A 114859-nucleotide genomic window follows, 5' to 3' on the forward strand; every position below is an offset into this window, starting at 1 on the left:
GATTTCGATAGGCGGATAAGGGAGAAATATACCGTAGGAATTATTAAATCTTGTATCTATCATCATGAAGGCGTATTTAACTTAAAGAGGTATCTGTTAAAGAAAACGTATTATGGTTTTTCTTTCCAAAAATATAAAAATAAATGGGGTAGTTCTGATCCGATTATAAAGAAGCAATTTGGTTTTTTATATAGATTTTTCGGAGTTTTCTTAAGAGAGGATGGATGGATGAAACTCCTGATGCATCCTATTCTGACTCTAGGTATGTATTTATTAAGGTTTTCGGTGGGTTCAATATATTTAACGAAAACGGCCAAGATTTATTTTAAGGAGAAGAACGGTTGAAGTGGAGGTTACCTGTAGAATTGCTGAGTTTCTAGTTGGATTAGGATCTGCGTAAATAAATCTGAGATGTGCAAATTACGGGATGAATTGCTAAATCGTGAGATCTTTGAGACATTATTTGAAGCAAAAGTGCTCGTAGAAGGCTGGAAGGTAGCCTTATTTATGTTCACTAAATTGTTTACAATCTTAGGATTATAGCAAGGTAATATGTTTATAAAAGGAGGAGTATTATGGGCAAAATCACCAGAGTATTAATAGTTTTAATTTGTTGTTTGTTAACAATCTCTCTTATAGGTTGTGTTAAGCATTCTAAAAAAAATCACACACCTGCGTTTATGGGTAGGCAGGTAGCATCTCCTCAAATAGCATATGTTGGAGATTCTTTGACTTTAGGTTATGGTGGGAATCACCCATACGATTATTACATTAAGCTCCCCGGTTGGAATGGGCAAACGATAACTTCATTAACTATTGCTGTAGCTGGTTTCCAAATATCAGATATGTATCATAGCTCAGACGATAAGCTTAATTCTATATATAACTATGATTCGGGATTAAATATCGTTGTTATATGGGGGGGGACTAATGATCTTTGGTATGGTGTTACTCCAGCACAAGCTTATTCTTACTTGAGAGAGTTTTGTCAACGCCAAAGAAGATTAGGATGGAAGGTTTTAGTAATGACAATGGTTTCACGAATTAATATTGATTCTCAGAAAAACCAATACAATGTTTTAATCCGCAATAACTGGACTAAATTCGCTGACGGAATAATTGACATTGCCAGAGATATCAATATTGGCGCTGATGGAGCTTATTCCAATAAGGTTTATTTTAATGCTGATGGAATTCATCTTACTGATGCAGGATACGCAATTATAGGTTCTATAGCTCAAACTACAATTACCGATTTTGTAATGAAACAATAAAGGCCTCAGATGATACTTAAAAAAAAGAATTTAATTCAGATTTGTCAAAGCTGCTATAACAAAATAATCTTTAGAATCTCTTTGATAAGGGCAGGATTTTGGAAGTTATTTATGAAAAGAATGGGGAAAAAGGTTTATATTATGAATTCATGTATGATTGGTTCTCCTTCAGGGATTGAGATTGGAGATCATGTTTGCATTAATCATCATACTACTATTTCCGGAATAGGTTCGTTAAAGATTGGCAGTTTTGTTATGATAGGTCCAAATTGTAATATTTTAACCGCAAACCATGGTTTTAGTGATCTGGGTAAGCCGATGATGTTTCAAGATATAGCCATTGGTTCGGTAGAGATAGGTGATGATGTGTGGTTAGGCGCTAATGTGGTTATATTGCCAAATGTTAAAATCGGCCGGGGCGCTATTGTTGGGGCAAATGCCGTTGTCACTGAGGATGTACCTGCATTTGCGATAGTGGGCGGAGTTCCGGCTAGGCTTATCAAGTATAGATTTTCTCAAGAAGGTATGGAAAAAGCAAAGAATGAAACATTTCTAAACGATAGTTATTAAACTAAGTATTATGAAAATTTTACTTATTCAACCTGAATATAAAGATACCTGGGCATCTCCACCTTTAGGATTAGGCTATATTGCTGCGGCTTTGGAAGGGGCAGGACATAAAATAGTATTAGTTGACCATACCTTAGAGCCTGTTTCAAACGAAGAATTTAAGGTACAGTTAGTTGCTTATAAACCTGATTTTGTAGGTATATCTTTAATGGTACGCGCTCTTCCACAGGTACGTTCGCTGATTCAACAGATTAAAGAAGCTGGAGATTACCCGATTGTGATTGGTGGTCCGCAGCCGACAATTGCACCTGAATTTACTCTCCGTTATACAAGAAGTGATTTTGCCGTATTAGGAGAGGGAGAGCAAACTATTGTAGAGCTGGCGGCTGTTTTAGCGTCAGGAAGCAAAAATTACCATAATGTCCCCGGCATTGCGTTTAATGATGGCGATAAAGGTGTCGTGATTAATGCTAGCCGCGAATTCATCAAAGACCTTGATTCTATAGCTTTTCCAGCTTGGCATCATATCCCGCCTTCAAAATATAATTTGCAGCCAGCGCTTACACCGGTAAAGGAAAGACCGATCGCTCCTCTTATAACTACACGTGGTTGTCCTTATAAGTGTAACTTTTGCGGTGGTCCTCTTATGTGGAAACGTTCTTTTCGAATGCGCAGCGCCAAGAACATAATAGATGAAATTGAATTATTGATGCGTGAATATGGGGTAAAGCAGATTTTTCTTTCCGATGATAATTTTACAATGCAAAAAAGCCATGCACTTGCCATGTGCAAAGAGATATGTGCACGTAAGATTAAGATTCTCTGGGCCTGTCCAAATGGTATCCGAATCGATAAGGTTGATGATGGGTTACTTAAAGCTATGCGTGAGGCAGGATGTTATCTGGTTGGTTTCGGGATAGAATCTGGTAGCCAGGAGATACTCAACCGCGCCCAAAAACAACTTAATTTATCTCGCGTAGCGCAAGTGGTAAAAATGGCAAATAAACATGACATATTGACTTATGGTTTTTTTATTATTGGGCTTCTTGGTGAAACCAAGAAAACAATTCGTCAGACTATTGATTTTGCCAAGAAACTTCCTTTAGACAGGGCATGGTTTAATGTGTTAGTGCCTTATCCAGGGACAGAAATATTTGATTTATATTCTAAGGGAAAACCTTATAATGAAATTGAATGGGGCAAGGAAGATGCAACCTCCGGTATGATTGCTAAGGGGATACATTATGATGGTTTAAGTGGTGAGGATTTAGTTTATTGGCAGAGAAGGGCATTAAGGGAGTTCTATCTTACCAATTTCCGGCGTTTTTTTAGCGTGATTAAAAATATGAGCTGGGGAAGTTTAAAGACGCTTATGAAAACAAGCTTTTTTAAGCGTTGGTTAAGGCATAAAAATGACTGAAAGTATTTTATTAGATAGATTACGTAGTCTAAAAGTAGCTATTGTTACGCATGTTTATGCAACCGGTCCAGCGCAAGAGTTGGAGGTTTATCTTAAGGATAAAGTAGCCTCATTAATCTTTATTGGGCATCCTTTTAAATTCGCAGCAGATATCCGTTCGTTTTGTAAAATATATCAGAAAGGTGTAATTAAAAAGCAAACTAAGGCTTACGGTTTTAGATTGCCTGAGTTGCTTATGTATTTCAAAGATCTCTTATATACTTTTTATTGGGTTATTTATTACCAAGGTAAGTTGGATATTTATTTTGGCGTGGATCCATTGAACGCCTTTGTGGGGATTATTCTAAAGAAGTTAGGTAAGGTTGAAAAAGTAATTCTCTACACGATTGATTATACTCCGAAAAGATTTGAAAATAAGTTTTTGAATTGGGTCTATCATCGAGTAGACAGTTTTTGCGTTCAAGAAAGCGATTTTGTCTGGAATTTATCAGCTCGGATGGCAAAAGCAAGAATGAAGAAGGGGATAAAAAGATACGAACATCAGATGGTCGTTCCGATAGGAGTAAATTCTGGTAAAATTGAAGGGTCGAGGAAAGAGAGGGTTAATCGCAATTATTTTGTTTATATGGGGCATCTGAGGAAAAATCAGGGCCTTGAATTGGTTGTTGATGGTTTTAGTGATATAATAAAAGTGGTTCCGGATGCTAGGTTAGTAATTATAGGAGGAGGATGCTTAGAGGCGGGAATTAAGAAGATAGTGGTAGAAAATAATTTATCAACTTACGTTGAATTTAAAGGATATCTCCCTGAACATAGTGATGTCGAAAATATTCTTGCAACTTGCGGTATTGGTTTAGCTTTATATGAACCAAGCCCTGACAGTATTACCTGGTATACGGATCCCAGTAAGCCAAAACAATATATGGCAAGCGGTTTGCCGGTAATTATTACTGCGGTACCTGAGATATCGGAAGAGATAAAGTCGAGGGGTCTAGGTATCGTTATTAATTATAATAGGGAGAGTTTTGTAAACGGGGCGCTGAGACTTTTACGAGACGATAAACTCTATTTTGAATGTAGGAAGAATGCAACGGAATTTGTTTCAAGTATGCGCTGGGATAATATTTTTAGTAAAGCGCTGTCTAGTTGTTTATAGTATTATAAAGGGGAGATATCAAAATGAAGAAAGCTTTGATCACAGGGATTACGGGGCAGGATGGTTCATATCTTGCTGAATTTTTATTAAGCAAAGGCTATCAGGTGCATGGAATTATCAGAAGGGCAAGTACCTTTAATACTGGAAGAATCGATCATATCTTTAAGGATCTACATGAACCCAAGGTACATCTTTTTCTTGAATATGGCGACCTTTCTGATGGTGAGCAGGTTTCAAACATCGTTTATAATATAAAGCCGGATGAGATATACCATTTGGGTGCTCAAAGCCATGTGCGCGTAAGTTTTGATATGGCGGAGTATACAGGAAATGCCACTGCCTTAGGTACTACCAGGATCCTAGAGGCGGTAAGAAGAAGCAAACATAGTGTAAAGTTTTATCAGGCATCTTCAAGTGAGATGTTCGGTAACGCCTTGCCTCCGCAGGGTGAAGAAACGCCATTTATCCCCAGAAGTCCTTATGCCTGCGCTAAGGTTTATTCATATTGGATGACTAAAAATTACCGTGAAGGCTATAATATTTTTGCTGCTAATGGTATTTTATTCAATCATGAGTCACCAAGAAGAGGAGAAACATTTGTTACCAGAAAAATTACGCGGGCTCTGGCAAATATTATTGCCGGTAAACAAAAGAAACTTTATCTCGGTAATCTTAAGGCTAAGAGAGACTGGGGTTACGCTCCGGAATATGTTGAGTTGATGTGGAAAATCTTACAACAAAAAAACTCTCAAGATTATGTAATCGGTACTGGAGAATCGCATTCTGTGGGTGAATTTGTAACTCTTGCTTTTGATTATGCCAGATTGAATTATAAGGATTATTTGGGAATCGATGAACGTTATTTTAGGCCTACGGAAGTCGAAAATTTGATTGCTGATACGGCTAAGGCTAAGAAGAGTTTAGGCTGGAAACCAAGGATTAAATTCGAAGAATTAGTAAAAATAATGGTAGATGCAGATATGCGTCATATTGGTTTAAAGCCGATTGGCCAGGGAGATAAAATATTGCGCAATAAATTTCCTGATAGGTGGTGGGGTATAGACTAGTATTATGAAGAAGATCAATGTCGGTAATATAGAAATCGGAGAGCGAGAGAGGAGAGCAGTAATAAAGGTGCTGGACTCCGGCAGGATATCTGAAGGAGAAAAGACCCGTGAATTCGAAAAGAGATGGGCAGATTATATCGGCTCGAAGTACTGTGTTGCTACAAGTTCAGGTACTGCAGCGCTTATTACTGTGTTAACTGCTTTAAAATATCTGCATGCATTAGAGGGGCGCCCCAAAGTTATAACTTCGCCCTTAACCTATATTTCAGATGCCAACGCTCTTACTTTGACAGGTTTTAAGCCGATTTTTGTAGACGTGGATCCGGTGACTTTCTGCATTACTCCCGAAAATATAAGGAATTATTTAAGGAAGGCTAAGGATAAATCTGAATATAGCATGATTCTGGCTGTAGATTTAATGGGATATCCCGCCAGATTAGATGAGATAAAGAAGATTGCGCAAGAATATAACTTACTTGTTATTGATGATGCGGCGGAAGCACATGGTAGTGTTTACAGGGGTAAGAAATGCGGTTCTAATGCCGATGCGGGAGTATTCTCTTTCTATATAGCACATAATCTCTCTGCAGGAGAAATGGGTGCAATTACTACCGACAATTATGAGCTTTATCATTTCTGTAAGAAAGTTAAAACCAATGGCAGGTATTGTAAGTGCGATATATGCTTGCGTCATCAGGAGAAATGTCCTTCTTTACGAGGCTATAGCGGAGAGGGAGACTTTGATCCGAGGTTTCTTCATGATATTGTGGGTTATAATTTCAAAATTACGGAGTTCCAGTCTGCTATTGCTTGCGTTCAAATAGAAGACGTTAACAAAATTATTAAAAAAAGACAGGATAATTTAAGTTATCTCAACCAGGGGCTAAAAGAATTATCAGGAATATTACAACTTCCTCTTTTTAGCAAGAATGTAAGTTATTTAGCTTACCCTGTGGTTATAAAGAAACCCGAGGTTATTTCGCGTCGCGAATTAAGGATTAAGCTCGAGAAAAATGGGATAGAAACTAGGCCTATATTTGGGTGTATCCCTACTCAGCAACCGGCTTATTCTCATCTAAAGGAAGAATATGCTAGTGTTTTGCCGAATGCAGACTATATTGGAGCAAATGGTTTTTATATCGGTTGTCATCAATACTTTAAACGACGAGATTTGGATTATATAATTTCAACATTTAAAAAGATAATTAAGGAGCGCAATGCATAAGAAATCGAGGATTTTTGTTTCCGGGCACACCGGTATGGTAGGTATGGCCGTGGTGAGTCTTTTAAGGAAAGAAGGATATCGTAATCTTATTTTGAGGAGTTCACAAGAATTGGACTTGCGCAATCAGGCTAAAGTTTCAAGTTTTATGCATAAAGAAAAGCCTGAATATGTTTTTCTATTTGCTGCTAGAGTAGGAGGAATTCAGGCGAACATTAGCCATCCTGCAGAATTTCTTTATGATAATATTATGATTGAAGCCAACATAATTGAATCTAGTTACCGCTTGGGAATAAAAAAACTGCTTTATCTGGGAAGTTCCTGTGCTTATCCCCGTGAATGTCCTCAACCGATGAAAGAAGAATATTTACTCACCGGTAAGCCTGAACCGACTAATGAAGGGTATGCTTTGGCCAAGATTATTGGTCTAAAGATGTGCGAGTACTATAATCAGCAATATGGCACTAATTTTATCTGTCTTGTTCCGCCCAATCTTTATGGGCCAGGGGACAATTTTGATTTGGCTAATTCGCATGTAATTCCTGCTTTAATCCGTAAATTTGTTGAAGCTAAAAGATACAATCTTCCTCATGTCGAAGTATGGGGTACGGGCCTGGCGAGAAGAGAGTTTTTGTATACGGAAGACGTGGCTTTGGCTTGTTTGTATTTCATAAAACGTTACGACGCTAAGAATTTTCCTTGTTTTGTAAATATAGGCTATGGAAAAGATCTTAGCATAAAGGAGTTGGCAGGGATTATAAGCGATAAGGTTGGCTATAAAGGTAAAATCTTATGGGATAAGGTAATTCCTGAGGGCATGCCTAGGAAACTATTAAATAATTCTAAAGCCAGAAAACTTCTCTGGAAACCGAAGACCACTCTTGATGATGGTATAGTTAAGACAGTTTTATGGTATAAGAATAATTATTTAGATTATTAAAATGCGTAAGAAATCATTTTTTTCAAGAGTTCCCTCTTTGATTACAAAATCTCCAGCTTTTCCATTTCTGGTCATTCTACTTATCATTTTAGCAATATCGATATTAAATAAATTTCCTAAAGGGCGTATCTTTTGTTATAGCGATTTCTTTCAATTTGTAAATTTTGAAGGTGCAATAAATTGGTTTACTAATGTTTTTGTAAACTATGGAGAAGGGAATTTAAATTTCTTATATGTTCCGTTCTATTATTCATTTCTCGGCTTTATCCAGAATATTATCGGACAGAAGTATATGTCTGTAGCCTATTTTTTCATTTTCCTCGGAGGCAGTTTCCTCTCTTTTTATATAGCAACCATTTTTTTTGGGCTTGATAAAAAAACAGATAAATTTACAATACTTTGTTTCTCGCTACTCTACTCACTAAATTCATACACAGCTATAAGATTTGAACTGCCGTGTATTTATTTCCTTCCGTATATTTTTATTCCGGTTTTATTTGCTACTCTTCATGCTTATTTTATGGATGTTCATCTTTTGAACAGGAACCTGCTCTGGTGCGCAGTAGCCATGTTGATAAGTACCGTTTGCTGGGCAGGTCCACCTTATTTTGTCGCTTATACTATATTAACTTCTATCTACATTATTTTCATCTCTATTTTTGATAGAAGATATAATTTTGCAATCTTAGGCAAAAAAATTTTTCTCTATTTCTTCGTATTTATCAGCAGTTTTGCGATGTATATTTTTACCTGGCCGGCGATATTGCTCGGTTACAATGCTGCTGTTAAGGCAGGAAGATATCAGGTAAATAATCTTGAGTGGATATATTCACAATCATTACCCATGTTGGATGTTTTTTCATTCCGATCTAGATTCTTTGGCTTGGTTAACATTAATAAAGTAAGTTTCCTATTTTTTATTATGCTAAGTTTTTCCTTATTTCTGTTTTTAGCGGTAAGTTTCTTGTCCTCTCGGAAAAATACTTATAAAAGGATTATTATCATATTCGGGTTTATGGTATTGGTTATAGGTTTTTTCTTAAATAAAGGAAAAGGCTTTAGCTGGGAAGCAGCTGCACATTCCATATTTGCCAGTAATATTATTTTATGTTCACTGCGGAGTTTTGACAAAACTCTAATTTTTCTTCCTTTCATGTTGCTGATGCCTTATTGTTTATATAGTGCAAATGCAAAACATAAAATCTTACCCTGGGTTATGTTGGCTTCTACACTTATTTTTTGTTGGCCCTTTATCAATGGTAATCTATACAAAAAATATTATGCCGTGGATCAGGGGAAGGATTATTTGACAAGCCGATACGCTTCATTGGTTAAAATCCCACAGGAATATTTTGACATAGCCAGCGCAACTAACCGCCTAAAAAGTGATTTCAGGATTCTTAGCGTTCCGTGGTTTTTGGATAATCCGGATCTGAAAGGTTGGCTAATATCTCCAAAATGGAAGAATATGGGAGCAAACCCCCTAATACAATATTTTAATCATCCTTTTTCTCAAATGAGCGAACCTAGTGCATTCAGGAGCTGGAATTATGGAGTTACTTGGGGTGAGGAGTCTAGTAATGATGAATCTTTTTGGATAATACCGCTTTCGGGACTGATTAATGCTAAGTATTTAATTTTTCAGAAAGACGTGTCGGATAAATTCGTAAACCAGGCTGCTCCTAAGATAGCTTCCTATAAAGATAAGGGGGCTATCAAGCTGTTAGTTTCTAATCCCTACTTTGATTTCTTTGAAGTTTCTGATGCTTATTTCTTACCGCATTTTTATGTAGCAGATAAGCTTTACTGTGTTAAGAATGCCAAAAGCATACCTTCCATTCTAAAGAATGTCCCACTTGGAGAAAAGGCAGGAATTTTAGAATCGAATAACGAAAGTACTAACGAGCAAGCTTTAAACAATAGAGAAGTCGTTATTGAATACAAACAGATTAATTCCGCGAAATATAAGGTAAAATTCCACGGCATTACTAAATCTTTTCCTTTTATTTTTTCCGAATCGTTTGATCCTTTTTGGAGAATATACCCTAAGCGTTATACTGAGGCCGAAGTTAGGAATATCGATACCTACCAAATTTTTAAGGGCAATGAAGCATTTCAGGCTTCCAGAGAAGAATTTGGCACTTATCTAAAGGAAAATTGGGTTTCCGAGTTGGGTAATGGAAGCGTAAAGAATAGAAGAACAACTCTGTGGTTATCCTCTAATTTGCTGAGAAGCTTTGAGGAGCAATATCGCATAGACTTTATTTCAAAGAAAATTAAAGGGACTATTCAAAATGATAATATTTCAAAAGGTAGTTTTTACGATACATATTCTCTTAGGGCGATTGATGATAAATTTCATAGAATAGTAAACGGCTACGCTAACTTTTGGCAGATTGATTTGGGTTACCTAAAAAATAATTTCCCAGAAGACCTAAAGAACAACAGTGACGGTTCGTATGACCTCGAGGTAATTATCGAGTTTTGGCCTCAAAAAGTTTTATACATAAGCCGGGTTTATGTTATCATCTTTTCGTTTATCGTTTTGGTCTTATTGGCCTGGTCTTTTATTATAAAAAGGAAGAATTTTATTTAAGTTTGCACAGAAAATGAACTATAATCGCATTTGTCTTAGCACTTATATAAATACAGTTGATAACGAAGCCTATACGCTTTTTGGGCCCATCCAAAACATTACAGGATTTCTTTGTTTGAGGTTCTTTGATATTTATATGATTAGTCAGCCTATGCCGGGTGAGTTTGATTTGACTCCGACATTAACCCTCTATCGAGGTGGAAAGCCTTTATGGATGAAGAAAATGCCGAAATTATGGCAATTGTTGTACTGGAGAAGTAATAAGAAGTTAACATCGGGTCAGACGGTAATTAGGCTTAAATTACGCGATTTTATTTCAAATTTCTATTTTATCCTGTTCTGTATTCCTCATAAGCTAGATTTGTTTATTGGTGTCGAGAGTATCAATGCTTTAAGCGCGGTTCTCTTGAAGAGGCTAGGCTGCATCCGAACTGTTTTATATTTTTCCAACGACTATCATCCTAATAGATATGCTAGGTTAAAAAACTGGATTTTTCTTAAGTTGGATGAGATAGCCGCCTATAGGTGTGATTACATCTGGATGATGAATCCGAGGATACATAAATCTAGGCTGGAGAGGGGGCTTGACCCATTGAAGCTTGCACCTCATTTTATTATCCATGGTGGGCTTCCATTTTTCACTGGAGAGCCTTTAGCTATAAATGAAAGGCAGATGAATAGAATTGTTTATGCTACGCGGGCAGGTCATCTAGGCTTAGGGATTGTTCTGGAAGCTTTTTCGGTAGTAATTATGAAGCATCCCGATATAAAGCTTTATATAACTGGACACGCTGATAAGGAAGAGCCAAGAATGTGTTCGCTCATAGAGAAGTTAAAGATAGCTAGGAATCTCATCTTTACCGGTTTTATCAAAGAGGAGGAGTTGAATTACCTTATAAAATATTCCTATATCGGACTTGCAATATGGTCCTGTAGCGCTGCTGCATCGGCAACATACGGCGATCCGGAGAAAATCCGGCGCTATTTCCATTTTGGGTTACCTGTAGTTTCGACAGTAAATGCTTTTACATCTGAAGTCATCAGTAAGTATGGTGCAGGAATAGTCGTTGACGATAGAGTTGAGTCTGTTACCAAGGCTATTCTGACTTTGCTTGATGATAAAGATTTATATACAAAGTGCGCTCAGGCATCGGCAGAACTCGGAAAATTCTACAAGGAGCATAATCCGCTTGATGATTCGATAAAAGATCTAAAGAAGAAAAATTTGTTTTAGGTATTATACTGAATAGTTGCGTCGTATTAATGGAAGTAGTATAATTAAAAATTATGGTTTCTCCACTGTCAACAATTTATAATTTTGTCGGAAATATCCCTTATAGGATACATCCAAGTTTACATTTTCAGATGTATAAATTTTTTGTAAATGTTGGATTAAAAAGTCTAACCCAGGATGCCGTTGTTAAATTTGCGATTAAGTACTTAAAAAAAGGCGATTGCGTGATAGATATTGGGGCAAACCGTGGAACTTACAGCTATTCTATGCTCAAGGCTGTAGGGGAAAGGGAGGGGGCGGTATATTCTTTTGAGCCGAATCCGTTGATCGCTAAGCAGCTAAGGAAAAATCTGAAACATTCAAATGTTGTAATCGAGAACTTTGCTCTCTCGAGTACATCGGGAAATAGAGTCTTTTATAGGCATACTAAAGGTTGCGGTCCTACGAGTTCTTTAGAGTTTTTTGATATATTGGATAAATCAGGAGAACTGGAAGAAACAGAAGTTAAGTGTGTAACTCTGGATGCATTTTGTCAGTCTCATAAGCTATCGCCAAATTTAATTAAAATTGATGTAGAGGGGCATGAATTCAATGTTTTTAAAGGAGCGAAGTCGACCATCCAGGGGTATCGTCCTTATATCATATTTGAATTCATAGAAGAATTTTGGCAGGAGAAGCATATCAAGGAAGTATTTGAATTCTTAGCGCCTGTTTACGATTTGATCCGTATTGAGGATGGCGCTAACGCAATAGAAGCCTATTTGGATTATAAACCCCATTGTTATTTCGATTTTAGGAAATCAAAGGTTGTGAATATTGGGTGTATCCCGCGGGGTGGATACGATACCGTTTTAGGAAGGATATAAAATTATGAAAAAGAGAGTGTTGATCACGGGTATAACCGGGATGGTTGGATCGCATCTTGCCGATTTTTTACTCGAAAATAGTGATTGGGATATTTACGGTATGTGTCGTTGGCGTAGCCCGCTGGATAACGTGGAACACCTTTTGTCCAGGGTGAACAAAAAGGATCGCTTATATTTTATTTATGGAGAACTTGGCGATTATATTTCGTTACAGAATGCGGTTAAAGAGAGTAGTCCGGATTATGTTTTTCATCTTGCGGCGCAAAGTTATCCGCTGACAAGTTTCACTTCTCCACTTCAAACTCTGGATACGAATATCTTAGGAACAGAGCGCCTGCTTGAAGCCTTACGTAAATGCAAAGGGATTGATCCCGTTATTCATGTATGTTCTTCTTCGGAAATCTTCGGCAGAGTAAGTAAAGAAAAGCTACCAATCAATGAGAGTTGCTCATTCCATCCGGCTTCTCCTTATGCGATCTCGAAAATCGGCACCGATCTGATTGGTAAGTTTCATGCTGAGGCTTATCAGCAAAAAGTAGTGGTAACCAGGATGTTTACTCATACTGGCCCCAGGAGGGGGGATGTTTTTGCTGAATCTACTTTCGCTAAGCAAATTGCAATGATTGAACGCGATCTTGTTCCACCGGTTGTAAAAACGGGTAATCTTAATTCTATGCGTACCTGGTCTGATGTACGTGATGCGGTCAGGGCTTATTATATGCTGGTAACAATTAACCCGGTTCCGGGGGAGTGTTATAACATCGGAGGTTCGTTTTCTTGTTCTGTTGGCGATATGCTGAAGCATCTTATTTCGATCTCAACGCGCAAAAATATTACAGTTGAAACAGATAAAGAGAGGTTGCGTCCTATTGATGCGGATTTGCAGATTCCGGATACGAGAAAATTCAGGAAACATACGGGATGGGAACCAAAAATAACTTTTGAGAAAACGATGCAGGATTTATTGAACTATTGGCGGGAAAAATTTAGCTCCGGGAAAATGTATCTGACCCGATAATTTTCTTGATAAGATTGGAAGATATCTTTAGGAAAAATATGTTAGTTAATCGTAATACTATGAAAGAATTAAACATCACTCTTTATAAAACTATGTATATGATCCGTAAGGTCGAAGAAAAGATTCAGGCTCATTACCTTGAAAATGAGATGAAAACTCCTATGCATATGTCTATGGGGGAGGAAGCTATAGCTGCCGGTGTTTGCCATGCCCTGAAGCCAGAGGATCAAGTTTTGGGTTCTTACAGAAGCCACGGTATCTATATCGCTAAGGTGCAGGAGACTGACAAATTTTTTGCCGAAATGTACGGAAAGGTTACGGGAACATCTCAAGGCAAGGCTGGTTCTATGCATTTGCTAGCTCCGGAGGCAGGCCTGGTTTGTACTTCAGCTATTGTGGGTAGCTCTATCCCGGTGGCTATCGGATTTGCTTTTGCCAATAAGCAAACTAAAAATGGTCGGATTACAACCGTATTTTTTGGGGATGGCGCTGTTGATGAAGGAGTGTTTTGGGAGAGTTTGAATTTTGCCTGTTTAAGTAAACTTCCGGTTGTATTTATTTGTGAAGATAACGGTTTTGCTGTGCATAGCCCTGTCAGTGAAAGGCATGGCTATGGTTCTATCGCAGAAATCGTGCGTAAGTTTGATTGTAGTGTTTTTCAGAGTGATTCTTCAGATGTGCAAGTCATATACAATCTTACCAAGAACGCGCTGAAAGAAATGTCGAATAACAATAAGCCAGTTTTTCTTTATTTTAAATACTATCGTTATCTTGAACATGTTGGGGTATTTGATGATTTTAAGGCAGGTTACAGGCCAAAGGAAGATTTTGAGAAATGGCTGAAGGTTGACCCAGTCTGTATGCAGCGCAAGAAACTTGTAAGGTTAATAAACGAAGGAAAGGTAGCGTCATTAGAAAAAGAAATAGAGGATCGGATAAATTTAAGTAAGACTAGGGCCCAGCAGGCTGATTTTCCCGATGCAAGAATTGCCTGTGAGGATATTTATATATGAAAAGAATGATTACATATCGTGAGGCGCTGAACGAGGCCATAATCGGGGAAATGAGGCGTGACCCAAGAGTATTTATGTATGGGATAGATGTTGCGGATCATAAGCGTACTTTTGGGAGTGGTAATGGAATTTTAGAAGAGTTTGGGAATTCCCGTTGTTTTAGCACTCCTTTGTCCGAGTGTTCTATGACTGGCTTAGGGCTTGGAGCGGCTTTAAGCGGATTACGTCCGATTCATGTTCATATGCGAGTTGATTTCTTGATTTTAGCCATGAATGAGCTCACTAATATGATTGCCAGTTTTTCTTATGGTTCCTGCGGGAAGATGAAAGTGCCTATGGTTATAAGGGCGGTAATTGGCCGTGGCTGGGGCCAATCCTGGCAGCATAGCAAAACATTGCATTCCTGGTTCGCCCATATTCCGGGATTAAAAGTTGTTATGCCTTCCAGGCCAAGTGATGCCAAAGGTATGCTCATTGCTGCTATACGAGATGATAATCCGGTTATTTTCATAGAACATCGCTGGCTATATGATGTCGTAGGGGAAGTTCCTGAAGAAGCTCTAACCGAGCCTCTTGTGGGAAGCAGAGTAATCCATTCGGGAAAAGACGCAACAGTTCTTGCAGTTTCTTGGATGAACGTAGAAGCGTTGCAAGCAGCGGAAGTATTAGAGAAACACGGCATAAGCCTTGAAATAATCGATGCGCGGTCGATCTCTCCGTTTGACGATACAACAATTATAGATTCGATCAAGAAGACCGGGCATTTAATAGTGGCTGATTATGATTGGATTCACTGTGGATTTGGTGCCGAAGTAGCTACGCGGGTCTATGAAAAATGCATGAGAATACTGAAGTCACCGATAACCCGGATTGGTTTCGCCGAAGCACATTGCCCATGTTCGCGTCCGCTTGAAGTAAAATTCTATCCTTCAGCCATAGATATTATCCGATCAGTCGAAAAAAAACTTGGCCTTTCCGAGATTGACCTAGCGCAGGAAGAGTTCTATTCGTATGAAAAGAAGTTCAAGGGCCCATTTTAGTTAGCTACCCATATAGTAATGCAAAAACCTCAAAAGATAAAAGTTGGCTTAGTCCAGGTAGGGGAAAATTTCAGTGGCCAGTATTATCTTCCATATTCAGTCGGACTTTTGCAGGCTTATGCCTTGAAAAGATTAAAGAAACCCCGAGACTACATTTTTTCCCTGCCCCTCTATAAAAGAGAGCCATTTGAAAAAATAGATTTACACTTTAGAGACGCAGATATTATATTTTTTAGCGTCTATATGTGGAATTATAATTTTAGTTTAGAGATAGCAAAAACAATCAAAATTAATCATCCTAAATGTTGTATTGTTTTCGGCGGGCCGCAGATACCGGAGTCTTCAGAGAGATTGGAGATTATGTTGCGTAGATACCCGTTTGTCGATATAGCTTGTTATGGAGAAGGAGAAAATCCATTTGTAGAGATTCTGGAAAGTTTCCGGAAGAAAGATTGGCCAGGAGTTCCTTCTATCGCTTATATAAATACGGAGAAAAACTTTGTCAAAAATAAAAGCGGAAATCGAATCTCTGATTTGGATCAAATTCCCTCGCCATATTTAAGCGGAGTCTTTGGATCCTTAATGGAATCTAGCGCTGAAGGGGTATGGTCGGTTATGTGGGAGACCAACCGTGGTTGCCCGTTTTCTTGTTCTTATTGTGCCTGGGGTAAGGATTCTAAGAGAGGTATTTATAAATATGATCTGGGTCGGTTATTTGAAGAGATAGACTGGTTTAGTAAGAACAAAATTGAGTTTATCTTTTGTTGCGATGCGAACTTCGGGTTATTTAAAGAAAGGGATATGCAGATTGTCCAGAAAGTAGCTGAGAATAAGAAGCAATACGGTTATCCTAAAGCATTCTCCGTACAGAGTACTAAGAATGCTACGCGTACAATTTTTGAGCTGCAAAAAGAATTAAATATCGCCGGTCTGCAAAAAGGAGTAAACTTAGCATTGCAGTCCGTAAATAATCAAACCTTAAAAAGCGTTAATCGTAGTAATATTTCACCCGGCCAGTTCCGGGATCTGCAGAAGATGTTTACGGATGCCGGTATTGCAACTTTCTCTGATATGATTTTAGGTTTGCCCGATGAATCGTACCAAACTTTTACCGGGGGGGTTTCCGATGTGATTGAAGGAGGCCAGTATAACAGAATTCAGTTTATAAATCTAGCCGTGCTTGAGAATACTGAAATGTCCTCTCCGGAATACATTCAGAGATACGGGTTGATACTCAAGGAATGTAAAATGGTTTCACATCATACTAGTATTAGCTCTGATAACGAAATTCCGGAAACTCAAATCTTGGTTGTCGGCACCAGTACAATGCCTAAAGAGGATTGGGTTAAGACACGTATTTTTTGCTGGATGATCTCTTTGCTGCATTTTGATAAATTGCTCCAAATCCCGCTGATTATTTTAAACAAATCTTATGTATTAAACTATAAGGAGATAATGGGTTGGTTTTTAGCCAGTGGCAAGGAATATCCTATTATTTCCAGTATTGTTTCGCGCTTTAATGAAAAAGCCTCAATGATCCAATTCGGCGATACCGAATTTATTGCTTCTCCTGATTGGCTAAATATTTATTGGCCGGCAGATGAGTTCATTTTTATAAAATTGTGCAGCGAAAACAATTTATCGAAATTTTATGAAGAAGCGAGGAGTGTTATTCTTAGCGGTTTAAAGAAGAGCAAAATACCGATAGATGAAGACTTGCTTGATGATGCGCTCGCTTTTAATTGCAATTCAATAAAACAGCCCTTTATAACTGAAAATAAAAGAATCACGCTAAATTATAATCTGCCTGAGTTCTATCAGTCTGCCCTGGTTGGGAGGCAGATCTCGTTATCAAGAGGAAGTTTTAATTATGATATTGTGCGTACTCAGGATAAATGGAGTTCATGGCTGGATTGGTGCAAAGAGGTAGTCTGGTTTGGAACAAAAAAGGGGAATTATTTATATCCTTTTATAAAAACTAATTAATTTCCATAAAAGTAAATAAGGAGATAGATGCCTAATCCATTTTCAGGGAAGAGGGTTTTGGTTGCCGGCGGGACAGGTATGATTGGTATCCAACTTGTAAAAATGCTTATTGAGCTAGGAGCGTCTGTGAGGATTGCTTCGTTGGATGATTCTTCCCGGGCGCATCCGGAAGCCGAATTTATGCGTAAGGATCTTACTCTCATTGATAATTGCCTGGAGGTATGCCGTGGGATGGATTTTGTGTTTAATCTTTTAGGTGTCAAGGCTTCTCCCGGTGTTTCAGCTAATAAGCCGGCGCGTTTCCTTTATTCAACGGTATTGATGGAGATGAATATGCTTGAAGCAGCGCACCGCGAAAGAGTAAATGGATACCTGCTTACAAGCTCAGTCGGAGTGTATGCTCCTGCGAAAGTATTGAATGAAGACGATGTCTGGAAAACATTTCCTTCTCTTAATGATTGGTACGCGGGTTGGTCTAAGCGCGTAGGAGAGCTTCAGATAGATGCCTATCGCAAAGAATACGATTGGGATGGGTTGACTATAGTCAGGCCGGCTAATGTATATGGGCCTTATGATAATTTTGAAAGCGAAAATGCGATGGTTGTGCCGTCGCTTATTAAACGGGTAATTTCAGGCGAGAATCCGTTAAGGGTTTGGGGAGATGGGACGGCAGTGCGGGATTTTATCCACGCTAAAGATGTGGCTTCAGGCATGCTTTTAGTTGCTCAGGAACAGCCTCAAAAACCCGTTAACCTCGGTAGCGGCGTAGGAGTTTCGATTAAGGATTTGGTGGATGTTATTATTTTAAATTTGGATAAGAAGCCCCAAGTTTTGTGGGATAAGGCTAAGCCGAAAGGCGATGACTGCCGTATATTAAATATTTCAAGAGCGAAAGAATTGGGGTTTGAACCCAAGGTAACCTTAGGGCAGGGGATAAAGGAGACAATGGATTGGTATAGGGCCAATAAAGATATCACCCATCTTAGGTATGATGTTTACAATAATTCCGGAATATAAAAAATATGAAGAAAAGAATTCTAATAACCGGTGGCACTGGTTTGGTCGGAAGCAGCTTGACAAAAAGAATTAAGGAAGTTGGATTGCCAATTATTTCCGTCGGACACAAGGGGAGCGTATTAAAAAATAAAGATGACTCCCTAGGTTATGACTTTTGTAAATTTAAAGATTGCTTGGATGCCACCAGGAATATAGAAGCTGCGGTTTTTTGTGCCGCGATTTCATATGGCGTCAAGAAAAATAAAGAGTTGCCGACTGCCGCGATACTTCCTAACCTGGAAATATTTACAGGATTATTTGAAGCTTGCGCCAGGAATAAGGTTAGGAGAATTATTATGTTGAGTAGTTCAACCATATATCAGCCTGCAGGTTATCCCATTAAAGAAGATGATCTCGATTTAAATCAGTCTCCTTATCAGGAGTATTTTGGAATAGGTTGGACATACCGTTATTTAGAGCAACTTGCCTGTTTGTATTCTATAACCTATGGTATTCAAGTGCTTATCCTGCGTCCTACGAATATTTATGGCCCTTTTGATAAGTTTGACGAAGAAAGGGCCCATGTTATTCCGTCTCTAATTCGCAGAGCATTAAATAAACAAGAACCTTTTGAGGTTTGGGGTAAGCCTGATGTGATACGTGATTTTGTTTTTGTCGGCGATGTGGTCGATGATATATTATCTATAATTAAAGATGAAGTGGATTTGCATAGCTTACCGGTAAATATCTGTAGCGGTAGGCCGATTTCAATAAAGGAGGCTGCTGAAATTATATTAGAGACTTGCGGCCACAAAACCAAAGTAAATTTTAACTCCCAAAAGCCCACTGCGATACCGTATCGGGCTCTCGATAGTTCAAGATATCTAAAAACTTTTGGTTCAAGGAAAAGGACTGCTTTTAGGGATGGAATTAAAAAAACGGTTGAATGGTTTAAGAAGAATGGAGAATAAAGAAAGGGCAATAAGACTATGATCAATGTTGAAAAAACAAATTTGGATGGAGTTTTATTAATTAAACCCAGTGTATTTGAAGATCATCGCGGCCAATATGTTGAAATATACAATGAGGCTCTTTATAAAGAAAATGGTATCGATCTGAGATTTATACAGGATGACATTTCTGTTTCATTTAAAAATGTCTTGAGGGGAATACACGGGGATTCGCAAACCTGGAAATTAATATCTTGTCTCTATGGAGAATTTTATCTGGTGGTTGTAAATTGGGATAACGCATCTTCCCAGTATAGAAAATGGGAATCATTTATTTTATCGGAAAAGAACAGATTACAGGTTCTCGTGCCTCCTAAATTTGGTAATGGGCATCTTGTCCTTTCCGATAGGGCCATGTTTCACTATAAACAATCTACGTATTATAACCGGGCAGGGCAGTTTACGATTACTTGGAATGACCCAGGGCCGAAGATTGATTGGCCCATAAAGAATCCTATTCTTTCTAAGCGCGATGGAGCATAAAGTAATGTTTAAAGGCAGGAATGTACTGGTTACTGGCGGAAGTGGATTTGTCGGGGTTAATTTAATTATAAAGCTTTTGTCTTTAGGTGCGAAAGTAAGAGCAACGATTCATCGGAAAGAAGCGGTTATAAAGGAAGATGCAATTGAATATGTGAGATGTGATCTCTTAAAGATGGATGATTGCAGAAAAATAGTAAAAGATATGGATTATCTCTTTATGTGCGCGGCAAATACATCTGGAGCAGCGGTTATTGCTTCAACGCCATTAGTGCATGTAACTCCTAATATTATAATGAATGCACAGATGCTCGAGGCAGCTTACCACGCTAAGATAAGAAAGTTTGTTTGGCTAAGTAGTAATGCCGCGTATCCTCCAACAGGCGATAGATCGGTGAAAGAAGAGGAGATGTTTGATGGCGATCCCTATGATGTATATTTTGGCGCTGGCTGGATGAAGCGCTATACCGAGATTTTGTGCCGGCTCTATTCGCAGAAACTTAAAGAGAAAATGCCTACCATAGTAATCAGGCCGACAAATATTTACGGCCCTTATGATGATTTTGATTTTGTTACCTCCCATGTAATGGCGGCGACAATCCGTAAAGTGATAGAAAGGCATCAACCGCTTGAAATTTGGGGGAGCGGAGATGAAGTAAGAGATTTGATTTATATAGATGATTTTATAGATGCACTTATCCTAGCTGTGGAAAAGATTGATACCTACGACCCGATTAATATTGGTTTCGGTAGGGGGTATAGTATAAAAGAAATTCTAGAAATCATCTTAAAGCTGGAGAAGTGGAGTGATCCATTAATAAAGTTTGATAGAACAAAGCCGACTACGATTCCTAAAAGGTTGGTGGATACAACCAAAGCGCGAAGGTTGCTCGGGTTTAAAGCGGTAACTAGTATTCGCGAAGGGGCACGAAAAACAATTGAATGGTATAAGTCTAGCGGAGGTATAAAAAAATGATTATTACGAGAACGCCTTTTCGTATTTCCTTTTTTGGCGGAGGGACGGATTATCCCGATTATTACAAAAAATACGGCGGTTCCTGTTTGAATGCCACAATTAACAGGTATTGCTATATTGCTTGTCGTTACTTGCCCCCTTTTTTCGACCATAAATTTGTGGTTCGTTATTCAAAGAAGGAATTAGCTCAGACTATCGATCAAATTATTCATCCTTCTGCTCGCGAATGCCTGAAATTTATGGGCATAGATAAAGGAGTCGAGATTATACATACTAGTGACCTGCCGGCTATGTCAGGGATAGGTTCAAGCTCGGCATTTACCGTAGGGCTTCTTAATGCTCTTTATTCTCTTAAAGGGCAGATGCAGACTAAGCGTAAGCTTGCTTTCGATGCTATTCATGTAGAGCAGGAGCTTATCCGTGAGAACGTTGGATCACAGGATCAGCTGGCTGTTGCTTTTGGTGGTTTTAATAAGATAGAATTTAGCGGTGAAAACGAAATATTTGTGCAGCCGGTTACGATCGGAAAAGAGAAAATGGAATATTTTCAGAACCACTTCCTCTTTTATTTTACGGGATTTTCAAGGTTTGCCTCAGAAATTGCAGAGGAACAAATAAAGAGAATACCTGAAAACCTAAAAGAGCTTGATGCTATGAAAGAAATGGTTAATACCGCCATCAGTATTCTTAATGGTTCATTGAATTCAATAAATGATTTTGGGAAATTACTCGATGATAGCTGGATTTTGAAAAAACAGCTCGGAAAGCTTATCTCAAATAACAATATCGACCAGATCTACGAAGCGGCCAGAAGCGCAGGAGCCCTGGGGGGTAAGATTTGCGGAGCTGGAGCTGGAGGTTTTATGGTCCTATTCGTTCCTCCGGAAAATCAGCCTAAGGTTAAAGAAATATTAAAGAAGTTAATATTGGTTCCATTTCAGTTTGAAAATATTGGGTCTCATGTAATTCATTATACAGCCTATTAATGGCTCGGAGGTTAATCTGAGAAAACCTTTCACTGCTTTAGTTCTATCCGGGGGGTTAGGAATACGTCTTAAGCCGGTAGTGTCGGATTTACCAAAAGTCCTGGCAGTTATTAATGGTCGCCCTTTCTTAGCATATCTTCTTGACCAACTTGTTGGAGCAGGCGTACAGAATATAATATTGTGTACAGGATATCTGGGGGGATTAATTAAAGATGCATTTGGCAATAAATACAAAGAGGCAGTTATTCAATATTCACAGGAGTCAATTCCTTTAGGGACGGGCGGTGCCCTGCGTTATGCTATTACTCTTGTTCAATCTGAATCAGTTATGGTTATGAACGGAGATTCATACTCTGGTCTTAATCTGAAGTTTTATATAGAATGGCATTTTAAAAAGAGATATAATTCATCCCTTGTTTTAACTAAAATTAATGATGTAAGCAGATATGGTAGTGTAAAGATTAATAAGAATAGCCGTGTCCTGAGTTTTGAAGAGAAAAGTTTAAATGTTGAACCGGGTTGGATTAATGGGGGTGTCTATATATTTAGGAAATCAATAATAGCATCTATACCTACAGGAGTTAAGTTTTCCTTGGAAAGAGAACTTCTCCCGGTTCTAGCTGCGGATAATGGATTATACGGTTTTTGTTTTAATGGGAAATTTATCGATATTGGAACTCCGGAGTCGTATCTTTCGGCGGCATATTTTTTAAAAGAAATCCAATAATAATCATTGCGAAAGAGAGGTAATGTGAGATGATTCTATTAAAAAGGTTGACCAGTGGGGAATATTTCGATCTGATTATTAAATCAGGCCGCTGGAAGATTTATTCTCCCTATAAAATAAAAGTGCTAGAACAACTCAATGATTTTATCACTTTTGCGGAATTAACACCAGATAAGAAAATTCTCGAAATCGGTTCAGGGTTTGGTCACAATACAATCCCACTGCTTCAAAAAGGATTTAATATTACCTGTATAGACTGTAATAACAAATCCGTTGAATTATTTAAACAGAATCTAAAAAAGTTCTCTTCTCCCAATCCCGCAAATATTATTATATCGGATATTTTTAGCTTTGACCCGAAGACAAAATATGATGCAATTATTGGTTTTGGTATCTTGCATCATATTGCAGATAGTAGAGAAAAGCTGGAGCAGCTGGAAATATTATTTTTGAAGTTAAAAAGCATGCTTAATACTAACGGAACAGTCGCTTTTATTGAACCCAAGTATACATTTCTTTACCGTCTTTATGTTATGGCCAGTTTTTCGATGAATTGGGACTCAGAGAGAGGAGCTTTGTTTATGAAAAAAGAAATATTGGAGAATATGCTAAAGAAATGTTCCTTCACAGACGTATGCTACCGCTCCGGAAAGAAATTATTAGATCAGGTTCTTGTAAAAGCGAAATTTAAGACGGTGTGATTGTTCTTGAAAAAATAAAGATGAAAACGAGTCGTATCAGATGGATAGATGGTGCAAGAGGATTAGCGATACTTATGGTCGTCGTGGTTCATGTTGCCGGACAGATGCACGGATTGCCTAGTGCGTTAGCTTTTATATGTACTTTTGGTAACATGGGAGTTCAGTTATTCTTCTTGCTTTCCGCATATTCTGCATGTTTGACTAACGCGTCGCCTATTACAGCTCCAAGCGTACTAATTCCTTATTATATAAAGAGATTTATGCGCCTTGCGCCTCTTTACTGGATTGGAATTCTGTTATATTTTTTAATGGCTTCCGCAGGGATTGTTTATGGTGGGCCTATCGGTAATTACACAAAGTGGAATGTTCTAGCGAACATTTTATTAATCAACAATGTTTTTCCATCTGCTCAGAATTATATTGTTCCCGGCGGATGGTGTATTGGGTGTTTCTCGCTATTTTATTTGTTATTTCCAGTACTGAATCGCTTCTTGGAATCGGGTGTTTTATTAAAGACTGCCTGTATTTGTGCTTTAGGTGCGGCGGTTACGGGTTGGCTTTTAAATTTTACCACATTGCCAAAACAATATATTTATTGGTTAATCGTTAATCAAATCGGTATTTTTCTAATCGGGATGTTGTATTATAAGGATATAAGACTTCAGTCCAAAAGTTATATCGGTTTACAGCTTTTGTTTGGAAGTGGGCTGATTAGCGTTACACTTCTATTGATACACACTATAGGGCAGATGTATATTTATCGCCATATTCTCGCTGCTATTACTTTTATCTTTGTATTAAATGCGTTACGTCGATATGAAAAGCTGGTACCGGACTGGTTAGTGTATCTAGGCAGTCTGTCTTATCCAATATTTATTATACATTTTGCAGTTTCGTGGATGGTTCTCCACATAATAAATGTTTGGATTCTAGGTTCCTTTCCGTCTGTGCTATTTTTACTTTATGTGTTTGCAATAGTTTTAATTTCAGCCGGGTTTGCCTTCTTTTTGAATTGGCTAATTGAGAAACCTTGCTTAAAATTGACTAAGTTGTTAGTTGGAAGAATTAGAATTGAAATGCGGGTTTAAACTGATTCGTATAAATGCAAACAACTAAAATTAGACCTCATATTATTTTCGGGGCAATCCTAATAGGTATTATCTTAAGTTATTTATATAGCCAAATGGTCGTTATCCATCCACAAGATAACTTTAAAGAAATAAGAGAGATTATTTATTGGAAAGATACCAGCTTCCATCTAGCTCTTGATTTAACCAAGGATTCTTATTTTCTAAGGATTAAGCATGATATTCAAGAAGGAGAATTCAAGGATATCTTTATGAATGGGGTTGTTATCAATTCTGATATAGCCTACCACGTAAAGAAGAAGGGGAGTATTCAATCTACCTACTTTTATTTACCTAAAGAAATTATTAAATCGGGGGTTAACTCTGTCGATATAAATTTCTTTAAAAATAATCCTTCTGATATAGATATTATGCTAACTAACTATCGAAGAAACATAAGTGATGATATTTATATTTTATTCTCTGACTCTGTACATTCACCTTCTGGAATGGTATCTATTTATGTCGTAATTTCGGTTATGGTTCTAGTTTATATTTTATTCGTCGGTGTCCCTTATTTTGTAAGTGGGTTTACGCCTTTAAGCATAGATAAGTTATTCCTTTATCAGGTGTATTCAATCTCGCCATTCCTTATTTCTTTAATCATTTCTTGTATATTCTCAAAGATAAACGGGTATTTTAAAGTAGTATTCACCCAAGCCTATTTTCTGAATTTTGCTATTGTTAGTTTTTCCATAGTAGAAACTTTTATTATTTTAGGGATAATTTGTAAAGGGGTTAAAGAAAGGTTTGCTCTATCTATGAAGGTCCAAATACCCATAAAGTCCGGAGCTTCTTTAAATGTCCGGCTAAATGTGTTTGATTGGTGGTTAATACAATGGGCAGGATCAAGAAAGTTTTCCGATAAATGCATTCTTTTGTTTATGGTATTTTTAATGGGATGTCCCATCTTGTTATTCTTACATTTAGATACTATAGCTGAACAATTCGCAAAGGTGTCTTCTTTTTTTCTCATATCCGGATTAATTATTAAATTCCTGAAGTTAAAAAAGGAAGAAAATAATAAAATATGAAAAATAAATTTTTTGTTATCTTAATCTTTTTTCTTCTAATTGTAGCAATAACTTTCCCCATGTTATTTAAGATTACTGTTTGTATTCCAGGGTTTTATTCAACTGATGAAATCTTTGGCAGTTTATGGGATAGCTGGAGGATTAAAACTGCTTCACAGGGATTTTTTACCTCAGGAGAAACCAATTTGATTGCTTATCCTTTTGGCGCATATTCTGGGACACCGGATTATTATTCTTATGTTTGGATGGGGTTAACCCATTTTCTGAGTAGATTCACTACACCCGTTATTACTCTTAACTTCCAGGTCTTATTGAATATTCTTTTTTCGGCATTCTTTACTTATTTATTGATTGATAATTTAACTGGGAATAGCTTGGTATCATTCTTTGGCGGTGTGATTTTTGCTTTTTGTCCATATCAATTCGTGCGTAGCTGGCAGCAACTGGGGCTTACCTTTAATCAATGGATCCCGCTTACGTTATTAGCTGCTATTTTGTTAAGAGAACAGCCTCAAAGAAAATATTCTCTGGTATTTTTAGTAAGTTTATTATTGCTTTTTTCTTTTGATTTTAGCGTAATGTATTTAGGGAGTATCGTTCTGTTGACATTTTTTATCTACGTTATTTTTTACCAATCGAAGGCAATAATATCTAAAGATAGAAAGCGTTTGATTGAAACTTTCCGTTACATCAAAAGGTTTTTATTTCTAGGACTTATTGTATTCGTTATTATGTTACCCGAGTTTTTTCCTATAATTAAAAATAGGGTGCTTCTTTCTTCTGTTGTCCAGGCTTCATCATTCAATGGCTATAAACGTCCCTTTGAGGATTTGTTTACTCAGTCCGCGAGGCCATTAAGCTATTTTCTACCGGCATCAGTACATCCATTATTTGGCAGTTTTACTAAGCAGTTTATTGGGTCTTCGTTATATGGAATGAGTTTAACTGAGCATACGCTTTACTTAGGTTGGATTCCCATGATTTTAGCTCTATATGCGATAAGGAGATGGAAAAAAGATAAAAAAATTCGGGGACACTCTTTTCTAGAGATAACTCCTCCTCAGGATTTTTATATCGGATTTTTTATGTTTCTTGCAATCGTAGCTTGGTTATTTTCTCAACCGCCATGGTGGCAGATTGGCCCACTCAAAATTTATATGCCTTCATTTTTCATGTATAAAATTTTACCTATGTATCGGGCATATTGTCGTTTTGGAATTGTGCTAATGTTAGCGGTAGCAGTCCTAGCTGGATTTGGGTTAAAGTTCTTACTTGAAAAATTCAAGAGTCAAAAGGCTAAAATTGCGGTTATGGTTTTATGCTGTGGTTTAGTACTGTTTGAATTTTGGAATTGGCCGCCATATAAGATTATCGATGTTTCAAAAGTCCCAGAAGTCTATTATTGGATTAAAAGCCAGCCGGGTGATTTTGTTGTTGCTGAATACCCCCTGGATTATAATGGCCCCAATGAGATGTATAAGTTTTATCAGACGACTCATGAAAAAAAGATTATTAATGGCACTATCCCGGGAACCTATCCGAATAAGGTCGCTAATACCGTAAAGAAGTTATCTGATCCTAGGACAACTGGCGTTTTAAAGTGGATGGGGGTAAAGTATATAATTGTGCATCGGGATGATTATTTGCGTACAGAAATCGTAGATGAAATAGAAGAATTACAAAAGATTCCTAAGAATCCCGGCCTTAAACTCGTTAAGTCTTTTTCTGCTCAAGAATGTCCGGATAAGAATATTATGTGTATTCAAAAAACCGGCCCGATTGATGTATATCTGCTTGAATCCGCTCCAATTGCGCCTTCCGTAACCGATAAATAAAATATAAGACTATTTTACTTTGTTGTGATAAAATATATACTTAAAGTTTAATCAGGAGGTGCCATGAAAAGATTATTTAAATTTATCCTATCAATAGTAATATTTGTGTTTTTAGTTTCTTTTGTTTCCGGTTCTTTAAAGAGCAGTCCCGAGGCAATTATAAAGAATGTTTTTAAGCCCGGGCAATTTAAGCCACAGATACTGAAATACAGGATTTATGTATTTGGAATTTTTCCTGTTGGAGAGGCCTATTTTTATAAAGCAATACTTGAGAAGGTAAATGGCAAAGATTTGTACCACGTTCAAGGGAAAGCCAGGAGCCTGGATGTAATAGCCACATTTTTTAAGTCTGAAGCAACGCTGGATTCATATATTGACCCGGTAGATTCTAATCCGGTATTGTTTAAACAAAAAATATCTATTTCAGGTAAACCAAATGAGGATAAAGAGGTTATTTACGACCAGAAGCAGGGTTTTATGATTATGGGCGGCTCTAAACGCCAGATTTTACCGAATACCCAAGATCCTCTTTCGCTGGCTTTTAATCTTGAAAGAATGGATTTTGATAAAAGCAAAGAAATAGATATGAATATTAATACAAAACACAAAAATTATCTTTTTAAAGGATCAGCGGAAGAAAAACCGGATATTTCCAGGAAAATAAGCCGTAAAGTTTATCTTGCCAAAGCTGAAATAAGGAGGCGGGATAAGAATAATCCATATCATCAATCTAAGGTAACCATATGGTTTGTCAGGGGAGAAGAGAATATCCCGATTCTAGTAAGAGTATTTGCAAGTGGATTTATAATTCAGGCAAGATTAGTGGATGTAAAGTAATAAAAATGCAAAGAATCAAGACCGTAATATTGTGTGGCGGAAAAGGTACCAGAATGGGTAGCGATGAGTTGCCCAAGGTTTTGTTCCCGGTTGGCGGCAAGCCCATACTTTGGCATATAATGAGTATTTACTCGTATTTTGGGTTTAATGAATTTATATTGTGTTTGGGTTATAAAGGAGAAAAGATAAGAGAACATTTTTCGGGCTTAAAGAAATGGAAAATAACCTTCGCGGAGACCGGAGAGAATACCAATACTGGCGGTAGAATCAAGAAAATAGAGAAGTTTATAAAAGAAGATTATTTTCTTGCTACTTATGGAGATGGCGTCGCGGATATTAATTTGGCTAAGCTTGTCCATTTTCATCAGAAACATAAGAAAAGCGCCACAATTACCGTAGCCAGGCCTCTTTCCCAGTTTGGTATTGTCGGAGTTGATTCGCATACCCAGTCGGTTACGCATTTCGAAGAAAAGCCCATATTAGATCATTGGATAAACGCCGGTTTTTTTGTCTTTAATAAAGAAATTTTTGATTATCTTAAGGAAAATGACATATTGGAGAAGGATAGTTTTAAGCGCGTGTTAAGAGATAAGGAATTAAATGCTTTTAAGCACGCGGGTTTCTGGAGGTGCATGGATACTTATAAAGACAATCTTGAGTTAAACGATCTTTGGAAAAAGAATAGGGCTGCTTGGAAAATCTGGCGCCCCGCGCTATAAGGTATTGCGCGGGTGTACCTTGGTAGCTAAGGAGGAATAATGCGTATTTGGAAAAACAAAGTTATTTTTATAACCGGGGCCAACGGGTTTTTAGGGTCTCATTTAGTGAAAAGAGCCTTAGCTTATAAGGCCAGGGTGATTGTTTTAATAAAAGAAGATATTCCCTGTTCATTGTTCAGGATTGACGGGTTAGATCGTAAGTCTAAGATTTACAAGGGGGATTTGTCGGATAGCAAACTCATAAATTCTATATTTAGGAAGAATAAGATCGATGTCTGTTTTCATATTGCCGCTCAGGCTATTGTGGGGATAGCTAATAAATCGCCCATCGGCACATTTAAGACAAATATTGAAGGTACCTGGAATATACTTGAGGCAGCCAGGGTTTTTGGGGTAAAAGCCATGGTTGTGGCCTCAAGCGATAAAGCTTATGGCGAACATAAAAAGCTTCCATATAAGGAAGACTCGCCTTTAATTGCCTTGCATCCTTATGATGCTTCGAAGTCTTGCACCGATATTCTCAGCAGGACTTACGCCCATACTTATAATCTTCCGGTAGCTGTCACCAGGTGCGCTAATATATACGGCCCGGGTGATTGTAATTTTTCAAGGATTATACCGGATACCTGCCGCTCAGTTATCAAAGGCAAGAACCCGGTCATCAGAAGCGATGGCACTCCTTTAAGGGATTATGCTTTTGTCGAGGATATTGTTGACGCGTATTTTGTTCTGGCTAAAAGTTTATTGAATAAAAAGATTAAGTTTGGAGAAGCCTTTAATTTCGGTATCGGTAAACCCATAAGCGTAATTAAGCTTGTGAGGATGATCCTTGAAGTTTCAGGAAAAACAGGATTAGTCCCCGAGATATTGAGTAAAGGAAAAATAAAAGGAGAGATAGATAGGCAGTATCTCTCTAGCGGTAAAGCCAGAAAAGTTTTGGGTTGGTATCCTAAGCATACGCTTCAAAAAGGCCTGGGGATAACCTATCAATGGTATAAAGATCATCTCTAAGGTTATGAAGATTAATTTAAACAAGCACATTATATTATTAGCGGCAATTTTCGTTGCCGCTTTTATTATCCGTTTTTACCAGCTTTCATTTTTTGAATATAAGAACGATCAGTATTTTGCCATTGGTTTAGGTAATGATACCAGGGCAGCCCATTTCCTGGTTACTCACGGTATGCGCTCCGGGATAGGGGTGAATAATCCTCCGGCATTCTCTTATGCTATGGGAGTCCTGACCGCTTTTACTAATGACCCGGCCCAGCTTACATTCTTCTTTTTCTGCATAAATATACTGGCATTGATCTTAGCGATTATTTATTTCTACCGCACCCTTCCTGTTAAATACGCTATTTTATCAACAGCATTTTTAGCGCTATTTCCCGCATCCACGCTTTATTCAAGTAATATTTGGGCGCAGTTTTTTCTCCCGTTAATAATGATCCTGTTTAATATTTCATTATACAGGTTTGTGAAATACGAGCTTTGGCGAAACTTTTTCTATATGGGTTTACTTGCAGTTTTAGCGGCGCAGTTCCATATGTCGGGTTTCTTTTTATTTCCTCTGCTGGCTGTAATCGCCGCGGCCTATTGGAAGAAAATCGACAAAAAAGAAATCTGGTTAGTTTTTCTGGCGGTATCCGTATTGTTTATACCGTACTTAATACATTTATTTAAGGATATGGAACTCTTTAAATTATTTGCTTATGGCGCTTCCGCGAAGCGGGCTTTTCCCTGGAAAATATTCCTGTTTCATTTACGCATGGCTTCCTTTGATTTCTTCAGGTACTATTTTAGGTATGATTTTAATGTTACATTGCGAAGTATGGCGGGGTTTTGGCGTTTTATTCTTTATCCGTTAACATTTATCCCGGCGATTCTCTTTGCGTCAGGTTTTTTTAGCTATCTTAAGTGGCTGATTAAGGGGCGCAAGCTTTTTAATATAAATGATGATGCTCGCCAAGGGTACCCGCTGCCTTTTCAGGTTTCCGGGTTTATGATTTTGGTTGTAACGCTTGGTTATCTTATTTTTAGGGTGCGTACCCCGATGCATTATTTTATTGTTTTATATCCCGCGTATGGTTTGATTACCGGATTTACGGCCTTTAGGATCTGGAAAATTGGATGGGGGAAGCCGGTAGTGTTGCTGGGTATCATTTCGACCGTTATCCTTTTATTAGCCGCTTTATTATTTTTGGATAGGGCCGGCGGACATCCGTACGAGTACGGTATTTCTTATAAGGCATTGGTTTCCTGGCAAAAAGAATTGCGGTCAATTAGGCCCCAACGATCTTGTTGGGATTTAAGGATAAATTTTATTGGTGAGGGCAAGGCGGATAAAGAGACAGTTTATTCTATGCTCAGCGATGGGAATAAGTGCGCCAAAGGCGATAAAATTATTCCGGTTGATTTTAATATCAGCTGGGATAATAAATTAATGCGCTATCAACATTATATAAACATTATAAAATAGGATAGAATATGCCGCTAATTTCAGTAATTGTTCCGGTTTATAATGAAGCAAAAACCATCAGCCAGATCCTGGAAAAGATCAATGCTGTTAATATTGATAAAGAGATTATTGTGGTTGATAACTGCTCAAACGATGGGACGCAGGGCATATTGCAAGATATTTTAAAGAGATCGGGATGTAATTCTATTCGGGTAATTTATCACTCTTACAATAAAGGAAAAGGCGAATCTGTAAGGGAGGGAATAATTGAAGCTAAAGGTGATTTTGTGGTTATTCAGGATGCGGATCTTGAATATGACCCAGGCGAATTTTCTAATCTACTGAGACCATTGCAAAATAATGAAGCGGATTTAACATTGGGCGCCCGGTTTACCAGGGGCCATAGTGGCCTTATGGCGCACAGGTTGGGAAATAAATTTCTGACAGCATTATTGAATTTTACGTTTGGCAGCCAGCTTAATGATTATGCCACTTGTTATAAAATGGCCAAGCGCCAGGTATTCATTGATTTTGGGTTAAAATCGAAGAGTTTCGATATTGAAGTAGAGATAATCTGCAAAGCCCTAAAATCTCATTTGCGGATTTTGGAAGTGCCGATTGCTTACTATCCGCGCAGTTACGTTGATGGCAAGAAAATCAGGTGGATCGATGGTTTGCAGGCTATTCTGAGTATCTTAAAGTATCGGTTAAGCCGTTAAGGAGAGCGATGAAGAACAGGATTGAGGGGGCTCTTAATTTTTTGATTTATTGGTCGATTATAATATTCCCTTTTTCTATCAGCATCTCTAACGGTTTTATGAATACTTTTATGGGGCTTATTGTTGTTGCCTATTTGCTGAAGAAAATAATAAGAAAAGAATGCCTATTTCCAGGAACAAATATAAATATTCCGCTGCTGGCATTATTTTTAATGACTGTTTTTTCACTTTCATATTCTGCTTATCCGAAAGATACGGTTAAGGGCGGGGTATTGAGGCTTTTGCAATATATAATTATGCTTTTTGCGCTTATAGAAGAGCTAAGAGATAAGAAGCATATCTGGAGGATAATTTTTGCCATTCTTGCCGGCTTGGTATTGGTTTCAATAGATGCGGTTTGGCAGGTAGGTACGGGAAAAGATTTTATGAGAGGGCATGCGCCGATAATAAATATAGGCTTAGCGCGGGCGACTGCTTCATTTAGCGATGCCAATATTTTTGGGGTTTACATAAGCGCGATCGCGCCTTTGTTTTTTGGTTTGGCCATATATTATTTTAAGGGTTGGAAGAAAGCGTTATTCGGGGTATTTAGTTTATTAGGTTTAACCGGAATTACTTTAACATATTCTCGGCCCACGTTACTTGGAACATATTTAGCTTTATTATTTTTAAGTATCGCCAGAAGAAGTAAATGGTTGATAACGTTTTTAATTGTGTTTATTTTGATCGCTCCATTTTTACTGCCTAAATCAGTGAAACAATTTGCTAAAGAGGTTAATTACAATCCGATAAGGTTTATGTGCAATGATGACCGGATCGCGATATTCAGGAATTCAGTAAAAATGATTAAGGCCAGCCCGATTATTGGCCATGGCGCGAATACTTTTATGAAGAATTATAAGCAATATAAAGAAAATCCCGAATATCTTCGTATCGTTACAGCTGACTTTTTGTACGCGCACGATAATTTCCTGCAGATGGCCGGAGAGATTGGTTTAGTAGGGCTGGGGATCTTTCTTTGGCTGCTTTATGAGTTATTTAAGGGGTGCGCCTATATATATAGACAGCTTAAAGATTACCAGTTTAAGATTATTTTTCTTTCTTTGGTTGCTTGCATACTTGCTTTCCTGGTCAATGGATTGACTGAAAGCAGTCTTTATTCTTCGCACGTTACGCCGATCTTCTGGTATTTAATTGGTTTTTCGTTTGCATTTAAAAAGTTTATCGCCCCGGATGAAAAATCAAATTAGGAATATTATGAAAAAAATAGCTGTGTTATTATCTTCGGTAATTATTTTACTGGGGGTTTTTATTTTTCCTGGCTTTCCCCAAGGTATACTGTCCCTATTTTGATGTATCACAATATTAGCTATGAAAAGAGTAGTTCCTGCGTTACTCCGGAGAACCTGGTTAAGCAGATGGAATATATTAAGAGGAACGGCTATGATGTGATCACTTTAGATGAATTAGCCGGGAGTATTAAAGACAAAAGGCGCCTTAAAAGAAACAAGGTTGTGATTACTCTGGACGATGGGTACGAAGACAATTTCAAATATGCCTATCCTGTTTTTAAAAAATTTGGATTTGCCGCTACAATATTTCTCCCTACGGATTATATGGGAAGGAAAGGGTATCTAACTTGGGACCAGATCAGGCTGATGTCCAAGGATAAGATTTCTTTTGGCGGCCACACTAAAACACATTTGTATCTTGGTTTGGTAAATGATGATAAAATCTTAAGAGAAGAGATTGCCGGCTCAAAAAAAACAATCGAGCGGGAAACAGGGGTACCGGCGGATTATTTTTGTTATCCTATCGGTGGATTTAACGAGAGAGTAAAAGAAATTGTCAAAGAAGCAGGTTATAAAGGCGCCTGCACTACAAATCGCGGAACTAATAGCTTTAATCGAGATATCTATGAGCTTAAGAGAGTCAAGATGACTAATTTTGACATGGATAAACCTTTTTCTTTCCGGCTAAAGCTTTCAGGATATTATAATTTATTCAGAGGCAGGCAAGATTCATATTAATAACATAGACAGTGTAGCTAACATCTTGGAATGTAAAGAGATATAGAACAAATATTTTAGATACAAAGAGTTTTTGTTAGATTTTGGCCTTTTCTGCGTCAGTTGTAGTAGGAAGAAAATAAAAAACGTAGAAAAGGGAGAGGATAGTATGGAGACAAAAATAGCAGTATTTAAAGGGAAAGGGGTACGGAAAGCCATCCATAATAATGAGTGGTGGTTTTCGGTCGTGGATGCGTGTGGGGCATTAACGGATAGTCTTGATGCAGGCGCTTATTGGCGTAAATTAAAACAAAGACTAAAAGAGGAAGGTAGTGAGGTCGTGACATTTTGTCACGGATTTAAATTAGAAGCGCCTGATGGTAAAAAATACGAAACCGATTGCGCTAATACAGAAGGCATTTTTCGTATTATCCAGTCAATTCCCTCACCTAAAGCTGAACCATTTAAGCGGTGCTTGGCAAGGGTTGGTTATGAACGTATCAAAGAAATAGAGGATCCGGAATTAGCCACTAAGAGGACCCGTGCCTTATACAAGGCGAAAGGTTATAGCGATAATTGGATTGAAAAACGGATGCGCGGTATTGCTATTCGTGAAGAACTTACGGATGAATGGCAGAAACGCGGGGCGCAAGAGCAAAAGGATTACGAAATTTTAACGGCAGAAATCTCAAAAGCTACCTTTGGAATCACGCCCAGCCAGTATAAGAAGATAAAACGGTTAAAACGTGAAAACCTACGTGACCATATGGATGATTTAGAACTTATCTTTACAATGCCTGGAGAAAGGGCAACTACCGAAATTCACCGCACTGAAGATTCGCGGGGTGTGCCTAAGCTTAAATCCGATGCCAAAGCAGGAGGAGATATTGCCGGTAATGCCAGAAAACAGTTGGAAAAAAGAATAAGAAGGTCTATTGTCTCAAAAGATAATTTCTTAGAGCAATCTAAAAAGTTAAAAAATTGCCTTATAAATAATTAAAATGATTAAAAATATACTTGTTGTTCGCAATGACCGGTTCGGGGAGTTTTTGCTGAATATCCCGGCAATGCGCGCGCTGAAAGAATTATATCCACAGGCAAAACTTACTTTAGCGGTAGATTTCGCGGTTTGCGAATTGGCAGGGGCGGTTGAATGTGTTGATGAAGTAGTGGTTTGGGATGAGGTTAAGGGTAATTTAAGAAAGTATAAGTTTGATCTTTGTGTTGTTTTAAATCCTACTAAAGAGGCGCATTTGAGTAGTTTTTTAGCTGGTATTCCTTTGCGGGTAGGCTATGATAGGAAATGGGGATTTCTGCTGACGCATAAATTAAAAGATACGAAACATCTTGGTGACAGGCATGAGGTAGATTGTAATTTAGAATTAGTTGGATTGATTGGGGCGCGTACGCAAAATAAATCTATTTCAATTAAAGTTGATGAAACTCTTTTTCCTGAACTATCGGGCCAGGAGATTATAGCAATACATCCATTTACCAGCGACCCGGTTAAACAGTGGCCGCTTGAGCGATTTAAGGAGTTAGCGCGGAGAATTGCGCAGGAGACCAAGGTTAAGGTTGTACTAGTAGGTAGATCTGAAGATCGGGGACTGTCCCCGAATGGGGACTGTCCCCATTCGCAGTCGCCTTCAGCGATAGTTCCCTTAGTTTTAGATGCGGGCGATGGAATTATCGATATGGTCAATAAAACTTCTTTGGTGGAATTAGCCGCGTTATTGAAACGCTGCTCTTTACTTATTTCAGGTGACAGCGGACCGGTGCATTTAGCTGCTGCCGTGGGGACGCCGGTGGTGGCGTTGTTCAGGAATGATTTGCCGGGTAAAACTGCGCGGCGCTGGGGGCCCTGGGGAGATGGGCATATAATTATAGAGAAGAATAATTTATTGATGGTAACGGTTGAAGAAGTGCTTGAAACGATAAAAAAGGTTATCAATTAAATATAATGCGAAGTAAAATTATCAAAACTTTTGTAAAAGTAATTATAATACTGTTTATATTTAGCAGCGGTTTTTATTTCCTCTGGCTTTATCCAAGATTTACGGTTCCGGTACTTACTTATCACAGTTTTGATTATGCAAAAGGATTGTTATTCGTATCGCCAGAAAACTTTGAAAGGCAGATGCATTATCTTAAAGATAAAGGTTTTAAGGTTATCCCCCTGGATGAACTGGTTGAGGGTATAAAAAATAAGAAAAAGTTTGCGCATAACACCGTTGTTATTACTATAGATGATGGTTATGAAAACAACTTTACTTATGCCTATCCCGTCCTGAAGAAATATGGTTTTCCAGCGATTATATTCTTAATTACTAATGACATAGGGATCCACGAAAACTTTTTGAATTGGGATGAAGTTAAGGAGATGTCTAAGAATAATATTTCTTTTGGCGGCCACACAAAAAATCATATTTATTTGCCTTCAGTAAAGAAAGAAGATGTCTTATGGGATGAGATAGCCGGTTGTAAAAAAGCCATTGAGGAACATCTTGGGATACCGGTTGACTATTTTTGTTATCCTTTGGGTGGATTTACGGAGGAAGCGAAAATAACCGTTAAGAAAGCAGGATATAAAGGGGCCTGTGTAACTAACCGCGGCGATGATATATTAAATAGGTACGATCTTTATGAATTAAACAGGGTCTCAGTTAGGAATACCGATCCGTATTTTTCATTTTCTAATCTGCTTAATCCAATCAGATTTCGGGCTAAATTGTCGGGTTATTACAATATTTTTAGAGAAGAGAAAAGGGGCTATTAAATAACCTGCAGGCGACTATCCAGCGCTTAAAAGGCGTGGTGGAGGCGCGGCGCTGGGTTCGGGGAGTGCGGATTTGTGATTGACACCCCATTAGCAATGTTCTATAATATCGAACAGTTGTATTATTATATAGAACAGGAGAAAATAAATGTTGATACCAGCCGGAAGAAAAAATATTTTACAAGTATTTTTAAAGGATCCTTTTAGGGAAGTTCACCTTAGAGAAATCTCTCGCCTGTCGAAATCTTCGCTTGCCAATGTCGATAATTCCATGCGGCTATTCGTTAAAAATGATATGTTTATAAGGCGTGAATTGTCGCACTCGACCTTCTTTAAGCCTAATCTTGAGAACGAAGATACAGTAAAGGTATTTGAGTTTTTAGAGCTTGAGCGGCGCAAGGTATTCTATTCAAAGAATAAGGGCATCGCGCGCCTGCTTAAAAAGTATACAGACACCATTATAGGACTCTCAAACAAAAAAATTCAACTTGTTATCCTTTTTGGTTCCGTAGCGAGAGGCGAATGGAAAAAGGGAAGCGATATTGATATACTTGCGGTTATTCCTGATAAAGAAAATGATATCGTTGATATATTGAATAAGGCTAAGACTGATGTCAGCCCCCTATTGGAAATACGGCCGATAAGCACCACGATAAGAAAATTCGCGGAAGGTTTTAAGGCAAAAACGGAGTTCTATGATAACCTGTGGAAAGACCGTATAGTGCTGTATAATGAATTTTTATTCTGGCAGCTGATCAGAGAACGGGGGTAAATAACATGCCTGCAAATATCGAGAAGATATTACGCGGATGCTTTCATCCTAAACAAGGCAGGCCCAATCTTCATAAGGTACCTGTAAATACTGGACGTTCAAAACAGCATATTGATAAGGCGCATAATAACTTGCGCGCTATGAAACTGATGTTTGATAGCGATCTTTTTGATTGGGCTGTTATTTGCGGGTATTACGCGATGTACCACGCTGTGCTGGCAGCGCTTTTTAAGATAGGTATCAGGGCGACAGCGCATTACTGCGCCATAGCGGCTTTTAAGGAATTCTATGTTAAACGCGGGAAGGTAAAGCCTGAATATATAGGTTATATCAAGCGTGCGAAACAACTCGAGCAGAAATATGCCGAGTCTTTGGACAAGGCTCAAGAAGATAGAGTCATTGAGCAATATGGCGTTGAGGTTATTACTAACGATGATGCTGAATGGATTATAGAAGACGCAAAGGATTTTATCCTTAAAATAGAAGAAGTGTTAGCTGAGCAGTAAAATGATTAAGTTCGGGAATTAGGCAATCGTAAGGTAATGCAGTAAATGTATGAAAGAGGTTACTAAGTTTTTACAGAATTTGGTTTACCACTCTGGATATCTCAAATCGACCATAAAAGATGGAGTCGTTTCGCTTAAGCCCTATGCGGAGCAATTGGAGGTTATCCATATACGCATCGATTATCCCGATCCATCTACCTGGCGAAAGAAGAAATATTGGCATATTTCAAAAGAAGAAATATCTTCGCGGCTGGATGAATGGGCTTTTAAACATCTTATCGATCAAAATGACTACGCTGCCTATCTTGAACGATATCGTCCTGTAAAGGCGCGAGGGGAGATTGAGGATATTGATGAGCATATTATGGATACTCATTATCGGCCACAGGCAATAGAGATGTTGCGTCACAATAAATTTTTCAATCTTGTATCTTGGACAAAAAAACGCGTTTGTATGAAATACCACCGGCGTTCCAATCTTTATTGGAAAAACGGTGACGAGTTTAGGTTTGATTATCGCAATTCTGTTGAAAGTTTATTTATTCGAAAAAATGGTGGAGATAAAGAGGTGATTGGTGTGGGTGGCTCCGGAAGTTCCGGTCAGCGCCAGATGCACACCTTCTTTACAGCCGTCTTTTATCTATTGGGTAAAAATTTGCCTCTTCCGCATTATTTATTTAAACAGAACGGCTTTAACGAGTTTGAATATGTCGGACGAAAATACCGTACAGTGTTAACATCGGGTTTCGGAAGTAATTTTGATTTAGACAAACGTCTCTACATGGAGATTCGGAAGAAGGGTTTCTATTGGAAATAAGAAATAATGGTTAAGTTTGGTATCAGACAATCATTCGACAATATCGAGCAGATTGAAGATAGGTACTCCAATATAAATGTTCCTGTCGAAGTGGCCTTGCCTTATTACTGGGATATATACGAACCGGTTAGAAGGCATTTAGCTGAAATTGCTGAGAAGATTAAGTCTTATGGCACGGTAGTGATAGGTATACACGCTGTTCAAGCTCCTATTACGGATAAAAAATTTAAGATATGGGGAAAAGAAATAGCGGATTTCGCGAAAACTCTCGGCGTTAAGACGATTACATTGCATCCTAACAATATAAACAAAAACAAAATTATGCAGGAGAAGGCGCTTGAGAACTTGGAATACTTTGTAGATTTGTATAAAAAGGAAATTGTTTTTTTGCATTGAAACTTTTGAAGGCAAAAGAAGAGTATTTACTCCTGAAGAAATAGTCAGCTTCAATTTACCTATGACCCTTGATACTGCGCATATCAGGGATAATAAAAAGATATGGAAATTATTCAAAGATTACAAACAAAATATTAAGAACATACATCTTTCAGCTAAAGATGAGAATAAGCAGCATTTACCAATTGATAGTTTTTGCAAAGAGGTAGTAAGTTATCTTATCGAGAGCAAGTGGGATGGGAACTTGATTTTGGAGTATTTATTCGAATTTCACGACCAGATGCTGAGTGATTTAGAATCTCTTAAAAGGATAAAGTAAAAATATGAATTACGCGGTAATATTAGCGGGTGGGGTGGGAAGCAGGTTCTGGCCGTTTTCGCGCGAACTTGAGCCAAAGCAGTTTATGAAGATTATTGGAGAGGCTAGCCTCCTGCAGGCGACTATCCAGCGCTTAAAAGGCGTGGTTGAGGCGCGGCGAGTTTATATTATCACGAATAATATTTATTTTTATGAAGTTAAGGCGCAGGTTGCTAAATTTGGCATTCCCGATACAAATATAATTTTAGAGCCGCAAGGCAAGAATACGGCTCCGGCGGTTGGGCTTTGCGCGAAGTTAATCAGCCGGATTGATAAAGAGGCCGTGCTTCTGGTTTTGCCTTCGGACCATTATATTAAAAATATAGAGAATTTTAAGAATACACTTAAAAAAGCAATTGCCTGCGCCCGGAAAGATTTTCTGGTTACGATAGGGATTAAACCCAGCGTCCCGTCCACAGGATATGGGTATATAAAGGTGGATGGAAAGAAAAATGGGCATATCGCGGTTGAGAAGTTTCTGGAGAAACCGGATTTAAATAAGGCAAAGAAATATTTTAAGGATAAGCGATTCTTCTGGAACAGCGGGATGTTTATCTGGAAGGCTTCGGTGTTTTTGGAGGAGGCCAGGGAATATTTGCCTAAGTTGCACGCTAATTTACAGCTGATTAATTCGGTAAATGATATTCCTAAAATCTGGCCTAAGATTGAGGCGATATCCATCGATTACGGAATAATGGAACATTCTCAGCGCATCGCGCTTATCCCGTCGAATTTTTATTGGACTGACCTTGGCAGCTGGGACGCGTTGTCCGAAATATTCCCTAAAGATAAAAAGGGGAATATCTCTAACGGGGATACCTTGAATTTAGACAGCCAGGGGGTATGCGTATTTGCCAGGGGCAACCGGCTGGTTTCAACCATCGGCATTAAAGATATGGTTATCGCGGATACCCCGGATGCTTTATTGGTTTGTCATCGGGACAAAACGCAAGATGTTAAAAAGCTGGTGGAAAGATTAAAATTACTTAAGCGTAAAGAGCATCAGGTGCATTTAACCGAGCGCCGGCCCTGGGGTTCATTTACGATTTTACAGGAAGGAATAGGTTTTAAGATCAAGCTTATTGAAATAGCCGCCCATAAACGCTTGAGCCTTCAGCAGCACAAGAGGCGCGCTGAGCATTGGGTAGTGGTTTCTGGTGTAGCTAAGGTTACTAGCGGAACGAAAATATCTTTGGTCAATAGTAATCAAAGTATCTATATTTCAAAAGGTAAAAAGCATCGCTTGGAAAACACGGCTAATCAACCTTTAAGGATCGTGGAAGTGCAGACTGGCAGCTACCTGGGTGAAGACGATATAGAGAGATTCGAGGATGATTTTAAGAGGTAGAGATTGGCCTCGCCCGGATGGGCTCGGCACTTCCTCGGGCATTTCGCCCTCGGTCGCTTCGTACTTCGCAATGACGAATGTCCATGAAATTCTTAATTATAAATCCATTCGGTATCGGGGATGTTTTATTTACTACGCCGGTAATTAAGGCGATTAAGGGGCGTTATCCAGATAGTTTTATCGGGTACTGGTCGAATCTGCGGGTTAAGCCGATTCTTTCCAGTAACCTTCAAATCAACAAGGTTTTTGCCCTTTCGCGCGGAGACCTTAAAAAACTCTATCAGGAGTCATTTTTTAAGGGCTTATGGAGCGCGCTTAAACTTATCTGGCAGATAAAAAAAGAAAATTTTGACATTTGTCTTGATTTTTCCCTTGACCACCGCTATAGTTTATTCGCGAAAATAATCGGGATTAGGCAGCGGATTGGGTTCAATTATAAGGGCAGGGGAAGATTTCTTACCCAACGCGTTGATCTGGCAGGTTATCAGGATAAGCATGTAGTTGAATATTATTTAGAGCTTTTGAAATTTTTAAATATCCCCGCTCAAGATAAGAGTTTGTTCTTGTCTGTTTTTCCGGAGAGTGAATTAAAGGCAAAAAATATACTTGCTTTAGCCGGCATTGAAGAAAATGATTTGGTAATCGGTATTGTTCCCGGTGCCGGCGGCAGTTGGGGCAAGGATGCTTCCTATAAACATTGGCCGGCATTGAAATTTGCCCAGCTGGCTGAGCGGCTTGCCGTTGAGCTCAAAGCAAAGATACTGATCTTAGGCGATGAGTCGGAGGCCAAAATTTCAGATGTAATCGTGCATGTTATGCGCAATAAGCCGATAGACTTGGTGGGTAAAACCGGCTTAGATATCTTGCCGGCGGTAATTAAGAATTGTAATTTACTGATTACCAACGATGGCGGGCCCATGCATATGGCGGTGGCCTTGGGAGTGAGGACGGTTTCTATATTCGGCCCGGTGAGTGAATTAGTATATGGGCCGTTTCCGTTTAGTAATAAACATATAGTTTTAAAATGGGATATCTCCTGCCGGCCTTGTTATAATAATTTCAGGCTGCCGGGTTGTGATAAAGATAGGGAGTGTTTAAGGTCAATAAGCGTGGACGCGGTTTTTGAAGCCAGCCAAAAACTTTTAAATTAAATAGGGACAGCGACCATTTTTCTTGGTCGCATCGAAGAAAAAAATGGTCGCTGTCCCTATTTAAGAAAGGGATTATATGAAAATACCGGCACTAGACTTAAAAAAACAAATTGCCCCGATCCGCCAGGAGATCGATGCGGCAATCAAAGAGGTAATTGATGATACCAGTTTTATCTTGGGGGAAGCAGTGGCCAGATTTGAACAGCATGTTGTGGAGTATTCAAAAGCAAAATACGCGATTGGTGTTTCAAACGGCACGGATGCCATTTCGCTCTCTTTGCTTGCTTTGGGAATTAAACCCGGGGACGGGGTAATCTGCCCAAGTTTTACCTATTATGCTACCGCAGGCGCGGTGGCAAGTATCGGGGCGCGTCCGGTTTTTGCGGATATAGATTACGATACCTATAATATTTCGCTCAAGAGTGTTGAGAAAATATTATCCAAGAAGAATAAATTAAAAGTTAAGGCGATTATCCCGGTGCACCTTTACGGACAGTGCGCGGATATGGATGGAATTTTGAAATTAGCGCGTAAGTGTAAATTAAAAGTTATTGAAGATACTGCGCAGGCCTTCGGCGCAGAGCACAGGGGGCAAAAAGCAGGGACGCTTGGTGATTGCGGCACGGTGAGTTTTTATCCGGGGAAAAATATCGGCGCATTTGGCGATGCCGGATTAATTTTGACGAATAATAAAGGGGTGGCAGAAAAATTAAAGATTTTGCGGAATCAGGGGAATAAAAATAAATATTATCATCTGGTTTTGGGCCGGAATAACCGCATGGATACAATTCAAGCGGTGGTGCTGGATGTTAAGTTAAAGCATCTGGATGGATGGAATAGAAAGAGGCAGGAGGTTGCCCAATATTATAATAGGAATTTGGCAGGCCTTAATCTTAATTTGCCGTTTCTGCCTGAATATACCACGCATATTTATCATCAATATGTCCTGAGGGCTCCGGCTTCAAATAAAAAATTTATTGACTATTTGCAGGCAAAAGGAATTGACTCGCGCGTATTTTATCCTGTTCCGCTGCATTTACAGAAGTGCTTTAAATATTTAAGGTATAAGGCAGGAGATTTCCCGGAAGCGGAAAAGGCGGCAAAGCAGACATTTACTTTACCGATTTATCCTGAATTGACACAGAAAGAAAAAGATTATATTGTTGCCCAAGTCGAAACTGTTTCCTCTTTGAGTCCGAAACAGTTTCGGAGCTAATCGGGAAATAGGGTAAAAATAAGGAGTTATTGATGGCTAAATTGTCGGTTGTGGTTTTGACGAAGAATGAGGAAAGTTGTATCGCCGCTTGCCTTGAGTCAGTGAAATGGGCGGATGAGATTATCGTGGTCGATGATGAGAGCGCGGATAAGACCATTGAAATTGTTAAGAAATATAATTGCAAAGTTTTCTTTAGAAAAATGGATATAGAAGGTAAGCACAGGAATTGGGCTTACGCGCAGGCGGCCAATACCTGGGTTTTGAGTTTAGATGCCGATGAAACAGTCACGCCGGAATTAAAAGTGGAAATTGAACAAGCGATCCAGTCCTCGGATTTTGCCGCCTATGATATTCCCCTGCGTAATTTTATCGGCAATTACTGTGTAAAATACGGCGGCTGGTATCCGGCTTCAAAGGTGCGCTTATTTCAAAAAGATAAATTTAAATATGAAGAGTCTGAAGTGCATCCGCGGGTTTTTATCGACGGCCCATGCGGGCATTTAAGATCCGATATTATCCACCGGGGATACCCGGACCTGGAGCATTTTTTAAATAGCGTCAACCGGCAGTCGACTCTTGAGGCGGTAAAGTGGATTAAGACCGGGCGCAAGATGACCCTGCTCTGGGCTACCTGGAGAGCCGTAGACAGGTTTTTTAGGAGATATATCCGTAAGAAATCATATAAGGATGGCATGTACGGGTTTATTATCGCTTATTTTGACAGTTTGTATCAAATATTAAGTTATGTGAAATTTAGGGAGATGCAAAAGAAGGCAGGCGGCAGATAAAAAATTAAGTAAAATTTTTCTTGCAATACTTGTATAACAATGTTATACTTATATTGTGAGAGGAGGGTAAGACGATGACTTTATTAAAAGCATTTCGTTTACCGGCTGGATTGGTTAATCGGTTAGCCTCATTGGCAAAAACCACGCATCGCAGCGAGACTTTTTATGTTACCAATGCTTTAGTCCACTATTTAGAAGACTATGCCGACGCGCAAATTGCCAAAGACCGCTTTAATGATCCTAAATCTAAGATTATTTCTGGTAGAGAGCTAAGGAAGCAGATCGGTGTATAAGGTTGCCTATCTTGATTCGGTTGAGGATGACCTTAAGAAGCTCGATAAATCTACAGTTAGGAAGATTCTTAATCGTATCGAAACCTATCTTGCTTGCAACCCCAAAGAATTAGGGAAACCCTTAAAAGGCGAGTTTGGCGGTTATTGGCGATACCGGTGGGGCGATTACCGCGTTATCTATAAAATAGCGGAACGCGAGATTTTGATTCTTGTCTTGCGTATTAGCAACAGAAAAGATATATATAGAATATGAAAGTAGTATTTTTGGATAGGGATGGAGTAATAAATAAATATCCGGGAGATAAACTTTATGTTACTTCGTTGCGTAAATTCAAGTTTCTGCCCCGCGCAAAGAAAGCAATTGCTTTGTTGAGTAAGAATGGATTTAAAATATTTGTAGCATCTAATCAGGCTGGGGTGGGCAAGGGTACGTATAGCCAGAAAACTTTAGACCTGGTAACTGCTAAAATGCTTGTTGATATCGAGAAAGCAGGAGGCAGGATTGATAAGGTTTATTATTGCCCGCACCGTAAAGAAATGGATTGTTCATGTCGCAAGCCAAAGCCGGGGTTGCTCAGGCAGGCGGCACAAAAATTTAAATTCAATTTAAAAAACACCTATTTTATCGGCGATACAACGCGGGATATTTTTACTGCCCGGGCGGCCGGATGCAAATCCATTCTTGTATTGACCGGTAAAGAAAAACTGGCAAACCAAAAAAACTGGGAAGCAAAACCGGATTTTGTATTCAAGGATCTCCTGGCAGCAGCTAAATTCTTAGCTAGAATTCAGGGACGTCCTAAAAGGGGACACCCTGCTACTAAGGGTGTCCCCTCAGAGGACGTCCCCACAAAACAATGAAAGTATTAATTACTTATGTTTCAGCCGGCGCCGGCCACCGCAGGGTAGCTGAGGCGGTATATAATTATCTAAAAAATAATCGCCGGGATTTAAGCCTGGAATTGGCCGATCTTTTGCCTTCTGCTAATCCTTTTTTTCGTTTTTGCTACCTTGCCGGCTATCCTTTTTTAGTGCATTATGCCAGCTGGCTTTGGGGGTTTTTCTTCTGGATGACTAAAATCCGGCTGACCCGCTGGATTTGCCGCAAATCCTCTTTAATCGTAAATTACTTTAGCTGCCGTAAGTTCGCCGATTATCTGATCAAGGAAAAGTTCGATCTTATTATTTCCACGCATTTTCTCAATTCAGAATTAGCGGCAAATTTAAAATTAAAAAACAAAATTAAGGCAAAAATAATTACAATAATTACAGATTTCGGAGTGCATCCGTTTTGGATTTCAAACGGCACGGATCTTTATGTTGCCGCTTCCAAAGCTACCAAGGATAAATTGTTAACCATGGGGATAGAAGAATCAAAAATTAAAGATTCCGGTATTCCGTTTGCCCCTAATTTTACCAGGAATCAAAATAGGGTTGGCCTGGCATCTAAATTGGGTATTAAGGCGGATATGTTTACCGTATTGATCATGACCGGGTCATTCGGGTCCGGGCCGCTTGAGGAAATTGCCGAGAGCCTTTGTTCTCAAGCGCAGGTGCTGGTGGTTTGCGCAAAAAATAAAAAACTTTTTTGCCGCCTGCAAAAACGAAATCTAGGGAATGTGAAAGTTTTTGGATTTGTAAATAACGCGCAAGAGCTTATGGCGGTTTCCGATATTATAATTACCAAGCCCGGAGGCTCAAGCATCGCGGAATTCCTGAATATGGAGTTATTTCCTATTTTTATATCGGCAATACCGGGACAGGAGCAGGAGAATATCCGGATTTTGGCTGGTTATGGGGTAGGATACGCCTTAAAGGATGTTCGGCGGATTAAAGAGTTGATTGTTGAGCTCAAGAATAATCCGCGCAAACTCCAAGCTTTAAAAAAGAATGCCGGCCAGGCTGCCAAGCCGCTTGCCTGTCAGGAGATAGCTAGTGTTATATGCTAAGGTTGTATTAGGCCTGCCTATTGATGGTCCGTTTGACTACCTCATCCCGGCTGATTTGGAAAATAAGATTTCTGTCGGAGCAAGGGCCTGGGTAAATTTCCGCAACAAAAAAGAAGTAGCCTACGTCGTCGGTTTAAGCAATAAAACTAAAATTAAGAAAATAAAAGAAATTTCGGCGCTCATCGGCCAGTCGCCTATTTTAGATGAAAAGATGCTTTTATTGACCAGGAGGCTGGCGGAATATTATTGTTGTTCTTGGGGGGAGGCAATTGAAACCGCGCTTCCGGATGAGATCAGGAAAGGCAAAATAAATGGGACCGTTTCTATTTTTCCCCAGTCCAGTTCTAGAAAAATAGAAACGGTCCCTAGTTTTGTTCAGGGCCAGGATAGGATGCCGGTTTATTTAAGGGAGATTAAAGAGGTTCAGGCGCAGAAGCGTTCAGCGATTGTTTTGTTCAGTGATATTTCGGAGGCAGAAAGAGCCAAGAAGTTAATTGAAAAAGATTTAGGTATAGAGGTTTTTTTGACATTCCGCAAGCAGCCAAAAGAGCTGGAGGTATGGGAAAAAATCAGGCAGGCCCAGTATTGCGTTGTTATCGGAACGCGTTCGACTATTTTTTCCCCGGTGAATGATCTGGGGCTGATTATCGTCGACCAGGAGGATGACCGGGTTTATAAGCAGGAGCAGGCGCCGCATTACCATGCCCGGGAGGTTGCTTTGATGCGCGCCCAAATCCAAGGAGCAAAGGTTATCCTGGCTAGCCACAGCCTATCTTTAGAAAGTTTTTATCTGGCGCAAAAAGAAAATCTTAAGCGTGAAATTATTCCTTCTAAGAAAGCGTATCCGCAGGTTAAGATTATCGATGTGCGCAGGCTTGCCTATGCGCAAAGAAAAAGCAAATCTTTATTTTCAAAGTTTTTGGCCGATGCCATATATGCCCAACTGGGTGAAAAAGGAAAAATCCTTCTGGTTATCAACCGCACGGGTTTTGCCACCGCAGCCGCCTGCCACAATTGCGGGGCAGCGTTGAAATGCCCGCGCTGCAATATTAATTTAGTCTTTCATTTTGAAGAGGATAAATTAAGGTGCCACCATTGTAATTTTAAGATGGAGGCCCCTAAGATCTGCCCCAGCTGCAATACCGGTTATATTAAGTATTCCGGGATAGGCACGGAGAAAGTTGAAAGCGAGCTGGCCCGGATTTTTCCCCAGGCGCGGATTAAAATAATTGGAGAGGCTAAGGAAGGTATTAATTTACTAGATGCGGATATTTTTGTGGCGACAGGTTCGGTAGTAAAACAGCAGGGGACTTTAAATTTTGATTTAATCGGAGTCTTGGCAATAGATAATTCGCTTAACCGGGTGGATTTTCGGGCGGCGGAGAAGACATTCTCTTTGCTTGCCGGGCTGGTTAGCTTGACCTCTAAAACAATGATTATTCAAAGCGCTAACGCCAACCACCATTGTTTTCAGGCGCTGGTTAAAAATGACCCGCAGTTATTTTACAGGGAGGAACTCAAACAGCGTAAACAGCTTGAGCTGGCTCCGTTTAAACACATGATTTTACTTAAGGCAAGAGGATCCGGTCTTGAAAAGGTTAAGCAGGCAGCTGCGGATTTGTTCGAAAAATTAAACGGCTTAAAAAGCAATAGTATAAAAATACTATCCCTTAATCCCGGACAGCCGCCTAAATTACGGGGTAATTTTTATTACCAGATATTGATGCGCGCATCCAGCGCGGAAAAAGCCAGCCATTTTTTAAAATTACACTTAAAAGAATGGCATTATTCAGGTATAATAGTTTCGGTAGACCTAGATCCTGTTTGAGATGAAAATAATATTTTTCGGAAGTTCACATTTCGCGGTTCTTTCATTGCAAGCTTTGATCGAAAGCAAGCATGAGGTTGCCTGCGTAGTTACCCAGCCGGATAAGCAAAAAGGAAGGCACCTGCATTTTACCGGCACAGACCTAAAGGATACCGCGCTCCAGGCAAAGCTTAAAATCTTCCAGCCGGAAGATATTAATAGCAAAGAAAGCCTAAAGTTCTTAAAAAACCTTGAGGCGGATCTTTTTGTAATTATTGCCTACGGCCAGATATTGTCCCAGGAGGTTTTGGATATTCCCAAAATTATGCCGATTAATATCCACGCTTCGCTCCTGCCGCGTTACCGGGGAGCGGCGCCGATTAACTGGGCGATAATCAACGGAGAAAAAAAGAGCGGGATTACGATAATCTATGTAACCCCGAAGCTGGATTCCGGGCCGGTTATTCTGCAGGAAGAGGTAAAAATCGAGGATAAAGATACAGCGGTAAGTTTAGAGGAGAAACTAAGCCTTGCGGGGGCGAAACTTTTAGAACAGACGCTGGTTAAAATTGATAATCGGGATTATCGTTTAATCGATCAGGACGAAGCTAAGGTTATTTTTGCCCCGAAGATGAAAAAGGAGGTTGGTTTAATCGATTGGGATACTTCGGCTGCGGATATTCATAATCAGATCAGGGGCGTATTACCCTGGCCGGGAGCATTTACCAGTTTGCGCGGAAAAATGCTAAAAATATTCCAGGCGGAAATCCTTCCGATATTCCCCAATCATCAACCATGTCCCGGTGAGGTGGTCAGGGCCGACAAGGCCGGTATCGTGGTAGCTTGCGGCCGCGGGTTTTTAAAGATCAATGAGCTGCAGTTAGAAGCGGGCAAACGGATGAGCGCGCAAAATTTTATTATCGGCCATAAACTTTCCATAGGGGATATCCTAGGTAAATAAATAGGGACAGCGACCGTTTTTCCTTTCTATACGACCAAGAAAAACGGTCGCTGTCCCTATTTATTTGTTGCAAGTTTTGGAACTTTTGTTATAATTATACTCTATGCCAGAATTAAGGAAAGATCCAGTTATCGGTAGGTGGGTGATTATTGCCACTGAGCGGGCTCGCCGTCCGGACCAATTCGCCGGTAAGCTTGAAGACCAGGAGGACCAGAAGCCCTGTCCGTTTTGTGAAGGCCAGGAAACCAGGACGCCTTCTGAAATTTACGCCATTCGCCCGCATCATTCTACTCGCAACGGCCCGGGTTGGGACTTGCGGGTTGTGCCCAGCATATCCCCTTTCTTGAGGGTTGAAGGCGACCTGGAAAGGCGCGGAAACGGCCTTTATGACGTGATGAATGGCATCGGCGCCCATGAAATTGTAATCGAAAGCAGCCAGCATATCGCCAATATGGCGGATTTAAGCGAAGAGCAGATTGCTAAAGTGCTTAACTGCTATGCGGAAAGAATAGTTGATTTGGAGAAGGATAGCCGGCTTAAATATGTCCTGGTATTTAAAAATTATGGCATCGGCAGCGGCGGCACAGAGATCAAACATTCGCGTTCGCAGTTAATTGCCACCCCGGTTAACCCCAAACGCGTAAAAGAGGAACTGGCCGGCGCCCGCCTTTATTATGAATATCATGAGCGTTGCGTGTTCTGTGATTTGATCAAACAGGAATTGGCGGAAAAAGAAAGGGTGATTGCGGATTTCGATGGATTTGTCGCGGTCAGCCCGTTTGCGGCGCGTTTTCCTTTTGAAACCTGGATTTTACCTAAACAGCATTGTTGCGATTATACTTGTATGGACGCCTCATCCAGAAAAAATCTTGCCCGGGTGCTTAAAGCTGTCCTTTTAAGGTTAAAAATAGGGTTAAATGACCCGGATTATAATTATGTGATCCATACCGCCCCTTTCCGCCGGCAAAAAATCGGCTATTGGAAAACTATAGATCTGGATTACCATTGGCACATCGAGATTATGCCGCGTTTAACTAAGGTGGCGGGTTTTGAATGGGGCACGGGTTTTTATATTTGCCCGCTTCCTCCCGAAGAGACGGCTAAATTCTTAAGAGAGGTGCAAATTTAAATGGGTGAATTAAGAAGGGATCCGGTAGTCGGCCGCTGGGTGATTGTGGATACGGAGCATCCGAGAAAGCCGGAAGATTTTAAACATGAGCAGAATATCGTCAGTGGCACGTTATGCCCGTTTTGTTATGGTAACGAATTTATGACTCCGCCTGAAATAAGCTGTTTTCGCGATCCGGGTACCGCGGCTAATACTCCGGGCTGGCAGGTGCGCGTGGTCGCCAATAAATTTCCCGCTTTGCAGATCGAAGGAGAGCTTAACCGCCGGGGGCTGGGTATTTATGATATGTCAAACGGCATCGGCGCCCATGAAGTTTTAATTGAGAGTCCGTATCACAACAAGGATATCTGCGAACTTCTTCCGCAGGAAATCGAAAATTACCTGAAGATGTGCTGCGCGCGGATGATCGATTTAAAAAAAGACAGCCGCTTTAAATACATTATGGTTTTTCGTAATTATGGCGCTGCAGCCGGCGCCTCATTAGAGCATCCGCATACGCAGTTGATCGCTCTTCCCATGGTGCCGAAGAATCCCCTGGAGGAGATCCACGGAGCGCGTGATTATTATAATTATCGCGAGCGCTGTATATTCTGCGACATTATCCGCCAGGAGATTCATGATAAGACAAGGTTAATTTTGGAGAATCAGTATTTTGTCGCCTTCTGTCCTTTTGTTTCCCGGTTTCCATTCGGGATCATGATTATGCCTAAGCAGCATAGCGGATATTTTAGCCACATTTCAGGGCCGGAGATCTCGGCGTTAACGCAGATTTTAAAAGACACATTAACAAAATTAAAAAAAGTATTTGTAAATTTAGCGTATAATTATATAATTCATTCTGCGCCGATTAACGGTGAAACTGACGTGGAGTATTACCATTGGCATCTTGAAATTATGCCAAAGTTGACCCAAGTCGCGGGTTTTGAGTGGGGGACCGGTTTTTACCTCGATCCAACTTCACCTGAATTAGCCGCGCAGTATTTGAAATCCGTATAATGGATTTAGGGTTGTCCCTATTTCCCGATTAATTTCGAAACAGTTTCCTATTCTATTTAACCAAGGAGGATTCAGATGGCAGTTAAAGTCGGTATTAATGGTTTTGGCAGGATTGGCCGCCTGGTGGCCCGCGCGATTTTAGAAAAAAATAGTAAAAATATAGAGCTGGTGGCGATCAATGATTTGACCGATGCCAAGAGTAACGCCTATCTTTTTAAATATGATTCCGTGCACGGGCGTTTTAACGGCGAAGTAAAGGCGACCGCTGATAATGTAATCTCGGTTAATGGCAAAGAGATCAAGGTTTTGAGTAAAAGAGACCCGGCGGAACTCCCCTGGAAAGATTTAGGAGTAGAGATTGTTGTGGAGTCTACGGGGTTATTCACAATTAAAAAAGATGGCGTAAATAAAAAAGGCAAGGAAGTAAAGGGCGCGGAGAATCACATTACCCGCGGCGGCGCCAAAAAAGTGGTAATCTCGGCTCCGGCTGAAGGTGAAGATATAACCATTGTCATGGGCGTAAACGAATCGAAATATGATCCTAAAAATCATCATGTAATTTCCAATGCCTCTTGTACCACCAATTGTCTTGCTCCGGTTGCCAAAGTGATTAATGACAATTGGGGTATTGTTAAAGGGCTGATGACCACAATACATTCATATACCAATGATCAGAAATTGCAGGATATGGCCCACTCGGATTTACGCCGGGCCCGGGCCGCCGCAATTTCGATGATCCCGACTTCAACCGGAGCGGCCAAGGCAATTTCATTGGTTATTCCGGAATTAAAAGGCAAGCTGGATGGTTTTGCCATCCGTGTTCCCACACCTAATGTTTCGGTCGTGGATTTGAGCGCGACTTTATCCAAGAAAGTGACTGTTGAAGAGCTCAACGCCGCTTTTAAGGCAGCTTCCGAAGGGCCGATGAAAGGGATACTCGGATACACTGAGGACCCGGTAGTTTCGATTGATTTTAATCATTGTTTATTAAGCTCGATAGTTGATGCCAAGATCACCAAAGTTATTCAGGATGATTTTATTAAAGTGCTGGCCTGGTATGACAATGAGTGGGGTTATTCCAACCGCGTAGTGGACCTGTGCGATTATATTGTCAAGAAGGGGTTGTAATTTAAATAGGGACAGCGACCATTATTTTTTGGTTGCATTGAAGAGAATAATGGTCGCTGTCCCTATTTAATAAGGAGAAGATATGGCGAAATTAACTTTAAAAGATATCGATCTAAAAAATAAAACAGTGTTGGTGCGCGCGGATTTCAATGTGCCGCTTGATGCCAGCTTTAATATTACGGATGATATACGCATCCAGGCAACCTTGCCTACCCTAAAATATATTTTAGAGCATGGCGCTAAAAAATTAGTGTTGATGAGCCATTTGGGCAGGCCGGATGGAAAGCCGGTTGCCAAATATAGCCTTAAACCGGTAGCCGCGCGTTTAAGAGAGTTACTAGGCCAGGATGTGCTGTTCCTTAATGACTGCGTAGGCGATAATATTAAGCAGGATATTGATAAAGCAAAAGAAAGGGTGATTTTGCTGGAGAATTTAAGATATCACGCCGAAGAGGAGGCAAATGACGCCGGTTTTGCCGGCAAGTTAGCCTCTTTGGCCGATATCTTTGTTAATGATGCTTTTGGTACCGCTCACCGCGCGCACGCCTCAACGGAGGGCATAACTCATTTCTTAAAATCCGCCGCAGGGTTTCTTCTGGAAAAAGAGATCAAATATTTAGGCGGCGCCGTAAGTAATCCCCAAAAGCCATTTATGGTTATTTTAGGCGGAGCGAAAGTTTCAGATAAGATCGGGGTTATCGAAAACTTACTCCCTAAATGTGACGCGATTATTGTCGGCGGCGGTATGGCCTATACTTTCCTGAAGGCGCAAGGCAAGCAGATCGGCAATTCCAAGCTGGAGAAAGATAAAATAGATTTAGCTAAATCCATCCTGGATCAGGCCAAAGGGTTGAATAAAGAAATCCTGCTGCCCGTGGATAATCTGGCGGTAGATAATATTGACCCGAATGCAAAAACCGAAATTGTCGGAGATAATATTCCTGACGGCAAGATTGCCGTGGATATCGGTCCAAAGACGGTTAAACTGTTTGAGGATAAATTAAAATCCGCCAAAACCATCGTTTGGAACGGCCCGCTGGGGATATTTGAGATGGATGCTTTTAGCAAGGGAACCCGGGATATTGCCAAGTTTATTGCCACTTTAAAAACTACCGCGATAATCGGAGGAGGGGATACCGCGGCGGCAATCGCTAAATTTAAATTAGAAGATAAAATGGCGCATATTTCAACCGGAGGAGGGGCAAGCCTGGAATTTCTAGAGGGAAAAACTCTTCCAGGGATCGCAGCGCTTACCGATAAATAAGTAACCGAAACTGTTTCCGACCCAATCGGGAAACAGGGGTATACATCCCTATTTCCCGATTGGGTCGGAAACAGTTTTGAAGTAAGGAGTTATTTGAAAGATGAGGAAAACGATTATTGCCGGAAATTGGAAGATGTATAAAACAATTAATGAAGCCATTGATTTGGCCAATAATTTAAAACGGGAACTTTTTAAAGTGAATTTTGCTGCAGTTGATGTAGTATTGTGCCCGGTTTTTACAGCCTTAAGCGAAGTTGCCGAAGTCTTGAATGAAACGGATATTCAATTAGGCGCCCAGGATATCTATTGGCAGGAGGAGGGAGCTTTTACGGGAGAGGTTTCTGGGCTAATGCTTAAGGACGCGGGTTGCCAGTATGTGATTATCGGGCATTCCGAACGCCGGCAGTTTTTTGGCGAAACAAATGAAACGGTGAATAAAAAAATCAAAGCCGCCTTAAGGCACGGGCTTATCCCGATTATTTGCGTAGGCGAGAATTTAGAAGAAAGGGAATCCAATAATACTTTTAAAGTAATCCAGGATCATATCAAAGGCGGCATGGTGGATATTAGCGCTGAGGATATCTTAAAAACAGTTATCGCGTATGAGCCGGTTTGGGCAATTGGCACAGGCAAGACAGCGACTCCGGAGCAGGCTCAGGAAGTGCATAAATTTATCCGTGATTTATTAAGGAAAATGTACGGGGAAGAGGTGGCCAGCAATATCAGGATTCAATATGGCGGGAGCGTGAAACCGGAAAATATCCAAGAATTAATGGCGAAGCCGGATGTGGATGGCGCCCTGGTTGGCGGGGCCAGCTTAAAGGTGGATTCATTTAGTTCAATAGTAATTAAAGCAAGTGAGGTCCTAAAATGATGACGTTATTGATTATAATTCATGTAATTGCTTGTATAGTTTTAATTGGCCTGGTTTTAATCCAGCGCGGAAGAGGCGCCGGTTTAGTGGAAAGTTTTGCCGGGGTCGAATCGATGTTCGGGACAAAAACCAGCGCTTTTTTAACGCGCACGACGACGATTATGTCGGTTGTTTTCTTTATAACCTGCTTAAGCCTTGCAGTTATGTCAGTTAAACAGAGCAAGTCATTGATGCGCAATGTACGCCCGGTTACGCCAAAAACAAGCTTGGCTGTAACCGAGCCAGCCAAGGTTCCGTCACCCGCGCCTAAACCTGAAACAGTAACGTCAGAAGCAATCAAAGTTCAGACGCCACCGCCACCGCCAGCCAATGCGCCAGCAGCACCAGCCAAGCCGGATGCAGCAAAATCCCAATAAAAAATTATTCTGGGTATTTATTTTAAGCAGCGCGGTTTATTTTACGCAAGGCATCGAAGGACTGCCCGCCCAGGGGCTGTTTTATTATCTTAAAGAAACCCTGCATTTCTCCCCCGAGAAAATAATGCTTCTGGGATCCTTTACCACCCTTGCCTGGTTGGTTAAGCCTTTAATCGGTTACGTAATCGATAATTCATTCAGTAAGCGGGTTTGGATATTTATTTCCCTGGCCTTAGATATAGTTTTTGTTTTGTTCCTGGGTTTGATGCAGATGCCGCTGATTATTTTAGTGGCGTTGCTGGCGCTTAACTCCTCCGGCGCGGCCTTTCGCGATGTCGCGGTTGACGGGATCATGTGCGTGGAGGGCAAGAAATATCAGGCTACCGGAAGAATCCAAAGTATCCAATGGGCCTCGATTTTAGTGGCAGGATTATTTACTGGAATCGGCGGGGCATTTATCGCCGAGAAATGGGGTTACCAGATGGGTTTTTTATGCTTGATCCCGGTTTATCTTGTCGTGGGCCTGCCGGCTTATTTTTACAAAGAAGAGCAGGCAGAGAAGAAGTATTCAACTTTGCTTACCGATTTAAAGAAGCTCTTTAGCGATAAGAAAATATTGATTATCGGTTTATTTATATTTTTGTATAAATACTCTCCGTCTTTTGGCACTCCTTTATTTTTTATTCAGCGCGATAGCTTTAAATGGGGCAAGATGTGGATCGGTACATTAGCCACAATTGGCACGCTATTTGGCGTTTGTGGTTCGTTGCTTTATTATAAATTCAGCCAGAAGATAAATATCAAAAAATGGCTGTATTTTTCGGTGTTTGCCGGAGCCCTGACTACTTTAAGCTACCTATACTATACTCCCTTCTCCGCGGTTATTTATGATATTATTTATAGCCTGATCGGAATGTTTATATTTTTAATGCTTCTGGATTTTATGGCCAGGCATTCGATCAAGGGGCTGGAAGCGACTTCATTTGCGCTTTTATGCAGTATAAATAACCTGTCCGATGTATCGAGTAGTTTATCAGGGGCATTTTTACTTCCGCTTATCGGCTTAAAATGGCTGATAGTTTTATCCGCGTTAACCAGCTTTCTTTGCCTGTTCCTCATTAATAAGATTGAATAAATTAAATAGGGACAGCGACCATTTTTCTCTTCTATGCGACCAAGAAAAATAGTCGCTGTCCCTATTTCTATTTAAAATTTTCGTGCCGAAGCAAAAGACGGAAATCGAATTATTTCTATTGCCATTTTACGGAGTATTCTATATAATAATAAACTATGATGGAAGCGCTTAAGCCCTATATACTTAGCTTTATTCCGCTGTTTGTGGCCGTGGATGCCATCGGCAATATCCCCATTTTTTTGTCTTTAGTTGAAAATTGTTCTAAAGCTCAAAAAAATAAGATAGTTTTGGACGCGGTTACCACCGCAACGGCGGTAGCGATTATCTTTATGATCATAGGCAAATGGATTTTTTTGCTCTTGGGCATAACTATCCCTGATTTTCAGATTGCCGGCGGCGCGCTTTTATTCATTATTGCCGTGCGGCTTTTAATGCCGGGTGCGCAAAAAAGCACATTAACCAGCGCTCACAATAATAAAGATATGGGGGTATTTCCGTTGGGCACTCCTTTAATTACCGGCCCTGCGGTCCTGGCTACTACCCTGATGATGATGAATAGCTTTGGCGCGGCGGCAACGCTGGTTTCATTGATATTAAACATGTTTTTTGTCTGGCTTACTTTGATCAAGGCGGATGTAATTATCAAATTTATCGGCCCAAGCGGTATCCGGGCATTCTCTAAAATTATTTATATATTACTGGCAGCCATTGCGGTGATGATGATCCGGCATGGCATAACCGGGGCGTTCCTCAAATGATGCGTAAAGTCTTAACCTTTATTATGGCCGGCGGAAAAGGAGAGCGGCTTTTGCCTTTAACCAAAGACCGCACAAAACCGGCAGTGCCTTTTGGCGGGATATACCGGATTATCGATTTTACTTTAAGCAATTGCATTAATTCCGGGATGCGTAAAATTTATATCCTTACGCAGTATAAATCCGCTTCTTTGCAGAGGCATATCCGCCTGGGCTGGAATTTCCTGCCTTCAGAGTTAGGCCAATTTATCGAACTGCTTCCGGCGCAGCAGCGCATCGGGGATTCCTGGTATTTGGGCACCGCCGACGCCATCTATCAGAATCTCTATACGTTGGAAATGGACCGGCCGGATGAAGTCTTGATTTTAGCCGGCGACCATATTTATAAAATGAATTATTACGCGATGATCGATGTGCATCGTGAGCAAAACGCGGACCTAACGGTGGGGGTGGTTGAAATTGAAAAACCTAAGTCTAAGCATTTGGGGGTAGTTGAGGCAGATAGTGCCGGACGGGTTACGGGTTTTCATGAAAAGCCGGTGAATCCTAAAACTATCCCCGGGAAGCCGGATAAGATTTATGGTTCAATGGGAATTTATGTATTTAACCAGTCTGTCTTGATGCAGGAACTGCTTGAGGATTCCAGGAATAATAAATCTTCGCATGATTTTGGAAAAGATATCATCCCGCAGATGTTAAAGAAAGGGATGAAGGTTGTGGCCTATAATTTTCGCAATAAAGATAATGAAGATGAGTATTGGCGCGATATCGGGACCATCGACGCTTATTATGAGGCAAATATGGAATTGATCCAGGTGAATCCTACTTTTAATCTTTATGACCAGGAGTGGTTGATCCGGACTTTTCAAGAGCAATATCCACCGGTAAAGACTGTGCACTCTGGCGATAAGGAAGAAGGAAGAGTGGGCCTGGTCCTGGATTCGATAGTTTCTGAAGGCTGTGTTGTTTCCGGAGGCCGGGTACAGCGTTCGATACTATCCCCTAACGTAAGGATAAATAGTTTCTCCGAAGTATACGATTCGATTTTAATGGAAGGGGTTAATGTCGGCAGGTATGCTAAAATCAAACGGGCAATTATCGATAAGGATGTGAACATCCCGCAAGGGATGGTTATCGGATTCAATTTAGAGGAAGATAAAAAGAGATTTTTTGTCAGCGAATCGGGAATAGTTGTGGTTGCTAAAGGTACGGAAATCAAGTAATGCCAGTAAGGGCGTCCCCTTAGAGGGCGTCCCCTAAAATGATTAGAAAAGCTAAAATAAAAGATATAAAGCAGATCCAGGAGTTGATTGGTTGTTTTGCCAAGATGGATGTGATGCTGCCTAGGTCGCTCAATGAACTTTATGAGAATATCAGGGATTTTTGGGTGGAGGAAGATAAGGGCAAATTAGCCGGCTGCGCGGCTTTGCATATTTCCTGGGATGATTTAGCCGAGATTAAATCTTTAGCGGTTGCTAAAAATAAACAAGGCAAAGGTATCGGCCGGGATTTGGTCACGGCTTGCCTGGCGGAAGCCAGGGTTGTGGGGGCAAAAAAGATTTTTGTGCTCACCTACCAGCCGGAGTTTTTTAAAAAATTAGGGTTCAAAAAAATTAAAAATAACCAACTTCCTCATAAAATCTGGGCGGAGTGCATTAACTGCCCTAAATTCCCCAACTGCCAGGAGATTGCCCTGCTGAAACGCTTGTAAAATAATCTTTTTATGTTATAATTTCTCAAATTAACCGGAGGAAACTATGGATTATTTATTGACTGAAGAACAAAAAATGATTAAAGATTTAGCGCATAAAATTGCCGAGGAGAAGATCCGTCCGGTTGCGGCTAAATATGATATTAGTGAAGAGTATCCCTGGGAGGTTTTAAAAGTAATGGGCGAGAGTGATATGTTTGGATTGTTTATTCCAGAGGAGTACGGCGGATTTGCCAATAGCACAATGAATCTATGTTTGGCAACCGAGGAGTTTTCCCGCGCCTGCGGAGGGATCGCGGTTTGCTACGCGGCCAGCGCCCTGGGAACAATTCCGATTGTTTTATTTGGCACTGATGAGCAAAAGAAAAAATATTTACCGGATTTAGCCAAAGGGAAAAAAGTCGCCGCATTCGCGGTTACTGAACCGGAAGCCGGTTCGGATGCCTCCGGAATAAAGACTGTGGCTAAAAAAGAAGGCAACCATTATGTTTTAAATGGCCTCAAGCATTTTATTACTAATGGCGGGGATGCGGAAACTTACGTTGTGATTGCCATGACTGATAAATCAAAAGGAGCCCGCGGAGCGACCGCGTTTATCGTTGAAAAAGGAACCCCCGGTTTTACTTTCGGGAAAAAAGAGGATAAGTTTGGAATCCGGGCATCCAGCACGCGGGAATTAATTTTTACCGATTGCAAGGTTCCCGCGGAAAATTTATTGGCAAAAGAAGGCATGGGTTTTATCGTGACCATGAGGACCTTTGATATGTCCAGGCCGGGTGTCGCGGCGCAGGCGTTAGGGATTGCTCAGGGGGCCTTGGAACTGGCGGTAAAATATGTTCACGAAAGAGTGCAGTTTGGTAAGCCCATATCAAGTTTTCAGGGTATTCAATGGATGATTGCCGATATGGCCACGGAAGTTGAAGCAGCGCGCGGTTTAGTTTATTCAACCGCTAGAATGCTGGATGCCGGAGTAAAAGATGTATCTAAGGAATCGGCTATGGCTAAGATGTACGCGTCAGATGTGGCGATGCGGGTTAGCGTGGATGCCCTGCAATTATTCGGCGGATATGGATACATGAAAGATTATCCGATTGAAAAATACGTGCGTGACGCCAAGATCACCCAGATATACGAAGGAACTAACCAGGTGCAGCGCGGTATAATTGGTTTGAAAGTAATCAAGGAAATGGCTAAATAAAAATGAATATCATCGTCTGCATAAAACAAGTTCCTGAAACTACTGATGTAAGGATCAATCCTGAAACCAATACGCTGATGCGCGAAGGGGTCAAGGCGATTATCAACCCTTTTGATATGTATGCTATTGAAGAAGCCCTGCGGCTTAAGGAAAGATTCGCTGGTAAGGTCAGCGTAATTACCATGGGGCCTCCTCAGGCGGAGGGTGCTTTGCGCAAAGCAATTTCCATGGGGGCTGATGAAGGATATTTGGTTTGCGACCGGGTTTTTGCCGGAAGTGATACCTGGGCAACCAGCTATACTTTGGCCGGGGCCATTAAAAAACTTGGGGCATTTGATTTGATTATTTGCGGCAAACAGGCTTCCGACGGGGATACGGCCCAGGTTGGCCCGGGAATATCCACGCATTTAAATATTCCGCAGGTAACTTACGTTAAAAAGGTAGAAGAGGCAACGGACAAATCCATGCGTTTGGAGAGAATGCTGGAGGAAGGTTTTGAAATTATTGAAACTCCACTTCCGGCGCTTTTAACCGTAGTTAAAGAGATTAATGAACCCAGGATTCCTTCATTAAAAGGTTTAATGCGCGCAAAATCCGCCAAGATTACTACACTCACCCAGAAAGAATTGGATTTAGACCCGCAGCAGATTGGCTTATGCGGTTCTCCGACACAAGTGGTAAAAATATTTACTCCTGCCCCGAGGGTTGGAGGCCAGATACTTAAGGGTGAGATTCCGGAAATTGCTAAACAGCTGGTGGACTTGATTAAGGGTGAGGTTAATTAAAGATGCCGATTGCCATTATTGTTGAAAAATGCACGGGTTGCTCATTATGCGTTAAAGCCTGCCCGTTTGATGCTATCCGCGTAATGGATAAAAAAGCGGTGATCGATTTGAATAAATGCACGCTTTGCGGGGCATGTAAAGATGCCTGTAAATTCAAGGCGGTGCTGTTAGAAAAAACTCCGGCCAAGTGCGCTTTGCCCAATATCAAAGATTATAAGGGGATATGGGTATTCATCGAGCAGAAAAATGGCAAGGTGCAATCGGTTTCATATGAATTATTAGGCAAGGCGCAGGAGTTGGCTAAAAAATTAAATTGCCAGGTAAGCGGGGTTCTCATCGGCGATAAATTAGAAGACCAGCTGGATGAGTTGATTTTTTGCGGGGCTGATAACATCTATCTGGTAGAGGCGCCGGAGTTGGCTAATTTTCAAGATGAGCCTTATACAAATATTTTGGTTGCGTTGGTTAAGAAATATAAGCCTGAGATACTTTTATGCGGGGCCACAAATATCGGCAGGTCTTTGATTTCACGGGTGGCAATAAATATCAAGGCGGGCTTAACCGCTGACTGCACGGGATTAGATATCGACCCGGATAAAAAGATTCTTTTACAGACACGCCCGGCTTTCGGCGGCAATATCATGGCCACAATTATTTCTCCCAATTACCGCCCGCAGATGGCAACAGTAAGGCATAAGGTTTTTGCGCCTATGCCGGCGGATAAAAAACGTAAAGGCAGGATCATCAAAGAAAGTTTTGACAGTTCGTTTTATGTTTCGCGCACCAAACTCCTGGATATTATCGAAGAAATTGAAACTACGGTAAATTTATCCGAAGCAGACATCATTGTTTCCGGCGGCCGCGGAATGGGCTCTCATGAGAATTTTAAATTATTAGAGGAACTAGCCCATGTCCTGGGTGCAGCTGTTGGTTCAAGCAGGGCGGCAGTGGACTCCGGTTGGATGCCTTATTCACACCAGGTCGGACAGACCGGCCGGACCGTTGCTCCGAAAATTTATTTTGCCTGCGGAATAAGCGGTCAAATCCAGCATCTTGTTGGAATGCAATCATCAAAAATTATTATCGCCATCAACAAAGATCCCGAAGCACCGATTTTTAAAGTAGCAACTTACGGTATAGTGGGGGATCTCTTTCAAATTATTCCTGCTCTAATCCAAGCCTTCAAAACATCTCTCCGAAAATAAAATATTAGGGACAGCGACCATTTTCCCGAGTCTAAGAATTGGTTGGAAAAATGGTCGCTGTCCCTAATTTCAATCTAAGGTAGTGGGTCAATTTGAAGGGGCTAGCCAAAATAAATTCCTGATTTTAAACAATAACAGCAGTTTTAATAAAGCTTGACTATATTGTTTGTGTTGATAGAATAAGGTTAATATGAATCCCACCCTGGCTATCGCTAGAATATATTTTCAATATTGAGGAGAGAATTGATATGGATATAGGCGCTGTCTTATTACAGTTGATGAAACAGCTTAATAGTAGCGTTTTTGTTTTATTGGCAATGTTGGGGTGTTTATTTTGGGTAGTTTATAAGGTTGGAAAATGGTCAGAAAAATTCAAACATCATGCTGATAAGATATTAAGAATAGAAAATCTTGCCGAGAAGTTTATTGAGTTAAAAACTAAAGTAGATTTGATCTACGACAATACGAATCCAAGAAAGACAGTGGCAGCAATGAGTCCAATAAGTTTAACTGAAACAGGAAAAGATATAGTTAGTAAAATTAGTGCTAATAAAATCTTAGAGAAATATCTTCCACAATTAGTGAAAGAAGTTGAGTTAGAGAATCCTAAAAATGCTTATGATATTCAAATGTCTTCTATGAAGCTTGCGAAAGAAAAAATGATAGCTTTCCTTAATGAAGAAGAATTGAATACTATCAAGCAGGAAGCGTATTCACGAGGAATAATAGTTCAAGATGTAATGTCTGTGTTTGGAGTTTTATTGCGAAATCACATACTAAATCTGAAAAGCATACCAATATCTGATGTAGATGTGCACTCTCCTGCTAAACAAAAAATATCTTGAAATTATACAAAAATATGGCATAATATATTTATGCCTAAGCACTCAAGCATAAATAAAGACGAAAATCAGATAGCCGCTTCAATACTTAGCCAAATTACAGAAGTCGCAACGCAACAACCTACCAAAAACCCTGCTGCCGTAGCTTTAGGCCGATTAGGTGGACTTAAGGGTGGTAAGGCTAGAGCAAAAAAACTATCTGCTAAACAAAGAAAAAATATAGCTATATTGGCGGCTACAAAGCGTTGGAAAAAAAATCTTGACTTTCTACTTTACATAAGTTAAAATTGATAACTTGAAATTTAATCAAATTTATGGTAACCTAGGAGTAGATCGTGTGTTCGTTAAATTTCGGTTCTGACGGATACGTAACATTGCCAACAAAGTTTCATGGGGATGTAAAATTATCTAGCTGGAAATGGGAGATAATTTGTGCAAAACCAGAAAGGCAGTGGTACAGATTTAATAGCGAGAAAATTCCTACAACTCTTGTTGCTCCTGATTATGTAAGGTTGCATCATAATAAAGAGGGACAAGTATTTTATTATAAGGAATTTGCTCGTTATAAACTAACAGAACAGATTGAAATCCCTGCAAGTGAAAGATTTAAATTTTTTGCCGTTATTATAGATTTAAATAATGGGAATACGATATGTACCATTTATCCCGTTGGAAAACCTAAGAAAGGTAAAGAATTTAAACCTGAGGAGGTAGAAGCATGAAAGGTATAAAAGGTTGTATGAATATTGATTTCGAGGAAATTTACGAACAAGAAACCGATACATATTATGTTTCTTTTAGGACAGGTGAACCTTCGTATGCTATTGAAGTGGATGATGTTCTTATTATGGAAGCCGGAATCTTTACGAATATGCCTACGGGATTTAGGATATTGAACTTTAAATCTAATCCAGTACAAGCGGTTAGATTTATTATTGAAAAGATCAAAAAAACAACGGAAGAAGCTAAAAAAGAGGCTTGTGGTCGTTTCCGAGTTATGGAAAATTGTTTAGAAAAAAGACTCGAAAAAACATTGGCACAAGCGAACGCATAATATAAATTAAAGAAACTTAATATTTGGCAATAGCCGAGTTAATTAAAACTCGGTTATTTTTTACTTGACAATGCTTGAGCGCTCAAGTATAATATATGTAGATAAGGAAAGGAGCGCTACCATGAATAAATTGACTAAAGAGAAAAGAATCCAAGTTATAGCCTCACTCGTCGAAGGCAACTCTATTCGTGCTACCTGCCGCATGACTAATGTAGCCAAGGGCACAGTCTTAAAATTGCTTAAAGACATCGGCAAGGTCTGCACAGAATACCAAAACAGGGTTTTTGTTAAATTGCCTTGTAAACGTCTCCAATGTGATGAAATCTGGTCTTTTTGCTATGCCAAAGCTAAGAATGTGCCTAAGGATAAGCAGGGTAAATTCGGCTATGGTAATGTTTGGACTTGGACGGCGATCTGTGCGGATACCAAACTTGTGCCTTCTTGGTATATTGGAAACAGGGACGCTATCTCTGCTTTACGTTTTATGAAAGACTTAAAAAAGAGATTAAAGTATCGTGTTCAACTTACCACAGACAGCTTCAAGTCCTATTTAGTTGCTGTTAACCACGCCTTTGGAAAGGATATCGACTATGCTATGCTTGTTAAGAAATACGGGCATGAGACAGAGAATTATCCGGAAGTGCGATATAGTCCGCCTACCGTAGTTGGGATAGAAGAAAGACCTATCAACGGAACGCCCGAATCACGGCATATCTCAACAAGCTTTGCGGAAAGAAATAACTTGACTATGCGCATGAATATGAGAAGATTTACCCGATTAACTAACGCCTTTTCAAAGAAAGTGGATAACTTAGCTTGCGCTGTAGCGCTTCATTTTATGCATTATAACTTTTGCCGGATTCATCAAAGCTTAAGAGTAACTCCTGCAATGGCTTGTGGAATTACTAAGCGTCTTTGGAGTATTGAAGATATCGTAAATTTGCTCGACGAGACCTCGACGAGAAAATGAAACTGACCCACTACCCAATCTAACTTTCCCATATTTTTGCAGTAATCTGCTTTAAATCAGTACTAATCATACCTATATGTTAAATAATGTAAATATTTTCCTTGACAAAAAACAGTCCTTTATTTATAATGCGACTATGGTTAATAGCAATTTGATGACTATTGAAGACTTAGCAGATTATTTAAAAGTTACTCGCCGCACTATTTATGATTGGTTAAAACATAATAAGATACCGGCGCTAAAGCTGGTCGGGCAATGGCGCTTTAAAAAAGATAAAATTGATGATTGGCTTGAAGGCCAGTCGCAACCACATTAGCACCCGGCGCTAATCGGAATTGCGCCGGTGTGTGTTTGTACACAAGGGGGATAAATATGTATTTTAAAAGACTGGAATTGGTTGGTTTTAAGTCGTTTTGCGATAAGACTACGCTTAATTTTGAACCGGGAATTACGGCTGTAGTTGGCCCAAACGGCTGCGGAAAATCAAATATCTTTGATTCTATCCGCTGGGTCCTGGGCGAGCAATCCGCCAAATCGCTGCGCGGCTCGGAGATGCTCGATGTCATTTTTAATGGCACGGATAACAAAGAGCCGTTAAGTATGGCTGAGGTGAGCTTGACCTTTGACAATACCAACCGTTTTTTCAATCTCGATAATCCGGAAGTATTGATTACCCGCAGGCTTTTTCGATCCGGTGAGAGTGAGTATATGCTTAATAAAACCACGGTGCGCCTTAAGGATATCCTGGATATATTATTGGGTACGGGGATTGGAGCGGAGAGTTATTCGATTATTGCCCAGGGTAAGATTGATTTGGTATTAAGTTCCCGGCCGGAGGACCGCCGGGTTGTTTTTGATGAGGCCAGCGGAATAAGCAAATATAAAGCCCAGAAAAGGGAAGCTATGCGTAGGCTGGAGGAGACCGAGCAGAACCTCCTGCGCGTAAATGATATTGTTACGGAGGTCAAGCGCCAGATTAGCTCACTTGAGCGTCAGGCTAATAAAGCCAGAAGGTATAAAGAAATTTTTGAGGATTTAAAATTAAAGGAAATCGATTTGGCAAATCTGGATAAAAAGATCATCCTTAAAGAAAAAGATGAGCTTATTCAGCAGCTGGCTGACTTGGAAAAAGAGCAGTCAGCCTTAGCGGATTTAGTGGCGCAGCAGGAAGAAAAAATCGCCAACCGCCAGTCAGAGTTGAAAAGTTTGGAGGAAGCGATGATGGAGGCGCGCAGCCAGATGCTTAATTTGGAGAATACCCTGGTGCGCAGCAACGAACATATTAATTTTAATCAGCAGCGTATTGCCGAATTAATCCAGAATAATAATGTTTTAGAGGGCCAAATCGACCAGGCAAAAGCCAAACTTATCCAGGATGAGGAGAAATTGGGGAAGGTGCGCGATGAATACAACAGCCTTAAACAGGATATAGATAATAAGCAGTCTATCCTGGTGCAGAAGGAAGATGAGCTTAATAAGCTAAGCGGCTCGATTAAAAGTTCGCTTGAGGTTATTGCGGAAAGTAAAAAGATAATTTTAGATTTAGAAGTCGCGATCACTAATATCCATAACGAAATCGGAAATTTTAATTCTAAACATCAGGTATTCCTGGCGCGTAAAAAAAGGCTGGAGATTGAAAAGGCCAAGGTCTATGAGGAAAAAGTAATTACTGAGGATGCTTTGAATAAGGTTACCCAGGAATTGGCTAATACCCGGGCGCTGGTTGATGAGTTCAGGCAGAAAATCTCCAATGTAAAGCTTAGCCTTGAGCAGGAGGGGCAGAATCTAAGTGAAATTAATAAAGAGATTGTTGACCTGGGAGGCGAGAAAATTACTTTAGTTTCGCATAAAGAGTTCCTTGAGAAATTAAAGAATAAATATGACGATATCGGCGAGTCGCTAAACGCGGTGATTTATTTGGATAAGCTGCCTAAGGAGAGCCTGACCGGCCTGGTGGTAAAGATCCAAAATCAGGAGGACTTGAAAATAAGCGGAGAGGCCAAGCCTATCGAATTAGATACGCAGAAAATCGACGAAAAGATTTTAAGGTTGGATGAGAAGCTGGGCGAGCTGCGGAACAAGATGATCTTGCGCCAAGCCTGTATTTCGGAACTAAATAAGATGTCTGCGGATTTAGAGCAGCAGTTGCGCAATCATGAAATAACTCTGGCGAATAAAGAATCAAGTTTCCAGGGAACCCGGGAACAGTTTGGTAAAATCAAGGAAGAAGAGGATGTTATTGTGATGGAGCTCTCTGATGTAGCACGGGAGGTTTCGGCGATTGAGCAGAACTTAATTACCTCCCAGAATCAGCTTTCTGACTTGAATAGCCAGGAAAGGATTAGGCAGGATTTAATCAGCCGGCAGGAGGATGCCATTGCCTTAAACAGTAAAGCGCGCGAAGAGGTTTTAGTTTTGATTACTCAAACCAAGACTGAAATTGAAGCTTTGAATAAGCGTTTTAGTTCTGACGCAGCAACTCTAAAGATCTTAGATGAAACTTACAGCCAGGATAAGGCCAGCCTTGAAAATATCGTAAGGCAAATCAGCGAAACCGGGGGCCGCCAGGAGGCTTTAAAACTTGAGATTATTGAATGTCAGGATACGATTAAGGAAGCAGAAATCCAGATTACGCGGAAAAAAAGCGCCTTTGCTGAGGTTGAACTCAGCTATAATGAGGTTTCCGGAGGCACAGTCGGATTGGTAAAAAAGATCGAAGCTGATCGCAAGCAATTAGACCAAATTAAGAACCGGCTGCATGAGCTGGCGATGCAGGATAAAGACTTGGATTACCGTTATACGAGCCTAAAAGAAAGAATGTCCTCTTGCTATAAGGTAGAGCTGGATTCAGGAAATTGGGAAGAAAAAGAATTGGATTATTCGGGTTTATCCGGAGAAATCAGCGAATTAAAAAGAAAACTTGATTCCTGCGGGACGGTGAATTTGGTTGCGATTGAGGAGTACGATGAGTTAAAGAAACGCTACGATTTTCTTATCCAGCAGCAGGCTGACCTTTCGGGAGCCAAAGAATCTTTGCATCAGGCGATTTTAAAGATTAACCGCACGACCCGGCAGATGTTTATGGAAACATTTGAGAAGGTAAAGGTTGAATTTAAGAATTATTTCCGTTTGCTTTTTAACGGCGGGGACGCCCAGCTTTTCCTGCTGGATGAGAATGATCCGCTTGAGTCGGGGATTGAAATTATCTGCCGGCCTCCGGGAAAGAAACTCCAGAATGTTTTGCTCTTAAGCGGCGGGGAAAAGACGATGTCGGCGATCGCTTTGATATTTGCGATTTTTAAAGTGAAGCCTTCACCGTTCTGTATTCTTGATGAGATTGACGCGGCTCTTGATGAGGCTAATGTCGACAGGTTTTCCAGGGTCTTGCAAGAGTTTGCTAAAACTTCGCAGTTTATCGTCATTACCCATAACAAAAAAACAATTGTCAATGCCAATATTATGTACGGTATTACTATGGAGCAGTCCGGGGTTTCCAAGATCGTATCCGTGAAATTATCGCAGACTAATAAGGAACAGCAGGAGCAGGAAGCTCAGGTTGCAGTTTAAAATTAACCGCAGCAGGTATTATTCTTACCTTTGTTTTTGGCTTGGTAAAGTGATCTATCTGAAGAGGTAATCAGTTCCGCGGGAAGCTGCCCATTTTCAGGGAAGGTAGAAATTCCCAAGCTCACCGTGAGCATCTTATTAGGAAAAATTTTTTCATTCAGGAAAGGGTATTTTTGGATATCCATTCGTATGCGTTCGGCAATCAAGAAAGCTTCTTTTTTATCGGTGTGGGGCAGGATAATCGTGAACTCTTCGCCGCCATACCGGCAAACATAATCCATCTTGCGTGATTGATTGCGTAGGAGCAGAGCCAGGTCTTTTAATATTTTATCTCCCGCCTGATGTCCAAGCGTATCATTGTAAATTTTAAAATCATCGATATCTACCGTAATCAGGCTTAAGGGGCTTTTGGTTGCCTTGGCTTTCTCAACTTCTATTTGCAGCAGGTATTGAAAATATCCATGGTTCCAAAGATTGGTCAGGTAATCTGAATGCGCCCGCTCTACGGTTAATTCAAAAAGCTGGGAGTTTTCGATTGCCAGGCCGGCCTGGTTGGCAAGCATAGTCAGCATGCGGATATCGTCTTTGGTAATCGGGTCATTGGTAATAAAATTGTCCGCCACGATAATCCCGTTTACCCGGTCTTTAGCTTTTAACGGTATAAGCACAAGCTCGTTGCTTTCCAATGTCTGGATTACCGGTGAATTACGGTATTGATGCAGGGTTTGTCCGGTTAAATGCAGGGGCATGCCTTCTAATACCGCCAAAGCCAGAGGGTTTTCATTTTTATCAAGCATGGATACTTTTAAATCCCGGACCTGCCGGTTAAAACCTGATTCTAATACAGCGTTGGAGTTTTTGAAGGCGCCGATTAAATCCTCAAGGTCCATTTTTTCCTCTTCGATTTTAGTCCAAGCGATATTGGCTTCTTCTCCGTTTTCCGGCCCGATCCCCATTTTACCCTCGATAATCTTTTCTTTTTCATTGACCAAGAAGAGCATGGCGCGGTTAAACCCTAACCCGGTATGCGCAGTTACGCCGGTGAGGATAATGTAGAGGATTTCATCCAGTTTTAGCGTAGTGCGCATAGCATTGGAGACTTCATGAAGGATCTTTAGCTCAATCTTGGTGCGCTCAAGTTCGGTTTTTAACCTGCTTAACTCTTCCATAATGGTTAAATCTAGCATATTTTGGTTTAAGTGTCAAGTTAGAGGGGGATTTAAAATAGGGACAGCGACTATTTTTTATTCTAATATTTTATCAAAAAATAGTCGCTGTCCCTATTTTATTGACATTGCTTTATATTATTATATAATGATTTTAACAAATATAAGGAGGTAATCATGCTTAGATTTCTAAGAGATATTGGATTAATTTTTTCCGCGATACTTCTTTTTTCGACCATTGTTTCGGCTGCTGAAGAGATAACCATTACTACCTATTATCCTTCGCCGTATGGTTCGTATAATCAGTTGCAAAGTAAGACATTGGGTGTAGGAGATAATAATGGTAATGGTGTATTGGATAGTGGCGATGTTCCTGACCCAATTGCTCATCCTGGAGATGTTTGGATTAAGGGTAAAGTCGGCATCGGGACGTCGACGCCTGGAGCGAAGCTGGATGTTAATGGTAATATTTATGATAGTGGAGGTTCTCTTATTTTTTCTACTGCTACAGGTACTCATACTGGTATTGGAAATACCGCTGGATGGGCAGCAATTGAAAATGCAGCAAATTATAATACTCTGATGATTTTGGGTCGAAGCGGAGGAATTGGAGGCGTAAGATCAGTAAGTATTTGGGATAGATTAGATGTGAATGGACAGGCGTATTGTTCTTCGGGTGTGTGGTCTGGTTCTGATATAAGATGGAAAAAGAATATCGAGAGCTTGCCGAATGATACACTGGGCAGGGTATTAAAGTTGAGGGGTGTTAAGTTTCAGTGGAGGCGTGAAGATTTTAAAGATAAAAGTTTTCGGAAGGGTAAGCAAATAGGGATAATTGCCCAGGAGATTGAAAAGCAGTTTCCAGAACTTATAAGCACAGACGCAGATGGTTACAAATCGTTTGCCTATGATAAGTTTACTGTTGTGCTTTTGGAAGCTATTAAAGCCCAACAAGAGGAAATCAAGGGATTAAAAGAGGAATTAGCAGGCATAAAAACTATGCTGAAGAAATAAATAGATAATATTTTCGTGTTAGATCTCCCTCCTTATTACGTCTATTGGGCGTAGAAAGGAGGGATTTTTATTGTTTGACAGTGCGGTGGGGGCAGGTTATAATATTTACTCAAATTTAAAAAGTGGAGGATTAAAATGGTAATAGATAAGAAAAAAGAAGAGGTAAAAGACAGTTCTGATCGTCAAAAAGCGCTGGAACTAGCGCTTGCCCAGATTGAAAAACAGTTTGGCAAAGGTTCAATTATGAAGCTGGGGGCCCACACCAAGGCTAACGTTGAGGTTATTCCTACAGGCGCCCTTACTCTTGATTTAGCTTTAGGCGTAGGAGGCTTGCCGCGCGGCAGAGTAATCGAAATATTCGGCCCGGAAGCTTCCGGAAAGACCACGCTTACTTTAACGGCGATAAGAGAAATCCAGAAAAAAAGCGGAGTAGCGGCTTTTATCGATGCTGAACATGCTTTTGATTCAACTTATGCCAAGTTAATCGGCGTAAACTTAGATGACCTGTTAATTTCTCAGCCGGATACGGGTGAGCAGGCTTTAGAGATTGCCGAAACCCTGGTGCGTTCCAATGCCGTGGATTTAGTGGTGATTGATTCGGTGGCGGCATTGACCCCGCGGGCGGAAATCGAAGGAGAGATGGGTGATTCGCATATGGGGCTTCAGGCGCGCCTGATGTCCCAGGCATTGCGTAAATTGACCGGCTCAATCAGCAAATCGCGCACTACCGTAATTTTTATCAATCAGCTGCGGGAAAAAATCGGCGTGATGTTTGGTTCTCCTGAGACAACTCCGGGAGGCCGGGCGCTTAAATTTTATTCATCAGTAAGATTGGATGTGCGCAGGATTGCTTACTTAAAAGAAGCGGATAAAGTTATTGGTAATCATGTCAGGGTAAGGGTAGTGAAAAATAAAGTTGCTCCGCCTTTTCGCGAGGCCGAATTTGATATTCTGCACAATGAAGGGATCGCAAAAACCGGCGCGGTGATTGATGCGGCGGTAAATTTAGAAGTTGTCGCTAAATCCGGTACCTGGCTTTCATATGAAGATAAGAAATTAGGCCAGGGCAGGGAGGCGGCGATAAAATTCTTAAAAGAGAATCCAAAAGTACAGGAAGATATTGAAAAAGCAGCACGTAAAAAGTCAAGCGAGGCTGAATAAGCCGCAAAGCCATAACGCGGAAAAAGCCAGAGCCTATGCTTTTCTGCTCCTAAAATTTCGCCTGCGCAGTGAAGCTGAGCTAAAGGGGCGGCTAAAGCAAAAAGGATTCTCCGAAGAATTAAGCCAGGATACGGTTAATTTTTTAAAGGATAAAGAGTTTATCGATGACCGCGTTTTTGCCAAGGGTTGGGTGGCCTCCCGTCTTAAGCGGCCGTTTGGCATAAGAAGAATAAAACAAGAGCTTATCGCTAAAGGCTTAAATAAAGGAATTATTGAGGATTCGCTGGTCCAGGCAAAAAAAGATTACAGCGAAGATCAGGTAGTCAGCCAGCTAGCTCAGCAGAGATTTTCAAGGTTAAGCAAGATAGAGCCGCAGAAAGCAAAAGCGCGGGTATACGCGTATTTATTGCGCCGAGGTTTCTCACCGGATGTAGTAGGTGAAATAATCCAACAATTATGACCGCGGATATTTTAAGAGAAAAATTCCTGGATTTTTTTAAAGCCAGGAAACACAAAATTATTGACAGCGATTCTTTAGTTCCCAAGGATGACCCGACGGTGCTATTTACTCCTGCCGGGATGAATCAATTCAAAAAAGAATTCCTGGGTTTTGATTCTGGTTTTAAGCGCGCCTCTACTTCACAGCGCTGCCTGCGCACGGATGACCTGGATAAAGTAGGCAAGACCAGCGTGCACCATACTTTTTTTGAAATGCTGGGAAATTTTTCTTTCGGGGATTATTTCAAGAAAGAAGCGATATCCTGGGCCTGGGAGTTTTTGACCGAAGAACTAAGGATACCCGCGGATAAACTTTGGGTTTCAGTATATCAGGATGATGCTGAGGCTTATGATATCTGGAAGAGTGTTGTAAAAATTCCCGCGCAGAAAATTGTCAGATTAGGGGATAAGGACAATTTCTGGCCGGCGGAAGCAAAGGCTAAAGGCCCAAATGGCCCTTGCGGCCCCTGTTCAGAGATATTTTTTGATTTTGGAAATGATGTGGGATGTAAAAAACCGGATTGCACGCCGGCTTGCAGTTGCGGGAGGTTTGCTGAAATTTGGAATTTGGTGTTTACCCAATTTAATCGTAAAGCCGATGGATCCTTGGAGCCATTGCCTAATAAGAATATCGATACCGGCATGGGCCTTGAGAGATTAGCGGCGCTGATGCAGGGCAAGCAGAATAACTTTCAGACGGATTTATTTGAGCCGATAATTAAGGAGATAAAACATTTTTCAGAGGTAAATCAAAAAGACAATAATGAATTTTTTTACGCGATTGCTGACCATGTACGGGCTGTAGTTTTTTCGATATATGACGGGATTTCTCCTTCTAATGAAGGCCGCGGGTATATAGTTAGAAAAATCATCCGCAAGAGTGTTCTGCATTTAAGAAGTTTAGGGATAAATGAACCGTTTTTAAATAAACTAGTGGGTGTGGTTGTCCAGATTATGCATAAGCCTTATCCGGATTTAAAGGATAGGCAGGAGGATATTGCCCAGGTTATTTTGAATGAAGAGAATAATTTTATTAATACCCTGAGTTTAAGCAGTACCTTAATAGATAACGAAATTGAAAAAGTTAAAAAAGAGTTAGAAAATGATCCAAAGAAAGAAGGTTTTACTATTGCTAGTGCGGCTACTTCCGGGGCCTTAGGTATTTCTGCTTTTAGATTATATGATACTAATGGCATTCCGCTGGAGATAACAAAGGATGAATTAAATATAAGGTTCATTAAAGTTGGTGAGAATTTTGAATCGGCTTATCAGAACGAGTTGGATAAACAGAAGAACCTTTCAAAATCATTCAGTAAAATGAAGGGGGATGTCTTTGACGCTAAAGGATTAGGCTTAAAACTAAAAGAAACTAAGTTTGTCGGCTACAAAGAGAATTCTACGCAAACCAATATTCTGGCTATATTAAAAGACGGCAAGGAAGTAAATGAGACTTCATCCGGGAATAAAATACAGGTTGTTCTAGATCAAACTCCGTTTTATGCAGAAAGCGGCGGACAGGTTGGGGATACCGGGGAATTGATAAATGGAAAAAATATTTTTGAAGTTTTGGATACAAAAAAGATTAATAATGTTATTTTACATATCGGCCGGGTCAAATCCGGTAATTTTAAGAAAGATGACAAAGCCGTTGCCAAGATAAATGTCCAGCGCAGGTTAAATATTGCCAGGAATCACACGGCTACCCATATTTTACAGGCATCCTTACGTGAAGTTCTAGGAAACCATGTCCAACAGCAGGGGTCTTTAGTAAACGAAGAAAAACTCCGTTTTGATTTTACACATTTTAAAGGATTATCCGAGGGAGAAATTGCCAGAGTTGAAGAGTTAGCCAATAGCTATATTATCAAAAATTATGCGGTGGATTCTCAAGAGATGGCGCTTAAAGATGCGAAGAAGCTGGGGGCCTTGGCGTTTTTTGAAGAGAAGTATGGCGAAAATGTCCGCCTGGTCCAAATAGGGAATATTTCAAAAGAATTGTGCGGCGGCACGCATCTTGCCAATATTAAACAAATCGGTTTGATAAAGATAATCAGCGAAAGCTCCGTAGCCAGCGGGATAAGAAGGGTTGAAGCGGTTACTGCTAAGTTCGCGGAACAGTTTGTCAAGGATCAAAAGCAGAAGGCCATTGAAGAATCTAAGAAGAAAAGCAGGCTAGCGGAACTAAAGGCGCAGGAAAAGAAGCGCAGCGCGGAAATTAATAATCTGCTGCCGGCTAAATCACTTGAGCTTTCGCAGAAGAGCGTAACGATAAACGGAATGAATGTTGTTTTTTCAGTTGAAAACAATTTAGATATGAATGCATTGCGGCTTCTGGCAGATATGATTAAAGTAAAGTTAAACCGGGCGGTAATTGTTTTAGGCGCTCAAGACGGCAGCAGGGCATCTTTAGTAATCGGCTTAACCGCGGATTTATGCGCAAAAGGGTTAAGCGCCAAAAATATCATTCTTCAGGTTGCCCCGCTTATCGGCGGAAGCGGCGGCGGCAGGGGGGATTTTGCCCAAGCCGGCGGCAACGCCCCGGAGAATTTTGCGCTGGTATTTGATAAAATAAAGGATATAATAATTAAGTTATGAAAATAATCCGTTTTACCAGTAAAAAATTAGAGAAGATTTATAACCGCGGCCAGTTACGCCAGAGGCGCGTTGAGGAAAAGGTCAGCAAGATTATCGACGATGTGCGTTTTTTCGGTGATGAGGCCTTGATTAAATATACCCGTAAATTCGATAAGGTCAAACTTAGCCTGCGCCAGTTAAAAGTTTCCCAGATCGAAATCAGCGGAGCTTACGCCAATATCAGCCCGAATTTTGTTTCTTCCCTTAAAGTAATCATGGAAAATATAAACCATTTTTACCGCAAGCAGCTGCGTAAGTCCTGGAGGATTAAGGGCGCCGAAGGAGTTGTTTTGGGTGAAAATTATTCGCCTTTAGAGAGGATCGGTGTTTATATACCCGCCGGGACCGCTCCTCTGGTCTCTACCGTTTATATGAGCGTATTACCGGCAAAGTTGGCGCAAGTTAAAAAAATCGTAATGATCAGTCCGCCGGATAAGAACGGGTATATTAATCCGCACATTTTGGTAATCGCCGACCTGCTTAAGGTTGATGAAATTTACCGGGTCGGAGGGGCGCAAGGGATCGCGGCTTTAGCTTACGGGACTAAAACTATTCCCCGAGTGGACAAGATTGTCGGGCCGGGGAATATTTATGTCAGCGAAGCCAAGCGACAGGTATTTGGCGCGGTGGACATCGATATGATTGCCGGGCCCACGGAGCTGGTAATTATTGCCAATCGTTTTAGCGACCCGAAATATATTATCGCCGATCTTCGCGCTCAAGCTGAACATGCTAAAGGTTTGGCGATATTAATTACCAATTCTAAGAGTTTAGCCAATGAAGTAAAATCCCGGTTAGACGGGGATAACGGCTATATCATTTTGACCAAAAATTTAAAACAAGCTGCTGAGATTGCTAATAAGATCGCCCCGGAACATTTAGAGATTCTTGTGCAGAATCCTAAGGGATTGCTTAAAGACATAAAAAATGCCGGAGCGATATTTTTAGGCCCTTATAGCCCTGTGGCGGTAGGGGATTATGTTGCCGGGCCAAGCCATGTTTTGCCAACTTCCGGAACAGCCAGGTTTTTCTCCGGTTTAAATGTTTCCGATTTTATTAAGAGCAGCCACATAATTAGTTATTCCAAAAAGGCGCTGGAAAAAATACGCGAGCCGTTAGAGAAGATTGCTGGTATTGAAGGCCTGCAGAATCACGTCGATTCCGTCAAGAGCAGGTTTTTATAATTTAAGAGGTAGGTTAATGAAGAAAAGAGTTGCCGTAATCAAAAGAAAAACTAAAGAGACGCAGATTAGCGTAAAGCTATTGATCGGAGGCCAGGGCAAAAGCAAAATTGATACCGGTATAGGTATCTTGGATCATATGCTTGAATTATTTAGTTTTCATGGCCTATTTGATTTGGAAATTTTGGCCAAGGGCGATCTTAAGGTGGATATTCATCACACTAATGAAGATATCGGGATTGTTTTAGGGGATGCTTTTAAAAAGGCCCTGGGAGATAAAAAAGGAATTAAGAGATTCGGTTCCATTGCTGTACCGATGGAAGATGTAGTGGCTAACGTGGTAGTAGATATCAGCGGCAGAGGATTTTTTAGCGGGATAAAAAGCGTAGTGAATAAGGTTTCGAAATTTGAGAATAATGAAGGTTATTCTTTTGAATACGCCAATCATTTTTTTGAGGCATTTGCCAAGAGATTGGGGATGAATTTGGATATTACCATTTCAAGTTTGAATCCTGACTTACACACCAACTTAGAGCCTATTTTTAAGGGATTGGGTATTGCTTTGGATCAAGCCACTCAAATTGACCCGCGCAGAAAAGGCATTCCTTCGACTAAAGGCGTTATTGACTAATGAAGATCGCGATTATCGACTATGGCATGGGTAATATTCATAGCGTGGCCAAGGCCGTGGCGCTTTTTGGCGCAAGGCCGGTAATCACGAATAAAAAAAACGATATAAGCTCTTGCGATAAAATGGTGCTGCCCGGGGTAGGGGCTTTTGATGACGCGATCTTTGAATTAGAGAAGCAGGATTTAATCCGAGTCATTAAGGAGCAGGTTAATCAAAAAAAAGCGTTTCTGGGAATTTGTTTAGGGTTGCAGCTTTTGTTTGAGAGCAGCCAGGAGGCAAAAGTTAATAAGGGCCTGGGTATTTTTGGCGGTCAGGTAGTTAAATTTCATTCTGAATCTGGTTTGAAAGTTCCGCACATGGGATGGAATGATCTTAAAGTTACGGCTGGTAATTGTCCTCTGTTGAATGGGATAACCGATAATTCTCAGGTTTATTTTTGCCACTCCTATTATCCTGATCCTGCTGATAAATCGGTGATTGCAGCGACTACCCATTATGGATTGGAATTTGCCAGTGTTTTGTGGAAGGATAATGTTTACGGCGCGCAGTTTCATCCGGAAAAAAGCCAGGCAACCGGTTTAAAGATAATCAAAAATTTTGTGGAGCGATGTTAATTATACCGGCAATTGATTTAAGGGGTGGCAAGGTCGTGCGGCTTTTTCAGGGAAAGTTTAACCGGGAAAAGGTTTATTCCAGCGACCCGGTCAAGGTAGCCAAACATTGGGCCAGGCAGGGGGCAAAATTTTTACACATTGTGGATCTGGACGGGGCTTCCAGCGGGGCGCCTAAAAATTTAGGAGTTTTAAAGGAGATCGTAATCCAGGTTGGCATACCGGTTGAATTTGGCGGCGGAGTAAGAAGCATAGAAACAATATCCAGGCTGTTTACTTTGGGGGTACAGAGAGTCATTTTAGGCACCAAAGCCGCCGGTGATGAAGAATTTTTAAAAAAAGCCTGGAAGAAATTTGGCGAAAAAATTATTGTGAGTATTGACGCAAAGAACGGTGAGGTCTTGACGCAAGGCTGGAATCGCAAAGTTGCCAAAACCACTTTGGATTTTACCAAAGATTTAAAGAAGATAGGTTTTAAGCAAATAATTTATACGGATATTTCCAAGGATGGGACTTTGGCCGGCCCGAATATCCTGGGGATTAAAGAATTGCTTAAGTTAACCGGGCTAAAGGTCATTGCTTCCGGAGGGGTTTCTGATTTAAAAGATTTAGTAAGGCTTAAGCAGCTTAAAAAACAGGGTTTGGTTGGGGTGATTATTGGTAAAGCGCTGTATGAAGGTAAATTTACTTTAGTTGAGGCGTTGAAATTAAAAGGTAAGACACCCCGCGCTTAGCGGAATTGCGCGGGTGTTGTCTTCGTAGACAAAAAAGGAGGGGGCATGGCAAAAAGAGTATTGTTGTTGGGGTTAGCGGTGGTTTTTGTTTTTTCTTTAAGCGGGTGCGCTACAATGCGTAAAAACGATGCTTTAGAAATCCAGGGGTTAAGGGACAAAGTTTCGGCGCTTGAGGCGCAGTTAAAGGAAAAAGATGACGAACTTAACAGTTTGAAAGAAACTTCGGTAAAGGGCAGCGGAGATGTTAATGTGGTTGAGGGTAGGGTTGGCGAAGCTAAGCAGCAGGCAGATCCGAAACAGATTCAAACAGCTTTAAAAAATGCCGGATATTATCAGGGTACTGTTGACGGTAAGATGGGTAAGAAAACGCGCAAAGCAGTAAGGGAGTTTCAGAAAGCAAACAATCTTCCTGTTAACGGTAAGGTCGGCAAGAATACCTGGATAGTTTTAAAAGATTATCTTGAAAAGAAGGTTAAATAAGTAAGGCCGAGCAAGGATTTTGGTAAATAAAATATATGTTAAGTAAACGTATTATCCCCTGTTTGGATATTAAGGATGGCCGTGTGGTCAAGGGAGTAAAGTTTTTGGGCTTACGCGATGCCGGGGATCCGGTTGAGGCGGCCCGGGCCTACGATCAGCAGGGAGCGGATGAACTGGTATTCTTGGATATTACTGCTAGTTTTGAAAACAGAAAAACTTTGGTGGCTTTGGTCCAAAAGATTGCTCAAAACATCTTTATGCCTTTTACAGTCGGCGGAGGCATCGGCGAGATCGAGGATATCCGCAATATTTTAAATGCCGGAGCTGAGAAAGTTTCAGTTAATACGCAGGCGGTAAAATTTCCGCAGTTAATCAGCGATGCGGCAAAAAGATTCGGCAGCCAGTGTATCGTCGTGGCCATTGACGCCAAAAAGCAGGATGATCACTGGGAAGTTTTTGTTAACGGCGGCAGGACTCCTACGGGGATTAACGCGCTGACCTGGGCGGAAAAAGCAGCCAGGCTGGGGGCAGGGGAGATCCTTTTGACCAGTATGGATTTTGATGGGACCAAGAATGGCTATGATTTAGAGTTGACCAAGGCAGTTGCCGAAAAAGTGCATATCCCGGTAATTGCCTCAGGAGGGGCAGGTTCGTTAGAGGATTTTTATAATGTCTTTGTCAAGGCCGGCGCGGATGCCGCGTTAGCCGCTTCACTTTTTCACTATCAGGAATTTTCCGTAAAACAGGTAAAGAATTATTTAAAAGAAAGAGGGGTAGCTGTAAGATTATGAGAAAGATAAATTTTAGATTGGGAAGTTTAAAGTTCAATAAGGATGGATTGATCCCGGCGATTATCCAGGATTACAAAAATAGCCAGGTATTGATGCTTGCTTATATGAACAAAGAATCGCTGCGGCGTACTTTAAAATTGGGTAAAACCTGTTTTTGGTCGCGTTCGCGCAAAGAATATTGGGTAAAAGGGTTAACCAGCGGGCACTTTCAGTTTGTTAAAGCAATTGCCTATGATTGCGATCTGGATGCGCTCTTAATCAAAGTGCGCCAGGTAGGTAAAGCCTGCCATACCGGTAATAGGAGTTGTTTTTATAAAAGGATAAGATAGGGGATCGATTGATCAAGCCGGCTTTTAAAGAATTTCTAAAATTAAGCAATAAGGGCAACGTTGTCCCGGTTTACCAGGAGATCAATGCCGACCTGGATACTCCGGTCTCTGCTTTTTTGAAAATTAAGCAAGGCGATTACTCTTTTCTTTTGGAGTCCGTGGAGGGCCAGGAAAAAATTGCCCGTTATTCTTTCTTAGGCACTAATCCCAGCCTGATTTTTAAAAGCAAGGGAAGGCGGATAGAAATTATCGATACGGCCGGGAATAAGAAAAAGAGTTTTATTACCGATAGCTCCCCTTTGGCTGAAATTAAGAAGATAATGCAGGATTTTAGGAGCGTAGAGGTGGCGGGCCTGCCGCGTTTTTATGGCGGCCTGGTGGGTTATATCGGTTATGATATGGTAAGGTTCTTTGAGAATATTCCCGATAAAAATAAGGATGATTTGCATATTCCCGACGCGCTTTTAATCCTCACGGATACGCTTTTGATCTTTGACCGGCTTAATCATACCATAAAAATAGTAACTAATGTTATCCTGCCCAAAACTTCCGGGCCGCTTAAGAAAAAAAAGCTTTATGAAAAAGCAATTAAAAAGATCGAATCAATATATAATGACTTCAACCGTTCTGTTGTCCAGAGAGGCGGCCCGGCTAAACCCGGAAAATTACATATTAGCAGTAATCTTAAGCAATCCGAATTTGTCAGGATGGTCAAGCGGGCCAAAGAGTATATAAAGAAGGGCGATATTATTCAGGTAGTCCTGTCGCAGCGGTTTAAGGTTAAGACGCAAAAGGATGATTTTGCCATTTACCGGTCGTTGCGCAGCCTCAATCCTTCACCATATATGTATTATCTTAAGTTAAAGGATTTTTCGATTGTTGGCTCAAGCCCGGAGATGCTGGTGCGTTGTGAAAATGGTTTGGTGCAGAACCGCCCGATTGCCGGTACCCGCAGGCGCGGCAAGAACCCGCAGGAGGATCTACGCCTTGAAAAAGAGCTCTTGAGCGATGAGAAAGAAAGGGCTGAGCACCTGATGCTGGTGGATTTAGGCAGGAATGATTTAGGGCGGATAAGTAAGCCGGGCAAGGTTAAAGTTGATGAGTTTATGCGCGTAGAAAAATTTTCGCACGTAATGCACCTGGTCAGCCAGGTAAGCGCGATACTTGACAAAAAAAGGTTTGATATCTATGATGTGTTAAGATCCGCGTTTCCCGCGGGCACGGTTTCCGGCAGCCCCAAGATCCGGGCGATGGAGATTATCGATGAGCTGGAAAATTTAAAACGTTCCTTATATGCCGGCTCAATCGGTTATTTTAGTTTCTCGCATAATCTGGATACTTGCATTGCCATTCGCACGCTGCTGCTCAAAGATGGCACGGCTTATGTGCAGGCCGGGGCAGGGATTGTCGCTGACTCTGTTCCGCAAAAAGAATATCAGGAATCAGTGAATAAAGCTAAAGCCTTGATGGAGGCAATTAGCAAATGAAGAAGATCCCGCCTCAAATTATTCGGCGGGATAAATTCGCGTATTGACTTACTCACACTGTCGTGTTCGTAAGTTAAGCGCTCATTTAAAGGAGGATACACAATGGCAGTGCATATTCGACTAAGAAGAATCGGTAAAAATCCCGGCGGAAAGCCGCATTTCCGCGTCACTGTTTTCGATGAGCGCCGGGGCCGGGATAGCCGGATAATCGAAGAACTGGGCTATTACAAACCGGCCAGCGGCTCGGCAGTGCTTAAGAAAGAGCGCATTGCGGCTTGGATAAAAAATGGTGCCCAGCTTTCGACAACCGTAAAGAGTTTATTGAAGAAGTCTAACAGAGGAGCTTAATATGCCACAGCAAAGCGCAGTTAATCCGATAGTCCAGCTTTTACCATTAGCTTTAATCTTCGTTATTTTTTATTTTCTGTTGATCCGGCCGCAGAAACAAAAGGAAAAAGAGCACCAGAAAATGCTTGCGGGAATTAATAAAAATGATGAGGTTGTAACTTCAGGCGGGATACACGGGGTGGTAGTCAATGTAAAGGAGAAGACTTTAACCTTACGCATTGATGAAAACGTGAAGATGGAGATTGAAAAAAACAGCGTTGCTTATATTAAAAAGCCTTAAAATATACCAAAAAACAGGAGTTAAATGATGGAAAGAAAACTGACCTATAAAATATTGCTTATCTTAGGTGTGATTGGATTGTGCGCGTTTTATACTTTTCCTCTAAGTAAGCATATTAACCTGGGCCTTGATTTGCAGGGCGGGATGCATCTGTTGCTTAAAATTGATACCAGCCACCTTGAAGGAAAGGCAAAATTAGATGCCTGTGACCGGGCAGTCGAGGTTATCCGCAACCGCATCGATGAGTTCGGGGTCAGGGAAACTTCCATTCAAAAGCAGGGCGAGGATGAGATTGTGGTGCAGCTTCCCGGGGTTACTGACCGGACGCGCGCCATTGATTTAATCGGTAAAACCGCAATGCTTGAATTTAAAGTTGTCTCCAGTGATGCGGATAAACTCAAAGAGGCAATTGCCGGGACGGTCCCGGAGGGGTATGAATTAAAGTATTCCCAGGAAGAGAATGAGCCGTTACTGCTTGAGAAGAAAGCTGTTTTAGTGGGGGATTCTTTAACCGATGCTTCGATGCGTTTTGATCAGAGCCAATTCAGTGAGCCGATCGTTGCTTTAAAGTTTAATCCTGCAGGCGCCAAGAAATTTGCCGAAGTAACCGCGGCTAATGTCGGAAAGCGGCTGGCAATTGTCCTGGATGGAAAAGTGCAGTCAGCACCCAGGATTAAGGAGGCGATTCCTTCGGGGGAGGCGGTAATTACCGGCAGGTTTGATGTTCAAACTGCTCAGGATCTGGCCTTAGTCCTGAGAGTAGGCGCATTACCTGCGCCAATGCATATTGAAGAGGAAAGGACAATTGGCCCGTTATTAGGGCAGGATTCGATAAACAAGGGAGTTAAGGCCTGCGTTATCGGTATCGGCTTAGTTTTTATTTTTATGGCCGCCTATTACCTTTTAGCCGGGATCATTGCTAATATCGCGCTTTTTCTTAACTTACTGATAATCTTAGGGTCATTGGGTATGCTTCCCTTAATATTTCCCGGCATATCCGCTACTTTGACACTGCCGGGTATCGCCGGTATTGCTCTTTCTCTAGGTATGGCAGTGGATGCCAACGTCCTTATTAATGAACGTATAAGGGAAGAACTGGCCGCGGGCAGAAGTTTACGCTTGGCAATAACTAATGGATATGAGCGGGCTTTTAGCGCCATATTCGATTCAAATCTTACGACCTTGATTGCCGCGTTCCTTTTGTTTCAATTTGGCACCGGCCCCATAAGAGGCTTTGCGGTTACCTTAACTATCGGTTTAATTGCCAGCATGTTTACCGCCATTGTCGTCACCAGGGTGATTTTTGAACTCCTTTTAAATTCGGGGATCCTGAAATCATTGCCGATGTTAAGGTTGATTAAGGATACAAAAATAGATTTTATCAGCAAAAGAAAGATTTTTTATACGCTTTCTATCGTAATTACGGTAGCAGGGTTAGTTTCTTTTTTAATGAAAGGCAATAAGGCTTACGGCATAGATTTCTCCGGAGGGCAGCTTCAAGAATACATGTTCAAAACACCGCCTTCTGTAGATAAGGTGAGGAAGGTTTTAGATGGGATTAATCTTAATAACGCTTCCATGCAGCAATTTAAAGATAACCCGAATGTTTTACTGATCAGGACATCGGAAGATAAGAATGAGATATTGACTAAGGGGCTAAAACAAAGTTTTCCCCAGGATGATATTCAGGTTTTAAGGATTGAGCGCGTTGGCCCTATAGCCGGCAAGCACTTAAGGGATAAGGCGGTGCTGGCGCTTTTCTGGGCATTGGCCGGAATTCTTATCTATGTTGCTTTCAGGTTCAAGCATTTTAACTTTGCGATTGCCGGTATCATTGCTCTTATTCATGACGTCTTAGTTGCCTTAGGCGCGCTTTCCTTAACCGGCAGGCAGATAGATCTTTTAAGTGTGACTGCTTTTTTAACTATTGCCGGCTATTCAATAAACGATACGATTGTTGTCTATGACCGGGTGCGGGAAAACGCCAAGCTTTACCGCAAATTAAATCTTTACGAATTGATTAATTTGAGTGTAAATCAATGCTTAGGCAGGACAGTGTTGACTACCGGGGTTACCTTATTGTGCGTTTTGGCAATCTTTTTATACGGGGGAGAGATTCTCGGTAATTTTTCTTTTGCCCTGTTAATCGGTTTCTTCTGCGGAGCCTATTCCACGGTTTATATCGCTTCACCATTGGTACTTGCTTGGAGCCGCAAAAGCTCTAAATAAAATAAGACTGCAAAAAATGGACGCCTCCCTTAAAGGGGGCGTCCATTTTTACTTATAATATGTTATTTAAATCTCTCAAGCTATATCTAAACCAAGATGTTCATTTAGAAACTCTCTTTGAGACCCTGGTTGATTTTGGTTACCGCAGGCAGGAGATGGTTTCCGCAGAAGGTGATTTTAGCCGCCGTGGGGCAATTATTGATATTTTTCCGGTTTCTTTTGAGCTGCCAATCCGTATTGAATTAGATAATGAAAAAATTATTTCTATCAAAACTTTTAATCCTTCCAGTGGAGAAGCCCTTTGGCAGCATAATATTGTTATTGTCCTGCCGCATAAAAAATCCTCAGGCGTAAGAAGCACTGTGTTCAGCGAAGAGTTCCCTTTAAAAAATTTCGTAGATTTGAATATCGGTGATTTTGTAGTGCATAACCAGCATGGCATAGGAAGGTTCCTGGGTATGCAGAAAATTAAAGCAGGAGGCGGTCTTAAGGATCACCTGGTGATTGAATATGACCGTAATGAGAAACTTTATGTGCCGGTAGATGCCATGCATCTGGTGCAGAAGTATATTGCTTTTCACGCGGGGCGGCCCAAACTCTACCGTTTAGGCAATAAGCAATGGCAGAGGGTAAAGGCGTCCGCGCGGAAGGGTATTCAAAAGCTGGCCTGGGAGTTATTGAGTTTACAGGCGATGCGCCTGGCTTCCAAGGGGTTTAAGTTTTCCGCGGACACCGATTGGCAGGCTGATTTTGAAAAAACCTTTCCGTATGTAGAAACTCCCGATCAGGCCAAGGCAATGGCAGAGGTTAAACTCGATATGGAATCTTTTAAACCCATGGATAGGTTGCTTTGCGGGGATGTGGGGTATGGGAAAACCGAAGTAGCGATGCGGTCGGCATTTAAATCGGTGATGGATAATAAGCAGGTAGCTTATTTGGTTCCAACGACCATATTAGCCGAGCAGCATTATAAGAATTTCACCGGCCGGCTGGTTAATTTCGCGGTAAACGTTGCGATGCTTTCCCGTTTTAAAACCATTAAACAACAAAAAGAAATTATCCAGGGATTAGCTGATGGAAGCGTGGATATAGTTATCGGCACGCACCGGCTGCTTTCGGAGGATGTGCTTTTTAAGGATCTAGGTTTAGTTATTGTTGATGAGGAGCAGCGATTCGGAGTTAAGGCTAAAGAAAAGCTGAAAAAACTTAAAACCACCATAGATGTTTTAGTTTTAACGGCCACCCCGATTCCGCGCACCTTGTACATGAGCCTGATGGGGGCAAAAGATTTTTCCGTGATCAATACCCCGCCGCAAAATAGGTTGCCTATCAAGACGGTTGTGGTAGAATATGATGCGGATTTGGTAACCCAGGCCATAAAACGGGAGTTGGCGCGCCGGGGACAGGTGTTCTTTTTACATAACCGGATTATGGATCTTGAAAAAATCCGGGATAAGATCGCCAAAAATTTACCTGCTGGGGTGCGGATTGCCGTAGCTTGCGGCCGAATGCCTTCTTCTTTACTTGAGCGGATCATGTCGGATTATATTTGCGGCAATATTGATGTTTTGGTTTCGACGATGATTATCGAATCCGGAATCGATATTCCAAACGCCAATACCATTATCGTAAATAACGCTCAGATGTTTGGTTTATCCGATCTGCATCAATTGCGCGGCAGGGTGGGCAGGTTCAATCGATCCGCATACGCCTATTTTATGATTCCGCCTAATCTAGTTTTAGAGGATGATGCCAGGAAGCGCCTTAAGGCGATCGAGGAATACAGTGAGTTGGGCGCTGGTTTTAATATTGCGATGCAGGATCTGGAGATCCGCGGGGCCGGCAATATCCTCGGCCAGGAGCAGCATGGATTTATCAGCGCTGTCGGGTTTGACCTTTATTGCAGATTATTAAAAGAAGCAGTGGTTAACTTTAAGAAAGCAGGGGTATTCAATGAAGCGCATAATTAGTTTTTTGGTCCTGGCAATAACCTTTACTTTTTCCAGCCCCGCTCTTTACGCGCAGGATAAGGTAGTGGCGATAGTGAATAATGAAGTTATTACGCAAAAAGATCTTAATGATTTTTTGAATTATATACGCCTGCAGTATTCACGCGAAGTTAAAGGAAAGGCTTTGGCGGAAAAAGTAGAAGCAATGCGGCAGGATTTATTACAGCGGCTGATCGAAGACCGGATTATACTTGCGCAGGCAAAAATCGATAAGATAAGTATCGATCCCGGCAGGGTAAAAGAAAAAATTAACGAAATTAAGAAACGTTATCAGTCGGATTCGGAAATGGAACGTGATTTGGCTAAACAGGGATTAGTGCAGGCGGATTTGGAGAATAAGATCCGGGAGCAAATGCTCATGTATAACATTGTTGAACAGAAGGTGCGCAGTAAAGTGGTGGTTTGGCCGGAAGAAATTACCAGCTTTTATAATCAGAATAGACGGCAGTTTTTGAAGCCGGAAGAGAGGATTCTGACGGTTATTATCCTGCCCAGTGAAGATTTGGCTAAAACCGTCAGTTATCAATTGAGGGTTGGATCAAAATTAGAGGATCTTGCCGCAAAATACCAGTTTACTACCGATAAGCTTACTGTTGCGCAGGGGCAGCAGCTGCGCAGTGAGATTGAAGAAACAGTATTTAAATTAGGAATAAGAGAAGTGTCTAATCCGGTAAAGATCGATGCGCAATATTATATCTTTAGGTTAGATGATATTATTGGAAGCCGGCAATTGGGTTTGGATGAGGCGCAGGCTAAAATCCAGGTTTATTTATTCGATAAGAAAATGCAGGATGCCTTGGCCAAATGGTTAGATGAACTTAAAAAACAATCCTACATTAAAATCCTCGAAAATTAGAGTCGGCATTACTATCGGTGATCCCTCAGGAATCGGACCGGCCATCACTTTGAAAGCCCTGGAAATATTAAAAGGCCAGGCCGATTTTACGGTTATCGGCAACAGCTTTGTGCTGGCTAAGGCGTCTAAACTCTTAAAAATACGATCCTTGCCTCTAAAGTTAATCGATTTAAATAATGTTGATCCCAAGAATTTTGCCTTCGGCAGATTAAAGGCGCAAAACGGCCGGGCTTGCTTGGAATACCTCGATGCGGCTTTGGGCCTGCTTAAGGAAAATAAAATTGATTGTTTGGTTACCTGCCCGATTTCAAAAGAAGCGATCAATCTGGCAGGAGCTAAATTTTCCGGCCACACAGAATACCTTGGCAAAAAGACAGGTTGTAAGGATTTGGTAATGCTGCTGCTTAATGATAAATTAAAATTTAGTTTGGTTACCAGGCATGTGGCGCTTAAGGATGTTTGCGGGTTACTGGGTCGTAAAAGTTTGGAAAATAATATTCTAAGGACAATCAAGGGCTTGAGATCTTTATTCCTGATAAAAAAACTAAAGTTGGTTGTTTGCGGAGTTAATCCGCATGCCTCAGATAACGGAGTAATCGGTAAAGAGGAAGAGAAGGTTATGATACCGGTGATAAAAAGCTTAAAGAGAAAGGTTAAAGGTGTTTCCATAGTCGGACCGCTTTCTGCCGATGCGGCAATATCACAGGCGGCAAAAGGTAATTTTGACTGCGTAATTGCCGCTTATCATGACCAGGCGCTTATTCCTTTGAAATTAACGGATTTTGACAGCGGGGTAAACCTTACTTTCGGCCTTCCTTTTGTGCGCACCTCTCCTTTACATGGGACGGCTTTTGATATTGCCAAAAAGCCTGCTAGAGCTTTCCCCGGGTCACTGGTTACTGCGATAAAACTTGCCATAAAATGTACGTTAAACCAAAAAAAAGCCTAGGCCAGAATTTTCTAACTGACAAAAATATCCAGCAAAAAATAATCCGCGCCTGCGGGCTGGCCGATGAAGATATTATTTTAGAGATAGGTGCCGGGCTCGGCGATTTCACTGCCCAGCTTGCAGCCTGCACAAAGAAAGTTTATGCTCTTGAGATCGATCAACGCCTGTATCCAAGCCTAGAGCAGAATTTAAGCGCACGTAACAATTGCAAAATCATAAAAAGCGATATATTAAAATTTGAAATAAATAAATTTTTGCAAGAAGAAAAAATAAAACAAAAGATAAAAGTCATCGGCAATATTCCCTACTACATATCCAGCCCGATTATTGAGCATCTGATCAACTATCGTAATAATATCGGTGAAGTTTTTATGACTGTGCAAAAAGAGTTCGGCCGCAGGGTTTGCGCTGGCCCCGGGTCAAAGGAATACGGATCTTTTAGTTGTTTTGTGCAGTATTACGCCCAGTGCAGGATCCTTTTTGAAATTAACAAGAGATGCTTTAAACCTGTCCCTAAAGTAGATTCATCTTTTTTGTCCCTGAAGTTTAGAGAGAAACCGCCGGTTAAAGTAGAGGATGAAGCGGCATTTTTTAAGTTAATCCGTACTGCTTTTAATCAGAGAAGAAAAACTTTACGCAACAGCCTGGAAGGTTTACTGGAGCTGCAGGAGCTAGAAAGGCTTCTGGATAGCGCCGGTATTAATAGAAATGTACGCCCGGAAGATCTTTCTCTGGGAGAGTTCGCCAAGCTTGCTCAAAAAAGTCAAAAAATATCTTGACAAACCCGCAATTATATTATAAACTTCTTTACTTTCACGATTATCTAGTAAAATAGTACTTCCAATCTAATTTCATTATTACCAAAGAAAGAGTTTTGAGTAATTTCTTGGGGTGTAGATTTTTTTTATTTATTGGCTCAACCGACATTGCGAATCCATTGCTGCTGGAGTAGCTCAGTTGGCAGAGCACGTCCTTGGTAAGGACGGGGTCACGAGTTCAATTCTCGTCTCCAGCTTACTAAAAAAATATGCGTGAAACGATAACCTTGGAATGTACGGTTTGTAAAAATAGAAATTATACGACGTCAAAGAACAAAAAATTGCATCAAGACAGGCTGGAGCTTAATAAGTTCTGCAACTCTTGTCATAAGCATACCCCGCATAAAGAGATTAAATAATATTAGGGGCGTCGGTTAATGGCAAACCAACGGTCTCCAAAACCGTGACTGCAGGTTCAAGTCCTGCCGCTCCTGTAGTCTATGGTTAAAAGAGAAGCGCAAGATTTATGAATATTTTAGCAAAACCGGTAAATTTTTTAAATGAAGTCAGGAGTGAATTAAGCAAAGTTGCCTGGTCGACCAGAAAAGAGCTGCTTGCTTCTACGGTTTTGGTAATTACGGTTACGGTGATTATGACGGTTTTTATCGGGATAGTTGATCTGGTTTTGTCCAGATTTCTAAGTGTGGTTTTTAAATGAAGAACTGGTACGTTGTGCATACACAAACCGGGATTGAGGAAAAAGTAAAAGCATCTTTAGAAAAGAAGGTGGCTTCCGAAGGGCTGCAAGATTTGATCTCCAGCGTTATTATTCCTACCGAGCAGGTTTCCGAGGTGCGCGCCGGAAAGAAGAAGATCACGCAGAGGAAGTTCTTTCCGGGGTATTTATTAGTGGAAATGGATTTAAGCGAACAAACCTATCTTTTTGTCAAAAATTCTCCTGGAGTAACGGGGTTTATCGGGTTAGGCAGGAAACCTGTGCCATTGCCTCAGGAGGAGGTAGACAATATCCTTAAACGCACCAAAGAAACCGCGGCCAAGCCGTCACCGAAAATAGTTTTTGAGAAAGGCGAACAGGTCAGGGTTAACGAAGGCCCATTCTTGAATTTTAACGGTACAATCGAAGAAGTTTATCCTGAAAAAGGGAAAGTAAAAGTGAGCGTTTCTATCTTTGGCCGCTCTACGCCGGTGGAATTGGAATACTGGCAGGTGGAGAAAGTTTAACTATGGCAAAGGCAATTAAGGCACAGATTAAATTACACGTTCCGGCAGCGCAGGCAAATCCGGCGCCTCCGGTAGGCCCGGCACTAGGCCAGCATGGCGTAAACATTATGCAGTTCTGCAAGCAGTTTAATGACCAAACTAAAGGCAGGGATGGGTTAATCCTTCCAGTAGTGATTAGTGTTTTTGAGGACAGGACCTTTACCTTTATTATTAAGAGTCCGCCGTCGTCTATTTTGTTAAAAAGGGCAGCGAATTTAGCCAAGGCATCAGGGACAAGCGGAAAAGAGATTATCGGCAAAGTAACTAAGAAGCAGATTGAGGAGATTGCCAAACTAAAGCTAGCGGATTTAAATACTAATGATATGAATCAGGCAATCAAGAGTATTGAAGGTACTGCCCGCAGTATGGGTATTGCCATTGAAGGATAAAATATGAAAACGCTGAGTAAAAGATACAAAGAATCAGTTAAGCAGGTAGAGAAAGATAAATTTTATCAATTAAAAGAGGCGGTAGCCATATTGAAGAAACTGCCTAAGCCAAAATTTGACGGTTCCGTCGACCTGCATTTTAATCTGGGCGTGGATACTAAAAAGAGCGATCAGATGATTCGCGGGACGGTTGTGCTTCCGCATGGGACAGGAAAAAAAGTGCGGGTTGCGGTATTCTGTAAAGGTGAACATGAGCGCCAGGCCAGGGAAGCAAAGGCGGATTATGTCGGCGGCACGGAATTAATGGATAAAGTTGCCGCAGGGTTCCTTGATTTTGACTGCGCCATCGCCACTCCTGAAATGATGAAAGATTTAAGTAAGCTTGGCAAAATACTGGGCCCGCGCGGCCTGATGCCCAGCCCTAAGACCGGCACGGTGACCAATGATATTTCAAAAGCCATTGAAGATGTAAGGAAGGGCAAGGTTGAGTTTCGCGTGGATAAGCAGGGCGGGATGCATTTATCGATAGGCAAGATTTCTTTTGACGAAAACCAGATAAATGATAATGCTTCCAAAGTGATCGAGGCAGTCAACGAATCAAGGCCGGCATCGGTAAAAGGTAAATTTGTCAAGAGCCTGAGTATAACTGCTTCTATGAACCCGGGATTAAAGATCATCTGCTAAAACAAGAAAATTGCTTATAAAGTTTAATTTATTAAAAGCAATTTTAGAAGTGGTAAACAATTTAAGGTCTATACCATGAAAAAAATCGGCCAATTAATCAAGGAAACTTCAGGGAATCGCATAAAGGATAGTTTTAAGTCATCCAAAGGATTGATTATTATTAAATACTCCGGAGTATCCAGCCCCGACATGAGTACCCTAAGGAAGTCCCTTAGAGGCTCAGGATCTGATCTTTTTGTAGTTAAAAACAGCATTGCCAAAAGAGCAATGAAAGAATTGGGCCTGGTTGATCTAGTTAAGTCGGTAGAGACGCCCTGCGGAATGATTTTCTTTAAGGATGAGCCGGTTGATACCTCTAGAATTTTGTGCGCTTTTCGTAAAGATCATGAAAAGCTTGTATTAGAAGGCGGATTATTACAAGATAAATTATTAAGTTTAAAAGATATTGAAGTGATGAGCACCCTGCCTTCCAGAGAGGTTTTGCGGGCTAAGGTAGTGGTGACCTTGAATGCTCCGATTTCAAAATTGGCAATTGTTTTAAATCAGACGTTAAAGAAGTTCGTTTATTGTTTAGATCAAATTAAACAGAAAAAAACAAGTTAACTAGTACCCCGCGCTTAGCGGAATTGCGCGGGGGTACACTATGGGCAACACCCCGCGTTTATAAGGAATTACGCGGGTGTGTCCTACTGACAAGGAGGAAGAAATGGCAACTGCAAAATTGGAAGATTTAATCAAGTCAATTGAGACGATGAGCGTTCTTGAGCTGGCTGACTTAGTTAAAGCTTTAGAGGAAAAATTTGGTGTAAGCGCAAACATGCCGATGGCCGCAGCTCCTGCTGCCGGTGCTGCCGGTGCAGCTCCTGCTGCCGAAGAGAAGAGCGTTTTTACTGTAGTGCTGACTAGTGCCGGTGCAAATAAAATCGCAGTAATCAAAGAAGTGCGCACGATTACTAACCTTGGTTTGAAAGAAGCCAAAGATTTAGTTGATGCCGCTCCTAAAGCAATCAAAGAAGGCGCCAATAAAGAGGAAGCTGCGGAAATGAAGAAGAAACTGGAAGCAGCCGGTGCTACCGTAGAGTTAAAGTAAATTTAAGCAAGATTTCGTTAAATAAAAACGTAAGTGTTCAATTAAATAGGCCTAAGCTGGCCATAAAATAATGATTAAACGAAAAAATTTTGCCAAGATAAAGGAAGTCTACGATTTACCTGATCTTTTAGATGTTCAGCTGGACACTTATCGTGAATTTCTGCAGATGGATCTGCCGGCCGGAGAAAAGAAAAATCAGGGCTTGCAGGAAGTTTTTGGTGAGATCTTTCCTATCGAAAACGCTGACCGTTCAGTGAAGCTGGAATTTATCAGTTATTCTTTAGGGAAACCCAAATACACAATGAGCGAATCCAAAAATCGCTCATTAACTTATGCCGCCCCGTTAAAAGTAAAATTCCGCTTAACTACTCCCCGGGAAACAAAAGAGCAGGACGCTTATTTTGGGGAGATTCCCTTGATGACCGAAACCGGGACTTTCATTATCAACGGTGATGAACGGGTGGTCGTTAGCCAGCTGCAACGATCTCCCGGAGTATCTTTTGAAGAAGAGCTGCATCCTACCGGAAAGAAGATTTTTTACGGCAGGGTTATTCCTTACCGCGGCGCTTGGTTAGAATTTAAATATGATCTTACCGAAACCATTACCGCTTATGTTGACCGCCGCAGGAATTTTCCCGCAACTCAAATTTTAAGGATCTTAGGTTTCTCCGAAGACAGCCAGATATTTGCCGCTTTTGGCAAAGAGCATCCTGAAATTGTTAATACCCTGAAGAAAGATTACACTAAAAATAAAGAAGAAGCATACCTTGATTTCTACCGCAAAATGCGGCCGACGGAGCCGGTAACCAAAGAGGCTGCTGAAGGCTTGTTTTATAGATTATTTTTTGATCCGGCCAGATATGATTTAGAAAGAGCCGGCCGTTTTATTTTGAATCGTAAACTAGGGATGGAGATGTCTTTAGATAAAAGGATACTTGATTCCGATACTGTAATTAAGGTGATCGAGTATTTAATTAAACTTAATGCCGGTTCGGGTAAAATTGATGATATTGACCATTTGGGAAACCGCCGCGTAAAGAGCGTCGGCGAGTTGGTTCAAAATCAGGTGCGTATCGGGTTATCCCGCGTTGAGCGTTCAATCAAAGAGAGGCTGAGTATTTTAGGTGAGTTTGATAATTTAAATGTGCATTACCTGATTAATTCCAAACTTTTAAGCAATCAAATCCGGGATTTCTTCGGGCGCAGCCAGTTATCCCAGTTTATGGATCAGATTAATCCTTTAGCCGAAATGACGCATAAGCGCCGTTTAAGCGCTTTAGGGCCGGGAGGGCTTTCCCGCGAAAGGGCGGGGTTTGAGGTCAGGGATATCCACCCTTCACATTATGGAAGGGTTTGTCCTATTGAGACACCGGAAGGCCCGAATATCGGTTTGATTGCCTCTTTGAGTTGTTTTGCGCGGATTAATTCTTTAGGCCTGATCGAGACTCCTTACCGTAAAGTAGAAGACGGCCGGGTGACTAAAAAATTTGAATATTTGACCGCGGACATTGAAGAGGATAAGTTTATCGCCCAAGCTGATGTCCCGTTAGATAGCGAAGGGTATTTTGTGGATAAATTTGTTACCTGCCGCTATAAGGATGATTTCCCGAAAGTGCCGGCAAAAGATGTGCAGTATATGGATGTTTCGGCAAAACAGCTGGTTTCCGTCGCTGCTTCCCTGATTCCTTTCTTAGAGCACGATGATGCCAACCGCGCGTTGATGGGTTCAAACATGCAAAGGCAGGCTGTTCCCTTGATGATTACCGAGGTACCTTTGGTTGGTACCGATATGGAAGCAAAAGTCGCCCAGGATTCCGGCACCGTAGTTATCGCCGAGGATTCCGGAAAAGTAACCAGCGTCGATGCTTCCGCCATTACCGTGGGTAAGAAAATTTATCATCTGAAGAAATTTTTGCGTACTAATGCCGATACCTCGATAAATCAAAGGCCGCTGGTAAAATTAGGCGAGCGTATCGAAGCAGGCCAGGCGATTGCCGATGGTATTGCTACCAAAGAAGGTGAATTGGCTTTAGGTAAGAATGTTTTAGTCTCTTTAATGCCCTGGAGAGGTTATAACTTTGAAGACGCTATTCTTATCAGCGAGAGATTGGTTAAGCAGGATTCTTTTACCTCGATCCATATCGAAGAATTTGAGATTGAAGCTGCCGAAACCCGGCTGGGCAATGAAGAGATTACCCGTGATATTCCTAATGTCAGTGAAGAAGCTTTAAGAAATCTTGATGAGGATGGGATTATTCGAGTCGGGGCGGAGGTTGGGGCCGGAGATATTCTGGTTGGCAAAATTACTCCCAAGACCGATTCTGAACCCAGCCCGGAAGAAAGATTGCTGCGCGCAATTTTCGGCGAGAAAGCCGGCGATGTCCGTGACACTTCTCTAATTGTCCCTCCCGGAGTTGAAGGCATAGTTATTGATGTTCATGTTTTTCAGCGCAAAGACCGCGGCCGTAAAACTAAAGAAGAAAAGACTAAAGAATTAGCAAAAATCCGCGAACTCAAAGCGTATTATAAGCAAGAGATCGAATTTTTACAGGCCGAGAAAACTTTACGTTTATCTCAGGTGTTGGGAATAGATAAGAAAAAAGTAGAGAAGTTTGATTTCAGCGATAATGAAGAGGCAAAGATTTTAGCTGCTTCCTTTGATGAGCAGATGCAGGAGTTGTTGGCTGAAGAGGAGCAAGAGATTGAAAAGGTGCGCCGCGGCGATGAATTACCCACGGGTATCTTAAAGAGGGTTGTAGTCTATGTGGCTACAAAACGCAAACTTTCCGAAGGTGATAAACTTGCCGGCCGGCACGGTAATAAGGGTGTGGTTGCCAGGATTATCCCTGAAGAAAATATGCCTTATATGCCTGACGGTACTCCGGTAGATGTGGTTTTGAATCCATTAGGCGTTCCTTCGCGTATGAACGTAGGCCAGATCTTGGAATGCCATTTAGGCTGGGCGGCCAAAGTTTTAGGGATAAATGTCAGTTGCCCTGTGTTTGACGGGGCCAAAGAGGCTGAAATCAAGGAGTTGCTTAAGAAGGCGGATTTGCCGGAAGACGGAAAGATTACCCTCTACGATGGTTATACCGGTGAGCCTTTTGATCAGAAGGTTACCGTAGGGTACATGTACATTTTAAAACTTATCCATTTAGTTGATGAAAAAATTCATGCCCGCTCTATCGGGCCTTATTCTTTGGTTACGCAGCAGCCATTAGGCGGTAAAGCGCAATTTGGCGGCCAGAGATTAGGTGAAATGGAAGTTTGGGCTCTAGAAGCGTATGGAGCGGCATTCACTTTACAGGAGATGCTTACGGTTAAGAGTGATGATGTCAGCGGCAGGACGCGGATTTATGAAGCGATTGTTAAGGGTGAGCAGCGTTTAACTCACGGGACTCCGGAATCATTTAATGTTCTAATCAAGGAATTGCAAGGCTTGTGTCTTGATATCAAGACAGAAAAGGCTAAATAATGGAAGAGATCGTATCGTTTGACAGTATTTCAATTAAGATTGCCAGCCCTCAGGTAATTAAAGGATGGTCTAAGGGCGACGTCAAAAAAGCCGAAACGATTAATTACCGCACCCTCAAGCCGGAAAAAGACGGCCTGTTTTGTGAAAAGATTTTTGGCCCGGTGCGTGACTGGGAATGTAATTGCGGTAAATATAAAGGCATAAAATTCAAAGGTATTACCTGTGACCGTTGCGGAGTAACGGTTGATCGTTCAAGTGTCCGGCGCGAACGCATGGGGCATATTGATTTAGCTACGCCGGTTACGCATATCTGGTTTTTTAAGGCTGTGCCCAGCAGGATGAGCGCGCTCTTAGATATCGGCTTAAGGGATTTGGAAAGAATTATCTATTATGAGGAATATGTTGTAGTGGATCCCGGGAGTACGCCATTAAAGAAAAAAGAGCTGCTTACCGATGAACAATATCAGGAAGCGCTGAGCAAATATGGCGCAAGTTTCAAGGCCAAGATTGGCGCCGAGGCAATCAGCGAACTTTTGAAGGAATTAGACCTGGATGCGGTCTGCCGTAAATTCAGGAAAGATTTAGAGAAATCCAAAGACGTTTTAAATAACCGCAAAGCGATTAAGAGCTTAAAGATTGTCGAGGATTTTAAGAAAAGCGGGAATAAGCCGGAATGGATGATTTTAGAAATTGTTCCGGTAATCCCTCCGGATTTGCGCCCCCTGGTTCCTTTGGAGGGCGGAAGGTTTGCCACAAGCGATCTTAATGATTTATACCGCCGGGTAATTAACCGCAATAATCGTTTAAAGAAATTAATGGAGTTAAGTGCCCCTGAGATTATTATCCGCAATGAAAAGCGCATGCTTCAGGAAGCAGTGGATGCGCTTTTGGATAATGGCCGCCATGGTAAGCCGGTAAACGGCGCCAATAACCGTCCGTTGAAATCCCTTTCCGATATGCTTAAAGGAAAGCAGGGAAGGTTCCGCCAGAATCTTCTGGGTAAGCGCGTAGATTATTCGGGGCGTTCGGTAATTGTTGTGGGCCCGGAGTTAAAACTTCATGAATGCGGGCTTCCTAAACAGATGGCCCTGGAGTTATTTGAGCCGTTTATTATTAAGAAATTAAGAGAAAAAGGGTTTGTACATACGATCAAAGGCGCCCGCCGAATGGTTGAGCGCGGTAAGATCGAAGTCTGGGATATTTTGGATGAAGTGATTAAAGACCATCCGATCATGCTCAACCGTGCCCCGACCCTGCACCGTTTAGGTATTCAGGCATTCCAGCCGTTGTTAATCGAAGGAAAATCAATAAAAATACATCCATTAGTTTGTACTGCTTTTAACGCCGACTTTGACGGGGATCAGATGGCTGTGCATGTGCCTTTATCCTTGGAATCACAATTAGAGACCAAGGTGCTCATTATGGCCATTAATAACATATTTTCTCCTGCTGATGGCCGGCCGGTAATTTCTCCTACTCAGGATATAATTTTGGGCCTGGCATATTTGAGCCGGGAAAAAGCAGGCGCGCAAGGCGAGGGAAAAATCTTCTCCAGCCCTGATGAAGTTTTAATCGCTTATGATGATAAGGCAGTGGAGTTACACGCTAAAATCAAGATTTACGTTCATAGCTTATATAATTTTGACCAGAAAAAGGCCATTGACGCAAAGCAGATGATCACGACTACTGTCGGCCGGGTATTATTCAATCAGGCCTTGCCTCCCGAGTTTGGGTTTGTCAATTGTGATTTAAATAAAGGTAAGGTCAGCGATGTGGTGGTTAGCTGCTATAAGAGGTTTGGCCACACTACGACCATTAAACTGCTCGATGATATTAAAAGATTAGGTTTTGAGATGGGCACCCTGGGCGGTATCTCTATTGGAATTGATGACATGACTGTTCCCGTAGATAAGCCCCAAGTTTTAAAAGAATCTAAAGAAGAGGTAGCTAAGGTTGAAGATCAATACCGTAAAGGTATCATTACTGACAGCGAGCGTAAATCCAAGGTAATTGATATCTGGACGCACGCGACGGATAAAATTTCGGATCTTTTGTTTAAGGGTATGGATTCTTTTAACCCGATCTTTATGATGGCAGACAGCGGGGCGCGCGGTTCGCGCCTGCAGGTCAGGCAGCTTGCCGGTATGCGCGGCCTGATGGCTAAGCCCAGCGGGGAAATCATTGAGAACCCGATTACGGCAAATTTCCGCGAAGGCTTGAATGTTTTAGAGTATTTTATTTCTACCCACGGCGCGCGAAAAGGCTTGGCTGATACTGCGCTTAAAACCGCGGATGCAGGTTATTTAACCCGCAGGCTGGTCGATGTTGCTCAAGAGGTGATTATTTGCGAGGAGGATTGCGGGACGCTTAATGGTATTACGGTTTCGGCGATTACTGAAGGTGACGAAGAGGTGGTCGGGCTTAAAGACCGGATCATCGGAAGAGTTGCTTTGGACAATGTGGTTGATATTATTACCGATGAGGTTATTGTTGAGCAGGGAAGCGAAATAACCGAGGAGAAGACCGAACAGATTGAAAGATTAGGAATTGAAAAAATCCGTATTCGCAGCGTTTTAACCTGTGAATCCGGAAGGGGAGTTTGCGCTAAATGTTATGGCCGCAATCTTTCTACCGGCAGGTTAATCGAATTAGGAGAAGCTGTCGGGGTTGTGGCTGCCCAGAGTATCGGTGAGCCCGGTACGCAGTTGACCATGAGGACATTCCATATCGGAGGTACCGCCTCAAGGACTATTGAGCAGTCATTTATTAAAGCCAAGAATGAAGGTATAATCAAATATCATAATTTAAGGGTTACGCTTAAGAATAAAGAGTATGTCGTCTTAAACAGAAATGGGGCAATCAGTATTAACGATGCCCAGGGCCGGGAACTAGAGCGTTATCCGCTTCCGCAAGGCGCGTTCATTCTTATTGCCGACGGAGAAAAGGTTACCAAGGGGGTATCTTTTGTGCATTGGGATCCTTATACCTTACCGGTGCTTACTGAAGTTGGCGGTATAGTGCGTTTTGAAGATTTACGCGAAAATGTTACGATGCGTGAAGAGATTAATCCGGTCACAAAATTAGCTGAGCGCGTAGTGGTTGAACATAAGCCGGAGTATCATCCTCAGGTAGTTATCCTGGATGATAAAAAAGAAGTTTTAGGGATATATCCTATTCCTATCGGCGCCCACATTATTGTTCGCGATGGCGAACGGGTAGGCGGAGGAGACCTCCTGGCAAAAATTCCGCGTACCGTTGTTAAAACCCGCGATATTACCGGCGGCCTTCCGCGCGTTGCCGAGCTTTTTGAAGCCAGGCGCCCGAAGGATCCGGCCATTATCAGTGAAATTGACGGGTTTGTTGAGTTTGGGGAAACCAAGAAAAATCAGCGCGTAATCATTATAAAATCGGCAACCGGCATGGCCAGGGAATATATTATTCCCCATGGTAAACATCCGAATGTTTACAAAGGGGATAAAGTTACCGCCGGCCAGCAGCTTACCGACGGTCCGGTAGTTTTGCAGGATATTTTAAGTGTCTGCGGCGATAAGGTTTTGCAGGAGTACTTGGTAAATGAAGTGCAGGAGGTTTATCGCTTGCAGGGAGTGCGGATTAATGATAAGCATATCGAAGTAATTATCCGCCAGATGCTCAAAAAAGTAAGGGTTGAGGATCCGGGTGATACGGAGTTTTTGGCTACCCAGCAGGTAGATAAATGGGTATTCCAAAAAGAGAATACCCGGGTGATCAAAAAAGGCGGCAAGCCGGCTCAGGCAACGCCCCTGCTTTTGGGCATTACCAAGGCTTCGCTTACTACCGAGAGTTTTATCTCCGCTGCCAGTTTTCAGGAAACTACCCGCGTTCTAACCGAGGCGGCAACCAGCGGTAAACGGGATGAATTATTTGGTTTAAAAGAAAATGTTATCGTTGGGCACTTGATTCCGGCTGGTACCGGATTTAGGGCCCATCGCGATATTGAAGTAGTAAAAGTAGGAGCTGAAAACAGCGAGGAAAAGAAAGAGAAAAAGGAATAACCTATGCCCACAATTGCCCAGTTAATCAGACACGGTAGAATTTCGAAAAAGAAGCGAAGTAAGTCTCCGGCTTTAAAAGCTTGTCCTCAAAGGAGAGGCGTATGTATCCAAGTGCGTACGATGACGCCGAAGAAACCTAACTCTGCGCTGCGTAAGATTGCCAGGGTCAGGCTGACAACGGGCTTAGAAGTTACTGCCTATATTCCGGGTGAAGGGCATAATCTTCAGGAGCATTCCATTGTTATGGTCAGAGGCGGCAGGGTTAAAGATTTACCCGGTGTGCGTTACCATATTATCAGAGGCACATTGGATGCTTCAGGGGTTAACGCCCGCAGAAGAGGGCGCTCTAAATACGGAGCCAAGAGGCCAAAAGCGGCTTAATAATTTATACCCCGCGCTTATAAGGTATTGCGCGGGTGTGCCCTTGTGGGCAAAGGATAATCGATGAGAAGAAGAAAAGCGCAGGAAAAAGTTATTCTAGCAGACCCTAAATATAACAGCAAAATAATCGCCAAGTTTATGAATATGGTTATGGTCGACGGAAAGAAGGCTGTGGCGGAAAAATTAGTTTACAGCGCTTTTGATATTGTGCTCAAGAATTTAAATGAGCAGGATATTTTAAAAGTATTTTATAAGGCATTAGATAATGCCCGGCCGCGCCTGGAAGTAAAACCGCGCAGGGTTGGCGGGGCTACTTATCAGGTGCCGATAGAAGTAAGGCAGGAGCGCGGCACCTCCATTGCCTTGCGTTGGATCAGGGATTTTGCCCAGAATAGAAAAGGCAAGCCTATGCAGGAAAAATTAGCCGATGAAATTATCGCCGCGTACAAGGGCGAGGGTTCGGCAATCAAAAAGAGGGATGATACGCATAAGATGGCTGAGTCCAACAAGGCCTATGCGCATTTTAGATGGTAAATAGTTCCCGCCTCAAATTATTCGGCGGGATTAATTCGCGCATTAACTTACTCACACTGTCGTGTTCGTAAGTTAAGCGCTCATTAAATGAGAAAGATTCCTTTAGATAAAATTAGAAATATCGGAATAATTGCCCACATCGACGCCGGAAAAACTACGACCAGCGAGCGTGTTTTGTTTTATACTGGTAAAAATTATAAGATTGGCGAGGTGCATGACGGGGCAGCGACTATGGACTGGATGGTCCAGGAGCAGGAAAGGGGCATTACGATTACCGCCGCCGCGACTACTTGTAAATGGAAGGATATCACGATTAATTTAATTGATACTCCGGGCCACGTGGATTTTACCATTGAAGTGGAAAGGTCATTGAAGGTTTTAGACGGTGCGGTGGTTGTTTTTTGCGGAGTCGGAGGGGTTGAACCGCAATCAGAAACCGTATGGCGCCAGGCGGACCGTTATGGCGTGCCAAGGATCGCCTTTGTCAATAAGATGGACCGCACAGGTTCGGATTTTTTTGCGGCAATTGACCAGATGCACCAAAGACTAGGAGCCAATGCCGCGGCAATCCAGCTTCCGGTTGGCCGGGAAGGCGGTTTTAACGGGCTTGTAGACTTGGTTGAGAAAAAATTGATTCATTATGAAGATGAACTCGGGAAAGAATTTGAGATAAAAGAAATTCCGGAAGATTTAATTGCCGATTTTGAAAAACACCGTATGATCCTGGTGGAAAAAGTTGCCGAAGCGGATGATAAAATTATGGAAGATTATTTACAGGGTAAGGTTGTAACTAATGAAGAGTTAAAAGCGGCCATCCGCAGAAGCGTAATTGCAAATAAATTTGTGCCGGTCCTTTGCGGATCGGCTTTTAAAAATAAAGGCGTGCAAATGGTCTTGGATGCGGTAAAGGATTATCTGCCTTCTCCGGTTGATGTGCCCCCGGTAAAAGGCACAAATCCGGATACGGGGGAATTCGAAGAGGTAACCGCAAGCGATGAAGCTCCTTTTACTGCCTTATGTTTTAAGGTAGCCTCAGATCCTTTTGTCGGCAAAATCTATTTTACAAGAATGTATTCGGGAACGCTTGCTTCGGGAACTTATATTTACAATGCTACTAAAAGAGAAAGAGAGCGTGTGACTAAAATTGTTAAAATGCACGCTAACCACCAGGAGGTTACGGACAGTATTTCTACGGGCGATATTGCCGCGCTGGTGGGTTTAAAAGATACCAAGACCGGTGACACTTTATGCACGGAAAAAAACCCGATTCTTATTGAAGCCATGCGTTTTCCGGAACCGGTTATTCAGCAGGCAATTGAGCCTAAGAGCAAGGATGCCCAGGAGAAACTGGGTATTGCCATGCATAAGTTAGAAGATGAAGATCCGTCATTTCGGGTTACTTATAATCAAGAGACCGGACAGACCCTGATTGCCGGTATGGGCCAGCTGCATTTGGAAATTATTATTGACCGGATTTTACGCGAGTTTAATGTTGAGGCTACGGTTGGGGCTCCGCAGGTTGCCTACCGGGAGACAATCAAGAAAAGTGTTCCTAGCGTCGGAAAATTTATTTCCCAATCCGGCGGCCGCGGGCAATACGGCCATTGTGTCATTGAGATGAGTCCGCAAGAGACTCCGGGCACAGGCATAACCTTTGAAGATAAAATAAAAAGCGGCGCTATCCCGCGTGAATTTATCCCGGCGGTAAAACAGGGCGTAATGGGCGCGGCTAAGAATGGCGTTTTGGCCGGTTATCCGGTTACCGATGTCAAAGTTGTTTTGGTCGACGGTTCATTTCATGAAGTCGATTCTTCGGAATTGGCATTTAAAATGGCAGGTTCCCTGGCTTTTCAGGATGGGATGAAAAGGGCCAAGCCAGTTTTATTAGAACCGATTATGGATATTGAGGTAGTTGTGCCCGAAGAATTTATGGGACAGATTATCGGTGATTTAAGCAGCCGGCGCGCAAAAATAATTGCCCTTGGTCAGAGGTTAAATTTACGTACCATCCGTGCCAATGTTCCGTTGTCGGAAGTTTTTAATTACGCAACGGTAATAAGATCCTTGACACAGGGCCGTGCATCATATACAATGGAACCTTCCTTTTACAGCGAAGTTCCAACACAGGTAGCGGAAAAAGTTATTCAAGGCTCAACAAACACAAAAGAAAGAAAGACATTTTAAAAAAACACACCCCGCGCTTATAAGGTATTGCGCGGGTGTGCCCTTAGGGGCAAGGAGGATAAGAAATGGCTAAAGAAAAATTTGTAAGGAGTAAGCCGCACGTCAATATCGGGACCATCGGGCACATCGATCACGGTAAAACTACCCTTACTGCTGCTATCTGCAATGTTCTTTCCAAGCTTGGAAAAGCTACTGCCAGAGATTACGCGGATATTGCTAAAGGCGGAACAGTGCGCGATGACACAAAGGTTGTTACCATCTCTGTTGCTCACGTCGAATATGAAACAGACAGCCGCCATTACGCCCATATCGACTGTCCGGGCCATGCGGATTATATCAAGAATATGATTACCGGTGCCGCCCAGATGGATGGGGCAATTTTGGTTGTTTCAGCAGCTGACGGCCCGATGCCTCAGACCAGAGAACATATACTTTTGGCCCGCCAGGTAAATGTGCCGGCGATGGTCGTGTTTATGAATAAGGTTGATTTAGTGGATGACAAAGAGCTTTTGGATCTGGTTGAGATGGAAATAAGGGATCTTTTAACCAAATACGGATATCCGGGGGACAAAACGCCGATTATCCGCGGTAGCTCAAATAAAGCTTATGCGGCAACCGATCCTAATAGCCCAGAGGCCAAACCGATTTTGGATTTAATGAAAGCGGTTGATGAGTTTATTCCTCTTCCTCCCAGAGAGTTAGACAAGCCTTTACTGATGGCAGTCGAAGATGTTTTCAGTATTGAAGGTAGAGGGACTGTGGCAACCGGAAGAATCGAGCGCGGTAAGGTTAAAGTTGGCGAGGAAGTCGAGATTATCGGTTTAAGGCCGGAACCCAAGAAATCCGTAGTTACCGGAATCGAAATGTTCCGTAAGCTTTTGGATGAAGGCCAGGCTGGTGATAATGTTGGTTTGCTTTTAAGAGGCGTAGAAAAGAATGATGTTGAGCGCGGAATGGTTATTGCGGCTCCCAAATCTATTCACCCGCACACGAAATTCAAGGCTCAGGTTTACATCCTGACCAAAGAAGAAGGCGGAAGGCACACTCCATTTTTTAAGGGGTACAGGCCGCAATTCTATTTCCGTACAACAGATGTAACCGGTACAGCCGGTCTTCCGGCTAACGTGGAAATGGTTATGCCCGGGGATAATGTGGCTTTGGATGTCGAGTTAATTACTCCGATTGCCATTGAGAAGGAATCACGTTTTGCTATCCGTGAAGGCGGCCACACCGTAGGAGCAGGCGTAGTTACCGAGGTTATTGCATAAACAATGAATACGCAAAAGATTCGCATTAAATTAAAAGCCTATGATCACCGGCTTTTAGATCAGGCAGTTATCGAGATCGTGGATACCGTTAAGCGCACCGGGGCTAAGATTTCCGGCCCCGTGCCGCTTCCCACAAAAAGGGAGATTTATACGGTGCTGCGTTCGGTGCACGTTGATAAAAAATCACGTGAACAGTTTGATTTATCTACCCATAAACGCCTTATTGACATCTTTGAACCTACAGCTAAGACCATCGATTCATTAAGGAAATTAAACCTGCCTGCAGGAGTGGACGTAGAGATCAAGTAGTAAATCAAAGACGGATAAATTAAATGATTGGTTTGATTGGTAAAAAAATTGGAATGACTCAGGTGTTTGCCTCGGATAACAGCCAGGTTGGGGTTACGGCTATCCAGGCCGGGCCTTGCCCGATCCTGAGGGTTATGGATAAGAATATCCAATTGGGTTTTGATTTGGCAAAAGAAAAAAGTGTAAAGAAGCCGCAATTGGGGCTTTATAAAAAATTAAATATTGCTCCGCGTAAGGTGATTAAAGATATTTCAAAAGAAGCTAATGTTGAATATAAAGTGGGGGATGAGCTTAAAGTTGATCTTTTTGCCGAAGGCGATTTTGTGGATGTCCGCGGGACTTCCATTGGAAAAAGTTTCCAGGGTGGTATGAAGCGTTGGCATTGGAAGGGTGGTCCGAGAACCCACGGTTCAACTTCGCACCGCCGGGTTGGCTCCATTGGTTCCAGCACTACTCCCGGCCGTGTCTTTAGGGGGCATCATATGCCCGGGCACATGGGCGCCAAAAACGCAACGGTACAAAACTTAAAAGTGATCAAAGTAGATTTAGAAAATAATCTTTTGTTGGTTGAGGGAGGGGTTCCCGGATTTAAAAATGGGTATCTAGTAGTTACCAAATCTTTTAAAAAGAAAGCAAAGAAAGCGGCAGTGAAAAAATAATATGTTTACCTTACCCGTATATAATAGCCAAGGCGCGGAAGTTGAGACGATAAAACTCGATGCCGCAATTTTTGACGCAAGCCTGAATACCAATAGCTTGCATCAGGCTATTGAAGGTTACCGGGCTAACCAGAGAAAAGGATTGGCTTCAACTAAGACCCGCGGCGAAGTTTCCGGAGGCGGTAAGAAACCCTGGAAGCAAAAGGGGACAGGGCGTGCCCGCGTAGGTTCCACGCGTTCTCCTCTTTGGAGGCATGGCGGGGTAGTTTTTGGCCCGCATCCGCGCGATTTTTCTTATGATGTCCCGCAAAAAATCAAGGCCGCGGCTTTAAAAACAAGTTTAAATCTTAAGCTCAAAGAAAATAATTTTGTGGTCTTGGATGATTTTAAAATCGATGCGCCCAAGACTAAGGAGGCGGTAAAGGTATTTACTAATTTAAAATTATTTTCCGCAAAAGATAAAAAAATAAAAAAGGTTTTATTCTTAACGCATAAACTGGATGGCCAATTAAAAGTGTCCTTAAAGAATATTGGTTTCTTAACGGTAAATTTGGCTTCTGACTGCCATGCTTACGAAGTAATGAATAATCAAAAGCTGCTGATCACTAAAGCCGGATTAACGGATTTGACTAAGAGGTTAAAGTAATGACCGCAATTACCGCGATAATTAAAGCACTTTTACAGACTGAAAAATCAAGCACCTATTTGCCTAAAGGCAAGTATCTTTTTTTGGTAGATAATTCTGCGAATAAGATCCAGATTAAAAGAGCCGTGGAGCAGGCTTATAAAGTTAAGGTTAAGGACGTCAATACCTTTGTTTCTATGGGTAAACTTAAAAGGGTAAGGCATCAATTGGGACGCACATCCGACACGAAAAAAGCCGTAGTTACTTTAGTGGCCGGGCAAAAAATAGAGGTAGCATAATATGGGGATCATTAAATTTAAACCGACAACACCAAGCCGCAGGCATATGAGCGGGCCGGATTTTTCCGAGATCACTAAGAATAAACCGGAGCGTTCCTTGCTGGTCGCGCTTAAGAAAACCGGCGGAAGAAATTCTTACGGCCGGATCACGACCCGCCATATCGGCGGCGGGCACAAGCGCATGCTGCGGATAATTGATTTTAAACGCAACATCTACGATCAGCCGGCAAAGGTTATTGCCATTGAATATGACCCTAACCGTTCCGCCAGGATTGCTTTGGTTGAATACCCAGATAAGCGCAAGAGCTATATTATTGCTCCCTTGGGGCTTAATGTGGGAGATATGGTTATTGCCAGTGATCAGAAAGATATTGAAATTAAAATCGGGAATTGCCTTCTTCTGCGTAATATTCCTTCCGGTACCTTGATTCATAATATTGAGTTATTTAAGGGCAAGGGCGGCCAAATTGTGCGCGGGGCAGGAACCAGCGCCCAGATTATGGCTAAAGAGGCGGATATGGCGCATATCCGATTGCCTTCCGGAGAGGTCAGGTTAGTAAGTTTAGATTGTCATGCTACTATTGGACAGATCGGTAATATCGATCATGACGCGATTGTTTTAGGCAAAGCCGGCAAGAGCCGCTGGCTGGGGATTAAACCTTCAGTAAGAGGAGTAGTAATGAATCCGTTTGACCATCCTCACGGCGGCGGAGAAGGCAAAAGCGGGCAGGGCAATCCGCATCCGGTTACTCCCTGGGGCAAGCCGACTAAAGGTTATCGTACCAGGAATCGTAATAAGTATTCTAATAAATTTATCGTTAAAAGAAGGAAGCCATAATTATGCCGCGCTCACTGAAAAAAGGACCGTACGTGGAGGAAAGTTTATTAAAAAAGATAGAAAAGCAGACCAAAGCCGGATTGCGCCAGGCAATTAAAACCTGGAGCAGGCGCTCGACGATCCTGCCGGATTTTGTGGGATTGACCTTTGCGGTTTACGACGGCAAAAAGCACGTTCCGGTTTTTATTACCGAAAATATGGTCGGCCATAAATTAGGGGAATTTTCCCCTTCCAGGATCTTCAGGAAGCACGGTGGTATTAAGGCCAAGAAAGCGCTGGAAAAGACATAAAATGATTTCAAAAGCCGAAGGAAAATTTTTAAGGATTTCACCCAGCAAGGTGCGTATCGTTGCCGATCTTATCCGCGGCAAGGATGCCCTCCAGGCGCAAAGCATCCTGCTGCATTTGAATAAAAGATCAAAAGAGTTCCTCATAAAAATATTGAAATCCGCGATCGCTAACGCTAAAGTCAAGGGTTTTGCGGCCGAGAAATTGTATATTTCCAAGATTGTTTGTAATCCCGGGCCGATGTGGAAAAGATTTAAGGCCGCTGCTTTTGGCCGGGCCGCATCAATAGTTAAGCGTACAGTACATATAAAAATTGAGTTGGATTTAAAGCCGGGGGAATAATTCATGGGACATAAGGTAAGTCCGTTATTGTTAAGGATTGGTTTTATAAGGCAGTGGCATTCGCGTTGGTTTGCCAAAACCAAAGATTTCCCGCTGTTTATTCAGCAGGATTATAAGATTAGAAAATTTATTAAAAGTAAATTTAAGCAGGCAGCGATATCCAAAATTGTTATTGAGAGGCTGGCCGAAAGGATTAAGATCCGCATATTCTCTGCCCGTCCGGGAATTATCATCGGCCGGCACGGTTCAGATATTGAGCGGCTGCGCTCGGATTTAAATGGCTTAGTTAAAAATGAGCTGTCCATCGATATCCAGGAAGTAAATAATCCCGCCTGGGATGCGCAATTAGTCGCAGAAAACATTGCCTTACAGCAAGAGAAGAGGATTGCTTTTCGCCGGGCGGTAAAAAGAGCGATGGAGCAGTCAATTCAGGCCGGAGTAAAAGGTATCCGGGTCAGCTGTTCCGGCCGGCTTAACGGCGCGGAGATGGGCCGTAAAGAAACATATAAAATCGGCAAAGTTCCTTTGCAAACTTTACGTGCGGATATTGATTACGGTTTTGCCGAAGCCCTTACTACCTACGGTTTAATCGGAGTAAAGGTTTGGATTTATAAAGGCGATATATTAGGAAAGCAGTTTGTTCAGGAGGAAGTTAAAAGCGCTCAAGCCGGCGGACAGCCTAAAGAAGCTTTTAGGCCCGCAGGACAACAGCGTTAGAGCAAGGAGCTTGCCCTACCTCGTAAACTCGGTAGGACATCGCTAGATAAAGGATTAAAGGTGCTCGAATGGTTTTAATGCCCAAGAGGGTTAAATATCGTAAATTGCAAAAAGGCCAGAGGCGCGGGATAGCCACTACCGGCTCAACCTTGGCTTTCGGAGAATTTGGTTTAAAGTCTCTGGATAACGGATGGATTAAAAATACGCAAATTGAAGCTGTGCGCGTGATTTTGGCGCGCCAGCTGCATAAAGGCGGTAAATTATGGATCAGGATATTTCCGGATAAATCCATAACCAAGAAACCGGCAGAAGTGCGTATGGGCAAAGGTAAAGGCGACCTCGATCATTGGGTTGCCGTAGTGAAAAGAGGGCGCATACTTTTTGAATTAGGGGGAGTTCCACAGGAGTATGCTAAATCCTGTTTCCGCCTGGCAGCCTATAAGATGCCGCTGCGCACAAAATTTGTAACCAGGGTGCATAAATAACATGAAACCGCAGGAATTAAGAGATTTACCGACAGGTGAGTTGTTAGAGAAAGAAAAGGCTCTTTATGCCGAACTGTCTAAGTTAAATACGCAGCGTTACACGGGCAATGTGGAGAAGCCGCATCGGTTTGCGCTGTTAAAGAAGGATATCGCCCGCATTAGGACAGTCTTAAAGGGAAAGAAAGATAAATAATATGGGTAAACAAAAAGAATTCATCGGGATAGTAACCAGCGACAAGATGCAGAAAACCGTGGTGGTCAAGACCATGCATTTAACCAGGCATGCCAAATATTCTAAAACAGTCAAGCTGCGCAGTAAGTTTAAGGCCCACGATGAAAAGGGTATCGCCAAGCTTGGGGATATGGTGAGCATAGCCGAAACCCGCCCCCTGTCAAAAGATAAGCGTTTTATAGTCAAGGCAGTGCTTAAGAAAGCCGCAAGTATGCATTTGGTAAATCCTGAGGAGATTGCATAAATGCTTCAATTACGCAGTATTTTGGATGTGGCCGACAATACCGGAGCCCGCAAGGCTTCGCTAATCTGTGTATTGGGAAAAATGGGCAGTTTTAATGCAGATATCGGAGATGTGGTAAGGGTTAACATCAAGGAATCTATACCCGGGGCCACGGTGAAAAAAGGAGAGATGGCCAGGGCGGTAATCGTACGTACCAGGCGGGATATCCGAAGGCCGGATGGCTCCATATTGCGTTTTGACCGTAATGCCATCGTAATCCTTGACGATAAAGATAACCCCAGGGGCACGCGCGTCTTTGGCCCGGTTGCCCGCGAGTTAAGGGATAAGAATTTTAATAAAATAATTTCTTTAGCGCCAGAGGTAATTTAATGCAAAAAATCAAGAAGAATGATATTGTCCAGATAATTAAAGGCAAGGATAAAGGTAAGCAGGGAAAAGTAATCAGTGTTATTGAGGGTAACCGGCGCGCCATAGTTGAAGGCTTAAACCTTGCCAAGAAACACAAGCGCCAGAGCCGTCAGGACCAGAAGGGCGGGATAATTTCAATAGAGATGCCCGTCAGCGTAGCTAACCTTATGGTTTTCTGCAAGCATTGTTCAAAGGCTTCCCGTACCGGTTCAATAATTTTAAAAGACGGAACAAAATCAAGATTTTGTAAAGCTTGTAAAGAGGCGCTATAATATGATACCTAGGCTATTAGAAAAATACCGTAATGAAATTGTTCCCAAGTTAATGGAAGATTTTAAGCTTAAGAATAAGATGGCCGTGCCCGTAGTCGATAAGATCGTCGTCAACATGGGTATTGGCGAAGGCACTCAGGATGTTAAAATGTTGGAGAAATCCGTGGATGAGCTGGGCAATATTACCGGCCAGAAACCGATTATCCGCCGGGCAAAAAAGGCCATTGCTAATTTCAAAGTCAGGCAAGGCCAGGCGGTCGGCGCCAAGGTTACCTTAAGAAGGGCGATGATGTATGAGTTTATGGACCGTTTGCTGAATATCGCTCTCCCCCGTATCCGTGATTTCCGCGGTGTTTCCCCGGATTCATTTGATCAAGGTTATAATTATACCCTGGGTTTAAGCGAGCAGATTATCTTTCCGGAGATTGAGTACGATAAAATTACCCGCACTCAGGGGATGGATATTACTTTTGTGATCAAGAATGCCAAGAATACCGAGCAGGCAAGAAGTTTACTCCGTTATTTTGGCATGCCCTTTAAGGCTAAGGAAGAAAAATAAAAAATGGCAAAGAATTCACAAATCGCAAGATGGAAAAGAAAACCTAAGTTTTCAACTCGTAAATACAATCGTTGTTCAATTTGCGGCAGAAGCGGCGGTTACTTAAGAAGGTTCCAGCTTTGCCGTATTTGTTTTAGAGAGCTGGTTTGGCAGGGGCTTATCCCCGGCGTTAAAAAAGCCAGCTGGTAGATTACACCCCGCGCTTATAATGAATTGCGCGGGTGTGCCCGTGTGGGCTAGGAGAATAAATGTCCAGGACAGATTTAATTGCAGATGTTTTTACAATCATCCGTAACGCCATATTGATTAAACAGGATACCGTGGATCTTCCGGCTTCCAGCAACATCAAATCGATTATGGCTATTCTAAAAAAGAATGAGTATATCGATAATTTTAAACTGATCGAAGATAAAAAGCAGGGATTGGTGAGGGTTTATTTAAAATATACCGCCGGAAAATCAGCTATCCGTAATATTAAACGGGTCTCCAGGCCCGGTTTAAGGGTTTATGCCCGGGGAAAAAAGATTCCCACCGTTTTACGCGGCAGGGGGCTGGCGATTGTTTCAACTTCCAAGGGTGTAATTACCGATAAGGAAGCCAGAGAGTTGGGCGTGGGTGGCGAAGTTATTGGTTATATTTGGTAAGGAATGGCACCCCGCGCTTATAAGGTATTGCGCGGGTGTCCTCTAATTGAGGAAAAAATAAATGTCTAGGATTGGAAAAAAACCGGTAACAATACCAAAGGATGTCAAGATTGAAGTTAAGGATAGGGAGGTTTTTGTCCAGGGCCCTAAAGGTAAGCTTAGCCGTAAGTTAACTGACCGGATTAATGTCGAGATTAAAGATACCCAGCTTTTGGTTACCAGGGTAGCCGATACTAAGGTGGATAAATCCATGCATGGATTATACCGGGCCCTGATCGTGAATATGATTAAGGGTGTAACCGAAGGTTACCTTAAGGAGTTGGAGATCATCGGCGTGGGATTTAAAGCCGCGGTAGCCGGGGATAAATTAAACCTGGCTTTAGGTTTTTCCCATCCGGTAAATTTTGCCATTCCCGCCGGAATTAAGATTGAAACTCCTAAGCCTACGCAGCTGGTCATCAGAGGCATTGATAAGGAGTTAATCGGAGAAGTGGCAACTGAAATCCGCGCAATTTTTCCTCCTGAACCTTATAAGGGCAAAGGGATTCGTTTTGTAGGGGAGCATGTAAAGAAAAAGATCGGAAAAGCGCAGGCAACCGGTAAATAAAATGAGAAAAAAAGAAGAGTTAAGGCTTAAGCGGCATAAAAGAATCAAGATGAAAATGTTGGGTACCGCCGAGAAACCCCGGCTGGTGGTGCACCGTTCTTTAAAGAATATTTCCGCCCAAGTTTTAGATGATACCATAGGAAAGGTTTTGTTTTCTCTTTCCACTAAAGACAAATCTTTGAAACAGAAATTTTCCAGCGCCGGAAACGTACAATCAGCGGAGCTTTTTGGCCAATTATTTGCCCAAACGGCAAAGGAGAAAGGGTATAGCAAGGTAATTTTTGACCGGGCAGGATATCTTTATCACGGCAGGATTAAATCTTTTGCCGATGCATTAAGAAAAGGCGGAATGGAGTTTTAAATTATGCGTGAATTAACTATCGGACAGCAATCGGATTTGGTGGAAAAGGTTATTAGTATTAACCGGGTTACCAAAGTAACTAAGGGCGGGAAAAAGCTGCATTTCAGCGCTTTAGTCGTTGTGGGGGATACTAAAGGCAGGGTTGGTTTTGCTTTGGATAAAGCCAATGAAGTGGCTGAAGCTATCCGCAAATCTTTAACCAAGGCCAAGAAGAGCCTGTTTAAGATTCCTCTTGAAGGAGCGACTATTCCGCATGAGATAATCGGTAAATTTGGGGCCGCCAGTGTTTTGCTTAAGCCGGCATCAGAAGGTACGGGTGTTATTGCCGCCGGCCCGGTGCGGGCAATCTGTGAGGCCGCCGGGATCAAAGATATACTCACTAAGTGTTTAAAGTCGAATAATCCGATTAATGTTATTAAGGCTACGATGCAAGGGTTAAGGAGCCTAAAGGCCTAAAAATAAAAATGAAAGAAAAAAAATCCGAAAGTAAATCCGTAATTAAAAAACCGGCGGTAAAAAAGATTGTAAAGAAAATTGCTCTTCCAGAGGCCAAGAAGGAGGCCGCGGTAAGTTTGGTTTCTTTGCATAATCTAAAAAGCCCCTTTGGTTCGCATAAAAAAAGAAAACTCTTAGGCCGCGGTTCCAGTTCCGGCCATGGCAAAACCTCAACCCGCGGAAGTAAAGGCCAGACCTCCCGCGCCGGCAGGCATTTTTATTTAGGTTTTGAAGGAGGCCAGTCTCCGCTTATCCGCAGAATGCCCAAACGCGGGTTTGTGAGTAATTTTAAAAAAGTTTATCAGATTGTCAATTTGGCGGACCTGAATTCGATTAAAGAGGCTCTGATCACCCCGCTTATTTTAAAAGAAAAAGGTTTAATCAAAAATGAATCTGCGTTGATTAAGATACTGGGAAACGGCAGCATTAAGAATGCGGTGACTATCCAGGCGCATGCATTTTCAAAACGTGCATCTTCGGAGATCGCCAGCGCCGGTGGCAAAGCAGAAATCATAAATGTTTAACGCGCTAGTTAATGCGTTTAAGATCCCGGATTTAAAGAGGCGCTTAATTATCACCGGCGCCCTGATTGCGGTTTACCGCGTAGGCTGTTATATTCCTACTCCCGGCATTGACGGGGCGGCCTTGGCGGATTTTTTTAACCGTATTGCTAAGACCCAAGGCGGTACGCTCTTTGGCATAATTAATATGTTTTCCGGCGGCGCGATGGAACGTTTAACTATTTTTGCCCTGGGGATAATGCCGTATATTTCATCCTCCATTATTATGCAGCTGCTCACTGCGGTAGTGCCGGCTTTTGAAAAATTGGCCAAAGAAGGCAAGTCCGGATACGAAAAAATAAATCAGTTTACCCGTTACGGAACGGTCCTCTTGTCGGTCATTCAATCCTATTTCATCGCTCTTTGGCTTGAGAATCCGGCTCGTTTTGAAGGCTTGCAAATTGTGATGCACCCGGGTTGGGGATTCCGGATTTTAACGGTTTTAACCCTTACCACTGGAACAATTTTTATTATGTGGCTGGGTGAACAGATCCAGGAGCGGGGTATCGGCAACGGTATTTCCCTGGTGATTACCGCCGGTATTATTTCGCGTATTCCTACGGCGCTCAACCAACTCTTTGTTTTAATTTCTCCGTTTGCGCCCAGCCGCAGGCAGATTCAACCGGTTACTTTATTGATTATGGCTTTTTTATTAGTGGTCGTGGTATTTTCGGTAATCATGATTACGCAGGGTGTGCGCAAGATTCCTGTGCAATATGCCCGCAGGATCGTCGGGCGCAAGATTTACGGAGGGCAGAGCACCTATATACCGCTTAAGGTGGATACTTCCGGAGTTATCGCGATTATTTTCGCGCAGTCAATTATATTGTTTCCGGCCACCCTGGCTTCTTTTATTCCGAATCCCGGTTTTCAACGCTTGGCCCAAAGTTTAATCCGCGGACAGGTGCTTTATTCGGTGGTTTATGCTCTTTTGATAATTTTCTTCTGTTATTTTTATACGGCCATTGTTTTTAATCCCAATGACCTGTCTGAAAATATGAAAAAGTACGGCGGTTTTATTCCCGGAATCCGGCCCGGCGCGCCTACCGCTGAATTTCTTGATTACGTGATGACCAGGATTACTTTGGCCGGCGCCTCCTTTATTGCGGTTATCGCGATTTTTCCGGATTTTATTATGGCCTGGTTAAAGGTGCCGTATCTGGTGGCTTCATTTTTCGGCGGCACGGGTGTTTTGATTATTGTCGGAGTAATGCTGGATACTTTAAAACAAATTGAGTCGCATCTATTGACGCATCATTACGAAGGTTTTATCAAAAGCGGGCAAATCAGAGGAAGAAGATAATAATGTATCTAGTACTTTTAGGTCCTCCCGGGGCAGGTAAAGGCACTCAGGCAAAAAGACTGGCCGAAAGATTGGCCCTGCCGCATATATCTACCGGAGATATCTTGAGGCAGAATGTTAAGGATGGTACGGATTTAGGTAAGCAAGCCAAGGGTATTATGGATAAGGGCTTGCTTGTGCCGGATGAGCTGGTCGCTAAAATGCTGGATGAACGTTTCAATAATCCGGATACAAAAAAAGGTTTTATCCTCGATGGATACCCCAGAACATTGGCTCAAGCCAAGACCCTGGATGAGATTTTGAGCCGCAAGAGATTGGCGGTGGATTTGGTAGTTTATTTAAATACCAGCGATGAGATAATCATCAAGCGGCTTACCGGAAGGCTGGTTTGTTCTAAGTGCGGAGCAAACTTTCACGTGGTGAATATGCCTCCTAAAGTTAAGGGAGTATGCGATAGCTGCCAAGGATCTTTATACCAGCGTTCCGATGATAATGAAATAACGGTACGTAAGCGCCTGGAAGTTTATAAGAATGAAGTTGCTTCTTTGATAGAGTATTACACCCGAACCAAAAAACTGCACAGTTTGAATGCGGATTTGGATCCGGCGGTAGTTTTAGAACAGATCATTGCGTTAAGCGCCAAGGCCTAAATGATTTCCCTGAAGTCGCCAAAAGATTTAGAGATGCTCAAGCGCTCAGGGCAGATTTTGGCTGCGGTTATGCGCAAGGTTGAAAAAATCGTGCAGCCGGGGATCACGACTTTAGATATTGACCGCTTAAGCGAAGAATTGATTGTTAAAGAAAATGCTCTTGCGGCTTTTAAGGGGTATAAAGGTTTTCCGGCAGCTTCTTGTGTTTCCGTAAATGAAGAGATTGTCCACGGGATTCCCGGGCCAAGGGTGCTCCTGGAAGGGGATATCGTCAGCATAGATTTAGGAGTAAACTACCAGGGTTATTTTTCGG

The 114859-nt window shown here is 41.6% G+C and carries 126 protein-coding genes and 2 tRNA genes (2 of these 128 running past the window's edge); 127 read left to right on the forward strand and 1 reads right to left on the reverse strand.

Features of this window, described 5'->3' with window-relative positions:
- The 70 genes from PHG87_00465 to PHG87_00810 form a co-directional block, all read left to right on the forward strand.
- Positions 1-345 carry the 3' portion of a glycosyltransferase gene (locus tag PHG87_00465; GenBank protein ID MDD5476673.1) on the forward strand. It extends 495 nt beyond the left edge of the window, so 345 of the gene's 840 nt are visible here — the last part of the coding sequence; the start codon falls outside the window, past its left edge; its stop codon occupies positions 343-345.
- A gap of 230 nt (positions 346-575) precedes the next feature.
- On the forward strand, positions 576-1274 hold the full coding sequence (locus tag PHG87_00470) for an SGNH/GDSL hydrolase family protein (GenBank protein MDD5476674.1): 699 nt from the start codon (positions 576-578) through the stop codon (positions 1272-1274).
- Between the two features lie 111 nt (positions 1275-1385).
- The gene (locus PHG87_00475) at positions 1386-1844 is read left to right on the forward strand and encodes an acyltransferase (GenBank protein ID MDD5476675.1); all 459 of its coding nucleotides are present in this window, start codon (positions 1386-1388) and stop codon (positions 1842-1844) included.
- 10 nt (positions 1845-1854) lie between these two features.
- Positions 1855-3264: a radical SAM protein gene (locus PHG87_00480; GenBank protein ID MDD5476676.1), complete on the forward strand. Its 1410-nt coding sequence runs from the start codon at positions 1855-1857 to the stop codon at positions 3262-3264.
- Entirely contained in the window at positions 3257-4420 is a 1164-nt protein-coding gene (locus PHG87_00485) for a glycosyltransferase (protein ID MDD5476677.1), read from the forward strand. The genes PHG87_00480 and PHG87_00485 overlap by 8 nt, the downstream gene beginning before the upstream one ends.
- 23 nt (positions 4421-4443) lie before the next feature.
- Entirely contained in the window at positions 4444-5487 is a 1044-nt protein-coding gene (gene gmd, locus PHG87_00490) for a GDP-mannose 4,6-dehydratase (GenBank protein MDD5476678.1), read from the forward strand.
- A gap of 4 nt (positions 5488-5491) precedes the next feature.
- Positions 5492-6712 carry a DegT/DnrJ/EryC1/StrS family aminotransferase gene (locus tag PHG87_00495; GenBank protein MDD5476679.1) on the forward strand — a complete coding sequence of 407 codons (1221 nt, stop codon included), beginning with the start codon at positions 5492-5494 and terminating at the stop codon, positions 6710-6712.
- The gene (locus PHG87_00500; GenBank protein ID MDD5476680.1) at positions 6705-7649 is read left to right on the forward strand and encodes a GDP-L-fucose synthase; all 945 of its coding nucleotides are present in this window, start codon (positions 6705-6707) and stop codon (positions 7647-7649) included. The genes PHG87_00495 and PHG87_00500 overlap by 8 nt, the downstream gene beginning before the upstream one ends.
- 1 nt (position 7650) lies before the next feature.
- A complete protein-coding gene (locus PHG87_00505; GenBank protein ID MDD5476681.1) occupies positions 7651-10245 on the forward strand; it encodes a hypothetical protein in 2595 nt (864 codons plus the stop codon).
- A 214-nt stretch (positions 10246-10459) separates the two neighbouring features.
- Entirely contained in the window at positions 10460-11479 is a 1020-nt protein-coding gene (locus tag PHG87_00510) for a glycosyltransferase (protein MDD5476682.1), read from the forward strand.
- A gap of 131 nt (positions 11480-11610) precedes the next feature.
- Entirely contained in the window at positions 11611-12345 is a 735-nt protein-coding gene (locus tag PHG87_00515) for an FkbM family methyltransferase (GenBank protein MDD5476683.1), read from the forward strand.
- 4 nt (positions 12346-12349) lie between these two features.
- Complete coding sequence (locus tag PHG87_00520; protein ID MDD5476684.1) at positions 12350-13363, forward strand: GDP-mannose 4,6-dehydratase; 1014 nt, start codon at positions 12350-12352, stop codon at positions 13361-13363.
- Positions 13364-13422: 59 nt separating this feature from the next.
- Positions 13423-14376, forward strand: coding sequence for a thiamine pyrophosphate-dependent dehydrogenase E1 component subunit alpha (locus tag PHG87_00525; GenBank protein MDD5476685.1), 954 nt, complete (start codon positions 13423-13425; stop codon positions 14374-14376).
- Positions 14373-15416, forward strand: a complete 1044-nt coding sequence (locus PHG87_00530) for a transketolase C-terminal domain-containing protein (protein ID MDD5476686.1) — start codon at positions 14373-14375, stop codon at positions 15414-15416. Before PHG87_00525 ends, PHG87_00530 begins: the two co-directional genes overlap by 4 nt.
- Before the next feature lie 18 nt (positions 15417-15434).
- Positions 15435-17402 (forward strand): radical SAM protein, encoded by a 1968-nt coding sequence (locus PHG87_00535; protein ID MDD5476687.1) that lies wholly within the window; start codon positions 15435-15437, stop codon positions 17400-17402.
- A gap of 27 nt (positions 17403-17429) precedes the next feature.
- Positions 17430-18419, forward strand: a complete 990-nt coding sequence (locus PHG87_00540) for an NAD-dependent epimerase/dehydratase family protein (GenBank protein MDD5476688.1) — start codon at positions 17430-17432, stop codon at positions 18417-18419.
- A gap of 5 nt (positions 18420-18424) precedes the next feature.
- On the forward strand, positions 18425-19369 hold the full coding sequence (locus PHG87_00545) for an NAD-dependent epimerase/dehydratase family protein (GenBank protein ID MDD5476689.1): 945 nt from the start codon (positions 18425-18427) through the stop codon (positions 19367-19369).
- An 18-nt stretch (positions 19370-19387) separates the two neighbouring features.
- Positions 19388-19891, forward strand: coding sequence for a dTDP-4-dehydrorhamnose 3,5-epimerase family protein (locus PHG87_00550; GenBank protein MDD5476690.1), 504 nt, complete (start codon positions 19388-19390; stop codon positions 19889-19891).
- The gene (locus PHG87_00555) at positions 19881-20864 is read left to right on the forward strand and encodes an NAD-dependent epimerase/dehydratase family protein (protein ID MDD5476691.1); all 984 of its coding nucleotides are present in this window, start codon (positions 19881-19883) and stop codon (positions 20862-20864) included. The genes PHG87_00550 and PHG87_00555 overlap by 11 nt, the downstream gene beginning before the upstream one ends.
- Positions 20861-21850 (forward strand): kinase, encoded by a 990-nt coding sequence (locus PHG87_00560; protein ID MDD5476692.1) that lies wholly within the window; start codon positions 20861-20863, stop codon positions 21848-21850. Before PHG87_00555 ends, PHG87_00560 begins: the two co-directional genes overlap by 4 nt.
- 79 nt (positions 21851-21929) lie before the next feature.
- Positions 21930-22577 (forward strand): sugar phosphate nucleotidyltransferase, encoded by a 648-nt coding sequence (locus PHG87_00565; protein ID MDD5476693.1) that lies wholly within the window; start codon positions 21930-21932, stop codon positions 22575-22577.
- A gap of 29 nt (positions 22578-22606) precedes the next feature.
- On the forward strand, positions 22607-23278 hold the full coding sequence (locus PHG87_00570; GenBank protein ID MDD5476694.1) for a class I SAM-dependent methyltransferase: 672 nt from the start codon (positions 22607-22609) through the stop codon (positions 23276-23278).
- A complete protein-coding gene (locus PHG87_00575) occupies positions 23275-24366 on the forward strand; it encodes an acyltransferase (GenBank protein ID MDD5476695.1) in 1092 nt (363 codons plus the stop codon). The genes PHG87_00570 and PHG87_00575 overlap by 4 nt, the downstream gene beginning before the upstream one ends.
- A gap of 14 nt (positions 24367-24380) precedes the next feature.
- On the forward strand, positions 24381-25439 hold the full coding sequence (locus PHG87_00580; protein ID MDD5476696.1) for a hypothetical protein: 1059 nt from the start codon (positions 24381-24383) through the stop codon (positions 25437-25439).
- On the forward strand, positions 25436-27274 hold the full coding sequence (locus tag PHG87_00585; protein MDD5476697.1) for a hypothetical protein: 1839 nt from the start codon (positions 25436-25438) through the stop codon (positions 27272-27274). The genes PHG87_00580 and PHG87_00585 overlap by 4 nt, the downstream gene beginning before the upstream one ends.
- Before the next feature lie 63 nt (positions 27275-27337).
- Positions 27338-28111, forward strand: coding sequence for a DUF3108 domain-containing protein (locus PHG87_00590; protein MDD5476698.1), 774 nt, complete (start codon positions 27338-27340; stop codon positions 28109-28111).
- Positions 28112-28125: 14 nt separating this feature from the next.
- Positions 28126-28830, forward strand: a complete 705-nt coding sequence (locus tag PHG87_00595) for a sugar phosphate nucleotidyltransferase (GenBank protein ID MDD5476699.1) — start codon at positions 28126-28128, stop codon at positions 28828-28830.
- 39 nt (positions 28831-28869) lie between these two features.
- Positions 28870-29841 (forward strand): GDP-mannose 4,6-dehydratase, encoded by a 972-nt coding sequence (locus tag PHG87_00600; GenBank protein ID MDD5476700.1) that lies wholly within the window; start codon positions 28870-28872, stop codon positions 29839-29841.
- Positions 29842-29845: 4 nt separating this feature from the next.
- Positions 29846-31309: a glycosyltransferase family 39 protein gene (locus tag PHG87_00605; protein MDD5476701.1), complete on the forward strand. Its 1464-nt coding sequence runs from the start codon at positions 29846-29848 to the stop codon at positions 31307-31309.
- 8 nt (positions 31310-31317) lie between these two features.
- A complete protein-coding gene (locus tag PHG87_00610) occupies positions 31318-32007 on the forward strand; it encodes a glycosyltransferase family 2 protein (protein ID MDD5476702.1) in 690 nt (229 codons plus the stop codon).
- Between the two features lie 8 nt (positions 32008-32015).
- Positions 32016-33257, forward strand: coding sequence for an O-antigen ligase family protein (locus PHG87_00615; protein MDD5476703.1), 1242 nt, complete (start codon positions 32016-32018; stop codon positions 33255-33257).
- Between the two features lie 102 nt (positions 33258-33359).
- Positions 33360-34037: a polysaccharide deacetylase family protein gene (locus PHG87_00620; GenBank protein MDD5476704.1), complete on the forward strand. Its 678-nt coding sequence runs from the start codon at positions 33360-33362 to the stop codon at positions 34035-34037.
- Between the two features lie 148 nt (positions 34038-34185).
- A complete protein-coding gene (locus PHG87_00625; protein ID MDD5476705.1) occupies positions 34186-35016 on the forward strand; it encodes a Bro-N domain-containing protein in 831 nt (276 codons plus the stop codon).
- A gap of 1 nt (position 35017) precedes the next feature.
- Entirely contained in the window at positions 35018-35971 is a 954-nt protein-coding gene (locus tag PHG87_00630; GenBank protein MDD5476706.1) for a glycosyltransferase family 9 protein, read from the forward strand.
- Between the two features lie 5 nt (positions 35972-35976).
- Positions 35977-36792, forward strand: a complete 816-nt coding sequence (locus PHG87_00635) for a polysaccharide deacetylase family protein (protein ID MDD5476707.1) — start codon at positions 35977-35979, stop codon at positions 36790-36792.
- A 148-nt stretch (positions 36793-36940) separates the two neighbouring features.
- The gene (locus tag PHG87_00640; protein ID MDD5476708.1) at positions 36941-37564 is read left to right on the forward strand and encodes a nucleotidyltransferase domain-containing protein; all 624 of its coding nucleotides are present in this window, start codon (positions 36941-36943) and stop codon (positions 37562-37564) included.
- A 5-nt stretch (positions 37565-37569) separates the two neighbouring features.
- Positions 37570-38070, forward strand: a complete 501-nt coding sequence (locus tag PHG87_00645) for a HEPN domain-containing protein (protein ID MDD5476709.1) — start codon at positions 37570-37572, stop codon at positions 38068-38070.
- A gap of 49 nt (positions 38071-38119) precedes the next feature.
- On the forward strand, positions 38120-38887 hold the full coding sequence (locus PHG87_00650) for a hypothetical protein (GenBank protein MDD5476710.1): 768 nt from the start codon (positions 38120-38122) through the stop codon (positions 38885-38887).
- Positions 38888-38893: 6 nt separating this feature from the next.
- On the forward strand, positions 38894-39283 hold the full coding sequence (locus PHG87_00655; protein ID MDD5476711.1) for a hypothetical protein: 390 nt from the start codon (positions 38894-38896) through the stop codon (positions 39281-39283).
- Positions 39284-39344: 61 nt separating this feature from the next.
- On the forward strand, positions 39345-39602 hold the full coding sequence (locus PHG87_00660) for a hypothetical protein (GenBank protein ID MDD5476712.1): 258 nt from the start codon (positions 39345-39347) through the stop codon (positions 39600-39602).
- 4 nt (positions 39603-39606) lie between these two features.
- The gene (locus tag PHG87_00665; protein MDD5476713.1) at positions 39607-40989 is read left to right on the forward strand and encodes a mannose-1-phosphate guanylyltransferase/mannose-6-phosphate isomerase; all 1383 of its coding nucleotides are present in this window, start codon (positions 39607-39609) and stop codon (positions 40987-40989) included.
- A gap of 77 nt (positions 40990-41066) precedes the next feature.
- The gene (locus PHG87_00670) at positions 41067-42140 is read left to right on the forward strand and encodes a glycosyltransferase family 9 protein (protein MDD5476714.1); all 1074 of its coding nucleotides are present in this window, start codon (positions 41067-41069) and stop codon (positions 42138-42140) included.
- A gap of 76 nt (positions 42141-42216) precedes the next feature.
- Positions 42217-43356 (forward strand): DegT/DnrJ/EryC1/StrS family aminotransferase, encoded by a 1140-nt coding sequence (locus tag PHG87_00675; protein ID MDD5476715.1) that lies wholly within the window; start codon positions 42217-42219, stop codon positions 43354-43356.
- Between the two features lie 32 nt (positions 43357-43388).
- On the forward strand, positions 43389-44144 hold the full coding sequence (locus PHG87_00680) for a glycosyltransferase family 2 protein (protein MDD5476716.1): 756 nt from the start codon (positions 43389-43391) through the stop codon (positions 44142-44144).
- Positions 44145-44218: 74 nt separating this feature from the next.
- The gene (locus PHG87_00685) at positions 44219-44437 is read left to right on the forward strand and encodes a DNA-binding protein (GenBank protein MDD5476717.1); all 219 of its coding nucleotides are present in this window, start codon (positions 44219-44221) and stop codon (positions 44435-44437) included.
- Positions 44430-44690, forward strand: coding sequence for a type II toxin-antitoxin system RelE/ParE family toxin (locus PHG87_00690; protein ID MDD5476718.1), 261 nt, complete (start codon positions 44430-44432; stop codon positions 44688-44690). Before PHG87_00685 ends, PHG87_00690 begins: the two co-directional genes overlap by 8 nt.
- Positions 44687-45298, forward strand: a complete 612-nt coding sequence (gene gmhB, locus PHG87_00695) for a D-glycero-beta-D-manno-heptose 1,7-bisphosphate 7-phosphatase (GenBank protein ID MDD5476719.1) — start codon at positions 44687-44689, stop codon at positions 45296-45298. The genes PHG87_00690 and gmhB overlap by 4 nt, the downstream gene beginning before the upstream one ends.
- Positions 45295-46386: a glycosyltransferase gene (locus PHG87_00700; GenBank protein MDD5476720.1), complete on the forward strand. Its 1092-nt coding sequence runs from the start codon at positions 45295-45297 to the stop codon at positions 46384-46386. The genes gmhB and PHG87_00700 overlap by 4 nt, the downstream gene beginning before the upstream one ends.
- Positions 46373-48214 (forward strand): primosomal protein N', encoded by a 1842-nt coding sequence (priA, locus tag PHG87_00705; protein MDD5476721.1) that lies wholly within the window; start codon positions 46373-46375, stop codon positions 48212-48214. Before PHG87_00700 ends, priA begins: the two co-directional genes overlap by 14 nt.
- 1 nt (position 48215) lies before the next feature.
- Positions 48216-49154, forward strand: coding sequence for a methionyl-tRNA formyltransferase (gene fmt / locus PHG87_00710; GenBank protein MDD5476722.1), 939 nt, complete (start codon positions 48216-48218; stop codon positions 49152-49154).
- 103 nt (positions 49155-49257) lie between these two features.
- Positions 49258-50283, forward strand: coding sequence for a DUF4931 domain-containing protein (locus PHG87_00715; protein MDD5476723.1), 1026 nt, complete (start codon positions 49258-49260; stop codon positions 50281-50283).
- Positions 50284-51279 (forward strand): galactose-1-phosphate uridylyltransferase, encoded by a 996-nt coding sequence (gene galT, locus PHG87_00720; GenBank protein MDD5476724.1) that lies wholly within the window; start codon positions 50284-50286, stop codon positions 51277-51279.
- Between the two features lie 75 nt (positions 51280-51354).
- Entirely contained in the window at positions 51355-52407 is a 1053-nt protein-coding gene (gap, locus tag PHG87_00725; GenBank protein MDD5476725.1) for a type I glyceraldehyde-3-phosphate dehydrogenase, read from the forward strand.
- An 82-nt stretch (positions 52408-52489) separates the two neighbouring features.
- Positions 52490-53671, forward strand: a complete 1182-nt coding sequence (locus PHG87_00730; protein MDD5476726.1) for a phosphoglycerate kinase — start codon at positions 52490-52492, stop codon at positions 53669-53671.
- Between the two features lie 100 nt (positions 53672-53771).
- A complete protein-coding gene (gene tpiA, locus PHG87_00735) occupies positions 53772-54545 on the forward strand; it encodes a triose-phosphate isomerase (protein MDD5476727.1) in 774 nt (257 codons plus the stop codon).
- Complete coding sequence (gene secG / locus PHG87_00740; GenBank protein MDD5476728.1) at positions 54542-54961, forward strand: preprotein translocase subunit SecG; 420 nt, start codon at positions 54542-54544, stop codon at positions 54959-54961. Before tpiA ends, secG begins: the two co-directional genes overlap by 4 nt.
- Complete coding sequence (locus tag PHG87_00745) at positions 54942-56096, forward strand: MFS transporter (protein MDD5476729.1); 1155 nt, start codon at positions 54942-54944, stop codon at positions 56094-56096. The genes secG and PHG87_00745 overlap by 20 nt, the downstream gene beginning before the upstream one ends.
- Before the next feature lie 155 nt (positions 56097-56251).
- Complete coding sequence (locus PHG87_00750) at positions 56252-56854, forward strand: MarC family protein (protein MDD5476730.1); 603 nt, start codon at positions 56252-56254, stop codon at positions 56852-56854.
- Complete coding sequence (gene glgC, locus PHG87_00755) at positions 56854-58074, forward strand: glucose-1-phosphate adenylyltransferase (GenBank protein ID MDD5476731.1); 1221 nt, start codon at positions 56854-56856, stop codon at positions 58072-58074. Before PHG87_00750 ends, glgC begins: the two co-directional genes overlap by 1 nt.
- Positions 58075-58112: 38 nt before the next feature.
- Entirely contained in the window at positions 58113-58562 is a 450-nt protein-coding gene (locus PHG87_00760; GenBank protein ID MDD5476732.1) for an N-acetyltransferase, read from the forward strand.
- Between the two features lie 46 nt (positions 58563-58608).
- Positions 58609-59760, forward strand: a complete 1152-nt coding sequence (locus tag PHG87_00765; protein ID MDD5476733.1) for an acyl-CoA dehydrogenase family protein — start codon at positions 58609-58611, stop codon at positions 59758-59760.
- A gap of 2 nt (positions 59761-59762) precedes the next feature.
- The gene (locus PHG87_00770; protein ID MDD5476734.1) at positions 59763-60545 is read left to right on the forward strand and encodes an electron transfer flavoprotein subunit beta/FixA family protein; all 783 of its coding nucleotides are present in this window, start codon (positions 59763-59765) and stop codon (positions 60543-60545) included.
- A 2-nt stretch (positions 60546-60547) separates the two neighbouring features.
- Entirely contained in the window at positions 60548-61750 is a 1203-nt protein-coding gene (locus tag PHG87_00775) for an electron transfer flavoprotein subunit alpha (protein ID MDD5476735.1), read from the forward strand.
- 248 nt (positions 61751-61998) lie between these two features.
- Positions 61999-62595 carry a hypothetical protein gene (locus PHG87_00780; GenBank protein ID MDD5476736.1) on the forward strand — a complete coding sequence of 199 codons (597 nt, stop codon included), beginning with the start codon at positions 61999-62001 and terminating at the stop codon, positions 62593-62595.
- Positions 62596-62625: 30 nt separating this feature from the next.
- Positions 62626-62877: a hypothetical protein gene (locus tag PHG87_00785; protein MDD5476737.1), complete on the forward strand. Its 252-nt coding sequence runs from the start codon at positions 62626-62628 to the stop codon at positions 62875-62877.
- 50 nt (positions 62878-62927) lie between these two features.
- A complete protein-coding gene (locus PHG87_00790; GenBank protein MDD5476738.1) occupies positions 62928-63314 on the forward strand; it encodes a hypothetical protein in 387 nt (128 codons plus the stop codon).
- Entirely contained in the window at positions 63311-63646 is a 336-nt protein-coding gene (locus PHG87_00795; GenBank protein ID MDD5476739.1) for a hypothetical protein, read from the forward strand. Before PHG87_00790 ends, PHG87_00795 begins: the two co-directional genes overlap by 4 nt.
- Before the next feature lie 121 nt (positions 63647-63767).
- The gene (locus tag PHG87_00800; GenBank protein MDD5476740.1) at positions 63768-64616 is read left to right on the forward strand and encodes an IS1 family transposase; all 849 of its coding nucleotides are present in this window, start codon (positions 63768-63770) and stop codon (positions 64614-64616) included.
- 136 nt (positions 64617-64752) lie between these two features.
- Positions 64753-64932 (forward strand): helix-turn-helix domain-containing protein, encoded by a 180-nt coding sequence (locus PHG87_00805; GenBank protein MDD5476741.1) that lies wholly within the window; start codon positions 64753-64755, stop codon positions 64930-64932.
- Between the two features lie 56 nt (positions 64933-64988).
- Entirely contained in the window at positions 64989-68183 is a 3195-nt protein-coding gene (locus PHG87_00810; protein ID MDD5476742.1) for an AAA family ATPase, read from the forward strand.
- Positions 68184-68185: 2 nt separating this feature from the next.
- On the opposite strand, the gene PHG87_00815 is transcribed toward PHG87_00810, so the two are convergent.
- The gene (locus tag PHG87_00815; protein MDD5476743.1) at positions 68186-69370 is read right to left on the reverse strand and encodes a diguanylate cyclase; all 1185 of its coding nucleotides are present in this window, start codon (positions 69368-69370) and stop codon (positions 68186-68188) included.
- A 156-nt stretch (positions 69371-69526) separates the two neighbouring features.
- Here PHG87_00815 and PHG87_00820 point away from each other — a divergent pair, with 156 nt between their 5' ends.
- The 57 genes from PHG87_00820 to map form a co-directional block, all read left to right on the forward strand.
- The gene (locus tag PHG87_00820; protein ID MDD5476744.1) at positions 69527-70363 is read left to right on the forward strand and encodes a tail fiber domain-containing protein; all 837 of its coding nucleotides are present in this window, start codon (positions 69527-69529) and stop codon (positions 70361-70363) included.
- A gap of 135 nt (positions 70364-70498) precedes the next feature.
- A complete protein-coding gene (gene recA / locus PHG87_00825) occupies positions 70499-71524 on the forward strand; it encodes a recombinase RecA (GenBank protein MDD5476745.1) in 1026 nt (341 codons plus the stop codon).
- Positions 71484-71984 (forward strand): regulatory protein RecX, encoded by a 501-nt coding sequence (locus PHG87_00830; GenBank protein MDD5476746.1) that lies wholly within the window; start codon positions 71484-71486, stop codon positions 71982-71984. The genes recA and PHG87_00830 overlap by 41 nt, the downstream gene beginning before the upstream one ends.
- On the forward strand, positions 71981-74617 hold the full coding sequence (alaS, locus tag PHG87_00835) for an alanine--tRNA ligase (protein ID MDD5476747.1): 2637 nt from the start codon (positions 71981-71983) through the stop codon (positions 74615-74617). The genes PHG87_00830 and alaS overlap by 4 nt, the downstream gene beginning before the upstream one ends.
- Positions 74614-75840, forward strand: a complete 1227-nt coding sequence (gene hisD / locus PHG87_00840; GenBank protein MDD5476748.1) for a histidinol dehydrogenase — start codon at positions 74614-74616, stop codon at positions 75838-75840. Before alaS ends, hisD begins: the two co-directional genes overlap by 4 nt.
- 16 nt (positions 75841-75856) lie before the next feature.
- Positions 75857-76468 (forward strand): imidazoleglycerol-phosphate dehydratase, encoded by a 612-nt coding sequence (locus PHG87_00845; protein MDD5476749.1) that lies wholly within the window; start codon positions 75857-75859, stop codon positions 76466-76468.
- On the forward strand, positions 76468-77082 hold the full coding sequence (gene hisH, locus PHG87_00850; protein ID MDD5476750.1) for an imidazole glycerol phosphate synthase subunit HisH: 615 nt from the start codon (positions 76468-76470) through the stop codon (positions 77080-77082). The genes PHG87_00845 and hisH overlap by 1 nt, the downstream gene beginning before the upstream one ends.
- A complete protein-coding gene (gene hisA, locus PHG87_00855; protein MDD5476751.1) occupies positions 77076-77813 on the forward strand; it encodes a 1-(5-phosphoribosyl)-5-[(5-phosphoribosylamino)methylideneamino]imidazole-4-carboxamide isomerase in 738 nt (245 codons plus the stop codon). The genes hisH and hisA overlap by 7 nt, the downstream gene beginning before the upstream one ends.
- 45 nt (positions 77814-77858) lie before the next feature.
- Entirely contained in the window at positions 77859-78293 is a 435-nt protein-coding gene (locus PHG87_00860; protein MDD5476752.1) for a peptidoglycan-binding domain-containing protein, read from the forward strand.
- A gap of 35 nt (positions 78294-78328) precedes the next feature.
- Positions 78329-79084: an imidazole glycerol phosphate synthase subunit HisF gene (gene hisF, locus PHG87_00865; GenBank protein MDD5476753.1), complete on the forward strand. Its 756-nt coding sequence runs from the start codon at positions 78329-78331 to the stop codon at positions 79082-79084.
- Positions 79081-79413, forward strand: coding sequence for a phosphoribosyl-AMP cyclohydrolase (gene hisI / locus PHG87_00870; GenBank protein ID MDD5476754.1), 333 nt, complete (start codon positions 79081-79083; stop codon positions 79411-79413). Before hisF ends, hisI begins: the two co-directional genes overlap by 4 nt.
- Positions 79414-79421: 8 nt before the next feature.
- On the forward strand, positions 79422-80900 hold the full coding sequence (gene trpE, locus PHG87_00875) for an anthranilate synthase component I (GenBank protein ID MDD5476755.1): 1479 nt from the start codon (positions 79422-79424) through the stop codon (positions 80898-80900).
- Positions 80901-81002: 102 nt separating this feature from the next.
- A complete protein-coding gene (gene rpsP / locus PHG87_00880; GenBank protein ID MDD5476756.1) occupies positions 81003-81248 on the forward strand; it encodes a 30S ribosomal protein S16 in 246 nt (81 codons plus the stop codon).
- A 1-nt stretch (position 81249) separates the two neighbouring features.
- Positions 81250-81528 carry a preprotein translocase subunit YajC gene (gene yajC / locus PHG87_00885; protein MDD5476757.1) on the forward strand — a complete coding sequence of 93 codons (279 nt, stop codon included), beginning with the start codon at positions 81250-81252 and terminating at the stop codon, positions 81526-81528.
- A gap of 24 nt (positions 81529-81552) precedes the next feature.
- Complete coding sequence (secD, locus tag PHG87_00890) at positions 81553-83757, forward strand: protein translocase subunit SecD (protein ID MDD5476758.1); 2205 nt, start codon at positions 81553-81555, stop codon at positions 83755-83757.
- A gap of 59 nt (positions 83758-83816) precedes the next feature.
- On the forward strand, positions 83817-85727 hold the full coding sequence (gene mfd / locus PHG87_00895) for a transcription-repair coupling factor (protein ID MDD5476759.1): 1911 nt from the start codon (positions 83817-83819) through the stop codon (positions 85725-85727).
- Positions 85711-86622: a peptidyl-prolyl cis-trans isomerase gene (locus PHG87_00900; protein ID MDD5476760.1), complete on the forward strand. Its 912-nt coding sequence runs from the start codon at positions 85711-85713 to the stop codon at positions 86620-86622. The genes mfd and PHG87_00900 overlap by 17 nt, the downstream gene beginning before the upstream one ends.
- Entirely contained in the window at positions 86579-87571 is a 993-nt protein-coding gene (pdxA, locus tag PHG87_00905; protein MDD5476761.1) for a 4-hydroxythreonine-4-phosphate dehydrogenase PdxA, read from the forward strand. Before PHG87_00900 ends, pdxA begins: the two co-directional genes overlap by 44 nt.
- Entirely contained in the window at positions 87544-88350 is an 807-nt protein-coding gene (gene rsmA / locus PHG87_00910) for a 16S rRNA (adenine(1518)-N(6)/adenine(1519)-N(6))-dimethyltransferase RsmA (protein ID MDD5476762.1), read from the forward strand. Before pdxA ends, rsmA begins: the two co-directional genes overlap by 28 nt.
- A gap of 163 nt (positions 88351-88513) precedes the next feature.
- Positions 88514-88586 (forward strand) — tRNA-Thr (locus PHG87_00915).
- Positions 88587-88598: 12 nt separating this feature from the next.
- On the forward strand, positions 88599-88748 hold the full coding sequence (gene rpmG, locus PHG87_00920) for a 50S ribosomal protein L33 (protein ID MDD5476763.1): 150 nt from the start codon (positions 88599-88601) through the stop codon (positions 88746-88748).
- A gap of 4 nt (positions 88749-88752) precedes the next feature.
- Positions 88753-88823, forward strand: a tRNA-Trp gene (locus PHG87_00925).
- A gap of 32 nt (positions 88824-88855) precedes the next feature.
- A complete protein-coding gene (gene secE, locus PHG87_00930; GenBank protein MDD5476764.1) occupies positions 88856-89047 on the forward strand; it encodes a preprotein translocase subunit SecE in 192 nt (63 codons plus the stop codon).
- Positions 89044-89571 (forward strand): transcription termination/antitermination protein NusG, encoded by a 528-nt coding sequence (gene nusG / locus PHG87_00935; GenBank protein ID MDD5476765.1) that lies wholly within the window; start codon positions 89044-89046, stop codon positions 89569-89571. The genes secE and nusG overlap by 4 nt, the downstream gene beginning before the upstream one ends.
- Positions 89572-89573: 2 nt before the next feature.
- Complete coding sequence (gene rplK, locus PHG87_00940) at positions 89574-89999, forward strand: 50S ribosomal protein L11 (GenBank protein MDD5476766.1); 426 nt, start codon at positions 89574-89576, stop codon at positions 89997-89999.
- A 3-nt stretch (positions 90000-90002) separates the two neighbouring features.
- Positions 90003-90683: a 50S ribosomal protein L1 gene (gene rplA, locus PHG87_00945; protein MDD5476767.1), complete on the forward strand. Its 681-nt coding sequence runs from the start codon at positions 90003-90005 to the stop codon at positions 90681-90683.
- A gap of 75 nt (positions 90684-90758) precedes the next feature.
- Entirely contained in the window at positions 90759-91286 is a 528-nt protein-coding gene (rplJ, locus tag PHG87_00950) for a 50S ribosomal protein L10 (protein ID MDD5476768.1), read from the forward strand.
- A gap of 103 nt (positions 91287-91389) precedes the next feature.
- The gene (gene rplL, locus PHG87_00955; GenBank protein ID MDD5476769.1) at positions 91390-91773 is read left to right on the forward strand and encodes a 50S ribosomal protein L7/L12; all 384 of its coding nucleotides are present in this window, start codon (positions 91390-91392) and stop codon (positions 91771-91773) included.
- 70 nt (positions 91774-91843) lie between these two features.
- A complete protein-coding gene (gene rpoB / locus PHG87_00960) occupies positions 91844-95248 on the forward strand; it encodes a DNA-directed RNA polymerase subunit beta (GenBank protein MDD5476770.1) in 3405 nt (1134 codons plus the stop codon).
- On the forward strand, positions 95248-99282 hold the full coding sequence (rpoC, locus tag PHG87_00965; GenBank protein MDD5476771.1) for a DNA-directed RNA polymerase subunit beta': 4035 nt from the start codon (positions 95248-95250) through the stop codon (positions 99280-99282). Before rpoB ends, rpoC begins: the two co-directional genes overlap by 1 nt.
- Positions 99283-99285: 3 nt before the next feature.
- Entirely contained in the window at positions 99286-99663 is a 378-nt protein-coding gene (gene rpsL, locus PHG87_00970; GenBank protein ID MDD5476772.1) for a 30S ribosomal protein S12, read from the forward strand.
- A gap of 63 nt (positions 99664-99726) precedes the next feature.
- Positions 99727-100197, forward strand: coding sequence for a 30S ribosomal protein S7 (rpsG, locus tag PHG87_00975; protein MDD5476773.1), 471 nt, complete (start codon positions 99727-99729; stop codon positions 100195-100197).
- An 87-nt stretch (positions 100198-100284) separates the two neighbouring features.
- Positions 100285-102381 carry an elongation factor G gene (fusA, locus tag PHG87_00980; protein ID MDD5476774.1) on the forward strand — a complete coding sequence of 699 codons (2097 nt, stop codon included), beginning with the start codon at positions 100285-100287 and terminating at the stop codon, positions 102379-102381.
- Positions 102382-102446: 65 nt separating this feature from the next.
- Positions 102447-103649, forward strand: a complete 1203-nt coding sequence (tuf, locus tag PHG87_00985; protein ID MDD5476775.1) for an elongation factor Tu — start codon at positions 102447-102449, stop codon at positions 103647-103649.
- Between the two features lie 3 nt (positions 103650-103652).
- The gene (gene rpsJ, locus PHG87_00990; GenBank protein ID MDD5476776.1) at positions 103653-103958 is read left to right on the forward strand and encodes a 30S ribosomal protein S10; all 306 of its coding nucleotides are present in this window, start codon (positions 103653-103655) and stop codon (positions 103956-103958) included.
- 23 nt (positions 103959-103981) lie between these two features.
- Positions 103982-104617 carry a 50S ribosomal protein L3 gene (gene rplC, locus PHG87_00995; protein ID MDD5476777.1) on the forward strand — a complete coding sequence of 212 codons (636 nt, stop codon included), beginning with the start codon at positions 103982-103984 and terminating at the stop codon, positions 104615-104617.
- 1 nt (position 104618) lies between these two features.
- Positions 104619-105263: a 50S ribosomal protein L4 gene (gene rplD / locus PHG87_01000; GenBank protein MDD5476778.1), complete on the forward strand. Its 645-nt coding sequence runs from the start codon at positions 104619-104621 to the stop codon at positions 105261-105263.
- The gene (gene rplW / locus PHG87_01005) at positions 105263-105541 is read left to right on the forward strand and encodes a 50S ribosomal protein L23 (protein ID MDD5476779.1); all 279 of its coding nucleotides are present in this window, start codon (positions 105263-105265) and stop codon (positions 105539-105541) included. Before rplD ends, rplW begins: the two co-directional genes overlap by 1 nt.
- Position 105542: 1 nt before the next feature.
- Entirely contained in the window at positions 105543-106379 is an 837-nt protein-coding gene (gene rplB / locus PHG87_01010) for a 50S ribosomal protein L2 (protein ID MDD5476780.1), read from the forward strand.
- A gap of 2 nt (positions 106380-106381) precedes the next feature.
- Positions 106382-106669 carry a 30S ribosomal protein S19 gene (gene rpsS, locus PHG87_01015; GenBank protein MDD5476781.1) on the forward strand — a complete coding sequence of 96 codons (288 nt, stop codon included), beginning with the start codon at positions 106382-106384 and terminating at the stop codon, positions 106667-106669.
- Between the two features lies 1 nt (position 106670).
- Complete coding sequence (gene rplV, locus PHG87_01020; protein ID MDD5476782.1) at positions 106671-107009, forward strand: 50S ribosomal protein L22; 339 nt, start codon at positions 106671-106673, stop codon at positions 107007-107009.
- A 3-nt stretch (positions 107010-107012) separates the two neighbouring features.
- Entirely contained in the window at positions 107013-107726 is a 714-nt protein-coding gene (rpsC, locus tag PHG87_01025) for a 30S ribosomal protein S3 (protein ID MDD5476783.1), read from the forward strand.
- Between the two features lie 68 nt (positions 107727-107794).
- Positions 107795-108211 (forward strand): 50S ribosomal protein L16, encoded by a 417-nt coding sequence (gene rplP / locus PHG87_01030; protein ID MDD5476784.1) that lies wholly within the window; start codon positions 107795-107797, stop codon positions 108209-108211.
- A 1-nt stretch (position 108212) separates the two neighbouring features.
- A complete protein-coding gene (gene rpmC / locus PHG87_01035) occupies positions 108213-108404 on the forward strand; it encodes a 50S ribosomal protein L29 (protein ID MDD5476785.1) in 192 nt (63 codons plus the stop codon).
- 1 nt (position 108405) lies between these two features.
- On the forward strand, positions 108406-108687 hold the full coding sequence (gene rpsQ, locus PHG87_01040) for a 30S ribosomal protein S17 (GenBank protein MDD5476786.1): 282 nt from the start codon (positions 108406-108408) through the stop codon (positions 108685-108687).
- Complete coding sequence (rplN, locus tag PHG87_01045; protein ID MDD5476787.1) at positions 108688-109056, forward strand: 50S ribosomal protein L14; 369 nt, start codon at positions 108688-108690, stop codon at positions 109054-109056. It abuts the gene before it with no gap.
- A complete protein-coding gene (gene rplX, locus PHG87_01050) occupies positions 109056-109367 on the forward strand; it encodes a 50S ribosomal protein L24 (protein MDD5476788.1) in 312 nt (103 codons plus the stop codon). The genes rplN and rplX overlap by 1 nt, the downstream gene beginning before the upstream one ends.
- Before the next feature lies 1 nt (position 109368).
- On the forward strand, positions 109369-109926 hold the full coding sequence (gene rplE, locus PHG87_01055; protein ID MDD5476789.1) for a 50S ribosomal protein L5: 558 nt from the start codon (positions 109369-109371) through the stop codon (positions 109924-109926).
- A gap of 3 nt (positions 109927-109929) precedes the next feature.
- Complete coding sequence (locus tag PHG87_01060) at positions 109930-110115, forward strand: type Z 30S ribosomal protein S14 (protein MDD5476790.1); 186 nt, start codon at positions 109930-109932, stop codon at positions 110113-110115.
- A gap of 59 nt (positions 110116-110174) precedes the next feature.
- Positions 110175-110570 (forward strand): 30S ribosomal protein S8, encoded by a 396-nt coding sequence (rpsH, locus tag PHG87_01065; protein ID MDD5476791.1) that lies wholly within the window; start codon positions 110175-110177, stop codon positions 110568-110570.
- Positions 110571-110631: 61 nt separating this feature from the next.
- A complete protein-coding gene (rplF, locus tag PHG87_01070) occupies positions 110632-111177 on the forward strand; it encodes a 50S ribosomal protein L6 (GenBank protein MDD5476792.1) in 546 nt (181 codons plus the stop codon).
- Between the two features lies 1 nt (position 111178).
- Positions 111179-111538: a 50S ribosomal protein L18 gene (rplR, locus tag PHG87_01075; GenBank protein MDD5476793.1), complete on the forward strand. Its 360-nt coding sequence runs from the start codon at positions 111179-111181 to the stop codon at positions 111536-111538.
- A 3-nt stretch (positions 111539-111541) separates the two neighbouring features.
- The gene (gene rpsE / locus PHG87_01080; GenBank protein ID MDD5476794.1) at positions 111542-111994 is read left to right on the forward strand and encodes a 30S ribosomal protein S5; all 453 of its coding nucleotides are present in this window, start codon (positions 111542-111544) and stop codon (positions 111992-111994) included.
- Positions 111995-112110: 116 nt separating this feature from the next.
- On the forward strand, positions 112111-112557 hold the full coding sequence (rplO, locus tag PHG87_01085; GenBank protein ID MDD5476795.1) for a 50S ribosomal protein L15: 447 nt from the start codon (positions 112111-112113) through the stop codon (positions 112555-112557).
- A complete protein-coding gene (gene secY / locus PHG87_01090) occupies positions 112550-113896 on the forward strand; it encodes a preprotein translocase subunit SecY (protein MDD5476796.1) in 1347 nt (448 codons plus the stop codon). The genes rplO and secY overlap by 8 nt, the downstream gene beginning before the upstream one ends.
- Before the next feature lie 2 nt (positions 113897-113898).
- Positions 113899-114546, forward strand: a complete 648-nt coding sequence (locus tag PHG87_01095; GenBank protein MDD5476797.1) for an adenylate kinase — start codon at positions 113899-113901, stop codon at positions 114544-114546.
- On the forward strand, positions 114547-114859 hold the 5' portion of the coding sequence (map, locus tag PHG87_01100; protein ID MDD5476798.1) for a type I methionyl aminopeptidase. Its footprint extends 431 nt past the window's final position; the window shows 313 of its 744 coding nt (coding positions 1-313); its start codon is at positions 114547-114549; its stop codon lies off the right edge, out of view. It abuts the gene before it with no gap.

Source organism: Candidatus Omnitrophota bacterium (genome assembly GCA_028716245.1).
GTDB lineage: Bacteria > Omnitrophota > Gorgyraeia > Gygaellales > Profunditerraquicolaceae > UBA6249.

Bases quoted from the DNA above. Each gene is read 5' to 3' on its own strand.
- PHG87_00470 (MDD5476674.1), top strand. From the start codon at position 576: ATGGGCAAAATCACCAGAGTATTAATAGTTTTAATTTGTTGTTTGTTA.
- PHG87_00475 (MDD5476675.1), top strand. From the start codon at position 1,386: ATGAAAAGAATGGGGAAAAAGGTTTATATTATGAATTCATGTATGATT.
- PHG87_00480 (MDD5476676.1), top strand. From the start codon at position 1,855: ATGAAAATTTTACTTATTCAACCTGAATATAAAGATACCTGGGCATCT.
- PHG87_00485 (MDD5476677.1), top strand. From the start codon at position 3,257: ATGACTGAAAGTATTTTATTAGATAGATTACGTAGTCTAAAAGTAGCT.
- gmd (MDD5476678.1), top strand. From the start codon at position 4,444: ATGAAGAAAGCTTTGATCACAGGGATTACGGGGCAGGATGGTTCATAT.
- PHG87_00495 (MDD5476679.1), top strand. From the start codon at position 5,492: ATGAAGAAGATCAATGTCGGTAATATAGAAATCGGAGAGCGAGAGAGG.
- PHG87_00500 (MDD5476680.1), top strand. From the start codon at position 6,705: ATGCATAAGAAATCGAGGATTTTTGTTTCCGGGCACACCGGTATGGTA.
- PHG87_00505 (MDD5476681.1), top strand. From the start codon at position 7,651: ATGCGTAAGAAATCATTTTTTTCAAGAGTTCCCTCTTTGATTACAAAA.
- PHG87_00510 (MDD5476682.1), top strand. From the start codon at position 10,460: ATGAAGAAAATGCCGAAATTATGGCAATTGTTGTACTGGAGAAGTAAT.
- PHG87_00515 (MDD5476683.1), top strand. From the start codon at position 11,611: ATGTATAAATTTTTTGTAAATGTTGGATTAAAAAGTCTAACCCAGGAT.
- PHG87_00520 (MDD5476684.1), top strand. From the start codon at position 12,350: ATGAAAAAGAGAGTGTTGATCACGGGTATAACCGGGATGGTTGGATCG.
- PHG87_00525 (MDD5476685.1), top strand. From the start codon at position 13,423: ATGAAAGAATTAAACATCACTCTTTATAAAACTATGTATATGATCCGT.
- PHG87_00530 (MDD5476686.1), top strand. From the start codon at position 14,373: ATGAAAAGAATGATTACATATCGTGAGGCGCTGAACGAGGCCATAATC.
- PHG87_00535 (MDD5476687.1), top strand. From the start codon at position 15,435: ATGCAAAAACCTCAAAAGATAAAAGTTGGCTTAGTCCAGGTAGGGGAA.
- PHG87_00540 (MDD5476688.1), top strand. From the start codon at position 17,430: ATGCCTAATCCATTTTCAGGGAAGAGGGTTTTGGTTGCCGGCGGGACA.
- PHG87_00545 (MDD5476689.1), top strand. From the start codon at position 18,425: ATGAAGAAAAGAATTCTAATAACCGGTGGCACTGGTTTGGTCGGAAGC.
- PHG87_00550 (MDD5476690.1), top strand. From the start codon at position 19,388: ATGATCAATGTTGAAAAAACAAATTTGGATGGAGTTTTATTAATTAAA.
- PHG87_00555 (MDD5476691.1), top strand. From the start codon at position 19,881: ATGGAGCATAAAGTAATGTTTAAAGGCAGGAATGTACTGGTTACTGGC.
- PHG87_00560 (MDD5476692.1), top strand. From the start codon at position 20,861: ATGATTATTACGAGAACGCCTTTTCGTATTTCCTTTTTTGGCGGAGGG.
- PHG87_00570 (MDD5476694.1), top strand. From the start codon at position 22,607: ATGATTCTATTAAAAAGGTTGACCAGTGGGGAATATTTCGATCTGATT.
- PHG87_00580 (MDD5476696.1), top strand. From the start codon at position 24,381: ATGCAAACAACTAAAATTAGACCTCATATTATTTTCGGGGCAATCCTA.
- PHG87_00585 (MDD5476697.1), top strand. From the start codon at position 25,436: ATGAAAAATAAATTTTTTGTTATCTTAATCTTTTTTCTTCTAATTGTA.
- PHG87_00590 (MDD5476698.1), top strand. From the start codon at position 27,338: ATGAAAAGATTATTTAAATTTATCCTATCAATAGTAATATTTGTGTTT.
- PHG87_00600 (MDD5476700.1), top strand. From the start codon at position 28,870: ATGCGTATTTGGAAAAACAAAGTTATTTTTATAACCGGGGCCAACGGG.
- PHG87_00605 (MDD5476701.1), top strand. From the start codon at position 29,846: ATGAAGATTAATTTAAACAAGCACATTATATTATTAGCGGCAATTTTC.
- PHG87_00610 (MDD5476702.1), top strand. From the start codon at position 31,318: ATGCCGCTAATTTCAGTAATTGTTCCGGTTTATAATGAAGCAAAAACC.
- PHG87_00615 (MDD5476703.1), top strand. From the start codon at position 32,016: ATGAAGAACAGGATTGAGGGGGCTCTTAATTTTTTGATTTATTGGTCG.
- PHG87_00620 (MDD5476704.1), top strand. From the start codon at position 33,360: ATGTATCACAATATTAGCTATGAAAAGAGTAGTTCCTGCGTTACTCCG.
- PHG87_00625 (MDD5476705.1), top strand. From the start codon at position 34,186: ATGGAGACAAAAATAGCAGTATTTAAAGGGAAAGGGGTACGGAAAGCC.
- PHG87_00630 (MDD5476706.1), top strand. From the start codon at position 35,018: ATGATTAAAAATATACTTGTTGTTCGCAATGACCGGTTCGGGGAGTTT.
- PHG87_00635 (MDD5476707.1), top strand. From the start codon at position 35,977: ATGCGAAGTAAAATTATCAAAACTTTTGTAAAAGTAATTATAATACTG.
- PHG87_00640 (MDD5476708.1), top strand. From the start codon at position 36,941: ATGTTGATACCAGCCGGAAGAAAAAATATTTTACAAGTATTTTTAAAG.
- PHG87_00645 (MDD5476709.1), top strand. From the start codon at position 37,570: ATGCCTGCAAATATCGAGAAGATATTACGCGGATGCTTTCATCCTAAA.
- PHG87_00650 (MDD5476710.1), top strand. From the start codon at position 38,120: ATGAAAGAGGTTACTAAGTTTTTACAGAATTTGGTTTACCACTCTGGA.
- PHG87_00655 (MDD5476711.1), top strand. From the start codon at position 38,894: ATGGTTAAGTTTGGTATCAGACAATCATTCGACAATATCGAGCAGATT.
- PHG87_00660 (MDD5476712.1), top strand. From the start codon at position 39,345: ATGACCCTTGATACTGCGCATATCAGGGATAATAAAAAGATATGGAAA.
- PHG87_00665 (MDD5476713.1), top strand. From the start codon at position 39,607: ATGAATTACGCGGTAATATTAGCGGGTGGGGTGGGAAGCAGGTTCTGG.
- PHG87_00670 (MDD5476714.1), top strand. From the start codon at position 41,067: ATGTCCATGAAATTCTTAATTATAAATCCATTCGGTATCGGGGATGTT.
- PHG87_00675 (MDD5476715.1), top strand. From the start codon at position 42,217: ATGAAAATACCGGCACTAGACTTAAAAAAACAAATTGCCCCGATCCGC.
- PHG87_00680 (MDD5476716.1), top strand. From the start codon at position 43,389: ATGGCTAAATTGTCGGTTGTGGTTTTGACGAAGAATGAGGAAAGTTGT.
- PHG87_00685 (MDD5476717.1), top strand. From the start codon at position 44,219: ATGACTTTATTAAAAGCATTTCGTTTACCGGCTGGATTGGTTAATCGG.
- gmhB (MDD5476719.1), top strand. From the start codon at position 44,687: ATGAAAGTAGTATTTTTGGATAGGGATGGAGTAATAAATAAATATCCG.
- PHG87_00700 (MDD5476720.1), top strand. From the start codon at position 45,295: ATGAAAGTATTAATTACTTATGTTTCAGCCGGCGCCGGCCACCGCAGG.
- fmt (MDD5476722.1), top strand. From the start codon at position 48,216: ATGAAAATAATATTTTTCGGAAGTTCACATTTCGCGGTTCTTTCATTG.
- PHG87_00715 (MDD5476723.1), top strand. From the start codon at position 49,258: ATGCCAGAATTAAGGAAAGATCCAGTTATCGGTAGGTGGGTGATTATT.
- galT (MDD5476724.1), top strand. From the start codon at position 50,284: ATGGGTGAATTAAGAAGGGATCCGGTAGTCGGCCGCTGGGTGATTGTG.
- gap (MDD5476725.1), top strand. From the start codon at position 51,355: ATGGCAGTTAAAGTCGGTATTAATGGTTTTGGCAGGATTGGCCGCCTG.
- PHG87_00730 (MDD5476726.1), top strand. From the start codon at position 52,490: ATGGCGAAATTAACTTTAAAAGATATCGATCTAAAAAATAAAACAGTG.
- tpiA (MDD5476727.1), top strand. From the start codon at position 53,772: ATGAGGAAAACGATTATTGCCGGAAATTGGAAGATGTATAAAACAATT.
- secG (MDD5476728.1), top strand. From the start codon at position 54,542: ATGATGACGTTATTGATTATAATTCATGTAATTGCTTGTATAGTTTTA.
- PHG87_00745 (MDD5476729.1), top strand. From the start codon at position 54,942: ATGCAGCAAAATCCCAATAAAAAATTATTCTGGGTATTTATTTTAAGC.
- PHG87_00750 (MDD5476730.1), top strand. From the start codon at position 56,252: ATGATGGAAGCGCTTAAGCCCTATATACTTAGCTTTATTCCGCTGTTT.
- glgC (MDD5476731.1), top strand. From the start codon at position 56,854: ATGCGTAAAGTCTTAACCTTTATTATGGCCGGCGGAAAAGGAGAGCGG.
- PHG87_00760 (MDD5476732.1), top strand. From the start codon at position 58,113: ATGATTAGAAAAGCTAAAATAAAAGATATAAAGCAGATCCAGGAGTTG.
- PHG87_00765 (MDD5476733.1), top strand. From the start codon at position 58,609: ATGGATTATTTATTGACTGAAGAACAAAAAATGATTAAAGATTTAGCG.
- PHG87_00770 (MDD5476734.1), top strand. From the start codon at position 59,763: ATGAATATCATCGTCTGCATAAAACAAGTTCCTGAAACTACTGATGTA.
- PHG87_00775 (MDD5476735.1), top strand. From the start codon at position 60,548: ATGCCGATTGCCATTATTGTTGAAAAATGCACGGGTTGCTCATTATGC.
- PHG87_00780 (MDD5476736.1), top strand. From the start codon at position 61,999: ATGGATATAGGCGCTGTCTTATTACAGTTGATGAAACAGCTTAATAGT.
- PHG87_00785 (MDD5476737.1), top strand. From the start codon at position 62,626: ATGCCTAAGCACTCAAGCATAAATAAAGACGAAAATCAGATAGCCGCT.
- PHG87_00795 (MDD5476739.1), top strand. From the start codon at position 63,311: ATGAAAGGTATAAAAGGTTGTATGAATATTGATTTCGAGGAAATTTAC.
- PHG87_00800 (MDD5476740.1), top strand. From the start codon at position 63,768: ATGAATAAATTGACTAAAGAGAAAAGAATCCAAGTTATAGCCTCACTC.
- PHG87_00805 (MDD5476741.1), top strand. From the start codon at position 64,753: ATGGTTAATAGCAATTTGATGACTATTGAAGACTTAGCAGATTATTTA.
- PHG87_00810 (MDD5476742.1), top strand. From the start codon at position 64,989: ATGTATTTTAAAAGACTGGAATTGGTTGGTTTTAAGTCGTTTTGCGAT.
- PHG87_00815 (MDD5476743.1), bottom strand. From the start codon at position 69,370: ATGCTAGATTTAACCATTATGGAAGAGTTAAGCAGGTTAAAAACCGAA.
- PHG87_00820 (MDD5476744.1), top strand. From the start codon at position 69,527: ATGCTTAGATTTCTAAGAGATATTGGATTAATTTTTTCCGCGATACTT.
- recA (MDD5476745.1), top strand. From the start codon at position 70,499: ATGGTAATAGATAAGAAAAAAGAAGAGGTAAAAGACAGTTCTGATCGT.
- alaS (MDD5476747.1), top strand. From the start codon at position 71,981: ATGACCGCGGATATTTTAAGAGAAAAATTCCTGGATTTTTTTAAAGCC.
- hisD (MDD5476748.1), top strand. From the start codon at position 74,614: ATGAAAATAATCCGTTTTACCAGTAAAAAATTAGAGAAGATTTATAAC.
- PHG87_00845 (MDD5476749.1), top strand. From the start codon at position 75,857: ATGAAGAAAAGAGTTGCCGTAATCAAAAGAAAAACTAAAGAGACGCAG.
- hisH (MDD5476750.1), top strand. From the start codon at position 76,468: ATGAAGATCGCGATTATCGACTATGGCATGGGTAATATTCATAGCGTG.
- hisA (MDD5476751.1), top strand. From the start codon at position 77,076: ATGTTAATTATACCGGCAATTGATTTAAGGGGTGGCAAGGTCGTGCGG.
- PHG87_00860 (MDD5476752.1), top strand. From the start codon at position 77,859: ATGGCAAAAAGAGTATTGTTGTTGGGGTTAGCGGTGGTTTTTGTTTTT.
- hisF (MDD5476753.1), top strand. From the start codon at position 78,329: ATGTTAAGTAAACGTATTATCCCCTGTTTGGATATTAAGGATGGCCGT.
- hisI (MDD5476754.1), top strand. From the start codon at position 79,081: ATGAGAAAGATAAATTTTAGATTGGGAAGTTTAAAGTTCAATAAGGAT.
- rpsP (MDD5476756.1), top strand. From the start codon at position 81,003: ATGGCAGTGCATATTCGACTAAGAAGAATCGGTAAAAATCCCGGCGGA.
- yajC (MDD5476757.1), top strand. From the start codon at position 81,250: ATGCCACAGCAAAGCGCAGTTAATCCGATAGTCCAGCTTTTACCATTA.
- secD (MDD5476758.1), top strand. From the start codon at position 81,553: ATGATGGAAAGAAAACTGACCTATAAAATATTGCTTATCTTAGGTGTG.
- mfd (MDD5476759.1), top strand. From the start codon at position 83,817: ATGTTATTTAAATCTCTCAAGCTATATCTAAACCAAGATGTTCATTTA.
- PHG87_00900 (MDD5476760.1), top strand. From the start codon at position 85,711: ATGAAGCGCATAATTAGTTTTTTGGTCCTGGCAATAACCTTTACTTTT.
- pdxA (MDD5476761.1), top strand. From the start codon at position 86,579: ATGAACTTAAAAAACAATCCTACATTAAAATCCTCGAAAATTAGAGTC.
- rsmA (MDD5476762.1), top strand. From the start codon at position 87,544: ATGTACGTTAAACCAAAAAAAAGCCTAGGCCAGAATTTTCTAACTGAC.
- rpmG (MDD5476763.1), top strand. From the start codon at position 88,599: ATGCGTGAAACGATAACCTTGGAATGTACGGTTTGTAAAAATAGAAAT.
- secE (MDD5476764.1), top strand. From the start codon at position 88,856: ATGAATATTTTAGCAAAACCGGTAAATTTTTTAAATGAAGTCAGGAGT.
- nusG (MDD5476765.1), top strand. From the start codon at position 89,044: ATGAAGAACTGGTACGTTGTGCATACACAAACCGGGATTGAGGAAAAA.
- rplK (MDD5476766.1), top strand. From the start codon at position 89,574: ATGGCAAAGGCAATTAAGGCACAGATTAAATTACACGTTCCGGCAGCG.
- rplA (MDD5476767.1), top strand. From the start codon at position 90,003: ATGAAAACGCTGAGTAAAAGATACAAAGAATCAGTTAAGCAGGTAGAG.
- rplJ (MDD5476768.1), top strand. From the start codon at position 90,759: ATGAAAAAAATCGGCCAATTAATCAAGGAAACTTCAGGGAATCGCATA.
- rplL (MDD5476769.1), top strand. From the start codon at position 91,390: ATGGCAACTGCAAAATTGGAAGATTTAATCAAGTCAATTGAGACGATG.
- rpoB (MDD5476770.1), top strand. From the start codon at position 91,844: ATGATTAAACGAAAAAATTTTGCCAAGATAAAGGAAGTCTACGATTTA.
- rpoC (MDD5476771.1), top strand. From the start codon at position 95,248: ATGGAAGAGATCGTATCGTTTGACAGTATTTCAATTAAGATTGCCAGC.
- rpsL (MDD5476772.1), top strand. From the start codon at position 99,286: ATGCCCACAATTGCCCAGTTAATCAGACACGGTAGAATTTCGAAAAAG.
- rpsG (MDD5476773.1), top strand. From the start codon at position 99,727: ATGAGAAGAAGAAAAGCGCAGGAAAAAGTTATTCTAGCAGACCCTAAA.
- fusA (MDD5476774.1), top strand. From the start codon at position 100,285: ATGAGAAAGATTCCTTTAGATAAAATTAGAAATATCGGAATAATTGCC.
- tuf (MDD5476775.1), top strand. From the start codon at position 102,447: ATGGCTAAAGAAAAATTTGTAAGGAGTAAGCCGCACGTCAATATCGGG.
- rpsJ (MDD5476776.1), top strand. From the start codon at position 103,653: ATGAATACGCAAAAGATTCGCATTAAATTAAAAGCCTATGATCACCGG.
- rplC (MDD5476777.1), top strand. From the start codon at position 103,982: ATGATTGGTTTGATTGGTAAAAAAATTGGAATGACTCAGGTGTTTGCC.
- rplD (MDD5476778.1), top strand. From the start codon at position 104,619: ATGTTTACCTTACCCGTATATAATAGCCAAGGCGCGGAAGTTGAGACG.
- rplW (MDD5476779.1), top strand. From the start codon at position 105,263: ATGACCGCAATTACCGCGATAATTAAAGCACTTTTACAGACTGAAAAA.
- rplB (MDD5476780.1), top strand. From the start codon at position 105,543: ATGGGGATCATTAAATTTAAACCGACAACACCAAGCCGCAGGCATATG.
- rpsS (MDD5476781.1), top strand. From the start codon at position 106,382: ATGCCGCGCTCACTGAAAAAAGGACCGTACGTGGAGGAAAGTTTATTA.
- rplV (MDD5476782.1), top strand. From the start codon at position 106,671: ATGATTTCAAAAGCCGAAGGAAAATTTTTAAGGATTTCACCCAGCAAG.
- rpsC (MDD5476783.1), top strand. From the start codon at position 107,013: ATGGGACATAAGGTAAGTCCGTTATTGTTAAGGATTGGTTTTATAAGG.
- rplP (MDD5476784.1), top strand. From the start codon at position 107,795: ATGGTTTTAATGCCCAAGAGGGTTAAATATCGTAAATTGCAAAAAGGC.
- rpmC (MDD5476785.1), top strand. From the start codon at position 108,213: ATGAAACCGCAGGAATTAAGAGATTTACCGACAGGTGAGTTGTTAGAG.
- rpsQ (MDD5476786.1), top strand. From the start codon at position 108,406: ATGGGTAAACAAAAAGAATTCATCGGGATAGTAACCAGCGACAAGATG.
- rplN (MDD5476787.1), top strand. From the start codon at position 108,688: ATGCTTCAATTACGCAGTATTTTGGATGTGGCCGACAATACCGGAGCC.
- rplX (MDD5476788.1), top strand. From the start codon at position 109,056: ATGCAAAAAATCAAGAAGAATGATATTGTCCAGATAATTAAAGGCAAG.
- rplE (MDD5476789.1), top strand. From the start codon at position 109,369: ATGATACCTAGGCTATTAGAAAAATACCGTAATGAAATTGTTCCCAAG.
- PHG87_01060 (MDD5476790.1), top strand. From the start codon at position 109,930: ATGGCAAAGAATTCACAAATCGCAAGATGGAAAAGAAAACCTAAGTTT.
- rpsH (MDD5476791.1), top strand. From the start codon at position 110,175: ATGTCCAGGACAGATTTAATTGCAGATGTTTTTACAATCATCCGTAAC.
- rplF (MDD5476792.1), top strand. From the start codon at position 110,632: ATGTCTAGGATTGGAAAAAAACCGGTAACAATACCAAAGGATGTCAAG.
- rplR (MDD5476793.1), top strand. From the start codon at position 111,179: ATGAGAAAAAAAGAAGAGTTAAGGCTTAAGCGGCATAAAAGAATCAAG.
- rpsE (MDD5476794.1), top strand. From the start codon at position 111,542: ATGCGTGAATTAACTATCGGACAGCAATCGGATTTGGTGGAAAAGGTT.
- secY (MDD5476796.1), top strand. From the start codon at position 112,550: ATGTTTAACGCGCTAGTTAATGCGTTTAAGATCCCGGATTTAAAGAGG.
- PHG87_01095 (MDD5476797.1), top strand. From the start codon at position 113,899: ATGTATCTAGTACTTTTAGGTCCTCCCGGGGCAGGTAAAGGCACTCAG.